Here is a 115,343-nt window from a genome sequence, read left to right as displayed (position 1 = left end):
AATCTGGCCAATGAAGTATTGAAGAAAAACAAGGAAAAAGTTTAGATGGCGAAAGCAACAAAAAAACAGGCTTTGGGAAGAGGCCTGTCAGCCCTGTTAAAAGACCCCGAAAATGACATCCAATCAGTTTCGGATAAAAATGCGGATAAGGTAATAGGTAATGTAGTCGAACTGGAAATAGATGCTATAGAGGTAAATCCCTTTCAGCCCCGTTCCAACTTTAACGACGAAGCACTAAAAGAACTTGCCAGTTCAATACGGGAACTGGGAATCATACAGCCTATTACGGTTAGAAAACTTGATTTTAATAAGTTTCAATTAGTTTCTGGAGAGCGACGGTTTCGCGCTTCAAAATTAGTGGGGCTAAAGACCATTCCTGCTTACATACGTATTGCCAATGACCAAGAATCCTTGGAAATGGCATTGGTAGAAAACATTCAGCGTCAAGATTTAGACCCTATTGAAATTGCACTTTCGTACCAAAGGCTCATCGATGAAATTCAGGTTACACAAGAAAAGCTTAGTGACCGGGTGGGGAAAAAACGCTCTACCATCACCAATTATTTACGCTTGCTCAAACTGCATCCCATTATTCAAACAGGAATGCGGGACGGTTTTGTAAGCATGGGGCATGGAAGAGCTCTTGTAAATATTGATAAGAAAAAAGACCAAATCAATATCTATGAAAAAGTGGTCTCGGACGGACTTTCTGTTCGGGAAACTGAGCGTTTGGTCAAGACTTACAAAGAATCAAATGATGGAATAGATTCTAAAAAAAGCGAAGGAACTAGCAAAAGTGTTCCAAACTATGTTACCAAAGGAGCAGAACTCTTAAAAGAACATCTTTCAGCAAAAGTGGATATTACCACTTCCCAAAACGGCAAAGGTAAAATTGTGATTCCTTTTCATTCCAAGGAAGAATTTCAGCGTTTAAGAAAATTATTGACAGGTGAGTAAGAACATATTTTTTCTACTTTTTTCTTTTCTGTTTCTAAATTTAGCTTTCTGTCAGGAAGAAGAGGAAACCGCCCCTCATCCCCAAGAGATTGACTCTTTGGCACAAGGCTTGGAAGGGGAAGGGATTATCATCCAAGAAGTTACGTATGAAAAAAAGAGAATAAATCCACTTGCTCCCAGCAAAGCTGCATTTTATTCAGCAATACTTCCAGGGTTGGGCCAAGTCTACAACAAGCGGTACTGGAAGGTTCCTATCGTACTAGGTGCCATTGGTACAGGCGTTTATGTGTATTCCTTTAACAATACGGAATACAATCGCGCAAGGGACGCATTTAAAAGAAGACTTGCTGGTTTTACAGACGATGAGTTTTATGACATAAATAACGACAATGCCGTTGGTTCAGCTCCCGATATCTCAGATGAGGCATTACAAAACGCCCAAGAGAGCTCGCAACGTGATCGGGATTTAGCATTATTGATTTCAATAGCACTATATGTTTTGAATATTGTTGATGCGAATGTAGATGCGCATTTAAAACAGTATAATGTCGATGATAATCTATCTGTAGATTTTCAACCTTCTTTGAACTTCAACCCTATCACCAATAGACCAAACTATGGGATGGCACTGGTCGTAAAATTTTAGCATATGAAAATTGGACTGTTCGGTTATGGGAAAATGGGCAAAATGATTGAGCAAATCGCTACTGATAGGGGTCACTCAATTGTTGCGAAAATAGATTTGAATTCCCCTACAATAGATTACGGCACAATGGATGTCGCCATTGATTTTAGTACTCCAGAATCAGCTTTTAAGAATATAACGGATTGTTTTGAAAATAATGTGCCCGTCATATCCGGTACTACGGGGTGGTTGGATAATTACGAAGATGCCATAACTAGTTGCAAAGAGAAAAAGGGTGCTTTTATATACGCATCAAATTTTAGTCTAGGAGTCAATATTTTTTTTGAACTCAACTCTTATCTGGCCAAAATGATAGGAAACCTAGAGCAATATAATGTGGCTATGGAGGAAATCCATCACACTCAAAAGCTAGATGCCCCCAGTGGAACGGCCATAACCTTGGCAGAAGGAATTCTAGCCCATACTCCCTACAAAAATTGGCAATTGGACAAAGCTGAAAAAAATGTCATTCCCATCACTTCCAAGCGAGAGGGCAACGTTCCCGGTACACATACCATAACCTACGAAAGTAATGTAGATACCGTAGAAATTAAGCATACAGCGCACAATAGAGAGGGTTTTGCCCTGGGCGCTGTTATCGCTGCGGAATGGATTCAAGGAAGAACTGGGGTGTTTTCTATGAAAGATGTGTTAAATCTAAAATAAAACGTAACAAAAATTAAGACTTCGTGTCTAAAAACTAAACTTTACATATGGACGGTACACAGTGGATTATTTTTATCTTAATTGTACAGATCATTCATTTTCTTGGAACTTGGAAACTCTACGTAAAAGCAGGCAGAAAAGCTTGGGAGGCCGCTATACCAATTTACAATGGGATTGTGCTCATGAAAATCATAAACAGGCCTTGGTGGTGGGTACTTTTACTGTTTTTACCCATTATCAATTTATTGATGTTCCCAGTAGTATGGGTCGAGACCATTAGAAGTTTTGGCAAAAACAAGCTTTTAGATACATGGCTGGCCATTCTAACACTAGGTTTTTATATCTACTACATCAATTACGCAGAAGATGTAAGCTATATTGAAGATAGAAGTTTAAAACCAAGAACAGGACTTGGTGAATGGGTAAGTTCTATTGTTTTTGCGATAGTGGCAGCGACATTTGTCCACACCTATTTTATCCAACCTTACGTTATACCCACTGGCTCTTTGGAGCGCACACTTAGGATTGGGGATTTTCTGTTCGTGAGCAAGTTTCACTACGGTGCAAGATTGCCCATGACCACTTTGGCCGCACCTATGGTTCACGATACGCTACCCGTTTTAAAGACTAGATCTTACATAGCGGATGTCAATCCAGAAACCTACAAAACATCATGGAAGAATAAACTGCGATTACCGTATTTACGCCTTCCAGGATTTAATACCATAAAGAAGAACGATATTGTGGTTTTTAGTCTTCCTTCAGATACGCTATACCAGTTTTTTAAGGCGGAAAAAGCGGTCAAGAAGCCCATTGATAAAAAATCCAACTATGTAAAAAGATGTGTGGGCACTCCAGGCGATTCACTCTCGGTGATAGATGGGTTTGTCCATATCAATGGAGAAAAGCTAAAGCTTTCGGATAGGGCCAAGGTCATGTACGATTACACGATTTATTCCCAGAAGGGGGTGTCGAGCAAATTACTTTCAGAAGTTGATGCTTCAGATTATCTGAGGAAATACATAACAGCAGCGGTAAATCAAAATCAGTACAATGGCTTGGCACCATACTTATTGGGTGCCCAACAAACCCCAGATGGAAAGATTGAACTGATTAGCCAAGAGAAAGGGATACCTACGGAAGTGATTAGACAACTACGACTTTCACTGACCGAGGAAAAACCAAGGTCTAGAGTTGCCAATTTAACCGATGAAATGGTTGAGCAACTGCGCAAAAATCAAAGTGTGGATTCTGTTATAAAGACAAACGAAGGAAAGGGTGTTTATGGTGGTGCATATCCTCAAAAACCTAACATTCACCCTTGGAACGTCGATAATTTTGGTCCAATCTATATTCCCAAAGCAGGAGCTACGGTAGCGCTAACACCTGAGACCATTCCGCTATACAAAAAAATCATTAGGGATTATGAAAACAATGAAGTAGAGGTCAGAGGTCAAAAGATGTATATTAACGGAACAGAATCATCTTCCTATACTTTTAAACAGGACTATTATTGGATGATGGGAGATAACAGAGACCATTCCGAGGATTCCAGAACATGGGGCTACGTACCCGCCGACCATATTGTAGGTAAACCGGTTTTTCTTTGGATGAGTTTTGATAATTTTGATGAGGGCCTCGCCAACTGGAGACCACGTTGGGAACGTATCTTCACCACGGTAGGCGGCAGCGGAGAACCTGTATCTTATTTGATATACTTTTTAATAGCTTTAGGAGGCTGGTTTGTTTTTGACTTTTTTAGAAAGAAGCGCAAGAAGAATACTGAGTAAGCGTTGTTTGCTTCGACTACGCCCAGTACGAGCGTTGTTCAAAACTATTATTCCCGATAAAAAATAATATCAATTGAAAACCTTGGTCCACCCTGCATATTTTCCCAATATCATCACTTTTGCCATGATTGTCCAAAATGATGTTATCTGGGAAGAACATGATAATTTTCAAAAACAGACGTATAGAAATCGCTGTTATATTGCAACGGACCAGGGAAAACATATGCTTAATATTCCAATAAGGCATGTAGGCGGTAAAGAGGGTCGACAAAAGTATAATGCTGTTGAAGTGGACAATAGTGTAAACTGGCAAAAACTGCATTGGCGAACTTTGGAAACAGCATACAGGACATCGCCTTTTTTTGAGTTCTATGAAGATGACCTTAAACCCTTGTTCGAGGAACCTGCCAGTTTACTTTACGATTTCAACTTAAAAACAATAGCAATTATTGGTGAATGTCTGGGAATAAAAACTTCCATGGAGCGAAACGTATCTTTTGAAAAAAATCCCAAAGAATTCATTGATTCAAGGTTTCTGGTGGATGCCAAAAAAAGCCCAATGATTGCAGTGGATGAATATGCACAGGTTTTTGGGGAAAGAAATGGTTTTATAGGGAATCTCAGTATTTTGGATTTACTCTTCAACGAAGGAACCAATACACTTACTTTCTTGAGAAATCTATCTATCGATGTTTAGGTTCTTCATCCATTATGGAATTCATTTTTTAGCTCCCATTCTTATTGGGCTTCTACTCGTAAAGGAGAACAAACTAAAAGTAACCCTTATACTCCTGGCCGGTATTTTAATCGATATAGACCATGCATTTGCCGAACCCATTTTTGATGCTAATCGATGTAGCATTGGATTTCATCCCCTTCATAGTATTTGGGCAATTCTTCTGTATTGTGTCTTGCCTTTTTTTAAAAAAACTAGACTGATTGGCTTGGCTTTGATCATTCACATTATTGCGGATAGTATGGATTGTTTATTAATGTGATGTATAACGCAATGTAGCCGCTACAGGGTAATGGTCCGATAACATTTCGTCAAAATTGGTATGCGAAATCACTTGAAATGAAGCGTCTGCTAGCACATAATCGATTCGTAACGGGAAATTAAAAATCTTGTAGGTACGACCAAATCCATTTCCCTTTTCCAGAAAGCTATCCTGTAAATCGTCTCGTACTATTCTGTAGATATTCGAAAATTGGGTATTGTTCAAATCCCCACATACAATGGTGCTGTAGGGACTTTGTTTAACATGGTCGTTGAAGATTTTCGCTTGCTCCAATTGTTTAGAAAACGTATTGACGAGTCTTTTATAGGTTTTTTCTGATTCTTTCTCAGAAAATGTTTCTGATGAAGGAACAATACTAAAGGACTGCAAATGCATATTATAAACACGTATTGTATCGCTCCTTACAAGAAGATCCACATAGATGACATTGTTTATGGTACCTGGAAAATCAATAGATCCTTTATTTAAGATCGGATATTTGGAAAAAATGCCCTGTGTAATTTTACCAACAGAATCAGGTGTAATGCTGTTATATGGATATTGGGACAATTCATCTTTTCGCTCTCTATGAAATTCTTGTATGCACAGGATATCTGGTTTTTCAGCCTTAATAAAATCAATGATTCGGTCTCCAATGTTAGGCTCTTTTATCCATTCGTTTTTATTAAAATGCCATACATTGAAGGTCATTATCCTTAAATCGGATGTTTCATCAGCATCCTGATTTTTGTTTCCAACTCCATAAAATGGCCCAAAAACAAAATAGCCCATTGCCAAAGCAGCTAATGACCATAAGAACTTTCTCTTTTTTCTATATATCCAATATAAAAGGAAAAGTACATTTACAATAAATAAAAAAGGAACACTTAAGCTAAGTACAGAAAGGACCGGAATTATTTGAATACTAAAAAAAGATAATATGCAGGTCAATAACAGCGCTATGGCAACTGTAACATTAAACCCAAAGATCAACTTTCCGAGCATACTCAACGCTTTTTCACGAATTAGTCTTCTTTTCCTGCCTTAAAAAGAAAATCCTTTTCAGCTTTGGATAAGCTTTCATAACCGGATTTACTGATTTTGTCTAGAATGGCATCTATTTTACGTTGGTGGGCTTCTTTATCGTAATCCTTGGCGCTTTTGCTTTTGGCAGTGTTCTTCTTGTACACCGTTTTTAATGGTGCTTTTTTATCCCTAGGCTTGAACCATTGCGCAATGGCATTTCTAAGCTTTCCAAAACCTGAACCTATATCGATTCCTTTTAACAATTGTCGTGCATAAATATACCCAAGGAGAGCACCACCTAAATGGGCAAGCCTCCCTCCTACATTATCACCATAAGGAATACGAATTAAATCTACCAAGATGAAAAATGCCCCAACATACCAAAGTTTCACATTAAAAAATATGATACGTACTTCTTGGTTTGGAATATAGGCACAAATAAATATCAATACCGCGGTAACGCCAGCGGACGCTCCAATCAACGCTGTATTGGTATTTAGTAGCGTAGGGAATATATTGTAGCTCAATAAGAAGACCAACCCTCCTACAATCACCCCTAAAAAATATACATTGATAAATCGTTGCGCATCAAAAAGATTCAAGAAAATACGTCCTGTAAAATAGAGCATGATCATATTCCAAAAAATATGACCAAATCCAGCATGGAAAAAGGAATAGGTAATTATGGACCAAGGTTGCCCTAAAAACCCCATAAAATCTTTTGGAAGATGAAACCAGCTTGCTACCGAACCTCCAAGAAGTGCTAAAGCCAATCCATCTAGAATGAAAATCAACACATTTAAGGCTATTAGCTTTTCCGCGATATTTAGCCGAGCAAAATTATATTGTAAACTACCATTAGCCATAGGTTAGTTCCATCTATTTTGATTAAACTGATTTTTTTTCCAATACCACATCATAAGGAAGCCTATCAATGCTCCGCCGATATGGGCAAAATGTGCTACTCCCGTATTTATGTTGCCTATTCCAAAAATTAAATCCCCCAGCAACAACAAAGGCACAAAATACTTTGCCTTAATGGGTACGGGAAGAAATATGAGCATAAGTTTCGCTTCGGAATACATAAAAGCAAAAGCTACCAAAACACCATATATAGCTCCAGAAGCACCAACAGCTGGCGTATTATAAGCACTCAAAAAATTATCTATTGTGCTTTTGGAAGCTAAATTGTACCAATCTGGACTATACTGCCCATTAGCCAGAATGTCCAAAACCTGTGTTTCCGTCATCCCAGAATTGACCAAAGCGTTCATACCTTCACTAAAAAGATAATAATTGACCCCTGAGTGCAAAAAGGCTGAGCCCAAACCCGCTGAAAAATAAAAGAAGAGGAATTTGTTCCTGCCCCAAACCTGCTCTAGAGGCGTGCCAAATGCCCATAACGCATACATGTTGAAAAGTATGTGCATGACGCTCCCGTGCATGAACATATGGGAAATAACCTGCCACCATTGAAAATTGGTATTCTTAGGGAACCAAAGTGACAACCATTGGTACATTTGGTCGCCATATAATTGTGTGGCAAAAAACAAAATAACGTTGATGATCAACAGGTGTTTTACTGCCTCGGTCAATCTACCCATTTAGCTAAATTTTTTTTCAATATCCCCTTCAGAGATAATAATATACGTCAATTTTTGTGAAGGACTTAGTGTTGGCTCCTTACAACCGAATAAATCGTTTACCAATGCCAGTTGCGACTCTTTGTCCAATAGCTCCCCTGTTTTTACGGCAAGGTTTTTAGCAAGTGTTGCCGCTAAAACTTCTGCTTGGGAAATTGAATTTCCTTCAAACCCTTCCTTATAATCTGCCATTATTCGGTCCAATACCGTGCCAATTCCTCTTTCAGAAAGAATTAAAGGAACACCTGTCACTTTAACAGTCTCTCCTTCTAAACTTTCAAAAGCAAAACCAACATTGGCGAGACTATCCTTAACTTCTTTTAAAACAGTAAGTTCTTGTTTTGTAAATGAAAGCTCCAAAGGAAATAAAAGCTGTTGGCTTATACCTTCTTTTACGGTTATCTCGGTCAAGAACTTTTCAAAAAGCACCCGTTCATGAGCACGATTTTGATTAATGACCAACATACCCGATTTAATGGTACTAACAATATATTTTCTTCTAAGTTGAAAGGTAGTTCCTGTATGTTCTTCGGTATCAGAATCGGAATAAAAAGTACCTTGGGCAACATCATCGGATTCTATTTGTACACTACTAAAATTATCGGTCTTTATTTCAGCATCCAACCCTTCATATAGATTTTCCCAACCTTTAGCACTCGTCTTTTTATAAGTGCCCGTACTACCTGTTTTTTCTTGGGTAGATTGAAATGGATTAAAAGAAGCGTCCACCGTTACTTTTGGGAGTATTACACCTTTCTCTTTGTATTCGTAGGGAGTGTCCAGATTAGGGTCATGGTCAAAATCCAATACGGGAGCCACATTAAATTGTCCCAAGCTATGCTTTATGGTAGACCGCAAAATAGCGTACATTGTATTTTCATCATCAAACTTAACTTCTGTTTTCGTAGGGTGTATGTTGATGTCTATTGATGATGGATTCACTTCTAAATACAAGAAGTACCCAGGATAGAGATCAGACTTTATGAGTCCTTCAAAAGCTGCTACTACGGAATGATGCAAATATGGACTTTTAATAAATCTGTCGTTGGCGAAGAAAAACTGTTCTCCCCTACTCTTTTTTGCAAATTCGGGCTTACAGATGAATCCGGAAATTTTGACCACTTCGGTCTCCTCGTTTACCGGAACCAAGCGGCCGCTCATTTTACTGCCAAAAACATGGCTTATCCGTTGCCTGTAATTCGTCTTTGGCAGATTAAAAACTTCAGAGCCGTTGTTAAAAAAATGAAACTCGATAGTGGGATGCACTAGAGCAACTCTATGGAATTCGTCCATAATATGACGTAACTCCACTTGGTTCGATTTAAGAAAATTACGTCTTGCCGGAATATTAAAGAATAGATTTTTAACCGCTATCGATGTACCTTTAGGAGTTGCAATAACATCTTGCATTACTATTTTGCTACCCTCTATCTTTAGATGTGTCCCTACCTCGGTTACATCGGTTCTAGTTTGCATATCCACATGGGCTATGGCGGCAATTGAAGCCAACGCCTCTCCTCGAAATCCCTTGGTCTGTAAATTGAAAAGATCTTGGGCATTGGATATTTTGGAAGTTGCATGCCTTTCAAAAGACAATCTGGCATCGGTCTCGCTCATTCCCATGCCGTTATCGACCACCTGGATCAAAGTCTTTCCGCCGTCCTTTACAATAAGCTTTATCAATGTAGCACCGGCATCGATTGCATTTTCCAACAATTCTTTTACCACCGAAGCTGGCCGTTGAACCACTTCCCCTGCTGCAATTTGATTAGCGACATGGTCTGGCAATAGTTTAATGATATCTGCCATTAGGGAGTCAGAAATATTGATAAATCAAAGTCTATGATGAAGAGAAACAACACTATTAAAACAACTACAATGATAAGAAACCTGAGTTTGATGTTCTTATCGCCCTCATTCTTTAAATCATCTATCGCAGAGGTAAATTTATTTTTAAGACCACGTTGTGTATGTGCCGTACTTCTGAATTTATCCAGTTTATGTTCTATTTTAAAAGGATTGCTTTCACCCTTGTAATAACGTGGTGAATAATTATAACTTCTATTTTTTCTAAGTTTTAGAAAATTTCGCATGGTATCCTTTTCCAAGTGCTACCAAAGGTACTTAAAATCAAAAAAACGTCCTGAAAAGCAGTCCCAAAAAGTGTTAACAGTCTATAAAACTCAAATACAAGTACAAAAATTAAACTCAAGTTCAAAACTCAAATTCAAAATATAAGTCAAGTACAAGGGTTAAGTTCAAACTCAGTTAAAGCTCATATATTTCAACTGCATACTTTAAATTGTAGCAAAAACACTTACTTGCACTATTTTGAACTTATAGCTTGCACTTGAGCTTAAAAGTGTACTAGAGTAAGATTGTATTTTGAACTTGAATTTCAACTTACTTGCCCAAAACGGCCATTTTAATGGCAGCGATAGCAGCTTCAGTACCTTTGTTGCCGTGTTTTCCACCACTGCGGTCCAACGCTTGTTGCAAGTTGTTATCCGTAAGTACACAAAAAATGACTGGAATGTCATAGTTGACGTTCAAATCCTTAATGCCTTGCGCCGCTGCACTACAAACAAAATCGAAATGACTGGTTTCACCACGGATAACGCTACCAATTGCAATCACTGCATCCACTTTTTGTGAAGTCAGCATTTTTTTGCAGCCAAATGTGAGTTCATAACTACCAGGAACATCCCATCTTACAATATTTTCAGCTAATGCACCACAATCCAACAGAGCTTCCATAGCACCGTTGTAAAGTCCTTCGGTTATTGTTTCATTCCATTCAGAAACAACAATCCCAAACCGAAGTTCCTTCGCATTTGGGATTGTAGATTTATCGTAAATCGATAGATTTTTATTCTCGGTAGCCATTTTGACTAGTTTTTGGCCAATCCTATAAGTAAATCAATATTATTCGCTTCTTGAGCCGTAGAAAATTCATTTTTGATACGCTCAAAGAAACCTTTCGCTTTTTCTTTTTGTCCCAAATCCATGGCGATTATACCAGCTTTGTACAAAAATCTAGGCGTTGTATATTCGTTTTTATTGTGAGCGATAGCTTTCTCATAGTAGTCCAAGGCATCTTCTGGCTGGTTCAATTGTGAAAAAGCATCGCCTATACCACCTTTTGCCATTGCTCCAAGTACCGCATCATCTGATGAAAAACTCTCCAAATGGGTAATTGCTTCTTGATATTGCTGAATATTAAGATAAGTCATACCAGCGGAGTAATTCGCAAGGTTTGCAGCCTTTGTACCTTTATATTCCTCTATAATATCCAAAAAACCATATTTTCCTTCGGCACCGTTTAAGGCTAACAAGAAAAGAGAATCTTTCTCTGTTTCACTTGTCAAGGCTTGGTCAAAATATTGTTGGGGATAGTAAAGTTCATTTGCAGCGGAAGCTTCCTTTGGTTTTTGGATAAACTCATTGTAACCTAAATACCCAAGAACACCAATGGCTATAGCTGCTATGGCTCCCAAAATATAGTTTTGATTTTTTTGAACCCAAGCTTCGGTCTTAGAAGCACCTTCATCCAACGTACTGAAAACCTCAGCTGTTGTGCTGTTCTGCTCATCCAGCTGATTTTCCTCAACCTTATTCTTCGGCTTAAAGCCTCGCTTCTTGTATGTTGCCATCCTTGATTTTATTAATCGGGCAAAAATAAAGTTTTTATCCAAAACCAAAAGGTAATTTATTCGTTATTTTTGGAATCTTTAATGAATTGCTAACCGACCGAAATCCTTAGATTTCTTCAGCTTTTATGTTTTTAAAGCACTTATCTTTAGTTAATTATAAAAATTTTGCTTCCAAGAACCTGGAATTTGACCCGGTAATCAATTGCCTGGTCGGGGATAACGGCGTGGGCAAAACCAATATTCTAGATGCTATTTACCACCTTTCTTTTGGCAAAAGCTATTTTAATCCCGTTGCCACACAGAACATAAAGCACGAAACCGATTTTTTTGTCATTGAGGGGGAATTTGAAAAAAAAGAGCGTAGCGAAAAAATCATATGCAGTTTTAAAAGAGGATTAAAAAAAGTCATAAAAAGAAACGGTAAAGCATACGATAAGTTTTCGGAACATATCGGTTTTTTGCCACTGGTCATCATTTCGCCATCGGACAGGGATCTTATCATTGAAGGAAGCGATACCCGCAGAAAGTTCATGGACGGGGTCATTTCCCAATCGGACAAGTCGTATTTGCAAGCGCTTATCAAATACAATAAGGTATTGATGCAGCGTAATTCATTATTAAAATATTTTGCCGTAAACCATACGTACGATGCAGATACATTAGCAATTTATGACGAGCAGTTGCATGGTTTTGGTACTGAAATACATCAAAAAAGGATGGAATTCATTACTTCTTTCATTCCAATCTTTAAAGAGCAGTATGCCCATATTTCGGAAAAGGAAGAACAGATAATGCTCTCTTACGAAAGTCAATTGACCGAAAAGAATCTAGCCGAACTCTTAAAAAAATCAATTGACAAGGACCGGGCTTTACAATATACAAGTGTGGGTATCCATAAAGATGATCTGAACTTTACCATTGATGGGCACCCTATTAAAAAGTTTGGCAGTCAAGGACAGCAAAAAACATTCCTGATCGCGTTAAAACTGGCACAATTTCATTTCATAAAAGAACAGGCAAAGACAACCCCTATTTTATTGCTCGATGATATTTTTGACAAATTGGACGAAAACAGGGTCTCACAGATAGTTGCATTGGTGGATAATGATGATTTTGGACAAATATTTATAAGCGATACGCATGCGGAACGGACAGAAAATGTAGTTAAAAATATTCACCAGAGCTATAAAATATTTACCTTGTAATATGAAGCGAATAGTTTTGTTTGTTACTGTTCTGATTTTGTATGGATGTAAGGAAACTTCAATTTCCAAAGAGGATATTTCCTTTTTGAACGGGTATTGGGAAATTACAGAAGTTGAGTTTCCTGATGGCAACAAAAAGAATTATACCGTTAACCCCAGTGTGGATTTTATTCAAGTGGAAAATATGGAAGGCTTTCGTAAAAAATTACAGCCTTCATTAAATGGGACCTATACGACTTCAAATGATGTAGAGTCCTTCAAAATTGTTACTGTTAACGAAGCTTTTACGATACAGTATAAAAAAGACCGGAACGAGTGGGAAGAAAAATTGGTGCATTTGGATTCCATGTCATTCTCCGTACTCAATACAGAAGGAAAGACGTATTCTTATAAACGCTTTCAACCTATAACCATACCCAAATAATGGCGAAACGGCACAATTCATATCTTAATTTAAGCGATGCACTGGGGGAGTTCATCAAAGACAACAAGCTCCAAAAAGGCATGGACAAAGTTGAAGCAAAAGATGCGTGGGTAAAATTGATGGGAAACGGGGTGAACAACTATACCACTGCTGTAGAATTACGAAACGAAACTCTTTTTGTCTCGCTATCCTCTTCCGTACTCAGGGAAGAATTGAGTCTGGGAAAAACCAAAATCATTGCAATGCTCAATGAAGAATTGGGAAAAGATTTGATTAAAAAGCTGGTTTTACGCTAATCGTTTTTAGGAGTCTGATGAAAAATTTTATTGAAACGAAAAGGCTCATACTCTGCGAGGCCACCTTAGAAGATTCAGAATTTTTTTATACGTTATTGAACAGTCCAAATTGGATAGAATTTATTGGAGACAAGGGAGTTCGAACTCAAGAAGATGCAAAGCAGTATATACAGTCCAATTTGATTGATTCTTATCAAAAAAACGGTTATGGTCTCTTAACAATGTCTTTAAAAGAATCTAGAAAGCCCATCGGTATTTGTGGCTTTGTTAGACGGGACTATCTAAATAGTCCGGATATAGGATTTGCGATTCTTCCTGAACATGAAGGCAATGGTTACACTACAGAAGCCTGTGAAGCAATTATAAGCTATGGAAAAACCGAACTTAAGTTGCAAACTATTTTAGGGATTACCACTCCTGAAAATAGCAAGTCACGTAACCTTCTTATCAAAATCGGTCTTTTTGAAGTTGGTATAATTCAGCCCGAAAAAGATAAGAAAGAATTACTGCTTTTTTCCACAAAAAAAGCTACTCAGTCTGAGTAGCTCTAATATCGCAAATCAAATTAGAAGTTTTTACTAAAATATTTCCCTTCCGGAAAAATGGAAAGCACCTTCAATTTTAGCATTGTCATCACTATCTGAGCCATGGACCGCATTCTCCCCTATACTTGAGGCATACAATTTACGGATGGTACCTTCAGCAGCTTCTTCTGGATTGGTAGCACCTATCAAAGCGCGAAAGTCTTCAACAGCGTTATCCTTTTCCAAAATAGCGGACACAATTGGTCCTCTTGTCATAAATTCAACCAATTCTCCAAAGAAAGGTCGCTCTTTGTGGATGGCGTAAAATTCTTGTGCATCCCTTTTGCTCAACTGTGTATATTTCATGGCCACAATCTTGAAACCCGCGGCCGTTATCTTTTCCAAAATAGCCCCAATATATCCGTTCTCAACAGCATCGGGTTTTATCATGGTAAATGTTCTATTTCCAGTCATTTTTTAAAATTTTGCGCAAACTTACGGCTTTTCAACTAATGAACAAGGTTTAATACGCTTGTTTTAACTCTTGAAAAACAAGTCCGTTTTCACCCATCATCTTTAAATGTGCTTCTCTGGTTTCTAAATGCAACGTTATGATTCCAAAACTTGGAAACGCCATTACTTCTCCTATCCTAAACCTATTGGGTTCACTGGTAAAATCTGAGTAAGAATGTGTAAGTCCGCTGCTTGTAAAATCTATTAGAGAATATGGTATTTGTGGTAGTTCTACTTTTGAAAATTCTGAAATGTGACGGTCACCGGACAATATCATCACCCCCTTGGCACCAGATGATGTAATACTGTTTTTAAGCTTCTCCACATCTTTTGGAAAATTGCTCCAACTTTCAAAACCATGCTCTCCTGATAAAAACTGGATACTGGTGACAATAAGATTGAAATCTGCTTCAGAATTGTCCAGTTCCTTTTGCAACCAATCCCATTGGGCATTGCCTAAAATTGTTGCATCTGCATTTGTATTAGGTTTATAACGTCTCTTTGGGTCTGGATCCGATTCTAGAGAACTTCTAAAATATCTGGTGTCCAACACTAGAATTTTGACCTTACCTTTTGGCGTTTCAAACAAATGCGAAGTATAGACACCTTCTTGGTTTCTTCTTTTACTATCTTTTGGAACTCCCATGAAATCCAAGAACAATTGTTGGCTTTCTTTTTTCATCGAAAATTCTTCTCCACCATCGTTCAAACCATAATCATGATCATCCCAAGTACCGATAACCGGAGTTGTTTCATTTAATAGTTTGTAGCCCTCATTCCCAAGTTGTTTACTGTACATGGATTTTAATTCATCCATATTTTCGGTATCCGCATAGATATTGTCGCCTCCCCATATCCAAACATCCGGGTTTTCATTTAGGATATCGTCCCAAAAAGGATTAGCTACATCTTGCTTGTTGCACGAGCCAAAAGCAATAGTAAAAACAGTACCCGACTTTTCTGTATTTTGAGCAATGGCAGAAGGAACAGCTTGCTGACTTTTACAGCCAAAAAAGAAGACAACAGCGCTAAATACAGTACTAAAATATTTCATATTCAAAATTTATGGTTTAACAAAAATAGAGTATCCAGAGTTACGACTATGTTATATTATTGTATCTTTGAGCCCATGAATTTAGAGGACATCACGACGGTTAAGTCGATTCTTTCCAAGCCCCAAAAAATCGTAATCATACCTCATAAAAATCCAGACGGAGACGCCATAGGTTCGTGTTTGGGACTGAACGGTTTTCTTATTTCACAAGGACATGATTCCACTGTCATAGCGCCAAACGATTACCCAAAGTTTCTAAAATGGATGCCGGGAAACGAGTCCATCTTAAATTTTGAAAAAGAAAATTCGCAATCTAAAAAATGTTTGGAAGAAGCAACAGTAGTCTTCACACTCGACTTTAATGATCTATCTAGAGTAGGACAGTTGGAATCGGTTTTAAAAGAAAAAGAAGCTACTTTTATAATGATCGACCATCACCAACAACCTAGCGACTATGCAACGGTTACCTATTCAGATGTTAGGATGAGCTCTACTTGCGAAATGGTCTATAATTTCATTGAATATTTAAGTGAAATCGATAAAATAGATGAAGAAATCGCAACCAACCTGTATACGGGAATCATGACAGATACCGGCTCGTTCAAATATAGGTCGACCTCTAGCAGAACACATCGCGTTATAGCAGATTTAATAGATAAAGGGGCCCATAATATGGAAATCCACCAAAGGGTCTACGATACTAATTCTCCCTCTCGGCTTCATCTCTTGGGTGTAGCGCTGAGCAACATGGTCATACTCCCAGAATATAGCACGGCCTATATAACGCTTTCGCAAGAAGAGTTGGATAAACATGATTTTAAAAAAGGAGACACCGAAGGTTTTGTCAATTATGGGTTGACCTTGGAAGGGATTATTTTTGCAGTCATCTTTATTGAAAACAAAGAAGAGGGAATCATAAAAATATCGTTCCGTTCCATTGGTGATTTTTCGGTAAATGAATTTGCCAGAAAACATTTTAACGGAGGTGGACATGACAATGCTGCTGGTGGAAGAAGCGACATGAGTATAAAAGAAACTACAAAACAATTCGTTACACTTTTAGAGTCCTATAAAAACCAACTATGTTCATGAGAATTGTGTTTTTTATTTTTTTGGCCCTTCTAATGGTAAATTGTGGAGGACCAGAACCAAGAAAACCGGTAAAAGTAAAATCGGGGAGTTTTTTTAAGGAATCCGTTGAGCGAAATAAAGAACTGCTTGCCCTGGAGGAAAAAATGATACAGGCAATCATTGAAAAAGACACCATACATGATTACCAAGCCAGTCCAAACGGGTTCTGGTATTATTTTGAAACAAAAAACGATACCGCAACTTACCTACCAAAAACAAACGATCAAATATTGTTTTCCTACAATCTTCTATCATTGGCAAATGATACTATTTATACCATGAAGGATAAAGGCCCAACATCTTACGTTGTAGACAAGGAACAACTCTTCCCCGGGCTTCAAAATGCGGTGAAATTGCTAAAAGTAAGCGAGCGGGCAACATTTTTGTTTCCTTCCCTGCAAGCATATGGATACCATGGTGACGGAAATGATATTGGACCAAAAACACCATTAAAATCTACAATAGAATTGCATACAATAATCATAAATCAAGACAGTTTAAATTTAAAATCAGAAAAACAATGAAACAATACCTTGTTTTAATAGCACTATGTTCAATCGTATTCTTAGGATGCAAATCTGGCAAATATGCCGATTTGGAAGATGGGATTTATGCAGATATACAGACTAGCCAAGGCGATATTCTCGTAAAACTGGAGCACGAAAAAACCCCAGTTACCGTCGCCAATTTTGTATCCTTGGCGGAAGGAAAAAGTCCCTTTGTAAGCGACAGTCTTAAAGATAAGAAGTATTACGACGGACTTATTTTTCATAGGATCATCAAAGATTTTATGATTCAAGGAGGCGATCCTACAGGTACAGGACGCGGAAATCCCGGCTATAAATTTAAAGATGAGTTCCATGATTCACTTTCTCACTCAAAAAAAGGAATTCTATCCATGGCAAACTCCGGTCCCAAAACCAATGGAAGCCAATTTTTTATAACGCACAAAGAAACCCCATGGTTAGATGGCAGACATACCGTTTTTGGTGAAGTTGTGGAAGGAATGGACGTTGTGGATACGCTTGCAAATGTTGAAGTGGTCGCTCCTGCCAACAAACCCAAAGTCGACGTGGTCATGAATGCCGTAGAGATTATACGAAACGGTAAAGAGGCAAAAAAGTTTGATGCCATTCAGATTATGACCGATTATTTTGCAGAGGAGGAAGCCGTAGTTGCCGCTTTTGAAAAAATGAAAAGTGAATTATTGGCCGATTTTGAACAACAAAAAGAAGCAGCCGAAGAAAGCGATTCAGAATTAAAAATCTTTTCATTGACCAAAGGAGAGGGCGAACAGCCAAAAATAGGTCAGAAAGTATTGGTAAACTATGCTGGATGGTTGCCGAACGGAGATCTATTCGATAGCAATTATGAGGATATTGCCGTCAAATTCAATAAGTACGACGATAGAAGAAAGCAAGGTGGCGGCTATTCCCCGTACCTATGGAATACGGGCCCGAAGCACGTTTGATTCCTGGATTCAAAGAAGGGTTACAAACGATGAAAGTTGGTGATAAAATTCGTTTATTTATTCCACCACATCTGGGTTATGGAGCACAAGGTGGAGGCCCTATCCCACCAAACTCTGACCTTATCTTTGATTTGGAAATCGTTGGAATTCAAGAATAGTTTTCCAAAAAAAATTAGTTAAAAAGTCGCGCATCTGCGCGACTTTTTTTCTTTGCCATAAAGGTATGTTAAGAGTATGATAGATGTTGGCAATATAAAAATTAAGAGCTAGTTTCGGCAGATACTATAGTTACCTTGCATTTTAAATGAAACAAAGGATTAAGACCATACTGATCATTGCCTTACCGCTTCAGGTAATCTTGGTAAAATGGTTGGGCAATTATCCAGAACTTGTAGAAACACATTACAGTAATGGTATATATCCTACCATATCACGTTTTTTGAGAATACTCTTTGGATGGGTTCCTTTTTCCGTAGGAGATCTTTTTTACACGGTTTTAGTGTTTTTGGCATTTAGATACATTTATAAAAACCATAAATCTATTAGAAAAAAGCCTTTACTTTTCCTAAAGAATATTACTGTGATATTGTCCATAGCATATTTTGTTTTTCATTTCCTCTGGGGTTTAAATTATTACAGGCAACCAATAACTTGGAGATTCCAGATTGAAAAAGAATATACTCTAGATCAGTTGGTTTCCACTACAGAACATTTGACAAGACAGGCAAATAACTACCAAATACAAATTACCGGTGATACCATTGATCCCGTTGAAATTCCGTATTCAAGAAAAGAAATCTTCAAAAAGACAGAAGAAGGATATGCTAAGTTAAAGGAATACTATCCCGATTTTGAATACAAAACCCCAAGTCTTAAAGCCTCAACTTATAGTCTTCCGCTCACCTATATGGGATATGGAGGGTATTTAAACCCTTTTTCCAATGAGGCGCAGGTGAATGGATTATTACCTGCCTTTAGATTACCGACCGTAAGCGGGCACGAAGTGGGACACCAATTGGGATATTCTGCAGAAGATGCCACCAATCTGATAGGTTTTTTGGTCACCTCAAAAAATGACGACGTCTATTTTAAATATGCCGCTTACTCGCATGCTTTGGGCTATTGCCTATCGGATTTATCAAGAAAAGACGAAGCAAGATTTAATGAGCTTATTGAAAAACTCAATCCAGGCGTGAAGAAAAACTTTAGGGAAGTAGCCACTTTCTGGGAGCACTATGAAAACCCATTGGAGCCTGTGTTCAAATCGCTTTTTAATACCTTTTTAAAAGCAAACAACCAACAGGAAGGTATCCAAAGTTACAACTCAGTAGTAGGGCTTGTCATTGGTTATCATGAAAAGTACGGTTTCTAGAAACTCGCTTGTAGAATAGCATCACTTCAATTACCTTTAAACAGACTAATCCAATATACGAGCACATGAAAATGAAACTCTTTGCTTTCGCTTTATTTTTGGGCGGAACGGCTTTGTTTGCACAAGATTATTTTCCAAAGAATGATGGTGTCAAAACAAAGAACAACAACTACAGGGCATTCACAAATGCCAAGATATACATTACCCCTACCCAAGTTATAGAAAATGGGACACTGCTTATTCAAAATGGAAAAGTAGTACAAGCAGGAAGCAATGTGACAATTCCAAAAAATACTGTCATTGAAGATTTAAAAGGAAAATATATTTATCCTTCTTTTATTGATGTGTTTTCCAGTTTTGGGATAAAGATGCCCGAAAAAGCTAAAAGTAGCGGGCGTTCGGCACAGTATGGACCTTCAAGAGAAGGGTTTTACTGGAATGACCATATTATGCCAGAAAATAATGCAATTACCAGTTTCACATATGATAAGAAAAAAGCAGAAGTACTGCGCAAGGTTGGTTTTGGAACGGTTAACTCCCATATTCAAGATGGTATAGTTAGGGGAACAGGAGTTCTAGTGACCTTAAATGATGAGGGAAACGAATCTGAACGAATATTGGATGACAGGTCCGCTCAATACCATTCTTTCAAAAAAAGTATTGCCAAAAATCAATCTTACCCCACTTCGCTTATGGGAGCAACTGCTCTACTGCGACAGTTATATTACGATATGGATTGGTATGGTAAAGGCAACGTGTCAACAAAAGATCGTTCCATCGAAGCATTGATAGAAAACAAAAACATGATGCAGATCTTTGCTGCAGGAAGCAATGGAAATGTATTGCGTGCCGATAAAATTGGCGACCAGTTTGGAATGCAATATGCAATTTTGGCGGGTGGTGACGAATATGAAAACATAAAAGAAGTTAAAGCTACAAATGCCAAATTGATCGTTCCCATTAACTTCCCAAAAGCTTATGATGTCTCCAACCCCTATGAAGCACATTATGTTTCTTTAAAAGATATGCGGCATTGGAACCTAGCGCCTTCAAACCCAAAAGTTTTAGAGGAAAACGCCATTCAATTTGCACTCACACTCCATGATTTAAAATCACCTACAGATTTTACATCAAAATTGATGAAAGCCTTAAAATATGGACTTTCAAAAACAACGGCATTGGAAGCACTGACAAGGGTACCTGCCAATATTTTAGGAAAGACCAACGAGATTGGCACCTTACAACCTGGCAGACAGGCAAATTTTTTGATCACTTCAGGAGATATTTTTGAAAAAGGAAACACGCTTTACGAAAATTGGGTACAAGGTAAAAAACATGTTATCAATCCAAAAGATCAAAAGGATATTCGGGGAGAATACAGTCTTTCTGCCAACGGAAAAACATACACGGTTTCAATCAGTGGAGATGCTGGTAAACCAAAGGCGAGTGTCAAACAAGACACCTTAAAACTGGATTCAAAAACTGACTATACCGAAGATTGGTTAAACCTGTCCTTTTCCGATAAAGCGGGAGAATCCTATCGGTTGATAGCCCTTGTTACGGACAACATAGAAAACATTAAAGGGAAAATGGTGTCACCCGATAGTAGGGAGTCATCCGTTACCCTTCGAAGAACATCAGCTTTTCAGGAAAAAGCAAAGAAAGATAGTGCACATTCTGCTCCAGAATTGGTAAGCCTATCCTACCCCAATGTAGGCTACGGTTATAAGACCAAACCAAAGCAGGAAAACACTCTTTTTAAGAACGCAACTGTTTGGACAGGGGAAGCCATCCTAGAAAACACCGATGTCCTGGTCAAAAACGGAAAAATTTCGAGGATAGGGAAAGATTTAAATGCAGGAAATGCCAAGACCGTTGATGCGACTGGAAAGCATGTGACCGCTGGAATCATAGATGAACATTCACACATTGCCGCATTGGCCATTAATGAGGCTGGCCACAACTCCACTGCCGAAGTAAAAATGACGGATGTAATCGACCCCAAGGACATGGATATCTATAGAAATTTGGGTGGTGGTGTCACAACGCTTCAACTACTCCATGGGTCTGCCAACCCCATTGGTGGACGTTCGGCAATATTAAGGTTAAAATGGGGCGAAAGTGCGGACGGACTTATATTCCAAGACTCACCCAAGTTTATAAAGTTTGCGTTGGGCGAAAATGTAAAACAGTCCAATTGGCAGAGCTTTTCACGTTTCCCGCAAACACGTATGGGCGTTGAACAGGTTTTTGTAGATTATTTTCAGCGGGCAAAAGAATACGATGCCAAGAAAAAAAGTGGTCAACCTTTTCGGTACGATGAAGAAATGGAAACCCTTGCGGAGATTTTGAACGGAGAGCGATTTATAAGTTGTCATTCCTACGTACAGAGCGAGATAAACATGCTGATGAAGGTCGCGGAGAAGTTTGATTTTACCGTAAATACTTTCACCCATATTCTTGAAGGATATAAGGTGGCCGATAAAATGGCCGAACACGGTGTTGGAGGTTCCACTTTTAGTGATTGGTGGGCATACAAGTATGAAGTAAATGATGCCATCCCTCACAATGCTGCAATAATGGCAAGCCAAGGCGTTACTGTAGCTATAAACAGTGATGATGCAGAAATGTCCAGAAGATTGAATCAAGAAGCGGGCAAAACAGTTAAATATGGTGGTATGTCAGAAATTGAAGCATGGAAAACCGTAACGCTGAATCCAGCAAAACTATTACACATCGATGAGCGCGTAGGGAGTATAGAAGTTGGCAAGGATGCAGATCTGGTGCTGTGGAGCGACCATCCGCTTTCTGTGTATGCCAAAGCAGAAAAGACCATGATCGAAGGTGTAATCTATTTTGATTTGGAAAAAGACAAAATGCTTAGAGAAGCTGCAAAAAAAGAGCGAAACATGCTTACAAATATGATGCTCAATGAAAAAGAGAGCGGAAAAAAAATGCAAGGCCCAAAACAGAACAAAAAAGATAGGTTTCACTGCGATAGCCTTTAAAACTATAAAAACATGAAAAGAATATTAGTATCACTACTCGTTTTAGGGTTTACAGGGAATTTTATGCTGTCCGCACAACAGACGCCAGCTTCAGCCCAATCCGAAGCAATTACGATAACAGGTGCAACTGCCCATATTGGCAATGGAACAATTAAAGAGAACTGTACCTTGGTTTTTGAAGATGGTAAAATAACTGCCATAGGTGGCTCGGAAATTGAAAGTAAAGGACAAGTTATCAATGCGAACGGAAAACATATCTACCCTGGGTTTATAGCTCCAGGCAAGGCTTTAGGTCTGGTTGAGGTCAATGCGGTAAGAGCAAGTAATGACCAAGACGAAATTGGAGATATGATTCCACATATACGCAGTATAATTGCATATAATGCCGAATCTAAAGTAGTAGAAAGTATGCGTCCCAATGGCGTGTTGTTAAGTCAAATAACACCAAAAGGCGGAAGGATTTCGGGTACATCCTCTATCGTACAGTTTGATGCTTGGAACTGGGAAGATGCAACTGTAAAGACTGATGACGGCATCCACTTGAACTGGCCAACGCTTTTCAGAAATGGTAGATGGTGGATGGGAGAACCAAGAGGTTTTATCCCTAATAAAGACTATCAAAAACAGGTCAATGATGTTAAGACCTTTATGCAAAACGCAAATGCCTATGGCAAGGGAAATGCTAATGAAGTTAACGCTCCATATGCAGCTATGCAAGGTATTTTTGATGGTTCCAAACACTTATACATCTATGCCGACGGTGAAAAAGAGATAATGGACGCTATTACAAACGCTAAAGCAGCTGGAGCAACAAAAATAGTTCTGGTAGGTGGATATCATGCCCATAAGATTTCTGATTTTCTAAAGGAAAACAACATTCCTATTTTGGTCAATTTTACCCACACCCTGCCAAAATTCGATGATGACGATTATGATTTCACCTATAAACTACCAAAACTATTAGTGGATGAAGGATTAATTGTGGGACTTCAAAATGCATCAGCTTCAAACTTTCAGACCAGGAATCTGCCTTTCTACGCAGGTCAAGTGGTCGCGCAAGGATTAGAGAAGGAAAAAGCGCTACAATTGATAACTGGAAACAATGCCAAAATTTTAGGTATCGATGCTGATTACGGCACCTTGGAAGTTGGTAAAAGCGCCACACTGTTCATTTCTGAGGGTGATGCTTTGGATATGCGCACCAACCAACTTTCCAGAGCCTTTATAGATGGACGCGATATCTCTTTGGAGACCCATCAAACGGAACTTTGGAAAAGATACATGGGCAAGTACGAAGGGAAGTAGAATTTGGGCTATGTGCTAAACGCTACAAGCCACGCACAATTTACAACTTTAGTGTAGGCGAATAGCGTTTAGCATTTATTGTTGGTTTGTACTACGTTTTGAAACCAAACTAAACCCAAATATTAATTTTTCTTCACCTCAACAAATTTTGCAGCTTCAGGTTTTGCGTAAAAATCTTCTGATTTTGAATTAGTATCCACCATTACATTTTCAAAAGCGACCGTGCTTCTGGCATCTAGGATTTTACCTTCTTCGACACTATGCCATGTAATTGATTTTGGTAAAGTAAGACCATGTAGGGTTTGCCAATCGTCATATCTAATCCATTTTACGTTATCAGAAGCTTCACCAGACCTGTAGGTCACAGTGTATCCCAACCAAGCCATTTGATGGTTATCAGGATTATAATGGATAAAATATTCATCTTTGGAAGACGCACCCACACCAGATTCATAAGAAATTCGTACGCCAGGATAGTTTTTGTCCTCATAGATTACATCTTCTGTCTCCGAATAAATGATACCATCATCGGCAAGGACAAAAGGCATTGCATAAAAATAGAACATCAGGTTATGGTAAAAACCGGCATCACCTTTATATTCACTTTCGGTATCTAAAAGCCAAACTTCTTTTCCATCAAAACCAAGAGAAAACGTATCGGTATCCACCCTATCTTTTCGTGACCATAAATCTATGGTATGTGTCTCTGTAAAATCTTTTTTTGGCAAATCATAAGACAGTGTTCTGTGTCTATTCCAGGTTTCCAACCCCCCATGGGCAGCAAAGACTTTTTCCAAGGCCTCTGGAAATGCTTTTTTAGGTTCAAGGCTTTCTTCTTGAGGACTTGTTTTTGCTTCCTCTTTTTTTGGAGCAGGCTTACAGGCGCCAATGGCAACTGCGAGCAGCAGGATAATTACTTTGTTCATATTATTTAGTTTGTTGCTTTGTCGGAAAAAACTGTTGAAGATTACAAGAATACGTATTTTTGAAGTGTGATGGAAACTAAATTGATTAGCAGTACCCAGAACCCATTGATTAAAAAGGTATTATTGCTAAAGGAAAAATCCCGTGAACGAAAAAAAACTGGATTTTTTATAATAGAAGGACAGCGAGAAATTGAACTTGCACTTAAAGGGGAGTACCTTCTGGAAACAATACTTTTCTGTCCCGAAGTCCAGACCAATTTTGATATTTCTGCCTACTCCAAAAAACAAAAAATTGAGATTGTACAACTATCCAAACCTGTTTACGAGAAAATAGCTTATAGGGAAAAAACAGAAGGTATTTTGGCCATTGCCAAAGGAAAATCACATGGTCTTTCCCAAATTCAATTTAAAACCGACAATCCTTTAATCCTCGTAGCTGAAGCACCTGAAAAACCAGGAAATATAGGTGCATTATTACGAACCGCAGATGCAGCTGCCGTAGATGCTGTTTTAATTGCCAATCCTAAATCCGACCTATATAATCCCAATATTGTGCGCTCCAGTGTTGGATGTGTATTCACGAATCAAATTGGAACAGGAACTACAGAAGAGATTATCCACTTTTTAAAGGAACAAAAAATCAAAATATATTGTGCGGCACTAACTGCATCCAAAATTTATTTGGATTGTGATTTTAATACATCTTCCGCAATTGTTGTTGGCACCGAAGCTACCGGATTAACAGAAGCTTGGCTTCAGAATTCCGACCAAAACCTAATAATCCCGATGCAGGGTGAAATCGATTCTATGAATGTTTCCGTATCGGCGGCAATACTTATATTTGAAGCCAAGCGGCAACGTGGATTATAGCCTATGGAAAAAACTACTCTGTTCTACATTATTATAGGTATTCTAGTAATTCAATATTTGATTCATCAATTATTGGAGTATTTAAATGCAAAACATTTTAAAACCAAAGTGCCTTCTGAATTAAGCGATGTATATGATGACAAAGAATACCATAAATCGCAACAATACAAGAATGCCAATTACCGATTCAGTTTGCTTTCCGATGGTTTTTCTTTGATACTCACCCTTTGTTTTCTATTCTTTGGTGGCTTTGAATGGATAGATACGTTAACACGTTCTGTTACGACCGATACAATTCCTATGGCCTTACTATTTTTTGGCATCATTATGTTGGGAAGTACTTTTCTAGGAATTCCTTTTTCATACTACCAGACTTTTGTAATCGAGGAACGTTATGGTTTCAATAAAACCTCCAAAAAATTATTTTTTCTTGATAAAATCAAAGGACTCCTGCTGACCACAATTTTTGGCGGTGGTGTGCTTTCACTTTTCATATTGTTCTATCAGTGGACTGGTCCAAATTTTTGGATTTACGCTTGGATTATGATTGGCGCTGTCATTTTGTTCATGAATTTATTTTATAGCAGATTTATTGTCCCTTTATTTAACAAACAAACGCCACTCGCGGAAGGAAGTCTAAAAAATGCAATCGAGAACTATGCCAAAAAAGTTGGTTTTGAGCTCAATAATATTTTTGTAATTGACGGCTCAAAACGATCAACCAAGGCCAATGCCTACTTTTCCGGTTTTGGAAAGGAAAAACGAATCACGTTGTTCGATACCCTGATCGATGATTTGAGCGAAGATGAAATTGTTGCGGTCTTAGCCCATGAAGTCGGACATTATAAAAGAAATCATATCATTTTTAACTTGATAGTATCTCTGGGTCTGACCGGTTTTACGCTTTTCATCCTTTCCCTTTTTATCAATATTCCCGAAGTGTCCTTGGCCATAGGGGTAAATACAGCCAGTTTTCATGCAGGTCTGGTCGGTTTTGTGTTATTGTACAGTCCAATTTCTGAGATTACTGGATTGGCCATGAACTACCTATCCCGAAAGTTTGAGTTTCAAGCGGACGATTATGCCAAAAATACGTTTGCTGCCATGCCTTTGGTAACCTCATTGAAAAAATTATCAAAAAACAGTTTGAGCAATTTAACCCCGCACCCTGCCTACGTTTTCGTACACTACTCCCACCCACCTCTTGTTGAACGTATTAGAAACCTAAAGGCATAATTTTTGTTGTTTACGTTTACAGATTATGGTAACTTTAATATAATATGACAGAAGCTGCTATAGAAAAAGAGAACAAGCAAATTGCGAAGCAATACAAAGAATTGCTCCGGATAAGCTATCAAAACTTGACTTCGGAGGACAAGAAATTGATACGCTCAGCTTTTGACGTGGCCGTTGATGCACATAAAGACCAGCGTAGAAAATCTGGTGAAGCTTATATTTTTCATCCGATTGCCGTGGCAAAGATAGTAGCCTCGGAAATTGGTTTGGATGCCGTTTCCATAGCTTCTGCTTTGCTTCACGATGTTGTGGAAGATACGCCTTACACACTCGCGGATATAGAGCGTATGTTTGGTGAAACCGTTGCTCGTATCGTTGACGGCCTCACAAAAATATCACACTTAAAAAAGGATAAAGATGTAAGCCAGCAAGCAGAGAACTTTAGAAAAATGCTGTTGACCTTGCATGATGATGTACGGGTTATCATTATTAAAATTGCGGATAGGTACCACAACATGCTCACCATGGATTCCATGCCCGAGCACAAACAGGTGAAGATAGCTTCGGAAACCTTATACATTTATGCACCATTGGCCCATCGAATAGGGCTTTACAATATAAAAACACATTTAGAGGACCTCAGCTTAAAATATACGGAGCCAGAGGTATACCAAGATATACAGGCAAAAATTGAAGATACCGAGGAAGAACAATTGGCTTACATCGAAGATTTTTCCAATGTTATAAGGACTTCACTGGATAAAGAAGGACTGAATTACGACATCAAAGGAAGGATGAAATCCATTTTTTCCATCAGAAGAAAAATGAAGGTGCAAAATGTTTCTTTTGATGAGGTGTACGACAAATTTGCCCTGCGTATCATTTACAAATCGGATAGAAAAAATGAAAAGTTTTTAGCTTGGAAAATCTATTCTATCGTAACAGATCATTTTACGCCAAACCCTATTCGTTTGCGGGATTGGATTACATCGCCAAAATCTACAGGTTATGAAGCCTTGCACATTACCGTTATGGGACCCAAGGGAAAATGGGTAGAGGTGCAAATACGGAGCGAACGTATGCACGAGATTGCGGAAAAGGGATATGCAGCCCATTTTAAATACAAACATGGCGAACAGAAAGAACAGGGTATAGAAGATTGGTTAAACCGATTACAGGAAGCATTAGAGACTTCAAACAATAATGCGGTTGATTTTGTTGAAGAATTTAAATTGAATCTATACTCCAAGGAAATCTTTGTATTTACGCCCAAGGGAGAATTAAAGTCCATGCCCAAAGGAGCTACACCTTTGGATTTTGCTTTTCACATTCACACTGAGATAGGCATGAAAACCAGAGGGGCTAGAGTCAATGGAAAGTTGGTCCCCTTAGGGTCAGAGCTACGTAGCGGTGACCAAGTTGAAATTATTACTTCGGAAAGTGCCAAGCCCAATCAAAGTTGGTTGGATTATGCACATACGGCACGGGCACGCTCAAAAATCAAATCATCGCTTGGCGAGGAGAAAAAAAGTGTTGCAGCAGATGGCAAAGAAATCCTTCGTAGAAAACTTAAGTCGCAAAAAATAACGCTTAACGAGGATACGGTCAATAAGCTGGTCACTTATTTTAAATTAAAGACCAGCCTAGATTTATTCTATCGCGTAGGTATTGGTGTTATAGATAATGAACGAATCAAGGAATTTGCATCGTCATATCACAATGCATTCTTAAACTTCTTTAAAAACAGAATCAGACGAAATCCTACTCCCAAGGATATTGATAAGGAAGAGATTACCACTACGTATGACATGCTTGTTTTTGGCAAGGAAGAGGAAAAATTAAGCTATAAGCTTTCGCAGTGTTGCAATCCTATTCCAGGGGATGATGTTTTTGGTTTTTTAAGTGTAAGCGATGGTATAAAGGTGCACAAGAAAAATTGCCCCAATGCGATTTCCCTGCAATCCAACTACGCCTACAGAATCATGACGGCCAAATGGATAGATTCGACCCAAGAAGACTTTAAGGCAGATATTAATATTACAGGAATCGACAATTTGGGACTTGTAAATGAAATTACCAATATTATATCGGACAATATGCACGTAAACATGCGAAATTTAAATTTTTCTGCTGATGGCGGAACGTTTACGGGCAAGATTACATTGGTGGTAAAAAACAATGCCATCTTGAAAAAGTTGGTCAACAATTTAAAGCAGATAGAGGGCATAGACAAAGTCACCAGAATTTAATTTTTAGCTGTACCTTTGTCCTTTAGTTTAGGTCAGAAAGCTATGGGGAACAACAAAAATCAAGAAATCGTAAAAAATGTATTCACTTCTTTTTTAGAGGATAATGGGCATCGCAAAACACCAGAACGCTATGCAATCTTACAAGAAATCTATAATAGCGATGACCATTTTGATGTAGAGTCTCTTTACATCAAAATGAAAACAAAAAATTATAGGGTAAGCCGTGCCACATTATATAATACGATTGAGCTTTTGTTGGATTGTAAGTTAGTGCGAAAACATCAATTTGGAAAAAATCAGGCACAATACGAAAAATCCTATTTTGACCGTCAACATGACCATGTTATATTGACAGATACCGGAGAGGTAGTGGAGTTTTGTGACCCTCGAATCCAATCCATTAAAAAGACAATCGAAGAGGTTTTTGACATTAAGATCAACAACCATTCCCTATATTTCTACGGAACACGTAACAAAGAAGAAAACCTAACCGAATAACCAATACATTTCATGGTAGATTTATTGCTTGGACTCCAATGGGGAGACGAAGGAAAAGGAAAAATTGTTGATGTACTTACCAAAGATTATGATATTATTGCCAGGTTTCAAGGCGGACCCAATGCAGGGCATACGTTGGAGTTTGATGGTATAAAACATGTCCTTCATACTATACCATCAGGAATTTTTCATAAAAATGCCGTGAATGTAGTAGGTAACGGAGTGGTCATAGATCCTGTTATCTTCAAAAAAGAGTTGGACAATCTAGAAAAGTTTGAAATTGATATTGTTTCCAAGCTTTTCATTTCTAGAAAGGCACATCTTATTCTACCAACGCACCGCCTACTGGATGCTGCTTCCGAAGCTGCAAAAGGAAAAGCCAAGATTGGTTCCACATTAAAAGGAATAGGCCCTACCTACATGGATAAGACGGGGAGAAACGGTATGCGTGTGGGTGATTTAGAGTTTGACAATTGGGAAGCAAAATACCGTGCCCTAGCAGATAAACACGAAGCCATGATCGGGTTCTACAATGTAGATATCCAATATGACCTTAAAGAATTGGAAGCGGAATTCCATGAAGGAATCGCTACGCTAAAACAACTACGATTTATAGACAGCGAAGAATATATTTTTCAAGCCCAAAAAGAGGGCAAAAAAATATTGGCAGAAGGAGCACAGGGTTCTCTATTGGATATTGATTTTGGAACGTACCCTTTTGTTACATCGTCCAACACCACAGCGGCAGGAGCCTGTACCGGTCTGGGAGTAGCCCCAAATAAGATTGGGCGCGTTCTGGGGATTTTCAAAGCATATGCCACAAGAGTTGGCAGTGGCCCCTTCCCCACAGAACTATTTGATGAGGACGGAGAAACAATGGGTCGGGTTGGAAACGAGTTTGGTGCTACCACTGGAAGGCCGCGAAGATGTGGATGGTTAGATCTGGTTGCTTTAAAATACGCAGTGCAAGTTAATGGTGTAACTGAACTGATGATGATGAAAGCAGATGTACTTAGCGGATTTAAAAGCTTAAAGGTATGTACGGCTTATAAATACAAGGGCGAAGAAATTGAACACCTACCCTACAATATAGAAAGTGAGCATATAGTTCCGGTTTATAAGGAGATGAAAGGTTGGACAAAAGATTTGACCAAACTGACCAAAGCAGAAGAGCTCCCGCCCGCCCTAAACGATTATATTTCATTTTTAGAGGCTGAATTGAATGTACCCATCAAGATAGTATCGGTTGGACCGGATAGGCTACAGACTATTCATAGATAATCTTAAAATCTGTTTTCAAACAGGTGTTTACTATTTTCAATTGTATTATAACTATTGGTGTGTGAGTTGATTTAGTTTAATCCTGTTGTTGAGTGGATTTACCTATTCCCGCAACCTAATTCCCAAACCTTTCTAAATGATTTTTATCGCTTTCGCTAAAAATCATACTTTTGGGCAAAATTCAATGCATTGAAAAGAATTTTAATAGTGCTTTTTATCTTCTGTCTCTATGTGGGCAATGCCCAAGAAGAAGGACAAACACCAGAAAGCAAACAAATAAATATTGTATACGGTGCAAATTTCACCAAGGATGAAGCGCAATTTCCTGGAGCGTCCATATTTAGTAAGGATGATCAGCGCCAAGTTCAATTTGAGCACAAAGGAGCCGATTTATGGTGTGATATCGCTATTTTTTATTCTCAAGAAAACAGGCTTAGAGCCATTGGTAATGTGAGGTTGCAGCAAGGCGATTCCATAGAGATGAACAGTGCAAAGTTGGATTGGAACGGAGATACAAGTTTAGCCAAAGCATGGGAAAATGTTGATTTGACAGATGGAAAAATGACGTTGACCACGGACACCTTGTACTTTGATCGTGAAAAGCAAGTTTCCTATTATAATTCGGGGGGCAAGGTTGTCGATTCTGTCAATGTACTGACGAGTAAAATAGGTACGTATTTCACCGAATTGAAAAAAGTTCAGTTTAGAAGTGATGTACATATCGACAATCCCGAGTATATCATAGATTCTGAACAATTGGACTATTACCGTGTTTCAAAAAACGCATATATGTACGGTCCCTCCACCATCACCGGAGAAGAATATAAAATTTATTGTGAGCGTGGTTTTTATGATACCAAAATCGAGCAAGGCTACGGCATTAAAAATACCAGAATTGATTACAATTACAAGATAATTGAGGGGGATAGCCTCTATTTTGACAAGACCTCTGAATTTGCTTCGGCCACCAACAATATTCAAATTACAGATACTATAAATGATGGGGTTATACGAGCCCATTATGCAGAGGTATTCAAGGCCAAGGATTCTGTTTTTGCCACAAAAAGAGCCGTTTCAGTAAGCTTGGTAGAACAAGACTCCCTGTACATGCACGGAGATACCCTAATGGTGACCGGTAAGCCCGAAAGTCGCATTCTTAGGGCTTTCAGAAATGCAAAATTCTATAAAAAGGATTTGAGCGGTAAGTGCGACTCTATCCATTCTGAAGAAAAAACAGGGATTACCCAATTAATACGCAATCCCATCATGTGGAACGTTGAAAATCAGATAACCGGAGATAGCATCCACTTAATTTCAGATTTGGAAACTGAAAAACTGGATTCGCTAAAAGTACTGGAAAACGCTTTTATCATCTCCTTTGATACTATTGGTAAAGTTGGTTACAATCAAGCCAAAGGGAAAGATCTGTTTGGAAAATTCATCGAAAACGAGCTTAAAATCATTGATCTGGTCAAAAACACCGAAGTCATTTATTACATGTATAATGATGACGATGAGTTAATTGGTATCGATAAGACTATTTGCAGTAAGATACGATTGCTCATGGCAAATAACGATATAGAGGATATCACCTTTTTCGTAAATCCGGATGGCGACATCTTTCCAGATAAAGATTTGCCCTTGGAAAGTAGAAAATTAAAGGGATTTGTTTGGCGTGGGGACGAACGCATTTTAAGCAAAGATGATATTTTTGATGAGGATGACAACAATATAGAACTTGTTCCCATACGCGGTATTGAAAACCCTATAGATATTGATGCCGAAGAACAGGAGCGCCAAAAAAATCAAAACGACCCAATTAACAATATACCAAACACAAAAGGCATAAAGCCTAAACAGGTTACTGCTAAAAAGGTACAGAAACCCTGATGCTAAAAGATGATTTTCACACATACCAAACCCAGACTACCCCTCACCCACTTGGACTAGAAGTTTCTCATGCCCTTGGAAGTTACATCTATGATTTGCAAGGCAATACACATTTGGATTTTGTAGCTGGTGTTTCGGCTTGCAGCCTTGGACATTGTCACCCTAGTGTGGTCAATGCTATCAAAGAACAGGCAGAAAAGTACATGCACGTAATGGTATATGGAGAGTATGTGCAGCAACCTGCAGTGGAATACACAAAGCTTTTGGCCTCATACCTGCCCGAAAACCTTACAACAACCTACTTGGTCAATTCTGGCACAGAAGCCATAGAAGGCGCTTTAAAATTGGCTAGAAGGTATACTGGCCGTTCCCAGCTCATAGCTGCCCATCATGCGTATCACGGCAATACCATGGGAAGTTTGAGCATTATGGGTTTCGAGAAACGTAAAAGCGCATTTAGACCATTAATTCCAGATGTCGACTTTATTACGTTTAATGTACTGGAAGATTTAGAAAAGATTACTGAAAAAACAGCAGCGGTCATTCTAGAGACCATTCAGGGTGGAGCAGGATTTATATTGCCAGAAAACGGATATCTAGAGCAAGTAAGGCAACGTTGCAATGAAGTTGGCGCACTCCTGATCTTGGACGAGATACAACCCGGATTTGGAAGGACGGGAAGACTCTTTGCATTTGAACATTTTAACTGTATACCAGATATTTTAGTCGTCGGAAAGGGCATGGCATCAGGATTGCCTGTTGGAGCTTTTATTGCCTCAAAAGAACTGATGGATACCTTACAAGATGCTCCAAAGCTTGGACATATTACCACATTTGGCGGAAATCCCGTAATCGCAGCTGCCAGCTTGGCAACATTAAGGGAACTAACTGAAAATCGCCTCATTCAAGAGACATTAGCGAAAGAAAAACTGTTCCGTTCCCTTTTGGTACACCCTTTGATTAAAGAGATACGGGGTAAAGGTTTAATGCTTGCCTTACTGCTCGAAGATGAAAAAATCGTTGACTATTTAGTGTTGACGGCGGCCAAAGACAGACTCATTCTTTTTTGGTTGCTTTTTGAACCCAAAGCAGTACGTATTTCGCCGCCTTTGACTATTTCCATGAAAGAAATAACCGAAGGATGCGACAAAATAATAGCAATTTTAAAGGCATATAAACCCGCAGCTGTTAACTAATTTGTTGATAACATACCCAAAATGCGGACTTAAAGATAAAGGCAAAGGGCTAATTTTAAGTCCATAGTGTAACCAATATACCTTCTATGGCATCAAATCCCAACGAACACCCAGACAAATCGATCAGCAAGTTTGAGTCCATGCTCAAGACAGATGACGTCTATTTTTTCGATGCTGAGGACTTTGAGGAAATCATTCACCACTATTTGAACAATGGTAAAGTTTCATTGGGCAAAAAAGCCATTCAAATTGGTTTGGAACAACACCCTAACTCATCGGAATTAAAATTACTCCGTGTTGAAGTCTTGGTCTTTGAAGACCGATATGAAGAAGCGGAAAGGCTATTGGACGAACTTCAGAATATCAATTCCAACAACGAAGAGATTTACATCCAACGCGCCAATATACAATCAAAACAGGACAACCATCAAGAGGCCGTTAATCTTCTTATGGAAGCATTACAACTTACTGATGATAGTTTTGATATTCACTCACTTCTGGGAATGGAATATCTTTTTTTAGATGACTTTGAAAAGGCCAAACGTAGTTTTATGAGATGTGTGGACTTTGATGATAGCGATTATTCCTCACTTTATAATGTTATTTATTGCTTTGAATTTTTAGAGGATTTTGATGGTGCTATCCTTTATTTAAATGCATATTTGGAGCGTAACCCCTATTCCGAAGTGGCATGGCATCAATTGGGTAAAATGTACTATGCCATGGACATGTATAAGGAAGCATTGACAGCGTATGATTTTGCTATTATATCCGATGATTCGTTTATAGGTGCCTATTTTGAAAAAGGAAAGGTTTTGGAAAAGTTGGGAAGGCTCAATGAGGCCATTGAGAACTATGAGACAACAATCTCCATAGAAGACCCTACTTCACATGCTTACCTTCGAATAGGAAAGTGTCATGAAAAACTGGGCAACAATGATCTCGCCAAATACTACTACTATAGTACAGTTCACGAAGACCCTTTACTTGACAAAGGCTGGCTGGCTATCACTAATTTCCATTTTAAGTTGGAGAATTATGAAAAAGCCTTGTACTACATCAATAAGGCTATCAATATTGATGGTGAAAATCCTTTGTACTGGAAAAAGTGTGCAAAAATATATTTTGCGCTGAACAATTTTGATGAAGCTGATTTTGCCTACAAACAAACTGTTGATTTGGGTAATTATGAACACGATACTTGGCAGAATTGGGCAGATGTACTGAAAAAGATAAAAGATTATAATTCTTCGATTCAAGTATTGGTGCAGGGTATAGAATTTTATCCTGAAAGTGCCGAACTTGCATATAAACTAGCAGGTATTTATCTAAAAAACAATGAGATTCTGCTTGCTAAGGAAAAATTGAAGCATGCCATAGAGATAGATGCTGAAAAATTACCTTTATTCGAAGAAGAGTTTCCTGAATTTAGTGAAGTATCATGGTTACAGACCTTGGTCTCAGAAATAAAAAAAACGTCCACATAATTAAGGGTTCCCTTATCTTAGCATAGTTCATGAAAGTTCGTCAATTAATCGATTACGTGTTTGTCACGTTAAAGGGTATGGCAATGGGTGCGGCCGATGTAGTTCCAGGGGTATCAGGTGGAACCATAGCCTTTATTTCCGGTATTTATGAGGAATTGATAAGTTCCATCAATAACATAAACCTTTCACTCTTTAAAACATTACAGAAAGAAGGGGTTAAAGCTTTTTGGGACAAAGCCAACGGTAATTTTTTATTGGCTCTTTTCTTAGGCATTTTTATCAGTGTGGTATCACTGGCCAAGTTTCTTAGTTGGTTATTGGAAAATAAGCCCATATTGTTATGGTCGTTCTTTTTTGGACTTGTATTTGCAAGTATCTTCTTTGTGGGCAAAGAAATTGCAAAATGGAATTTTGGAACCATTAGTATTTTCTTAATAGGTGCTGCTCTTGCGTTCGTTATTACAGAACTTCCCCCCAATGAAAATGTAAACAGTCTTCCCTACCTTTTCTTATCTGGAGCCTTAGCTGTTTGTGCCATGATATTGCCGGGCATATCAGGTGCTTTTATTCTTGTTTTGTTAGGCTCGTATAAAACGATTCTGGATGCGGTTCATGAAAAAGATATAAAAATCGTAATTACAGTAGGTTTGGGTGCCATTTTTGGGCTCTTAAGTTTTGCACGAATCCTAAAATGGATGTTTAATCACTATAAAAACATAACCTTAGCCCTGCTAACAGGTTTTATACTGGGATCTTTAAACAAAATCTGGCCTTGGAAAAAAGTTTTGGAAACCAGAACCTTTGGGGACAAGACCATCGTCATAGATGATATGAATGTATGGCCGTGGGCATTTGAAGGAGATAACCAACTAATACTTGCCTTAATCCTAGCTATAACAGGTTTTTCGCTTATTTTTATCTTGGAAAGATTTGCTTCCAAAAAATAAGGGTAGACTTTTGTATGCATCAGCCTAGAACATTACTGGATAATATTTTTTTGATCATAAAGGGCCTTTGTATGGGAACAGCAAACAAAGTTCCCGGCGTTTCAGGGGGAATTGTTGCCTTCGTGGGCGGGTTTTATGAAGAATTCATTTATTCGCTGCAAAAAATTAATTCCAAGGCTCTCAAGTTATTACTAAACGGTAGGTTTAAGAGTTTTTATCAATACACTAACGGTCAATTTCTTTTATTGTTGATTTTCGGGATGTTGGTAAGTTATTTTAGCATTTCTAGGGTATTGGACTTTTTTTTAGAACAAAATGAACTCTTTGTATGGGCTTGCTTCTTTGGGATGATCTTAGGTTCCATTTACTATATTTCCAAAGACTTTGACCATTGGAACAGGAGAACCATAACAGCGGGAATCATTGGTTTGGCAATAGGTATTTCCATTAGTTTTCTAAATCCCGCTACTGAGAACGATAATCTATTCTTCATATTTTTCTGTGGCATAATCAGTGTTTCCGGTATGACGCTGCCCGGGCTTTCCGGCTCTTTTATTCTAATCCTTTTAGGAAATTATGTGCTCTTGTTGGTCGATTCCGTAAATGCACTCTATGACACCATTTCTGAAGTGTTTTCTGGAGACTTAAGCTTTATGGAAAACTCCGAGCGCATGCAAACGCTTAAAATATTGGGAATCTTCACCCTTGGTTCCGCGACAGGTTTGGTTACCTTTTCGCACTTGCTCAGTTATCTTCTGAAATATTATAAGGAAATCTCCACTGCGGTGATCGTAGGCTTTATCACAGGTTCGCTTGGAGTTGTATGGCCTTGGAAGCGAACCATGTACAAAACAGATGTATTTGGCAACGTATTGCTCGATTCCAATGGGGATAAAATCGTGCTCAATTACGAACGCTATTTTCCCAATTTGGGAAATCCAGAAACTTGGTGGGCCATCCTTTTTGTAATCTTGGGTATCTTAGTATTATTGATTTTGGATTGGTATGGAAAAAACAGAAAAGAAAGAGAACAGGTACGGACTGCTGGGTAAGGATATATCCTACTCTTTTTCCAAGGGCTATTTTACGAGAAAGTTCAAGGAATTAAAGTTGGATAATTATAGCTATGAAAACTTTGACCTCGCTGATATCTCTAAATTTAAAAGGCTTTTGAGTGAAAACACCATACGAGGCTTAAATGTAACCATACCCTACAAAGAACAAATAATTCCTTTTTTAACGGAACTGGACGGTACCGCAAAAATAATAGGTGCGGTAAATACCATAAAAATCACAGAAAATGGTTTGAAAGGTTACAATACAGATTTTTATGGGTTTCAAAAATCAATAGAGCCCTATATAAAAAAGCACCACACTAAGGCACTCATTCTAGGGACCGGAGGAGCATCAAAAGCCATAAGCTTTGTTTTCAAAGAACTTGGTATATCGTATTCCTATGTTTCCAGAACTAAAAAGAACGATTATTTGATTTACGAAGAATTAGATAAAGAGACAATCGAAACACATACCGTCATCGTAAATTGCACACCATTGGGTACTTTTCCCAACATTAACGAAAAACCTTCAATACCCTATAAATTCCTGAACAATAGGCACTTTTTGTTTGATCTCATATATAATCCAGAAAAGACGGCATTTTTAAAAGAAGGTGAGAAAATGGAAGCCAGCATATGTAATGGGTTGAAAATGTTGCAGTTACAAGCAGAAAAAGCTTGGGGAATCTGGAATGCCAAATAAGACCGCGAATCGTACTTTATTTTGTTCAATCTACACAAGGGCGAAACTTAAACAAAAGAAGCGTCGTTACTTTTGTAATTGGGTAATTTAGTTGTTAACTTGGCTATAATTATCATCAATCCAAAGGAAAAGACACTACTGATGCAGGAAAATGAACAAAAACTTCAGGAAACTGAAGGTGATGCTGAACTCAACCCGGAGAAGAGGATTAAAAACATGGAAGAAAGCCCCATTTCTGAGCCAAAAACATCCGATGATTCAGTACCAGACATAGAAGAAATACCAACCCAAGACAATAAGTCCGAAGAAACGTCTCAAGCTGAAGAACAACTTTCATCCAAAGAACAACCTTCATCCAAAGAAGAGCCTTCCAAAACAGAAGATGCCGACAAGGTCATGGAGGAGATAGAAGAATCCAATGCTGAGGATGCAGAAGATAAGGACAATGAGAAAAGGCACCATATCCCCTTACTGGATTACCATGCAATGTCCATGGAGAATTTAGTTGGGGAATTACAGCGTTTGGTAAGGAATGAAAAAGTGCAGGCTATAAATAAGCATGCAAGTTCCATTAAATATGAGTTTGACCAAAAATTCCAAGAGTTTTTAGAGCACAAAAAAGAAGAGTTTGTGGCCAATGGTGGCAATGAAATCGATTTTCGCTACAATTCTGTTGCCAAAAGACAGTTTAATGAGGTTTTTGCAGAATTCCGTGAAAAACGAGACCAATATTATAAAAATCTTGAACAGAACTTAAAAAGCAATCTTCAAAAAAGGCTGGAAATCATTGAAGAGCTCAAAGGTCTTATGAATGTAGAGGAAGACATCAATACAACTTATAAAAACTTCAAAGATTTACAGGAAAGATGGCGCAATGCAGGACCTATTCCGAGAAATAATTATAACGACGTGTGGCGAACATACCATCACCACATGGAAATTTTCTATGATTTTTTACACCTGAACAGGGAACTACGTGATCTTGATTTTAAGCACAATCTAGAAGAAAAACTAAAACTGGTAGAACGTGCCGAAGCATTGGCGAACGAACCCGATCTAGGAAAAGCTTTTAGAGAACTACAAACGCTCCATAAAATCTGGAAGGAAGATATAGGCCCGGTTGCCAAGGAGCAGCGTGAGGAGGTATGGGAGCGTTTTAGCAACGCTACTAAAGCCATGCACCAACGTAGACAAGAAAACTACCAAGAACTAGAAAAAGTCTACGAGCAAAATCTAGAAAAGAAACAAGGGATTATTGCCAACATACTGCATATTGCAGAAAATGTTACCAATAATCACAAAGCGCTCCAACAACAGATAAAAGAGATTGAAGCACTACGAGAATCTTTTTTTAAAGCGGGTAAGGTTCCACAAAAAGTGAACGAACAAACATGGAGCACTTTTAAAGAAGCTGTTCGCAAGTTCAATCGAAATAAAAATTCTTTCTACAAAAATCAAAAAAAGGAACAACACGACAATCTGGAAAAAAAACGAGCTTTGTTGAATTTGGCCCTTGCGCTCAAGGATAGTGATGATAAGGAAATGGCAACTCCCGAAATGAAACGCATCCAGAGCGAATGGAAAAAAATTGGGCATGTGCCTCGTAAATATTCAGATAAGATCTGGAACGAGTTCAAAAATGCCTGTAACCACTATTTTAATAGGCTTCATGAAGAGAAGAATGAAGCTCAAAAAGAAGAGTATGCAAATTTTGAAAAGAAAAATGCATGTTTGGATAGACTTAAAGCTTTCCAGTTAAGTGGTGACTCTGAAAAAGATATTGTAAGCTTAAAAAAGTTTATTTCTGAATGGAAAACTTACGGACGCTTACCCTACAATAAAAAACATATCAACGGGAAGTTCAATAAAATCGTAGATGCTCTGTTTAAAAAATTGGGTGTTAGCAGGCAAGAGTCAGAATTACTTAGATATGGGGACAAAATGCAGCAATTGGCACATGATGATAATGACATGGCCATTAGCAAAGAGCGAGCCTTTATCCGCAAAAAAATTGAAGAAAGTAAATCTGAAATCAGGCAATTGGAAAACAATCTACAGTTCTTCTCAAATGCTTCCGAGGACAATCCTTTGGTGAAAGATGTAATTAAAAATATTGACCAGCACAAACAAGCTTTGGAAACATGGAAAGCAAAGCTCAAGAAACTCAATATCATGCAGCACAACCGTGATAAGGAGGTCGAAGAAGGAAATAACACAGAGGAAGAGTAGTAGTTTTTTATATTGAAAGCTACAGTATTTAATACGACCTTATTGATTCGGGGTGAAGCTTCAGGTATCAATTGTTAAAAACGATTGATTTCTCAGCCGATTGACGCAACTTATCCCTACAACGGCGTCTTTGGAATAAAGCTTCGTTATGAATAGATTCAAAATATTCTTGGGATTTATCTTTTTGGCTCTAATTTCCTGTACAGAGGAAGAAATTACTAAAACTGATTCCATTACGGATCCCGATACTGATTTGGAAGTACCTACAGACCCTGATATTGATTCGGAGATACCTTTTGAGTATAAATTCGAAAAAGAAAGTTTTACGCATGCATTGACAAATACCGCTGTTCCGTACCATCTTTTTGAACCAAAAAATGCTGAAGGTTCCAACACTAAATTCCCTTTGATCATAGCATTGCACGGAGCGGAATATTTTCTCACGCCCGAAGATGATTTTTTGAACATAGACTATACTGGCTATATGGCCTTGGCATGGATAGAAAAAGAAAATCAGGAAAAGTACCCTGCATATGTTGTTGCTCCACATCTTCACGAAGCCCTTTGGGAAAATAACGAGGATTATTTTGGATGGTCAAATACCGCTTCTTCCGATTTTGTAGAAAAATTGTTGGACCATCTTATCAAAACAGAAAACATTGATACGAACAGGGTCTATATTACCGGTCATTCCATGGGAGGCGATGGAACTTGGTATTTAGGCGCAAAATTACAGGATAGAATAGCTGCCATCGTGCCTTTAAGTAATGCTGTGAGCGAATCAACCATGTCATTTGTCAAGAGTAAAATTGAAAACGGAACTTTTGAAAATTTCCCTATATGGAATTTTATTCATAGAAACGATGGTGGAGCCGTTTATTCACAAGAGCTCTTTACCACATTTGAAGCCAATGGTCATGATAATGTATATACCCATAAAGTTGGAGGTGTGGATTATGACTTGACCACTGAAGAAATTCTTGCAGAAATCAATGATGGCAAGCTACGCTTTCATACAGAATATAGCTATTCATGTGACTTGGCATATTGTCATTTCGCAATGGGCAAAGCCTTACGAGAACCTTTTTTATTTGAATGGCTCTTCAAGCAAAAAAGAAAGTGAAGAACAGGGTTCATCCAATCCTATTCTAAAGCACATTCAAAATAATTCTTCACGAATTATCAACCAACATAAAGCTATAAGTTACCAGATATCAATATAAATCCAATAAGTAATTTATAAGGTCGGTGGTTGCGACAATACCATTAAATGATATTGAAATATCGCTTTCATCACTATCTAGATTATCTCTAGAAATTATAATATCTAAACCGATTACTCCTTCGGATGGGGAAATGTTTTTTATAGATGTACCGTTTTCTCTTCTTCGGAATCAACAGCTTCAGTTTTTGGTGCATCGTCCTTACCACAAGATTACCAGTATAATTAGAAATGAATGGGAAAGTTTTTTCATTACAATAAGTTATAGTGCATAAACAATTTATGAATATTCAATAGTTTAGAGTACTTAGAATTGACCAATACTACTTTTTGAATTGATGAATAGTCTTTTGGTCCAAAATGTTACTGCTAAAACAGGTCAATCCAAGTAAATTAACGCAACCTATCCTTACAAGAGCGTCTTTAGGATAAAACATGTCATGAATAAATTTCGACCATTTATTTGGTTTATTCTTCTAACTTTAATTTCCTGTACCAACGAAGAAGTCAATGAAATAGACCAAGATGCTAATCCAGATGTTGATTCAGAAGTACCTTTTGAATATAAATTCGAAAAACAGAGTTTTACGCATGCATTGACGAATACCGCTGTTCCCTACCATCTCTTTCAACCAAAAAGTAATGCAGGTTCCAACACTAAATTCCCATTGATCATAGCATTACACGGATCAGAATATTTGCTTACGCCCGAGGATAAGTTTCTGAATGTTGATCATACTGGCTATATGGCCTTGGCATGGATAGAAAAAGAAAATCAGGAAAAGTACCCTGCCTATGTTGTTGCTCCTCATCTTCATGAAGCCCTTTGGGAAAATAACGAAGATTATCTTGGATGGTCAAATACCGCTTCTTCCGATTTTGTAGAAAAATTGTTGGACCATCTTATCAAAACAGAAAACATTGATACGAACAAGGTCTACATTACCGGTCATTCCATGGGAGGCGATGGAACTTGGTATCTAGGCGCAAAATTACAGGATAGAATAGCTGCCATCGTGCCTTTAAGTAATGCTGTGAGCGAATCAACCCTATCATTTGTCAAGAGCAAAATTGAAAACGGAACTTTTGAAACTTTACCCATATGGAACTTTATTCATAGGAACGATGATGGAGCAGTTTATTCACAAGAGCTATTTACCACATTTGAAGCCAATGGTCATGATAACGTATATACCCATAAAGTTGGGGGTGTGGATTACGACCTGACCACAGAAGAAATTCTTGCAGAAATCAATGATGGCAAGCTACGCTTTCATACAGAATATAGCTATTCATGTGACTTGGCATATTGTCATTTCGCAATGGGCAAAGCCTTACGAGAACCTTTTTTATTTGAATGGCTCTTCAAGCAAAAAAGAAAGTGAAAACAAAGTTCGCACAAGTATGCGGAGACACCCATTATAAATTATCGACCAATACCAGCCGTGAATATATTTTGCATCAATATAAGTCCAACAAGTAGTTTATAAGATCGGTGGTTGTTACAATACCTACAAGTTTCCCTTCATCTACAACAGGTACCGCATGAAACTCTTTTTGTGCAAGAAACTGTGCAACTTCTTTTATGGTGGTGTTGGACGACACGCTCACTACATCTCTTGCCATTACCTGCGATATGGTAAATAAGTTGTAGACCATAGTATCTACTGTTTCCTCGTCTTCATCTACCGCATCGGCGAAACTTATCCGTAAGAGGTCTGTGTAACTTAACATCCCAACAACTCTTTCCTTATCTACCACTGGGATGTGTCTAATGTTGTATTTTTTAAAGAGTTCCTCTGCACTTACCAAATCATTGTCTACTGTAAGCGTAATAAGGTCTTTTGTCATTATTTCGGAAACTGGGACTCGCTTTCTCATCTCTAATAGTTTTAATATATCAATGAAGTTAGCCAGTTCCCGTTTAGAAAAGTATGATAATTGTCAGCGAATTATTTGGCAACGTTTATAGATCGCGTCTCTCTGATTACCGTTACCTTAACTTGACCAGGATATGTCATATCTGTTTGAATTTTTTGGGAAATCTCAAAAGATAACTCGGCCGCTTTATCATCGCTTACCTTTTCACTTTCCACAATGACACGTAATTCTCTACCTGCTTGAATGGCATATGCTTTCTGAACTCCATGAAATCCAAATGCGATATCTTCCAAATCTTTTAATCTTTGGATGTAAGAATCCAAAACCTGTCTTCTAGCTCCCGGCCTGGCACCGCTTATAGCATCGCACACCTGTACTATGGGAGAAACCAAGGTATTCATTTCTATCTCATCGTGGTGGGCACCAATTGCGTTGCAAACCTCTTTGTTCTCACCATATTTTTGTGCCCACTGCATTCCTAGTATCGCGTGCGGTGTTTCTACCTCTACTTCGGTATTGGGAACTTTGCCAATATCGTGCAATAATCCGGCACGCTTGGCTATTTTAGGATTGAGGCCCAATTCTGCTGCCATTACACCACAAAGTTTAGCCACTTCCCTTGAGTGCTGCAATAGGTTTTGTCCATAAGAGGAACGATACTTCATACGACCTACTGCTTTAATCAATTCTGGATGAAGACCGTGTATCCCCAGATCAATTACAGTACGCTTACCTATTTCAACAATTTCCTCATTGATTTGTTTTTCGGTCTTTTTAACGATTTCCTCAATACGTGCAGGATGTATTCTACCATCGGTTACAAGTCGATGCAAGGAAAGTCTTGCAACTTCCCTTCTAACAGAATCAAAACAAGAAAGGATAATGGCCTCTGGTGTATCATCAACTATAATCTCTACGCCGGTAGCAGATTCAAGAGCACGGATATTGCGCCCTTCCCTACCAATTATACGACCTTTAACATCATCGGATTCCAAATTAAAAACAGATACACAGTTTTCCACAGCTTCCTCGGTCCCAATACGCTGAATGGTATTGATTACGATTTTCCTTGCTTCTTGCTGTGCGGTTAATTTAGTCTCCTCCAACGTAGTTTGAAGGTAAGCCATCGCATCTGTCTTAGCCGTTTCTTTTAGGGATTCCAGTAATTGGCTTTTTGCATCTTCTGCAGAAAGGCCGGAAATCACTTCCAATTGTTGCACTTGGCTTTTGTGCAATTTATCTACCTCTGACTGCTTTTTATCAAGAATCTCACTTTTATAATTGACATCCTTGATTTTCTCTTGCAGTTGATCGTTCAATTTTTTGCCTTTGGCGAGTTCGTTGCTGATTTGGGATTCTTTATCTCGTGTACGTTTTTCAGCTTCGGCAATTTTTTTATCCTTGTTTATAATAACTTTTTCATGTTCTGCCTTCAACTCTAAAAACCGTTCTTTGGCCTGAAATATTTTGTCTTTTTTTATGTTTTCCCCTTCTTTTTTAGCTTCTTTCAAAATATCCTGCGCTTCTTTTTTAGCTGCAGAAATGGTTTTTGTAGCCTTTCCCTTTTCCATCATTTTGGCAATTGCAAAACCTATCACCACTCCCACGACCGCTGCTACAATAATTAATATAGTATTATCCATGTTGATTATGTTTGGTTAAAAAAAAAGCCCACATTGGCTGAAGTTTTGTACAAACTCCTAATTACAGGTTTAGGGCTAACAAGCTGCTCAAGGATCCCCATACGAGTGGGGCCTGCTTTTACAACTTAAACTCACCCTTTTCAAATATAATAGTGTTGAGTTTGTCAAAAAATAATTACCAATGTGGGCAGTAACAATAATTTTATTTAAAAGAACTTATTCGCCAAGTTTGGAATGCACCAAATCGTTTAGAGCCCTTAAACGCTCAAATGCGGCTTTGGTATTTTCCGAACGATCTATTCCGCCTTGCTCAATCTTAGAGGCAAACTGTAATGCGCACATGGCCAAAACGTCTTGCTTGTCACGCACTGCATAGTTTTGCTCAAACTTTTTGGCTAAATTATCAATGTTTTTTGCCGCTTTCCTTAATCCTTCCTCTTGTTTGGGATCTATTGTCAGTGGGTATACCCTATCTGCAATGGAAAGCTTTATTTTGAGCTTCTCCTCCATATTTCTATAAACGAACTAGTCTGCAAGCTTGGCAATGCAAACATCCAGTTCGCGTATTAACGTATTTATTTTAAGCTTAGCTTCTGTTTTACTTGTATTACTACCCAACATTGTATTTGCCATTTTAAGGGAATTGTATTTTTCTTCCCAATCCGTTACGGCGCTCTGTTTACTTTGGTTTTCTTGTTTTACAAGATTCAATTCCTCTTGTAATCTGGTATTTGATTGTTGCAACAGTTCTAGCTTGTGCAACAACTTGCTTACCTTGTTTTCTAAAGAATCAACAATTTCAACTAGTTCGCCCATATGCAAACACAAATGCGTATCACACAAAGTTAACCAACCTTGCCTAACCTCGCAATACTTTTAGGATTTATTCTTCAAGTAATGCTTTAAGGTTCTCCAAAGCTTTCCAAAAGCCTTTTTACAAATCAAAACATTGGTTACTTTCGTAAGTAATTATAAACTATCGTATGCGCTTTCATTTTTTTGGAGTTGTTTTTTTACTCTCCATGTCCCTTTTCTCCCAAAAAGAATATCCACAAGATGTATTTGGCTCCCCTCTAGAAATACCTTTGATTTTATCCGGTACTTTTGGTGAACTGCGGTCCAATCATTTTCATTCCGGTATAGACATAAAGACACAAAGGCGAGAGGGATTACCTGTACTCACCATTGCAGATGGTACGGTAACCCGAATTAAAGTATCGCTATGGGGGTATGGAAAAGCATTGTACATTGCTCACCCCAATGGGTATACGTCTGTGTATGCACACCTCCAAAAATTTAGTCCAGAGATTGAGGCGTATATTAAAAAAATCCAGTACAAGAAACAATCTTTCGAAGTCGAGGTTTTCCCTGATTATGGAGAATTAAAAGTTATTAAAGGAAATACTATTGGGTATTCCGGTAATTCTGGTGGTTCCGCTGGCCCACATCTACATTTTGAAATACGAAGCAGCGTTACCGAAAAGCCTACCAACCCACTTTTATACGGCTATGAAGTTAGAGATGCAACCAACCCCACCCTTTTAGGGCTTTTTGGATATCCCTTATCCGATGAAGCCGTACTGAACCAGAGTGCAGAAAAAATTCAACTTAACTTCACCAAACAGCCAGACGGTTCTTTTTTAGCCGATAAGGTAACCGCCATAGGAACTATTGGTTTTGGGTTTAACGGATTTGACCGCCAAGATCTGGCCGCAAATCAAAATGGAGTATACTCGGTGAGACAAACGGTAAATGGCAAAACATACTCCGAGTATGATTTTGAAACGTTTTCATTTACAGAAACAAGATATATCAACACCCTTATCGACTATGCCCATTTTGGGAAGTATAGACAACGAGTCCAAAAATGCTTTAAAGAACCACATAACAGACTCGCCATATACAAAACGTTGCATAACAACGGTAAAATAGAGGTCAAAGATGGACTTTCTTACGCAGTACAAATCACCATATCCGATTTTCATGGAAACACTACCGAGCTCCGTATTCCCGTAGAAGGAAAAAGAGAAACTGTCAAGGTAAATAAGGATATTTCCAAAACCACCGATTTTATCATTGCGGACAAGCCCAATAATTTTGATTTGGGAGCTGCGAAGGTCTACTTCCCATCCAACACATTTTATAAGGATTTTTATATCGATTTAAAAAAAGGGAAGGATACTATCCAAATACATGACAATAGCGTGGCAGCACATAGAAATTTCACCATTAGCTTTGATGTATCCAAACGTGAGCCCGAAGAAAGAAAACAACTATTTATAGCTCGTCTTGATAGCAAGAACAAGCCAAGACACTCAAGAACGTACAAACGGGACGGTTCCTTTACTACGCGCACCAAAACATTTGGCACCTATACTCTTGCCAAGGACAGCGTACCACCAACAATCAAGGCGAGAAATTTTAAAGAAAAACAATGGTTGAGCAATTACAGTTATCTAAGCTTGGAAATTGCAGATGACTTAAGCGGGGTTAAAACATATAATGCCACATTGAACGGTGAATGGATTCTTATGGAATATGAGCCTAAAACAAAAACGCTCACCTACAATTTTGACGACAAGATATTGAACAAGACCCAATGTGACCTAAAGGTCATTGTTACCGATAATGTTGGCAATACGAGTACTTTTAAATCTACTTTTTTTAGAAAATAGTGTATTTGATCCATCCAAAACCTCTACCTGTAATTTTCTTCTTTTTTTGGATGGTTGCCGGTACGGCGCAAACCGCCAATTTGGTCGGTACGGTTTTGGACGAGAATAACAAACCACTATCAGATGTAAACATATCAACAGGAAAAATAGGCACTACCACCAGTGCAAACGGGTATTTCTTGCTTGAATTGACCGCAGATATTAATAACACCATCACATTTTCCCATCTTGGACACAAGGATATTGTTTTGAAAAACCTGGTCTTGACCACAAACGAAACCTTTGAGTTTAATCCTGTGATGAAAGCGACAGTAATTCAGGTTGCTGGTGTAGAAGTTTCCCCTACAGGAAAAAAAAGTGTGGAGGGTATCACTACGATTCCTCCAGAAATTATCAGGAATATTCCAGGAGCTAATGCTGGAATAGAAAACATTCTTAAGCTGTTGCCCGGGGTATCTTTTAACAATGAGTTGAGCACGCAATACAATGTGCGCGGTGGTAATTTTGACGAGAATCTGGTCTACGTCAACGGAATAGAGGTATACCGTCCTTTTTTAGTGCGTTCCGCACAACAAGAAGGATTAAGTTTTGTAAACAGCGATTTGATTTCTGAACTGGAATTCTCTGCAGGTGGGTTTCAGGCAAAGTATGGTGACCGCTTATCTTCGGTTCTGGACATCACTTATAAAAATCCTGTTGGTTTTGGATTGCGAGTGGATGCAAGCCTTCTTGGAGCAAGTACCACTTTAGAAACCGCATCCAAGAACAAAAGATTTACAAGCATTACAGGAGTTCGCTACAGGGATAATAGCCTATTTGTGAACAGTCAACAAACAGAAACGAATTTAACGCCCACGTTTGTAGATGTACAGAGTTATTTAACTTACCGCTTTTCAAAAAAATTCCACCTTAATTTTCTAGGCACCTATTCTATAAACGATTATCAGAACGAACCGTTAAGCAGACAAACCAATTTTGGGACCATCAATGATCCTAGAGCTTTACTGGTATTTTATGAAGGTGAAGAAAACAACAAATACAATAATATTTTAGGAGCCTTAAAAGCAGATTATGTTGTTAATGATAATACCAAAGTAGATGTCACAACATCTATTTATCATGCGCAAGAGGAGGAGTTTTCAGATATTATTGCCTCTTACGAACTGGCAGATATCAATACTGATCTTGGAAGTGAAAATTTAGGGAGCGTATCAAACCCAAGGGGAATCGGTTCGCAATTCAATAGAGCCAGAAACAAACTGGACGCCCTTATTTTTAATCTTTCGCATAGAGGAAAATACAATAAAGAGGGACGGTCTTTGGAATGGGGCTTAAAATTCGCCCACGAAGATATCCGTGACCAACTTAGGGAATCTGAATTCATAGATTCTGCTGGCTTCTTTATTAGACCACGAACACCGGAATTTGTAAATAATCAACCAGAAGAACCATTTACAGGTGATATTGTTGCTTTTGAAAGTGTACAGGCAACCAATTTTGTAAAAACAAATCGATTTTCTGGATTTGCACAGTACGGCCAGCAAACAAAGCTTGGTAAGCATGATGTTTATTTCAATCTTGGGATCAGGGCACAAAATTGGATTTTAAGTGGTGAAGGATTTTCCAAAAACTCACAAACACTATTTAGTCCCAGGGGTCAGTTTTCCATAAAACCGGATTGGAAAAAGGATATATTGTTCCGATTTGCCATTGGGAGTTACCAACAACCTCCTTTTTATAGGGAATTACGGGATATTACGGGTACAATCAATCCAAATGTGGAAGCGCAAAAATCCGTACACTATGTTTTGGGCAGCGAGTACAGTTTTAACCTTTGGAACAGACCGTTTACCCTGATCGGTGAAGCCTACTATAAAGACTTGGTCAATGTTAACACCTACACTATAGAAGATGTTAGAATACGATACGCTGCCGATAATAATGCAACTGCCTACGCTTATGGATTTGATTTTAGGTTGACAGGAACTTTTGTGCCCGGGGCCGAATCATGGGTAAGTCTAGGGTATCTTCAAACTGAAGAAAATAGTAATGATAGGGGCTTTATTTCAAGACCTACGGACCAACGCTTGAAGTTTGCCGTTTTATTTCAGGACTATATGCCCACAATTCCAAATCTTAAGCTCTATCTAAATCTGGTTTACAACACAGGCGTTCCAGGCGGATCGCCAAATAATGCTGACCCCTATGATTTTCAGAATAGATTAAGAGACTATAGAAGGGCGGATATGGGAATTTCCTATATTTTTGCGGACAGAAACAACCAGTACTCAAAAGGACATTGGTTGCACAGATTTAAGGAATTTAGTGCGGGTTTTGAAATTTTCAATGTGTTCAACAACCAAAATTCAATTACAAATACATGGATTAGGGATGTAGATACACAACGGCAATTTGCGGTTCCCAATTTTCTTACAAGTCGTATTCTCAACGTTAAATTTGGAATGCGATTTTAAACGAAGCTGATGAAAAAGATTATAGTATGTATTGCACTTGTAACCGTAGCTTTTGGTACAGCGCAAAAAAACATCTACGAAAACAGAAAGTTCGACGAATTGACCAAGGACCATAAAATTTTGGCCATTGTCCCATTTATTGCCAGCTTGGATTTAAAACGGGATGTAAATCAATTGGAATTGAAAGGATTGGCTAAAAAAGAAGGGTATGCAGTCCAAAATGCCTTGGAAACCTATTTTTCAAAACGGAAAAAACGGAAAAAATTTAATGTAGAGTTCCAGAACATAGAAGACACTAACGCTATTTTGACCCAAAATGGTATTACTTATGATAATCTGGATATCTACACCATCAACGAATTGACCAAAATCCTAAAAGTGGATGGGATTATAAGCGGCAACCTAAATCTGAACATTCTACTTTCCAAAGGTGTTCCTACGGACTTTAATCTTTTGGACTATTTTAGTGGAGATGCCAACTACGGCAGAATCGGTGTCAAGGTAAGTGATGGCAATTCTGGAAAACTTTTATGGAAATACGAAAAAGCCATCACAAAAAAAACCGGAAAAAATACTACCGAGTTAATTGATAGAATGATGAAGTTGGCATCTCGTAAATTCCCTTACGATAAAGAAAAGAAACAGCGAAAGAACAAAAGCTAGCTTTCGGCAAATTCTTTTAAAACTTCAATAGTATAATCAAGCTCTTCTTTGGTGTTGTATTTGGAAAAGGAAAACCGTAATGATGGTTTTTCCAATTCTTTTTCAGGTAGAATTTCCGTTAACACATGTGACCCCAAATTGCTTCCAGACTGGCAAGCGCTCCCTTTGGAACAGGCGATACCCTTCATGTCCAAATGGAAAAGTAACATCAACCCCTTCTGTTTGTCAAAAGGAAGTCGCACGTTCGTTAACGTGTAGGTACTTTTTTCCAAATCATCAGAAAACCCATTGAAGCTTACTTCTGGAATCTCTTTTTTTATCTTTTCCACAAAGTAGCTTTTTAATTCTTTTACAAACTTCGTCTCATCCTCAAGATTATCGTATGCCTTCAGAAAGGCTTCTTCGAGCCCTACAATATTATGAAATGGTTCTGTCCCCGCTCTAAAGCCGCGTTCTTGAGAACCCCCGAAAATCATTGGCTTTAATCCCGAATTTTTTCTAATGAAAGCAAAACCAATTCCCTTGGGTCCATGAAATTTATGCGCTGCTGCAGTAAAAAAATCGATTGGTGTTTTTTGAACATCCCATGCATAATGTCCTACAGATTGAACCGTATCGGAATGAAAGAGGGCTCCATGTTCTTTGCATATTTCCCCAATGGTGTCAATATCAATAATATTACCAATTTCATTATTGATATGCATCAGGCTTACCAACTTTTTTGAGTCATCTTTTGTCAACAACGCTTTTAAATGCTCCAACACTGGATTTCCATCGGCATCCAAATCCACGAACTGTAGCGAGATATTGTATTCTTTCTCCAATTCTTCAGCGGTATGGAGTACGGCATGGTGTTCAATTTTGGAAGTAATGATGGTCGTAACGCCCAAATCCCTGACCGCACAACGCAAAATCATGTTATCCGCCTCGGTACCGCCAGAGGTAAAGATTATCTCAGATGCTTGGGCATTTAAAATCTTTGCAATGGCTTTACGTGCCTTTTCTACCGCAGTTTTGGCAGACCTGCCATAACTATGGGTTGAAGAAGGGTTTCCATAAAATGAGACAAGTGCCTCCTGCATTCTTGCAATGACCTCGTCTCTTACCTGAGTAGTGGCTGCATTATCCAAATACACTTTTTGCATGGTCGGTTTGTTGAATTTTGATGGCCTCAAAAATAAGCGAAATAAAGTTAATTTCTTTTAAAGTGTGGACAAGGGTTAGGCTATTAAAATGGAATTCCTTTAAATTTGACACATGAGAAATATTTTCCTCCCAGTTCTATTTTTATGTTTGCTATATTCTTGTGGCGATGGAGATTTACAAATCGAGGCAGTTGATTTTGATGAAGGATCTATCCAATTTTGTGACCAAGGCCAAGACGATACCGAGACCACCCTGCTCTTTAAAATCAATAGTGATGAAACGCTCATATTGGATCTACAAGCAAATCTTATTGAGAATGCTCCATCCGATGACCCCATTCTTAGTAGTATACCCACCCAATCCAATTTGACCTACCGTCTTTTCTCCGACGATGTTACACAAGCCTATTTTTGTGATGAAATTCCACCCTCAACACCTACTGTTACGGAAGAAATAAGCGCGACGGGTGGAACCGTTCAGATTATAAGTACGCTTGATACGGTATCGCGTACCTCCAAAGTATACAATCATGAAATCAGAATTTTAGAAGTTACGCTAGTTAATAGTCAAGGCGAGAGTTTGACCGATCAGACAGGTATAGATTTTGGGGAATATACCACTACCGAAGAGAGTAGTGTTGCACAGTTTTTTGCAAACTTTGAAGACGTTACCATCAATTCTTGCGAAGACACGGGTGAAAATACTGTACTGACTAAGATTTTAAACGATGAATACCTTAATTTAACTATCCCTACCAGTCTTTTGGCAAACTCTGAAACGGGTGAAACCCCTAGGGAAGCAACCTTGTCCGAGAGTATCATATTCAAAAATGGTACTGCTTTGACTACGGTAACAACAGATAGTGTTTGTGCTGGGATTGAAGCAATAAATCTTGAAAATGAATTTTCCACCACCGAGGGAACGGTATCTGTATCTACAACAGCATCTGAACCGAACACAGAAGGTGTAATTACCTATACACATACTATTTCGCTTTCCGATTTTGCCCTTCAAGATTTGAATGAGGCAAATGCTGGTACTTTTGAAGAGGAGCCTTATGTTTTTGGGACGTTCACTACTACGAGCAGCTAACTGTTTTGAAAAATATAAACTTCGGTAGCGCCCAAGCCATATTTTTGGTAATCGGCATCGTAGAATTTTAAATTGTCATATCTGTTGAAGAGATAATGTAGCTCTTCTTTTAGAATACCCTCTCCTATACCATGGATAAAGACAACTTTTTGAATGCGTTTTTTTATAGCGAAATCCAATTGCCTCTTTGCGGTTTCCAACTGTAGGTTCAGCATATCAAAGTTCGAAAGCCCTTTAGTAGATGGTACTAGCTGATTTATGTGGAGATCCACCTCCATTTTAGGTAAATTTCTTTCTTTTGGTTTAGGTGCGTTACCAAGTTTCTTCTTCGGAAGTTCTTTTTCTTTTTTTATTTTTTCAATTTCATAGCTAGTAATACGAATGCCATCACTGACCTTAACCAATTCTTTAGCAGAATATTCCATAGGAAAACCGTCAGCAGTGGTTATGGTTATTCTTGTGCCCTCAATACCACTTATTTGCCCAGATATGTCTTCATCCAAAACCTCGACCTGATCACCTATTTTAAATGTTGCCACGTGTATTTATATCTAAAAAAAATTGGAAAACTTTAACAATCGCAAAAATAGTAGTATTTTTCTCGACAGTAATGATTGGAATGCATCAACAACCTATGCTGGTATCATTGGATACTAGGGAATTTATGCTGCCATGCCTAAATAAACAGTTATTTGGCGTGGAATGTCCTGGCTGTGGTGTACAACGGTCTTTGGATTTATTACTGCATGGAGAATTTTTGGCCGCATTCAAAATGTATCCAGCGATTTATTTTATCTTGACACTCCTTCTTTTTTTAATTACAAATACCTTTTTTAAAATCAAGTATGGGTATCAGATCAAGTTATTCTTGATGTTGCTCACCGGGATAACCATTGTAGTCAGTTATATTGTAAAAATGAACAATCTAATAAATTAAAGTTTAAATTATGGAAAAACAAAAACTACCCAATTCAACATTAATTCTAGTCTTTGGAATCATTTCCATTGTAACCTGTTGCTGTTATGGTATCATAGGTTTGATTTTTGGAATAATAGCCGTGGTACTGGCCAAAAAAGCAACAGCCCTTTACATGGAAAATCCAGAAAATTATGAAGGATTCAACAATGTAAAGACAGGTAGGATATTGGCAATCATAGGTATTGTGTTAAACGTACTCTATTTAGGATATACGATATTCCTATTCAGTACATTAGGATTCGAAGGCATACAAGAAATGCAAGAACAACTTCTGGAACAGTACGGCGGTTAATCATAAAATATGAGTCAACAACCTTTACCAGGAGCAAGCACAGTGCTAACAATGGGAATCCTTTCCATTGTTGGCACTTTGTTTTGTTGTGGTCCTTTTGGAGCAATATTTAGTATTGTAGGTTTGGTCAAAGCCAAAACTGCTAAAGAACTCTATCTTCAAAATCCAGAAAATTATACGGATTACAGCAATGTAAAAACAGGCAAGATATTATCGTATATAGGCCTAGCGATATCCGCAGTCTATCTTTTGCTGGTCATTTTATATTTTGGATTTATAATAGCAGTGATAGCGGGTACCGAGGGATTGGATTATACCTATTAATTGGCTACCTCACTGATAAATTTTAGGCGATAGAGACGTAATTCCTCATCCTCATAATCACCATCGAACTCATCTATGGCTTGGGAAATAGAATCCGATTCTGCTTCTAAAAAGTACTCATGGATTTCTTCCTGTTGGTCTTCGTCCAAGATTTCATCTATCCAATACTTAATATTAAGTTTGGTGCCACTAAAGACAATATGTTCCATTTCTTTGATGAGCTCTGGTAATTCCAATCCTTTTGCAGAAGCAATATCATCCAATGGTAGCTTTCTGTCCACATTCTGAATCACATACAGTTTTAAAGCTGAATTTGCACCTGTACTCTTGACCACTAAATCATCTGGTCTTATAATATCATTTTCTTCAACATAGTTGGAAATAAGCGCTGTAAAAGGTTTCCCATATTTTTTGGCCTTTCCTTCCCCTACTCCATGTATGGTCAAAAGCTCTTCGTTGCTTATTGGATACTTTAGGGCCATATCATCAAGAGAAGGGTCCTGAAACACTACAAATGGTGGTACTTCCATCTTTTTAGCTACCGTTTTGCGCAGGTCTTTCAATAATTTGAGGAGATTGGCATCTGCTCCTGCACCAGCCGATTTTCCAGCAGTAACTATTGCATCGTTATTTTCTTCACTATAAACGTGATCTTTGGTCATTGAAAACGAAGTGGGGTTCTCAAGAAAGTTCTCTCCGGATTTCGTCAAATGCAAGATTCCATATTGCTCGATTTCCTTCTTGAGAAAACCAGCTACCAAAACCTGCCGAACCAAAGCCATCCAGTAAGGTTCGTCATTTTCCTTACCTATTCCAAAGAACTCCTTTTCATCTGTTTTGTGCGAAGAAATCATTGCATTTACTTTTCCGACCAAAACCTTGACGATCTCTTTGGTTTTATACTTTTCATTGGTCTTTTGAACAACATCCAAAAGTTTGACCACCGCTTCTTTTGCTTCTTCTTTTTGCTTTGGATTTCTGGTGTTATCATCCATGTCGGCACCTTCGCCGTTTTCAGCATCAAAATCCTCTCCAAAATAATGCAGGATAAATTTTCTACGGGACATAGATGTTTCGGCATAGGCTACAATTTCCTGTAGCAAAGCATTGCCTATTTCCTGTTCTGCCACAGGTTTTCCAGACATGAATTTTTCCAACTTTTCCACATCCTTATACGAGTAAAAAGCTAGACAATGGCCTTCTCCACCGTCTCTACCTGCCCTTCCGGTTTCTTGATAGTAACTTTCTATACTTTTTGGAATATCGTGATGGATTACAAATCGAACATCTGGCTTATCTATTCCCATTCCAAAGGCTATTGTGGCCACAACAACATCAACATCTTCCATAAGGAACATATCTTGGTATTTGGAACGTGTTTTGGCATCAAAACCGGCGTGGTATGGTACTGCGCTGACTCCGTTCACTTGTAAAACCTGAGCCAATTCTTCTACCCGCTTTCTGCTCAAACAATAAATGATACCCGACTTCCCTTGATTTTGCTTTACAAAACGGATAATATCCGCATCGACGTTCTGCGTTTTGGGACGTACCTCGTAAAATAAATTTGGCCTGTTAAAAGATGCCTTGAATACTTTGGCATCTGTCATGCCCAGATTTTTGATAATATCTTCCTGTACCTTGGGCGTTGCTGTTGCCGTGAGCCCAATAATTGGAATGTTATCGCCCAAACGGCTTATAATGGTTTTTAGATTACGGTATTCTGGTCTAAAATCGTGACCCCATTCAGAAATACAGTGTGCCTCATCCACAGCAACAAAAGAAAGAGGTACAGCTTTTAAAAATTCTATATTTTCTTCCTTTGTAAGTGATTCGGGAGCTACATAAAGTAATTTTGTAATCCCGTTTTTTACATCTTCTTTTACCTGTTTTATTTCCGTTTTGGTCAAAGAGGAGTTGAGCACATGTGCAATTCCTTTATGTTCCGAGACACCACGTATGGCATCGACCTGGTTCTTCATCAAAGCAATTAAAGGCGAGACTACTATTGAAGTACCTTCTTTCATGATCGCAGGCAGTTGATAACACAAAGATTTACCCCCGCCTGTGGGCATTATCACAAATGTGTCTTTATCCTCAAGTATGTTTTGTATTACTTTTTCTTGTAGCCCCTTAAACTGTGAAAAACCAAAATATTTTTTAAGTGAAGCGTGCAAATCGGTATTTGTAAAACCCATTTCCCTATTTTCAATTTATACCAAACAACCCCATCATAGGTCGTTTACATTCATAATTTAGAATATTAATTTAAAGTAAGAAGCATTCTGTGCTTTAAAAACGGTTGTAAAAGATAGTTTGTTTAGTTTTGTAATCTTAAATATAAGATATTCTTTTAGGAATACAATTAGATAATCTTTTTATTACCTTTTATTACCTTGAACGACATTCAGTCTATTTTATCCATTGCGAAAAGAACTATAGAGACCGAGAGCAGGGCCATACAAAATTTGGTCAACCTTCTCGATGAACAATTTGCCCATGCCGTACAACATATTTTAGATTCCAAAGGAAGGGTCGTCGTATCCGGTGTTGGCAAAAGCGCCATTATAGCTTCAAAAATAGTAGCAACGCTAAACTCTACGGGCACACCGGCAATATTTATGCATGCCGCGGATGCCATTCACGGCGACTTGGGCACCATACAGGAAAACGATGTGGTCATCTGTATTTCTAAAAGTGGAAATACCCCGGAAATTAAAGCACTGCTTCCTCTGATTAAAATTGCAAAAAATAAATTGATAGGAATTACCGGTAATATGGATTCCCTTTTGGCAAAGCAGGCCGATTTTGCGTTGAGCACCTTTGTCGAAAAAGAAGCCTGCCCCAATAACCTTGCTCCAACAACAAGCACATCGGCACAATTGGCTATGGGCGATGCGCTAGCCATTAGTCTTTTGGAACTTAGAGGATTTAGTAGTGCAGACTTTGCCAAGTATCATCCGGGAGGAGCGTTGGGCAAAAAACTGTACTTAAGGGTAGCTGATATTGTTGTAAACAACCAAAAGCCCCAAGTGGATATCGATTCAAGTGTAAAAGAAGTCATTGTTGAAATTTCTGAAAAAATGTTGGGCGTAACTGCCGTAATTAAGGATGGTGCTTTAGTTGGCATCGTTACCGATGGCGATATTCGAAGAATGCTTAGCAAGTATAATGATATAAGCGGGCTAAAAGCAAAGGACATCATGACATCTAACCCAAAATCAGTCGATGTGGATACGCTTGCTGTAGAAGCACTTAAAATATTACAATCCAAAGGCATTTCACAACTTTTGGCCTTTGATGGTGATAAGTATTCAGGGGTAGTTCATCTTCATAACCTTATAAACGAAGGAATTTTATAATGGCAAAAGTGACAAACAACCCAGATGAGATGTCCTTCCTAGACCATTTGGAAGAATTGCGGTGGCATTTGATAAGATCCGTACTGGCAATTGTCATCATTGCATGTGGGGCATTTGTTATGAAAGATTTCATTTTTGATACGGTCATTTTTGGACCTAAGAAAATGGATTTTCCAACGTATGAGTTCTTTTGTACAATAGCTACATTTTTTGGAATAGATTCTGAGTTCTGCGCCGACACCCTACCCTTTACAATTCAGAATAGAACTATGGCAGGGCAATTTTCCGCTCATATATGGACTTCTATCTGGGCTGGTTTTATTATTGCATTCCCCTATGTTTTGTGGGAACTATGGCGTTTTATAAGTCCTGGCCTGCATGCAAATGAACGTAAACATTCCAGAGGTTTCATTTTAGTAGCTTCGGCTCTTTTTTTTATGGGCGTGCTGTTTGGTTACTATGTTGTGGCACCCTTATCCATCAATTTTTTGGGCACATATCAAGTAAGTAAAGAGGTACTCAATGAAATTGATATAAGTTCCTTTATTGCTACAGTGAGGGCATCCGTAATAGCCTGCGGAATCATGTTCGAATTACCGATTCTTATTTATTTTTTGACCAAAGTTGGTTTGGTAACTCCAGAAATCCTGAGAAAGTACAGGAAAATAGCCTTGGTAGTGGTACTTATTCTATCTGCAGTGATAACGCCGCCAGATGTTGCCAGCCAAATAGTAGTTTCAGTTCCTGTGCTAGTTTTATATCAAATAAGCATCTACATTTCGAAAGTAGTTGTAAAAAACGAAGCTAAAAGAGCTAAAAGAAATGCAAAATAAAGTAGAAGAGTTCAATGCATATCGTGCCAAAATGAACGATAAGCTATTGGCTGAAAACAACAAACTCATCAAACGTATTTTTAATCTAGACACCAATGCATATATGGCGGGTGCTCTAGATGTAAAAACAAAGGAACTATTAGGCCTTGTGGCCTCTGCTGTCCTTCGCTGTGATGATTGTGTAAAATATCATTTAGAAAGTTCCAAAAAAGAGGGAGCAACCAAAGAAGAGGTTATGGAAACTTTGGGAATCGCAACTTTGGTCGGTGGCACAATAGTAGTACCCCATTTGCGAAGGGCATATGAGTTTTGGGAGGCATTGGAAGAAAACGATGCTTAAAAAAATCCCAACGAGCCTTATCCAGAAAAAGAATATGTTTAGTTTTGGCAAGTTCGTATGAAATTAAGAGCTGATAATATAATGAAGGCCTACCGTGGCCGAAAAGTGGTAAAAGGAATTTCCCTTGAGGTAAACCAAGGTGAAATTGTTGGTCTATTAGGACCTAACGGTGCTGGCAAAACCACTTCCTTCTATATGATCGTTGGACTCATTAAGCCCAATGGTGGTAATATTTATTTGGATGACATGGAGATTACTAATTTCCCCATGTACAAAAGAGCCCAAAACGGTATTGGGTACCTGGCCCAAGAAGCTTCTGTTTTTCGTAAGTTGAGTATAGAAAAAAATATTCTTAGTGTGCTGCAACTTACCAAGTTGAGCAAGAAGGAACAGCACATGAAAATGGAATCCCTAATCGATGAGTTTGGCCTAGGGCATATTCGTAAAAATAGAGGTGATTTGTTGTCTGGTGGTGAGCGAAGACGTACAGAAATTGCCCGAGCACTTGCCACCGACCCAAAGTTCATACTCTTGGATGAACCTTTTGCAGGTGTGGACCCCGTAGCTGTTGAAGATATTCAACGTATTGTAGCACAGTTAAAAAATAAAAACATAGGTATTTTGATTACCGACCATAATGTACAAGAAACCTTGGCCATAACCGAACGTTCTTATTTAATGTTCGAAGGAGGTATCTTAAAGGCTGGGGTTCCAGAAGATTTGGCAAAAGATGAAATGGTACGTAAAGTTTACCTTGGCCAAAACTTTGAGCTACGTAAAAAGAAGTTGGATTTTTAAGCGGTTACTTCACGGCAAAGGTCAACGTCGCCCAATTAGACTCATAGTCTACATCCTTTTCATCACTTTTAACCATATGGATTGTTGCTACGTACCACTTCCCCGCTTCTGTAGGTGTCATTTTCACGATTCCGTTGTTATCCGTTCTAGTGGAATTTTCATTTTCATGAGCATCCTTTTCGGGTACTGAGGTGCTATAATGCACTGTATGATTGGTCAATGGCACTCCTCCACTCAAAAGTTTGAATGATACACTTTCTCCCACTTTCGCTTCATAGGGATTCTCAAGTGGAACAAATTCTATCGGAAAACCATAAACAGTATTAAAATGTGTTGTTCTTTCCTCACCTACCTGAAAAAGCATCTTTACATGTTTGGAATACTTCTCCTTTGCTCCCGAGTTAAAAGAGCCCTCTTTTTTTCGTTGTTCGATTACATCTTCCAAACCTTCATGATCAAGGTATTCATTAAATTTATCAGCATCCAATTCTATCATTCTGGGCAAAGTTGATATCCCAGCGGCATAGGTACCTTCACCACCAGAAGTAAACTTGAGATACGTGATATTGTCCTTATCATAATAGTCTTCTTCGCTCACCTTCGTTTCGTAATCAGGGCCTATAATTCTTGCATCGGAAATTCTATCCCTTGTAATGGTATTTTCACTTTTATCAAATGTTCCGTTGAAAAGATATAGTTCACTTGCTTGTCCCGAGTTCAAAAAGTAAGCATCTGTTTTTAAAAACAGCTCATGGGAAGAAAAAACTATTAAAATCGTCGCTAAAATGAATGTAAAAATTCCTCTTTTCATACTGGTATATTTTGTATTTCCACTACATACGCAAAAATAACTATGAGGGTTTTCTTCTTAAAACAAAATCTGTTAATCTTTCTTTGACAAAAATGAAGTGGCAATGTATAGGAAAATAATAATGGGTATTGCCAAAAACCGTAACGTAAACAATAAAACCAAACTACCTATCAAAAAAAGGTACCGAACGGCATTATCCTTAAAACTCCAGTTCTTAAACTTTAATGCAAAGAGTTCAATCTTGGAATTAAGCAGAAAAGTACTCAAACAAGTGAGGCCTATCAAAAACCACTCGTTTAAAATAATAGTATTGAGTACATTATTATTGTGATAGAGCAAAATCAAGGGCAAGGATAGAATTAAAAGGGCATTTGCTGGAGTTGGCAGGCCAATGAAAGAAGAAACCTGATTTTCATCTATGTTGAATTTTGCCAAGCGATATGCCGAACCCAGCGTAATAATAAACCCGACGAAAGGAAGTGCTGTCATATCAGTTTCATGGCCCATAAACCCTAAATTCCATCCACCAGTCTCTGACATTTGCAATAACTGAAACATTACGATTCCAGGAACTAATCCGCTTGTGACCATATCCGCCAAAGAATCCAACTGAATTCCAACTTCGCTCTGTACATTTAAAACCCTAGCGGCCAAACCATCAAAAAAATCAAAAAGAATCCCAAGAGAAACAAAGAGCGCCGCCAACTCTAGATGGTTGAGAACGGCATACACCGCAGCAACACAACCACTAAAAAGATTGAGCAAGGTGATAAAATTGGGAATGTATTGTTTCATACGGTCAGATTTTTGTAAACGACCTCGGGGCAAGTCCGCAAGGCATTAAAAGGAAATTCAACATAGACTTCAACGCAAGCATCGAAGCATTTAAATCTCGATTATCAAGTAAAAATAAGCTAAAAAACAAAGTGTTGAATTTTCAAATTCTACCATGTAGTAATTATTCTGATATTTGTGCTGATAAATTTAAGAATGACACAAAGGATTTTCTTTTTGTTGGTACTGTTTTTGGTAGGAAAAAATTTGCTTTCGCAAGTTCCTGCCCTTACTGAAAAATCCACGATAAGTCTACTTACATGTGCCTCTGGCGACGAACTTTACTACGCATTTGGCCATAGTGCGTTCCGGGTACAAGACCCGGGCCTGGGAATCGACGTGGTGTACAACTACGGTACTTTCGACTTTGACAGGCCCAATTTTTATCTAAATTTTGTAAAAGGAAAATTGGTCTATTCGCTTTCCAGAAGAACCTTTGATACTTTTCTTTATGAATACGAACTCGAAAAAAGGTGGGTCAAAGAACAAATTTTAGACTTAACACTTGAAGAACGTAGAAAACTGCTTGTTTTTTTTGAAAATAATTTTTTACCTGAAAACAGAGACTATTTATACGATCCTTTATTAAACAACTGTTCCAGTATTACAGGGGATATTTTAGTACAGCAGTACGGTGATGCCATCGTTTTCAAAGATTCACATTTAGAGAAAAAATATACGTTCAGGGAATTGGTGCGCCAACATCTAAATCTAAATTCTTGGGATATGTTTGGGATTGATCTGGCCTTTGGCTCCGTAGTCGATCGCAAAGCAACCATACAAGAGCATATGTTTCTGCCCTACTACGCCATGGAACAAATACGGAATACCACAAAAGATGGAAAACCATTATTGAAACGGGAACGTAGTGTTCTGGACTATGAAGAGCGCACCCGAAATGGATTTTTTCCTGCATCCCCAATATTTTGGTTTACACTATTATTATTATTTACTGTGGTTGTGACCTATCTGGATAACAAGCACAAAACACGCAGTCTGTGGTTGGATTTTTCACTGTTCTTGGTCACTGGACTTATAGGAAGTTTTATGCTTTTACTCTGGTTTGCCACAGACCACACCTCTACTCCAAATAATTTTAATGTGTTATGGGCACTTCCATTCAATTTAATAGTTGCTTTTATTTTTACAGGAAAAAGTACATTGCCAAAGTGGCTGCCAAAATATCTATGGTCCGCTCTAGCATTATTTGGAATATTAGTGATTCTATGGATTGTAAGAGTTCAATTATTTTCACCAGTTCTGATTCCCATACTTTTGACCTTGGCCTTACGGTATGGCTATCTCCTTAAATTTTCAAAGCTGTAACTTGTCACCCTAAAATCATCACATGAATCTGCTAACGGTAGAGAACATATCCAAATCTTATGGGGAACTGGTTCTTTTTTCCGATATCTCCTTCGGAATAAATAAAGACCAGAAAATTGCCCTAATCGCTAAAAACGGCAGCGGAAAGACATCCATATTAAACATTATTTCGGGCAAGGACAGTTCAGAAACAGGGCAAATCACCTCTAGGAAAGGAACCAAAATCGCTTTTTTGGAACAGGAACCCAACTTAAATCCTAACCTAACCGTTGAAGAAACCATTTTTGCGACGGACAATGAAATTTTAAAAGTTATAGCCAATTACGAAAGTGCCGTTCAGAATCCAGACGATGCGGAGCGGTATCAAAAAGCGTTCGAGGCCATGGAAAGACTCAATGCTTGGGATTTTGAAACACAGTATAAACAGATTCTGTTCAAACTTCACCTAAATCAGCTCAATTTAAAAGTAAGCAAGCTTTCTGGAGGGCAAAAAAAACGCTTGGCCTTGGCCAATGTACTTTTAAACAAACCAGATTTACTCATTCTAGACGAGCCTACAAACCATTTGGATTTAGAAATGATAGAATGGCTCGAAGCGTATTTTACCAAGGAGAACATCACACTTTTTATGGTAACGCACGATCGCTATTTTTTAGAGCGCGTATGTAATGAAATCATTGAACTGGACAATAATCAATTGTATAGTTACAAAGGAAATTATTCGTATTACTTGCGCGAAAAAGAGGCACGTATGGAACGTGAAGCCGTAGAACAGCACAAATCCAAATTGCTTTTTAAAAAAGAGTTGGATTGGATGCGCAGGCAGCCCAAGGCTAGAACGACCAAATCCAAGTCTAGAATTGACGATTTTAAAGAAATAAAACAGAAGGCCCATCAAAGAAGGGTCGAGTACCAAGTACAGTTAGAACTGAACATGGAACGCTTGGGAAGTAAGATTTTGGAACTTCACAATATTTCCAAATCGTTTGGCGACAAAGTGATTTTGGAAAAATTCGATTACAATTTTACCAAAGGGGAACGTGTTGGAATAATTGGTCAAAACGGAACAGGGAAATCTACTTTTTTAAACATCATTACCCAAAAAGAGGAAGTGGACGGAGGTAAAGTTGTTGTTGGCGACACCTTAAAGTTTGGCTATTATACCCAAAAAGGAATTTCTGTAAAAGAAGGGCAAAAAGTAATCGATGTAATCCGAGAGTTTGGAGATTTTATTCCCCTGAAAAAAGGCAGACAAATCTCTGCGCAACAACTATTGGAGCGTTTCCTGTTTGATAGAAAGAAACAGTACGATTTTGTGGAAAAACTTAGTGGCGGGGAACGTAAACGACTCTATTTGTGCACAGTGCTGATTCAAAATCCCAATTTTCTTATTTTGGACGAACCCACGAACGATCTGGATATTGTTACTTTGAACGTTCTGGAAAGCTTTCTGTTGGATTTTCCAGGATGCCTAATGGTAGTATCTCACGACCGCTATTTTATGGATAAAATAGTGGATCACTTGTTCATTTTTAAGGGAGAAGGCATCATTGAGGATTTTCCAGGGAACTACTCGGACTATAGAGCCTATGAAAGTAGTAAGGTCCAAGCGGAACGTGATTCCAAGAACAATGGTCGGGAAAAAATTGAAAAGACCCATTGGAAAGAGAAAGACACTACCCAAAAACTATCGTATTCAGAACAAAAAGAACACAGCAGGTTAGAAAAAGAAATCCAAAAATTAGAGGAGCAAAAGGCACTGGTACAGAATAAATTTACTGAACCTGATTTGAATGGCGATGAAATAGCAAAACTCTCCATTGAGCTAAAAGAAATTTCAGATACGATAGAAGAAAAAACAGAACGTTGGTTTGAGCTTTCGGCAATTTTAGAGGGATAAAAATGTGGTTCAGAATCGTCTCATACATAAAGTTCCTATTGAACTCTACCAATCAGCATGGTGTTCATTCCCCGTTTGTATTCAATTATGTGACCAAATGTTTATATGCCTCTAAAAAGCTATCCAATAAAAAGTCGCAAAATGTGCTTCTAAAAAGTATTGGTTATTTTGAATTTGAAAAAATAGCTATTTCCGACATGCATGATGTATCAGGACAGGTTCAAAAATTGTATCCAAAATCAAGATCGAATACAAAATCAGTAGACATCCTGTACACGGAAAAATTAAGTCAGGAGAAATTAAAAGAAATGCTGGTTCAAGGAAAACTCCACAACAACAGCCTGATACTTATCAATTCCATTCATAAAAATCCCCAAAAGAAACAATGCTGGGAAAAACTTATCACTTTACCCAATATCACTGTGAGTATAGATATGTTCCATGTAGGAGCCTTGTTCATACGAAAAGAACAAGAAAAGGAACATTTCACTATCCGGATTTAAAGAAGTAATTTTAAATATCAAATCATTTCTCAAATGGACGATACTATTTATTACGTTTTAGGGGTTTTGGCCATCATTTATCTCATTATTCTGTTTAAGAACAAAAGAAACGCAAGAGATAGAAAATCAAGAAAGTTTATGGATGGCAAGCGTAAGCACAAAGATTCTCATTGAAGAGTTAAGAGTGTACAATTACAAAAGCAATAGCCACTGCACCAATTACCAACTACCAACTACCAACTACTGACTACTGACTACTGACTACTGACTACTGACTACTGACTACTGACGATAAAAAATCATGAAAATATACACTAAGACAGGCGATAAAGCCACTACAGCACTTTTTACAGGGAAGCGGGTACCTAAGCATCATATCCGAATAGAAAGTTATGGCACCATAGACGAGCTAAACTCATACCTGGGTTTGTTAAGAGATCAAGAAATAAATGTAAAAGCAAAGGAGATTCTTGCCTTGACCCAGAATAAACTTTTTACGGTCGGAGCTATCTTGGCCACCGAGCCCAATAAAGAAAATCGTTTGAAGATTCCTAGAATTAAGGCTGATGATATTGAGCTATTGGAACGTGAAATGGATAGAATGAACGAAGAGCTTCCAGAAATGACCCATTTTATTTTACCAGGTGGACACACGACCGTGTCACACTGTCATGTTGCCAGAACGGTTTGTCGTAGGGCCGAACGCATGATATCCTATCTACATGAAAATGAACCTGTACCAGAAGGTGTTTTAATGTATGTAAATCGTCTCTCTGACTATCTGTTTGTATTGGCACGAAAGTTGTCAAATGAGTTACAAGCGGACGAAGTAAAATGGATTCCTGAGAAATTGGACTAATAAATTTCACTTTTCTGCGTTACAGATTAACATATTGAAAATATTTTTTTAAATAAAGTCGATTTTACTTGACTAATTGAGTTTAAAAATTATTTTTGCAAAAAATTTAAAATCAAACCGTTACTATGTACTGGACATTAGAACTAGCTTCATATTTAAGTGATGCGCCTTGGCCAGCCACCAAAGACGAATTAATAGATTATGCCATCCGTACCGGAGCGCCGTTGGAAGTTGTAGAAAACCTACAATCAATGGAAGAGGAAGGTGGTGAAATTTACGAGTCCATCGAGGAAATTTGGCCCGATTATCCCACCGAGGAAGATTACCTCTGGAATGAGGATGAGTATTAATTTGACACGAACAAACAAAACCAAAAAGTCTCTTATGAGGCTTTTTTTTATGTAATTTTGACAGCCTTGCAAAAGCTTTTGCCCTAAGCTGAACAATGGAACAGCTTTTGCGACCCAAAAGAAAAATAATTCATGAGCTTTATTAATTCCGTACTTAAGGTTTTTGTTGGGGATAAATCCGAGAAGGATGTAAAATCCCTTCAACCTTTAGTAAAAGAGATACGATCTTTTGAACAACAACTTGAAGGATTGACACACGATGAACTGAGAGAAAAAACAGTTTCTTTTAAATCCAAAATACAAGAGGATTCCAAGGAAATCACCGATAAAATAGCATCCTTACAAGAAGAAGTACTCAATTCAACAGATATTGACCGCAACGAAGAGATTTACTCAGAAATTGATAAACTTAACGAAGAAGCCTATAAAATATCTGAAAATACACTGAATACCATTCTTCCCGAAGCGTTCGCCGTGGTAAAAGAAACTGCAAAACGTTTTGCTTCCAACGAGACCATTACCGTTACCGCTACGGAATTCGATAGAAGCCTATCTGGTTCTAAAGACTATGTTACGCTGGATGCCGACAAAGCAATTTGGAAAAACTCATGGGACGCAGCAGGAAAAGAGGTGACCTGGGATATGGTGCACTATGACGTCCAGCTCATAGGTGGTATCGCACTTCACCAAGGAAAAATTGCAGAAATGCAAACCGGGGAAGGGAAAACATTAGTTGCCACACTCCCACTCTATCTAAATGCACTCTCGGGAAAAGGTGCACATTTGGTCACCGTAAACGATTATCTGGCAAAAAGGGATAGCGCTTGGATGGCTCCGATATTTGAGTTTCACGGACTTTCCGTTGAATGTATAGACAAGCACCAGCCCAATTCAGATGGCAGAAGGGGAGCATACAATGCCGATATCACATACGGAACCAATAACGAATTTGGTTTTGATTATCTAAGGGATAATATGGCACATACCCCCGGAGACTTGGTACAACGTCCACACCACTATTCCATTGTGGATGAGGTGGATTCCGTGTTGGTCGATGATGCCCGTACACCCCTGATCATTTCAGGGCCTGTTCCCGAAGGAGACCGTCATGAGTTCAATGAGTTAAAACCAAATGTTTCCGATATAGTTCAAAAACAACGTCAGCATTTAACAGGGGTTTTGGCCGAAGCTAAAAAATTGATAAAAGAGGGTGATACCAAAGAAGGTGGATTTTTGTTGCTTCGCGTTTATCGAGGGTTGCCAAAAAACAAGGCATTAATAAAATTTTTGAGTGAAGAAGGCGTAAAACAGTTGCTACAAAAAACTGAAAACTTCTACATGCAGGACAATAATAGGGAGATGCCAAAGGTAGATGCCGACCTGTTGTTCACAATCGAAGAAAAGAACAATCAAATCGAACTTACAGACAAAGGGGTCGATTATCTTTCTGGAGATGAAAACAAGGACTTTTTTGTAATGCCCGATATTGGTGGGGAAATCGCTAAGATTGAAGCCCAAAATTTGGAAATTGAAAAAGAAGCAGAGCTCAAAGAAGCACTTTTCAAGGAATTTGCGGTCAAGAGTGAGCGTATCCATACCATGAGCCAACTTTTAAAGGCTTACACATTGTTTGAGAAAGATGTGGAATACGTGGTCATGGATAATAAGGTAATGATCGTTGATGAGCAGACGGGACGTATTATGGACGGGCGACGGTATTCGGATGGACTCCATCAAGCTATTGAAGCAAAGGAGAATGTAAAGATTGAGGCAATGACCCAAACCTTTGCTACCGTAACGCTTCAAAATTACTTTAGAATGTACAATAAACTGTCCGGTATGACTGGTACGGCAGTAACAGAAGCAGGGGAATTCTGGGAAATCTATAAGCTGGATGTCATGGAAATCCCCACAAACAGACCAATTGCACGTGACGACAGACAAGACCTTATCTATAAGACAAAGCGCGAAAAATACAACGCAATTATAGACGAAGTGACACAATTGTCCAAATCGGGAAGGCCTGTGCTTATAGGTACAACATCCGTAGAAATATCGGAATTACTTTCCAAACTATTGAGTGTTAGGAAGGTTCCACATAACGTATTGAACGCAAAGCTGCATAAAAAGGAAGCGGATATCGTTGCCGAAGCAGGTAATGCAGGTATTGTTACTATTGCCACAAACATGGCGGGTCGTGGTACGGACATTAAACTATCAGCAGAAGTGAAAGCTGCTGGCGGATTGGCTATTGTAGGTACGGAACGTCATGATTCCAGACGTGTGGACAGACAGCTTCGTGGTCGTTCAGGACGTCAAGGAGACCCTGGAAGCTCACAATTCTATGTTTCCTTGGAAGATAACCTAATGCGTTTGTTCGGTTCTGATAGAGTGGCTAAAATGATGGATAGAATGGGCTTGGAAGAAGGCGAAGTCATTCAGCATTCCATGATGACCAAATCTATAGAACGTGCGCAAAAGAAAGTCGAAGAGAACAACTTTGGTATACGTAAACGCCTTTTGGAGTACGATGATGTTATGAACGCCCAACGAGAGGTTGTTTACAAAAGACGTAGACATGCGTTACAAGGTGAACGCCTGAAAGTAGACATTGCCAATATGATCTATGACACCTGCGAGGTCATTGCGGATACGAACAAAGCAGCGGAAGATTATAAAAACTTCGAATTCGAACTTATTAAATACTTTTCCATCACTTCACCAGTGACCGAAGATGAATTTAAGAAAATGAGTTTTCAGGATATCGCCAATGTGGTTTACAAGGCTGCTTACGACTTCTATCAGCAAAAAATGGAGCGAAGTGCTACTGTGGCATTTCAGGTCATTAAAAAGGTCTATGAGGACCAAACCAATAAATTTGAGCGCATCGTAGTTCCATTCACGGATGGTATTAAGACGTTGAATGTGGTTACTGATCTTGAAGGAGCCTATACCAGTGATGGCAAGCAGTTGATCACGGATTTTGAGAAAAATATTTCTCTTGCCATTATCGATGATTCCTGGAAGACGCATTTGCGTAAAATGGATGAATTGAAACAATCCGTACAATTGGCGGTACATGAGCAAAAAGACCCCCTTCTAATCTATAAGTTTGAAGCTTTTGAACTTTTTAAGGGAATGATCGATAAAGTGAACAAAGAAGTAATTTCGTTCTTGTTCAAGGGAGAACTGCCAACGGAGAGTACAAATCAAATTCAAGAAGCAAGAAACGTTAGAAGGCCCAAGGAAAAATTACAGACTTCCAAAGAAGAAATTCCAAATAGCGATGAAATGGCAGCACAAAATAGAGCTGCGGGACAAACGCAAGGCGGAAGACCTCAAGTAACCGAAACCATCGTGAGAGACAAGCCTAAAATAGGCAGAAATGAAAGGGTTACCATAAAAAATGTAATGTCCGGAGAGAGTAAAACAGTCAAATTCAAACAGGCTGAACCACTACTGGATAAAGGTGAATGGGTATTGACCGAAGATTAATCCGAACGCACATGTATAAAGATAGAATGACAGTCGAAATTGGCTGTCATTTTTGTTTATATGAAAAACATGTTTAGATTTACAGGAGAAAAGCCCCATAAAAAGCAAAATTTACCTCCTTCAGACCCCGTTTAGAGTAAATAGCTGAATAACCAAACGTAGCATATGAAAATTCCTGTCAAGGATAAATATCGTTTACAAGACAAGATTGATTTGGTACTAAAGGTTAATTATAGTTCTTCTCTTTTCGCAGTTGTGTTTGGTGCTATATGTTATTTCTTTATAGACATAAAAGAAATCATTCCGCTTACCTGTTTGATCTACGCATCCTTAAACATAATAAACACCTTATTATATAAAAAGCACAAAACCATCCTTCTTACCTACAACATAACTTCCATGTTGTCCTTGGTCGGGGCTATTGTGGTAACATTGTGCAGTGGAGGGATTCAGAGCCCCTTCATTTTTGTTTTAGCGATTATCGTGTTTGCCGGATACGTGACTACACAGATTTACGGACACTTTTATTTGATCATCAATTTGGTCGTCCTCGTTATGCTGTTTCTATATGATTTAGGGGATTTCCGAATTTTGGCAAATGTCGTTCCTCCCGAATCTGAAAGTTGGTTTGCCTTTACAAGTTTGATTTTTGCCGTGTATTTATTAGGTGGTGTTTTTGGTAAAAATCTATTGAAAGCCCATCACAAATTATATAAATCCCGTAAAGAGATTCTAGAGCGTATAGATGAAAAAGAAACCTTATTAAAAGAAGTGCATCATCGGGTCAAGAACAATCTGCAGACCGTTTCCAGTTTGTTGAGCTTACAATCAAGAGCTATTGCCGATGATAAAATCAGTAGTATCATCAAAAGTAGTCAGAATAGGGTCGTATCCATGGCCATGGTTCATGAAATGCTGTACAAACGGGATGACTATTTATCCAAAATTGAATTAAGTCCCTATGTCAAAGAATTGTGTGAATATCTGGTACGTTCCGTTAAAGGCAACACCAATGAAATCAAAATGAATCTTGACATCCATGACAACAAATTGAGTATTGATACTGTGATTCCATTGGGATTGATTATCAATGAAACCATTACGAACGCGCTCAAATACGGTATTTCTGAAGGCGAAGGAGGAGAAATCACTATTTCGCTTAAAAACTTGCCCAATAATAGATACGAATTATATCTTGGTGATAATGGGAAAGGCTATGCGGATAATTTTGATCCTAAAAACTCAAAATCACTTGGGTTAAAACTAATTTACAATCTTACGAGACAATTGCGCGGAACCATTGCAAGAGACATGTCCAGAAAAGGCACCTACTATCGAATTGAATTTGAAGAAATAATTGAAGAATTCAATTCTGTCGATTAAAACCTTTTCCTATCTTTAGAAGATTAACCAATCTTCGTATACATGTTGAAAAAATTACTCCTTGGCGTACTTTTTATAAGTAGTTCCATTTCAGCACAAGACTATTTCTACAAAAAATTTCATCCTTTTAATCCAGACATACCATCTCCTGAAGAATTCTTGGGCCATGGTATTGGTGAAAGACATACAAGGCATGATCTTATTGTAAGTTACTTTACCAAGCTCTCTGAAGTTTCGGACCGGGCCAGTCTTTACGAATATGGAAAAACCCATGAAGGAAGAAAATTGATTATGCTTACCGTAACCACTCCGGAAAATCTAAAAAATATAGATGGGTTAAAATCACAGCATCTTAAGTTTACAGATCCTTCACAAAATCCTTCAAACTATGATGAGGTACCTGTTTTCATAAATCTAGGGTACAATGTTCACGGTAATGAGCCTTCAGGTGGTGAAGCAGCTTTGCTTACTGCCTATACCCTGGTAGCTTCCAACAATCCAGAAATACTGAATTATTTAAAAAATGGCGTCATGTTCATCGACCCAACAATAAATCCGGACGGTAGGGACCGACACACGCAATGGGCAAACATGTATCAAGGCAATCCTTTGGTTGCAGACCCACAAGATGCGGAACATAATGAATATTGGCCTAGGGGCAGAACTAATCATTATTGGTTTGATTTAAATCGGGATTGGCTTTTGGGCATTCATCCAGAAAGTCGAGGAAAACTAAAATGGTACCATCAATGGTATCCCAACGTAGTAACAGATTTTCACGAAATGGGAACCCAAAGCACTTATTTCTTTGAACCCATGAAGGATAATGCTTCTCTGAATCCTATTATGCCCAAAGAAAACTATGAAGATTTAAACAATCTATTTGGGGATTATTTTGCTAAATCTTTGGATAGTATTGGTTCATTCTACTTTACCAAAGAAGTTTTTGATGGTACCTATCCTGGGTATGGTTCCTCGTATCCCGACCTACAAGGTGGTTTAGCTTTGTTGTTTGAGCAAGCAAGTTCCAGAGGCCATAAACAGACTACTGCTTTTGGCGAAATTACGTTTCCGTTCACCATACGCAATCAATATGTTTCGAGCATTGCAACGGTTAAGGCAGCTGTGGAGAACAAAGCATATTTACGAGAGTACCAGCAAAAATTCTTTAAAAGTGCACTGAATAATGCTTCAAAAAATAGAATTAAAGGGTATACATTTAAAGATGGCAGTGATGCAAATCGCGTAAAAGCATTTGTAGACAAGCTTTTATTGCATAAAATCGATGTATACAAATCTGGTGATGATTTTGTTGTACCCACAAAACAACCACAATACAGAATGGTACAGACGATGTTCGAGACCTATGAAAAGTATCGAGATAGCGTTTATTATGATGCTTCGGCTTGGTCCGTGGCCAACTTCTACAATATGAAGTACAAGCCTACAACCTCTTTGAACTTAGGGGAAAAAGTGACTTCTTTGGATAACTTGGCCAGAACAACTCCGGTCCAAAAAACGGCATACGCCTATATCATCGATTATGATGATTATAACGCAGTTGCTGCACTGAACCATCTCCAGGAAAAAGGATTGGTTATTTCAGCTTCGTCCAAACCTTTTACGGCTAAAACAACAGAGGGAAATAAAAACTTTGGTTACGGTGCGCTTGTAATCCCAGTGAGCCTTCAGAAAAAAGATACAGATCAAATATTTGAATTGGTACAAGAGGTACAAAAAAAATATCGTGTTCCCATTTATGCGGTCAATTCGGGATACAGCGCAGAAGGTATCGATTTGGGAAGCCGATGGATATCACCGTTAAAAGCTCCCAAAGCTGCAATGATCATCGGTGATGGGGTCCGTTCCTATGAAGCTGGTGAAGTCTGGCATTTGCTGGATACTAGGGTACACATGCCCATAACCAAAATCCCGATGCGAAACTTTGCAAGAACTGACTTTGATAAGTACACTACGCTAGTAATGGTTTCTGGAAGGTACGATTTCACAAAAAAGCAACAGGACAAAATAAAAGCTTGGGTAAGTAAGGGCAATACATTGATTACCATTGGTAGCGCCACCAAATGGGCTATCGACAAGAAAATAGTATCGGAAAAATTAACCAAATCAGAAGAAAAGGACTCAACAAGTATTGTAGAGCGTAAACCATACGTTGATGCGCCAGAAAATCTTGGTAAAGAAAGTGTTGGAGGTGCTATTTTTAAAGTTGATTTGGATATTACCCATCCTTTGGCCTTTGGGTATACTGATGACGCAATTCCAGTTTACAAAAACAATTCCATTTGGTTGGCGCCAAGTAAAAATGCATATGCTACCGTAGCAAAATATGCCAAAGACCCTCATATCGATGGTTTTATAACCAAAAAGAATATGGAAGAAAACCTAAAGCCATCAGCCTCGCTTGTAGTAAGCAAGCTGGGAAATGGTAGGGTCGTACTATTTGCGGACAACCCCAATTTTAGGGGATCTTGGTACGGAACCAATAGACTCTTTTTAAATGCGATTTTTTTAGGGGATAAAATTAGAATTCCAGAATAAAATTATACTATGAAAAAGCTACTACTGCTTTCACTTTTATTTCAGTTTCAATTGGTGATGGTCCACGCACAGGAAGAAATGAGCGAAGGACCATTTTCCCAGCTCATTATAAGGGGCGTCACCCTTATCAATGGAAATGGTGCTCCACCAAGAGGCCCGATTGATATTGTTGTGGAAAACAATAAAATTGTGGACATACAAGTGGTTGGATATCCAGGTGTTGAAATCGATGCTTCCAAAAGGCCAAAACTAAAAGCTGGTGGAAAAGAGCTTGATTGTCATGGAATGTACCTTTTACCCGGGTTTGTAGATATGCATGGACACATAGGAGGTGTTTCACAAGGTGCCGATTACGATTATGTTTTCAAGCTTTGGATGGGCCATGGCATTACTACGGTTAGAGAGCCAAGTGGGAGAGGTATCGATTGGACCTTGGATTTAAAGCGAAAAAGTGAAAAAAATGAAATCATTGCACCAAGGGTATTTGCATACACTGGTTTTGGTCAAGGTCGTGATATGCCGATTAGTACCCCAGAAATGGCTAGGGAATGGGTGCGTGAAAACGCAAAAAAAGGTGCGGATGGTGTTAAGTTCTTTGGCGCACCTCCAGAAATCATGACAGCCGCTTTGGAAGAAAATAAAAAACTGGGGCTGCGCTCTGCCTGCCACCATGCTCAAATGGATGTTGCGCGTTGGAATGTGCTGAATTCTGCAAGGGCGGGTCTTACAAGTATGGAGCATTGGTATGGACTTCCAGAAGCATTATTTGAAGATAGAACCGTACAGGATTATCCTTTGGACTATAACTATCAGAACGAACAACATCGCTTTGAGGAAGCCGGAAAGCTTTGGGAACAAGCTGCCAAACCCTATTCCGAGCATTGGAACAACGTAATGGACGAGCTCATTGAACTCGACTTTACGATAGACCCTACCTTCAACATTTATGAGGCCAGTAGGGATTTACATCGTGCAAGGCGTGCAGAATGGCATGAAGAATATACAATGCCATTGCTCTGGAGGTTTTACCAACCCAGCAAAATATCCCATGGTTCCTATTGGCATGAGTGGGGTACGGAACAAGAAGTGGCATGGCGCAACAACTATCAATTATGGATGACTTTTGTAAATGAATATAAAAATCGAGGTGGTCGGGTTACCACTGGTTCGGACTCAGGCTTTATTTTTCAGCTATATGGATTTGCCTACGTTAGGGAATTGGAATTGCTTCGTGAAGCAGGATTCCATCCTTTGGAAATCATTAGGTCTGCTACTCTAAATGGTGCTGAAGCCTTAGGTATGTCCGATAAAATTGGAACGGTAGAGGTCGGTAAGCTTGCCGATTTTGTAATCATTGATGAAAACCCTTTAAAAAACTTAAAAGTATTGTACGGTACAGGTGCAATAAAATTGACCGAGGACAATGAAGTTGTTCGGGTAGGCGGGGTAACCTATACTATAAAAGACGGGATTATTTACGATGCGAAGGCACTTTTACGAGACGTAAAGTCAAAAGTACGGCTGCAGAAACAAAAATTAAACTACAAAATAAAGCAGCCAGGATTAAAATAGCGTACATAGGCTATGATATTTATTGGGGTTTAAGTTGCGCAAAAATAATTTATCAGATTTATTGCCAACTTTCCTAATCGGTATGATGCTTTTTTTTTCGATTAACTGTATTATAAGAAAAATCTTATTTTATTTTTATGTTGATTCTTTGGTTTTTTCTTCCTAAAGGAGAAAGCTATCGATGCGATAACAAACGCCACGCTAAAAAATAAAGCTATTGGTATTGCTATTCCCATTTTTCAGATTAAGCCAATTTAGATTTGTTTCTCTTAGTTCTAAAAGAAAGTGCTTTTTTAACTCTAGAGTTTTTGAACTTGTACAACCTAGCAACGCTAGTTTCAGTTTTAACTTCTTCTTGAATTTCGATATTCAATTCAACAGCAACTGTAATAGTTTCTACTTTAACTTCTTTAGAAACGTCCTGAGCCATACCTAAAGTTGAGAAGAAAATTACTGCGATAAGAGTTAAAATAGCTTTCATGATTTGGGTTTTTATTACATTGTAAATGTACCCTCACATGCTACCCGGCCCTGATTTAACTCGCCTAACTCCCTACTTTTTTCGGTGTGGGAATCTTTTTCGGCTGAAGTGTATTTTATCCTCGACAAACGTTTTTTAGCTCAAAAACAGTCCACCGATTCACTGTGCATTTCATCGATGTTTTAAAAATCCATTCGCAACAAACTATTGGGATTTGGACAGTTTTTTTTGTAAAAATCCAGATTATTCCAAGAAGACACACCGGGATAATCGCCATAATATCCCTCTAAATCCAATATCACCTGAAAATGTAAATGGGGTGCATAGTTCACGTTGATGTCCGGAGTGCCTAAAGTTCCAAGAACTTCTCCCCTATCAAAATAAGCACCTATTTCTATTTCATGTATGGATTCTAAGGACAAGTGTCCGTAAAGCGTATAAAAAGTAATACCCTCAATTTGGTGCTCTAAAAGTATTGTTGGTCCGTAGTTGCCCACATCATCATTATTTTTAAAACTGTGTACTTTACCTTCTAACGGAACTATCACTTTTGTACCTGCTTTGCACCAAAAATCCATTCCTAAATGAATATTACGCTGCCCGGCTTCCAAAAAGCGTTCAGACTTAGCATACAGGGCACGTTTTTCCAGATATCCTCCAAAAGCAACTTTGGCATTATTTAATCCCAAAATGTCATCTATATATTGTTGACATAAATCTGGTGAGGTGATGTCGATACCTTTTAAAGTTTCATTTGTGGTGGATAGGTCAATTTTACAATATGCCGATAAAGGAATTTTCGAATCAAGGATTTGAATCGCTCCAGTGCTTTGCGTCTTTAAAAGTGTTTCTAAGTTCATAGGAAGCAATATCAAATGGATTAACAATTTTTAACAACAACATCAGTAATACTTAGTATATTGATACTACTAAACAGTAAAACCGAAAATGAAGATAACAAGAATTACGATTTTAGCATTTGTTTTATTGGTCTCCGTCAATTGCCAACCTAAAAATACCTCCAAGAAACAAGAAGTTGCCGAACAAGTAACCATGGAGAAAGCAATACTTTCCGATGAGGCGCTCCAACAATACGAAACGGCTTATTTTGCAAGCGGTTGCTTTTGGTGCGTAGAAGCCATTTTTGAAAGTGTAGAAGGCGTAAAAGAAGTGCATTCAGGGTATTCTGGGGGAACCGAAAAGAATCCTACCTATGAAGATGTTGCCTATGGCCGTACCACACATGCCGAAGCTGTTGAGGTATATTATGACCCAGAAGCCATATCCTTTACCAAATTAGTTCAGGTATTCTTTGGTTCGCACGACCCCACATCCTTGAACAGACAGGGACCTGATAGGGGCGCGCAATACCGTTCCATTGCTTTTTATAAAAATGAAGCGCAAGAAAAGATCATTAGGGATTACGTTGCACTTTTGGAATCTAAAAGTGCCTATGACCGCCCTATAGTAACTCAAATAGAAGCGTTCGAAACCTTTTATAAAGCTGAAGAATATCATCAGGATTATGAAAGAAAACATCCGAACAACTCTTATATAAGGAATGTATCAATCCCCAGATTGAACAAATTCAAGGAAAACTTTGGTGACTATTTGAAAGAAGAATCCCATTAGCTTCCGTAGGAATTTTTTAAAATAACTATCTTAGAGCCATGCAAAAGTATCTTAGCTTGGCTCTTTTTTTGGTTATTGTAGGATGTTCTTCCCATCAAAAAGAAGACCATCAAACGATAATCGTTAACAGAGCCCAAAAAAGTCCCATTATTGATGGTCAGGCTTTGGACGCCTGCTGGGGAAATGCAAAATGGCTCGCATTGGACCAGCTTTGGCTTGGTGATTCTTACACTAATGATGATTTTAGTGGTAGGTATAAAGTAAGTTGGGATGAGGATGCCCTCTATCTTTTGGTCGAGATTACGGACGATATTCTTTTTGACCAACACAAAGACCCCTTAAAATTATGGTGGGACGATGATTGCGTTGAAATATTTGTAGACGAGGACAATTCTGGCGGTGAACACCAATTCTCCCACAATGCATTCGCTTACCATGTGGCCTTAGATGGAAATGTTGTAGATCTTGCACCTGATGAAAAACCGAAGCTCTATAATGAACATGTTACTTCAAAGCATATTACAGATGACAAGACCACCACTTGGGAAATTGCGGTAAAGCTTTTTTCTGATGATTTTAAAGATGGAAAAGAAAATAAGCCTATAAGCCTATCTAAAAACAAAAAAGTTGGATTTGCACTTGCCTATTGTGACAACGATAACAGTAAGGAGCGAGAGAATTTTATAGGATCTGTCTTTGTGCCAGGAGAAGATAAAAATCAAGGCTGGATAAATGCTGATGTATTTGGGACTTTAATACTTAAATAAGGATACTATTGTTTTAGCACCACCTCACTATATCTTGAGTTGATGTTTATGGCTTTATGATTTTTAGTATCGATATGATACCCTTTATACACATTGGAACCATGACTTTTAGAAGATTCCATGACGAACGTTTTTGGATATTCCAATTCTGAAAGTGTTTCGTTTACGTAAACAAAGAAGGGTATCGAAGGAATTTTACAGGCAACCTCACCATTTTCCACGGTAATATCAATAGTTGAAAAATTATTGCCCACTGAATTTATACGCAATTCGCCAAGACTGTTTTTTACAAAAGCCTTACCCTTTAACCGTTCAATGACCACATTGGAAGACACAGTGCTCAGTTGCAGCTCCCCTACTTCTTTTAAATCTACCCTATCTGAATAATCTGTTTTTAATTGCCCATAATTCCAGTTTTGTACGACCACAGGCGAGTATGATGCCCTAATATCGGTTCGGTCTCCATCAATCGTGGAAGCTTGCAAGCTTGCATATGACAAGCTTGCATTTATATTTTTGGCATTTTCTGCCAATTTCACTTCCCCATGCCTAACGTTCATTTTGAGCTTAATGGATTTTGGCATCTTTATTTTTATATACTTTTTCACCTTAAATCTTCTGCTTTCTCCATCCGACGAAAAATAAAATGTATCCGAATCATCACCACGATTGATTCTGTAAACCCTTTTTGCCTTGATCTTGCGTTTTTCATTGCGTTCTTTTAACGCTTGATTCCTTTTTTCACGTGCCTCTTCTCTCATTTCGTTTCGTTTTTCCAAAAGCTCTTTTCTTTTTTGCTCACGCTCCTCTATCCTTTCCGCTTTTTTCTCTGCCATTTCCTTTACCCTATCTCCCCATGCTTCAAAGCGTTCCTTATATTCTTCATTAAAGTTTTTGTCAAAATCTTTTTTCCACTCTTTCATATAGGCATCACCATCCCGCTTATAGGCATCGTAATCAAACTGAATATTGGGCACAGGGGGCACGGGTGGCATGTCTGGAATTACAATAACTTCGGGCAACTCTGGAATTGCGATGCTTTCAAATAGCGGTTCTATAAAAGACATGTCCGGTATATCTATGTCCATGCCCCTCACATTGAACCCGTTCCCAAAGCCCCGCTCCCTGGTACTCACTTCGATCTCTCTGCTATTTCCCATAATCTTTACAATCTCCTTATCAAAATAAGATTTGGCCTCTTCATCTGTGGCATCCTCTATTTCAACAACAGCAGTAATCTCAACCTGATTTTTGTTCCAAGTTTCAAATTCGATATCCGTATGGCTTGTATTGATGTTCAATTCAGCATCGTTATCGACATTAAAAGTTTCTTTGTACGTTTTCGATTTTTCCTGACCATAGCAGGTAATACCTGCCATGAGTATCAGAAAAACATTAAATAGTATTTGATGATTCCTGTTCATTTTTTGATGATTTTAATTGATTCAACTTTGTTTTCAATTTCTCTAACAATTGCAGTCTTAACTGAAGATTTTTGACCAAGGCAGTTATGGTTTGGTCGTTGGGCCCAATCTCGTTTAATTCTACATTCAATTTGCTGTACTCTTTATCCAATTCGGCAAGCCGCTCCATATAGCCATCAACTACAATCTTGTTATCGCCCGTATAATCAAGATCGGACAATTGTATATTGATATTGGTAACATAATAGCTTTCAATTTTTTTTAAATCTGGTGAAAGGTCTCCCAATGAGATTGTGTTCCGTTCTTTGTCCTCTTTTACGTGCTCAACCATAGTTGGGGTCGAATCTGAATCTATGTTATTCGATGCAGAAAAAAAGTGAACTCCTAAACCAAAAATAATTGTAAGGGATGCCGCTATTCCCAACCAAAAGATTGAAGAGGATTTCTTCTCTATTGAATTGCCCGGCAATTCTTCCTCCATTTTGGATAAGAAACGGGCTTCGTGCCCCTTTTTCATGGTATAGGTTTTCTCCCTTTCCTTTGCAAACAAATCTCTAATATCCTGTGCCATAAGAAATATCTTTAAGTTTTTCCTGTAATTGTGCTTTGCCACGTAATAATCTGGTTCTTGAAGCAGTTCCGCTAATCCCAAGAATCTGTGCTATTTCGTTGTGATCATATCCTTCAACAAGAAACAACTGAACTACATACTTGTATTTTTCGGGCAACTTTTCCATTGCTTCCTTGATTTTTACCAACGAGACCCCATCGTCCACTGTCCAATCATCATCTTCTACCACGTGCATGTAACTCTCGTTCAATTCTACCGTTTTTTGGTGTTTCGTCTTTAAAAAGTCGATACTACCATTTACAACTATTCTTTTTAACCAAGCTCCAAAAGTGACCTCTCCTTTAAATTGATGTATCCTTTGAAATGCTTTTATGAAAGACTCCTGTAGCACATCTTCGGCATCATCCGGGTTTTTCAAAAAACGCATGGCGACACAGTACATCCCATCACAATATTGCTTATATAGCTTTAATTGTGCTTTACGGTCGTTTGCCTTGCATTGTTCTACCAGTTCAATTTGAAACATGGTTGTTGGTTCTCTTTGGTTTTTTAGTTGTTTGCTATAAAGACGAAATAAAAAAGACAGTGTTGCAAAAAAAAATGTCCTTCCTGATTTTAACAAAAAAATCCCGTTGAAGACTCAACGGGATTCTTATATTTTGAATCGTTATTTTGCTACTCGTCCATCAACAAGTTTAAATGTACGGTAATATTATCCCTTGTCGCTTTGCTGTAAGGACATATCTCATGAGCCGCATTGATCAGTTTTTCACCCGTCTCCTTATCTACTGTAGGTAAGTAAGAGTCCAATGTGGCTTCAAGAAAAAAGCCTTCATCTTCTTTATTGAACGACACCATGGCGGTAACACTAAAATCTCCTAAATCTTCAACACCATGTTCTTTGGACACTGCTTGTATCGCCCCGGCAAAGCAGGTAGAATACGCAGCTGCAAAAAGTTCTTCAGGATTGGTCGATTTAGCGTTTGGCTTTCCACTGGAAGTTGGCATACTAATATCAAAATCCAACACGCCATCCTCGCTTTGTACATGCCCAGCTCTACCTCCCATGTTGGTAGCTTTACTTTCAAAAATAGTTTTCATCAGTAATTATTTATGTTTAATTCTTATACCCCACTGACCAAGCAGCACCTAGCAACGAGGCAATTTCTTATTTAATATCAGAAGTTACTATTTGTAAGTGGATACCATCGTATATGCATTATTAAATTTTTGTGAAATACAGTTTATCAATTGTTAGCTTCGACTGCACTCAGCATAAACAATGTTCATTGTTTATCGTTTATTGTTTTTCCCATACTATGACAATTGTCCAATAAAAACACCCGAAAACTTTTTACCTTCGTATACAATGTAATGAGCTTAACTTTTGCTCATTAAAAAACGATACTCATAGCTTCAATTTCCAAAATAAAGCAACTCAGAAAACAGGACATGTCCACAGCTACACTTGTTGAAGGTATTTTTGAGGGCAACAAAGCTATTTTAGCGAGGGCCATTACGCTTCTTGAAAGTTCCAAACCCGAACATTTTGAAAAAGCAAACGCCATTATCGAAAAATGTCTTGCCAAACCGGTTAAAAGCATCCGTATAGGAATTACTGGAGTACCTGGTGTCGGTAAAAGCTCATTCATAGAAGTATTTGGTAAGACCCTTACCAATCTGGGTAAAAAAGTCGCTGTACTCGCGGTAGACCCAACGAGCACTTTAAGCAAGGGCAGTATTCTAGGGGACAAGACCAGAATGGAGACACTTGCAAAAGACCCAAATGCTTTTATTAGACCCTCTCCTTCTGGTGAGTCTTTGGGCGGTGTTGCTAGAAAAACACGGGAAAGTATTATTTTTTGCGAAGCAGCTGGGTATGATGTAATTCTTGTGGAAACCGTTGGGGTTGGACAGAGTGAGACGGTGGTCCACAGTATGGTAGATTTTTTTCTATTGCTAAAATTATCTGGAGCTGGTGATGAGTTACAAGGAATAAAACGGGGGATTATGGAAATGGCGGATGCCATAGCCATCAATAAGGCCGATGGCGATAACCTGAAAAGAGCAAAACTGGCCGAGACCGAATTTGCAAGGGCATTACATCTATATCCGCCCAAAGAAAATGGCTGGACCCCAAAAGTGTTGAGCTGTTCGGCCACGGAAAACACGGGAATCATAGAAATCTGGAAAATGATCGATGATTTTATAGCACAAAATTTGGAAAACGGTCACTTTGAAAAAAACAGGGAGATTCAGAACAAAAATTGGTTTCTTCAAGCTGTGGACGAACAGATAAAGCAATTATTTCATCAAAAAAAGTCTTTTAAAACTATGCAGCAAAAAATGTTAACTGCTGTAGGGCAAAATAAAATATCACCTTTCTATGCCGCCAAAACACTCTTGGATGACATCACCAAGGAACTTAAATAAAAAAAGTAAATTTGCCCAGACCTTAAGCTAATAGATGAGCAGTATAACAAACTCCCTTTTATCCATAGTCGTTCCTTTATACAATGAAGAGGACAATGTGGTGTTATTGACGCAAAAAATACATGAGAGCCTAGAGGGATACCAATATCAGATAATCTATATTGATGATTTTTCAACGGACGAAACCCGAAACGTGGTTAAAAAAATGGATGATGACAAAGTCCATCTCATCGAGTTGAAAAAGAATTATGGACAGAGTTTGGCATTGGCCGCCGGAATAGATTATGCCGTAGGGGAATATATTATCACTATGGACGGCGACCTTCAGAACGACCCTTCGGACATACCACAAATGCTCGAATATGCAATCACCGAAGAGTTCGATTTGATAACAGGGATACGTCAGAAAAGAAAGGATTCCCTAGTTAAAAAAATACCATCCAAAATTGCTAATTTCTTGGTGCGAAGGGTGACGAAATTAGATATAAAGGATAACGGATGTGCCCTAAAGGTATTTACCAAGGATATTGCCAAAGGCCTGAACCTTTACGGTGAAATGCACCGCTTCATAACATTATTGGCACATTTAGAAGGTGCTCAAATAAAACAGGTCCCCGTAAAACACCACGCTCGCCATGCGGGAGTATCCAAGTACGGACTAGAAAGGGTTTTTAAGGTAGTGGCCGATATGATGCTATTACTATTTATTAGAAAGTACTTTCAGCGGCCCATACACCTTTTTGGAATTTTTGGGGTGTTGTTGATTATTCTAGGAATCTTTATCAATATTTATCTGCTAATTGTAAAACTTGGTTTTGGTGAGGATATCGGTAGCAGGCCTTTGCTCATTTTTGGAATGATGTTCATCTTGGGGGGAGTCCAATTGTTTACCATAGGCATTGTGATGGAGCTACTTATTCGCACCTACTACGAATCACAGCAAAAAAGACCATATCGAGTTAAAAAAATTACCATAGGTGACGGAAAAGCTGCGTAAAAGGCTCATAACTGTCTTGAAGATCGGCGTTAGTGCAGCTTTAATCTATTTTATTTTCACTAAAATCGATTTTAAAGAAGTAGCCAACACTTTAGAAAAAAGTAATCCTTTTTATTTAATACTTGGTGTTTTGCTAGTTGCGATTTCCAAGGTTTTAGCATCGTTTAGACTCAATCTCTATTTTCATCAGATAGACGTTAAGATAACCCATTTAAGCAACCTTAAACTCTATCTTTTGGGGATGTTCTACAATCTGTTTCTTCCCGGTGGAATTGGCGGTGATGCCTACAAAGGTTATGTAATTCAAAAACAGTACAAATCTGGAACAAAAAAAGTGGTTTCCGTGTTGTTATTGGATAGATTGAGCGGTATGCTACTGATTTTCATTTATGCGTGTATCTGTGCATTTTTAATCAATAACCCAATTTTCACTGAGGTGATCTGGATATTTATTTTAGGAATCCCATTAAGTATTGGCGTATTTTGGTTTCTCCATAAACGATTCTTTTCCTATACGTTACCTATTTTTTGGAAATCCATAGGATATTCCGCTCTTGTGCAGTTTTCACAGCTTGTCTGTATACTATGTGTTTTAAAGTCGTTGTCTATTGACTTGAATATATTTGAATACCTTTTTGTCTTTCTCATTTCTTCCATAGTTTCCGTAGTACCATTGACCATTGGTGGAATAGGAAGTCGAGAGATTACATTTTTGTATGGGGCAAAATGGTTAGGATTAGAGGTGAATACTTCAATAGGCATAAGCCTTACCTTTTTTCTTATCACCGCCTTGATATCCTTTTTAGGTGTTTTTTACCATTTTAAAAAGCCAAAACTGGAAGTTATCGAAACTTAATCGAGATGCAATAAATGCATGTGGTTTAACTTTTTGTGCCTTGTATGGGGATTTAAAAATTTAATCTGTAATCTGGTTATTCGAAATTGATTTACCGTTATTTGTTCGCTCCAATTGATTCCAGAATCCCGAAGTTCCTGTAGTTCGTTGTCGTCCACATATACCCAAGCATCCTCCAAATTTTCTAATGCTGATTTAGTGGTGATTTGTACAGGCTTCCTATTGTAGAAGTCCAAAGCCCAAGTAAATCGCTTTGATATTTTATAAATTTTATCTGTACCTATTTGATATTCAGATATTTTTTCAGCCATAGTAGACCCCGCTTGGTACTCCAACAATGATGGATAAAAATGTGTATTGAGTACGCCATTGAGCAACAGTGAACTGTAGACCGATAAAGTGATGATCCGCATGTAATACTCCTCTCGTTTTAAACAGAAGTACGTTATAACTGCCAGCACAGCAACCAATACGAAATATGAATAAACCGATTGAAATTTAAAAACATGAAAACACACCAGAAGCGAAAAAATAAAAACCAGACTAAGAATAAAATATTGTACCCCCAACAACCCTTTGATTACCGCACTTTTTGAATGTCTATAAAGGCTATGTAGATATGATGCCGATAAAATGGCATACAAAGGCATTAAAATATTGATGTAATGCGGTAGCTTAAACTGTGCTAGACTTATCAGAAAAAACAATACGGTAATCCCACCTAAAGTCAAAAACTCGTATTGCGGTCTGTACTTAAAACGTAGTTTCCAAAAAGTTTTGATTCTATACCAGTAGGCTATCAAAGCCAGTACTGTCCATGGTAAAAACACCCATAAAAATGTATGGAAAAAGAAAAAGAAGTCGTTACTGTTCTTCCCTACTCCTTCACCACTGAGCCTTTCAAAACTTTGCTCCCAAAAAATAAAAAAGATACCGCTCCGATCACTTTTCCCGCGTATCACTTTCTCAGGATGCAAATCAAACTGTAGATAATAGGCGTAGAGCATTGGAGCTATTGTAATTCCAAAAACCAATAGGGCCACAAAAAATTTCCAATTGAACAATCGTTCCCATTTTCTGGTATATGCCAAATGACATAGGATTGAAACGCCTATCACCACTAATGCAATCTGTCCTTTGGTTGAAAAAGCGATTCCAGCTCCAAACGCACCCAGAACAATATTCCAGATTGTATTTTTTTCAATATAAGTTACCAATTGCCATATTGCAAAAATTGTAAACCCAGTCAAAACTGCATCTGTACGCACATCAATTGTGGATAGCACTATGGTTTGGGCAGTCATAAAAATAAGCGCAGAAAATTTACCGATATCTGTATTGTAGAGCAATTTTCCCAATCCATAACAGCTGTGAGCCCCAAGTAGAGTGGCTAAAATACCTGGAATTCTATACGCCCAATCGTAGATTCCAAAAATTTTAAAAGACAAAGCTGCCAACCAATAGTGCATATGTGGTTTATCCAAATACTCTTCAGTTCCTTTTATAAGGGTAAAGAAGTCATTTTCTTGGATCATTCGCATGGCCATAACAGCAAACTGCGCAGAATCGTTCTCAAAAAGGGTCACAAACATTCCGGCGATGTACACCAGAACAACAAGGGAAAGTAAAAACCAATATCTTAAAGATGATATCATGGCCCCAATTTTTGGAATGCAAATATAGCTAACTTGGCAAACAACCATCCAAAAATGATACCAATTGAGATTCCAGTAAGAACATCTAAAGGAAAGTGGACACCAATATAAATTCTACTATAGCCTACAAGAATAGCCCAGACCATTAAAAATATAGGCAAATACTTAATCCTAGAACTCAAAAGCACAGCGAAAAAAGATGCCAATGCCATAGCATTGGACGCATGTGCAGAAAAATAGCCAAACCTTCCACCACAAGATTTTTTTACCAATCTTGCCATTATGTTTATATCCCCATCATGGCATGGGCGTAGCCGTTGGACCCCGTATTTAAAGAAATTGGCCAACTGATCTGTAGCCGTAATCAATAGTGCCACAAAGACCAACACTATCACTGTTCTTTTGGTCCCAAAATGTTTGAAGGTGAAAAACAACAATAATGCATACAGCGGAATTGCACTTAGCTTGTGGGTGATAAATAACCAAAAGCCATCCCAAGTTTCTGTTCCCAATCCGTTCAGGAACAAAAAAAGTTCTTTATCCAGTCTTATGATTTCTTCCAACATGATTATTCGTCATATCTGGAAACTTCCCTATCGTAAAATGCTGTAGCAGCTTCAATCAAGTTTTCTGCTTCCTCGGCCAACTCCTTTTCGTCTTCTTTAGAAAACTCTTCCAACCATTCCACTTCATCATTTTCAAGGTTGATAATAAAGCGAGGGTATTCCGTGTGGACAATAAAAATTGAGTTTGGATAATCTGTATTGTCGCCTAAAAGAAATTTAGGTAATTCCATTTGTTACGTGTTGGATTCCAATATTCTGGAATCTTGTTTATTTTGAATTAGCTTTTTTGTAAGATATTTAAATCGAATATACAACATTACCGCAGATGCGGTAAGGCCTAACAATAATCCCATCCAGATACCCACACTTTTAAATTCGGTGAACAATCCAAAGTAATAACTAACGGGAAAACCAATCAACCAATATGCTATAAAGGTGATAAGTGTCGGAATCTTGACATCTTGAAGGCCTCGCAAGGCGCCAAGTACCACAACCTGTATTCCGTCCGAAATTTGGAAAAAAGCAGCTACGAACAACAGCTTGGCGGCTATAATGATTACCTCTGAGTTATCCATTTGATTTACAATATCATCTACATCCAAATAAATGGTGGGCAACCAATATCTTCCAATAAGAAAGAGAGCAGCAAAAACAATTTCCAGTAAGAACGTTAGAAAAAATATAGATTCCGCAATTCTCCTAAGTTCTTTAAAATCTTGTAATCCTTTTTGGTTGCCCACCCTTACCATCGCAGCGACACTTAATCCCATACCTACCATAAAAGTCATACTACTCAGGTTTAAGGCAATTTGGTTGGCAGCTTGCGCATTTTTACCTAGAACGCCGCTCAACCAGATTGCAGCTGTAAAAATGGCAACTTCGAAAAACATTTGTAAAGCAGAAGGAAAACCAAGGCTAATAATTTTTTTCATTACCGTCTTTTCGATATTCTTAAAATTGAATCCGGTAACGTAGATTTGGAATTTTTCTTTTTGTTTCAACAAAAACCAAATATAGCCGACCATGATAAAGCGAGATACCAAGGTTCCGATAGCAGCACCAACAATACCTAATTTTGGAAATCCAAAAGAACCAAATATCAACAGGTAATTGAGCGTAATATTTATCACATTGGCCAAAATGGTAGCGTACATGGGATATTTTGTTTGGGAAAGTCCCTCAGAAAATTGTTTGAACGCCTGAAATATAATCAACGGAACCAAAGAAAAAGCTACCAACTCTAAATAGGGAATAGCCAACTCCACAACTTCTGGAGGCTGTTTCATGTAATGCAAGAAAGGTTTGCAAAGCAAGATGATTCCAAATAACGAAAGTCCCAATAGTGTGCATAGCACCAGACCGTGTTTTAATGCACTTTTGCCATCAGCTTTGTTACCAGCGCCGTCAGCTTCAGCAACCAAAGGTGTAATTGCTGTTGAAAAACCAATTCCCAAGGACATAGCTATAAATACAAAACTATTTCCCAATGAAACAGCTGCCAATTCTGCTGTCCCCAATTGCCCAACCATAATATTGTCCGCAAAGGCAACGAAAGTGTGACCTAGCATTCCTAAAATCACGGGATATGCCAACCTTAGGTTGTATGCAAACTCTTTTGTGTATTGTTGAAACAATTTTGGAATTTTAAAAGCGCGTAAAGATAACTGGATTAGCTAGATATTAAATAGTTGAAACAAAGTACTTTTTGAAAAAAATCAGATTATAACAGTTTTGCTTCTTCCCAAAAAATATCCATTTCAGCAAGGGTCATATCTTTCAAAGATTTCTGGGCTTCCTTTGCTTTCGCTTCCAGATATTGAAATCTTTTTATAAATTTTTTATTGGTTCTTTCTAATGCATTTTCTGGATTGATATTCAAAAAGCGTGCATAATTGACAAGGGAGAATAGCACATCACCAAACTCAGCCTCTATTTTGTCCTTGTTTTCATTCTCTACTTCTTCCTGTAACTCAGAAAGCTCTTCTTTTACCTTCTCAAATACTTGTTCAGGTCGTTCCCAATCAAAGCCTACACCAGCCACTTTTTCCTGTATTCTGCTTGCTTTGACCAAAGCTGGCAGACTGTTTGGCACGCCTTGGAGTACGCTCTTCTTTCCTTCTTTTAGTTTTATATCTTCCCAATTCTGCTTTACCTCATCTTCACCAGCTACTTTAACATCACCATATATGTGTGGGTGTCTATTGATAAGTTTTTCACAAATTTCATTGGCAACGTCTGCAATATCAAAATCACTGGTTTCCGAACCAATTTTAGCATAGAACACGATGTGCAACAACAAATCCCCAAGCTCTTTTTTCACCTCATCCAAATCATTCTCCAAAATCGCATCTCCAAGCTCGTAAGTCTCTTCTATTGTAAGATGACGAAGTGTTTGCATGGTCTGCTTTTTATCCCAAGGACACTGTGTCCGCAATTCATCCATTATCGTTAAGAGACGGTCAAAAGCTTCTAATTGTTCTGGTCTAGAATTCATCAATCTAATTTTTGACTAAAAGTACAAAGACACAATACTAGCACGTTATGGTTTTTTGGTTTAATTTCGAATACTATCAATGATTTTTCAACATTTGAGTGTATAAATGAAACAACCAATAAAAAAATTTTGCGTTATTTCTCTTTATTTTGCACCTATTAATTACACCACTTTCAAATACTATCAACTATTTTTCAACATTTAAGCATATAAATGAAACACTCGATAAAAGTTCTTTGCATAATTTCCCTTTATTTTGCACCCATCAATTACACCGTTATGGCGCAAGAGAATACCACCGACCAAAGAGTAGATTCATTGTTAAGCCTTATGACCTTAGAAGAAAAGGTAGGGCAAATGAATCAATACAATGGTTTTTGGGACGTTACCGGTCCCGCTCCGCAAGGAGGCAATGCAGCAACAAAATATGAACACCTTAAGAAAGGACTTGTCGGCTCCATGCTCAATGTAACGGGTGCCGAAGAAGTACGGAAATTACAAAAATTAGTAGTTGAGGAAACACGACTTGGCATACCGCTAATTTTTGGTTACGATGTTATACATGGACACAAAACCTTGGCTCCAATTCCTCTTGCCGAGTCTGCAAGCTGGGATTTGGAGGCCATTAAGAACTCCGCAAGAATTGCAGCGACAGAAGCTTCTGCCGTAGGGCTAAACTGGACATTTGCCCCAATGGTAGATATATCAAGAGATCCCAGATGGGGAAGAGTTATGGAAGGTGGAGGAGAAGATCCTTATTTAGGGGCACAAATTGCCAAGGCCCGTGTAAAAGGTTTTCAAGGCGATGATTTGTCCCAACCCAATACCATAGCAGCATGTGCGAAGCATTTTGCCGCTTACGGATTTGCCGAAGCTGGTAAGGAATATAACACTGTAGACATTGGAACCTCTACCCTATTCAATACCGTTTTACCACCTTTTAAGGCGGCAGTCGATGCAGGTGTAAGAACTTTTATGAACGGATTTAATATTCTCAACGGAATCCCCGTTACAGGTGATACATTTTTACAAAGAGATATTTTAAAAGGAAAGTGGGAATTTGATGGATTCGTGGTATCCGATTGGGCTTCTATTGGCGAAATGGCACCTCATGGTTTTGCCAAAGACCTCAAACATTCTGCCGAACTAGGGGCAAAAGCGGGTTCCGACATGGATATGGAGTCCTACGCCTATGTCAACCATTTAGTAGCAAATGTAAAAGAAGGAAAGGTCGATGAAAAAATCATAGATGATGCTGTCCGTCGTATTTTACGAGTAAAGTTTGAGCTAGGATTGTTCGATGACCCTTATCGCTACTGTGATGAGGAAAGGGAGAATGAATTACTGTACCACAAAGACCATCAAGCAGGAGTTTTAGATATAGCACTGAAATCACTCGTTCTTTTAAAAAATGAAGGGGATTTACTCCCGCTTCAAAAAAATCAACAGAAAATAGCCGTGATAGGTGAATTGGCAGATGATAAAAACAGTCCTTTGGGGAGTTGGAGGCTTGGTTCTGATAACAACACAGCTGTTTCGGTATTGGAAGGATTAACAGGATTAGGTATAGACTTTAAATATAGTAGAGGACCCAAAGTCTTCAACAAGGACGCCAATTTCTTAAATGAGGTCGAAGTAAATGAAACCGATACTTCTGGTATGGAAGAAGCTGTTGCATTGGCAAAAGAATCCGAAGTGGTCCTTATGGTTTTAGGAGAACACGGTTTTCAAAGTGGTGAAGGCCGAAGCCGTACCAAACTGGGGATACCGGGATTGCAATTACAACTTTTAAAGGAGGTTTACAAAGTAAACCAAAATGTTGTATTAATTTTGATGAACGGTCGACCGTTGACCATAGATTGGGAAGGCCAGAACATCCCTTCTATTTTGGAGGCATGGCAATTGGGAACCCAAACAGGGAATGCTATTGCCAAAACCCTGTTTGGTGAAAACAACCCAAGCGGAAAGCTGCCCATGACGTTTCCAAGAAGTGTTGGGCAGATACCAATTTATTATAATCATTTTAGTACGGGTAGGCCAAACCCAGAGCCAAACGTGTTTTGGTCACATTATGGTGATGAGAAAAACGAGCCTTTATTTCCCTTTGGCCATGGTTTAAGTTATACGACTTTCGAATATTCGAATTTAGAAATTGACACAGCGGACCAGAAAAATGTTAAGGTATCCGTTATGGTAAAAAATAGTGGAGAGTCAGATGGCGAAGAAGTTGTACAACTCTACATACATGACAAGGTTGCGAGCGTAACAAGACCCGTAAAAGAGCTAAAAGGCTTCGAGAAAGTAAGTTTAGCAGCAGGTGAGACAAAAAAAATAACACTGGTCTTGACCGAGGCAGAATTAGGATTTTACAATCATTCTTATGATTTTTTGGTTGAACCCGGAGAGTTTGGAGTACTGATGGGAACTAATTCTCAAAAAGGACTTACTGGAACATTTACGATAGATTAATTCCCAAAAAAATGAAGGCTTTCCTTATTGCACTGTTATCTCTTTTTACTGTTAATGCACAGCAAAATTTTCCATTTGCTGATGAGGTTAGGGAAATCAGCAAAAAAACGGATTCTATATGGGACGCTGACAAGGAAACCATTGTTTTTACGGGCAGTTCCAGTATTCGATTTTGGAAAGATCTTCAAGAACGATTTCCAGAGAAACAGGTATTGAATACTGGATTTGGAGGTTCTCAGGCATCTGATCTAGAACGGTATCTGAACGATTTGGTTTTGGATTATAATCCCACACAAGTTTTTATTTATGAGGGCGACAACGATATCAACGCAAAGAAAAGACCTAAGGCAATACTTACTACGCTGATCAATATTACAAATCGTCTGAAAGAAAAAAATCAGGAAATGAAAATTGTTTTGATTTCTGCTAAACCCAGCATTTCTAGATGGCACTTAAGGGGAAAATATAAACGTTTGAACAGAAGGATGCACCGATATGCCATTGACACGAAAGGTATCTATTTTGCGGATGTCTGGAACACGATGCTCAATAATAGGAGGTTAAAGAAGGACCTCTTCATTTCGGACGGACTGCATATGAACTCAAAAGGATATGATATTTGGTACGAAGTCATCAAAAATCATATTTATAAAACAAACCCCTAGTATGTTATCAAAAGCCTTGTTAATTTTAAGTGTAGTCACTTTTATAGCTGCATGCCAACCACAGAAAGAAGAAATCAATTTTCCCAAAACGGACCTTGCGGTAAACGCATTGATTCCAAAACCCTTAAAAGTTGTTCCGACCCATACGGCTTTTGGACTATCAAAAAATACGGTCATATTAACTTCTTCTGCCAACACCGAACTTGAAGAAGTAGGTCTTTTTCTATCTAACAAGATAAAATCCAAGATTGGTTTGGATATCGATGTCAATATCCTGAACAGTGAAAAGCAGTTTGAACAATTCATTTATATCAATTTGTCCGATAGTATTGATTTAGATTCTCCTGAATCCTATCAGCTGTATATAAAAAAAGATTCCATATTTCTTAATGCGAAAACGGTTTCCGGTGCTTTTAGGGGAGTACAGACCATAAGGCAACTTATCCCAGAAAAAAGTAACGACACGCTTACGGATTACCCATTATGGCCGGTTCCATCTGGGGAAATCTGGGACAAGCCAAAATTTGAATACCGAGGTGCCATGTTAGACGTTGCCAGGCATTTTTTTAGTGTAGAAGACGTTAAAAAATACATGGATGTTTTGGCATATTATAAATACAACGCATTGCACCTACATCTCTCTGACGACCAAGGTTGGCGAATAGAAGTGAAATCTTGGCCAAAGCTTGCTCAAATTGGTGGCAAAACTGAAGTTGGCGGTGGAGAAGGTGGTTTTTATACCCAAGAAGATTATAAAGAATTGGTAAAGTACGCTGCGGAACGTTTTATTACAATTATTCCAGAAATAGATATGCCGGGCCATACCAACGCAGCTTCTGTGAGTTATCCTTTTTTAAACGGAAACGGAAAAAAGCTGAAACCTTACACTGGTATGCGGGTGGGTTTTAGCACTTTTGATACCCGTAAAGACACCGTTTATTCATTCTTGGATGATGTCATCGGTGAAATAGCTGCCATTACTCCAGGTCCTTATTTTCATATTGGAGGCGATGAGAGTTTTGTCACAAAAAAAAGGGATTATAACTATTTTATTGAAAGAGTCGAGGATATCGTTCAAAAGCATGGAAAACAAATGATAGGTTGGGATGAAATTGCACATGCTAAAATTGATTCGACCACTATAGCACAGCACTGGAAGATAACATCGAATGCGATCAAAGCTTTTGAAAACAACAATAAAATAATTTTATCTCCTGGGGAAAAAGCGTATTTGGATATGAAATACGATTCACTTTCCAAGCATGGGTTGCATTGGGCCGGGTACATTCCTGTTGATGTAGCATATAACTGGAATCCGGAAACCTATGTACCAGGACTTCCAAAAGAGGCCATTTTAGGTATTGAAGCACCTCTCTGGTCAGAAACTATTTCTACTATTGAAGAGTTGGAGTATTTGGCGTTCCCAAGGGCCATAGGCTATGCGGAACTAGGATGGTCAACTTCAGAGCATTTAAACTGGGAAGACTATAAAGAGCGATTGGCTAAACAACTGCCCTTTTTAGATATGATGAACATAAAATACTACCCTACTAAACTTGTGGATTGGGAAAAATAACTATTCTTCCTCATCGGAAGTAACGGGTACGTCCTCTTCATCCTTAGAAGAAAAATCATCTATTTTATTATCAACAAGGATATTGTACCATTGAATAATCTTCTTTATATCACTGGCATATACCCTATCCTCATCATAATTTGGTAATACTTCAAAGAAATATTCCTCAAGTGCAATCTTTTCAGCTTTGTGGCTGATGCTTGTTTTTTTTCCTTCTTCCTTGTCCTTCATTTTTTGAAAGACCTCTCTCAGTGGTATTTCTTCTTCCAGGGTATAAATGGCTATTTCGGAAAGAACACTTACATTACTGCGCATTCCAACGGTAATGCGTTTTCCATCTAGTAGCGATTCCCCAACAAAACCAGTTCTAGTCTGGGTCAACAACTTAAAAAGTCCAGGTTTACCACCAATCGATAAAATCTTGTCCAATGCCATGTATAATTATTTTATGGGCGCAAAATTATACTTTTATACCAAACGTAAATTTTTTTAACGTGCTTTTTTTATGCTTGGAAAACGCATTCTATACTCTATGCTGATTTTTCCCTTGGAAATCTTGTCCAACCTACTTTTTAAAAGTCGCTTTTTAAGTGAAGAAAGCTTATCCGTAAAGAGAATACCTTCAATATGGTCATACTCATGTTGAATTACTCTTGCCAATAATCCATCATAAGTTTCGGTATGTACTTTGAAGTTCTCATCAAGATAGCTTATCCTAATTTTTGGTTTGCGTTTTACATCTTCACGAATATCGGGAATACTTAGGCATCCCTCATTAAAGTCCCACTCATCCCCAGTTTCTTCTTCAATTTTTGCATTGATGAATACTTTTTTAAATCCATCCAATGCTTTTTGCTCTTCTGCACTTAGATCTTCGTCATCTGAAAAAGGCGTGGTATCTACCAAAAATAAGCGGATAGGCAATCCTATCTGGGGAGCCGCCAAACCCACACCACGGGCATTGTACATGGTCTCCCACATATTTTCGACCAAATCGTTCAGTTTTGGATAGTCTTGCGTTATGTCTTTTGCGACTTTCCGTAAAACGGGGTCTCCGTAAGCAACTATGGGTAAAATCATAAAGTTAAATTCTGTTTAGATACGCTTGTAATATCAGCGTTGCACTTATTTCATCGACTAAGGCCTTATTTTGACGCTTCTTCTTTTTCATTCCGCTATCCAGCATGGACTGAAATGCCATTTTAGAAGTAAACCGCTCATCTTGCCGTTCCACTTTTACTTTTGGGAATCTTGCCGACAATTTGTTCAAAAAGACCTGGATAAGTTCTTCGGATTCGGAGGGTGTATTGTCCATTTGTTTAGGTAATCCTACTACGAAAACTTCAACGACTTCATGTTTCAAATAATCTGCAAGAAATGGAATTAAATCTTTGGTTTCAACAGTAGTCAAACCTGAAGCGATCAACTGAAGTTCATCAGTGACCGCTATACCCGTCCTAACCCTTCCATAATCCAAAGCAACGATTCTGGCCAAATCTAAAATTTTGGCAAAAATAAACCTAAAAATGTTATAGACTTAAATTAGTCCCCATTATTCTGATGAGCCCATTATCTTTGTCAAAATTTTTTATAAAAATGGATCAATTAAAGTCAATCATAGAAAAAGCTTGGGACGATAGAGAATTGTTGAAAGAAGCTAGCATACAAGATACCATTAGAGAAGTCATAAATCTAATAGATTTAGGAATGTTGCGTTGTGCAGAACCAAGCGATTCCGGTTGGCAGATCAATGAATGGGTCAAAAAAGCTGTTGTCCTTTATTTTCCCATACAGCAAATGGAGGTTCTAGAAGCAGGTATCTTTGAGTACCATGATAAAATTCCACTAAAAAAAGGATATCAAGAAAAAGGTGTTCGTGTTGTTCCGCACGCCGTGGCAAGACATGGTGCCTACATTTCCAAAGGAACTATTTTAATGCCCAGCTATGTAAATATAGGTGCCTATGTAGATGAGGGCACTATGGTAGATACTTGGGCAACCGTAGGGAGTTGTGCGCAAATTGGGAAGAATGTACACTTAAGTGGCGGTGTAGGTATTGGTGGTGTCCTAGAACCTTTACAAGCGGCTCCCGTGATTATTGAGGACAATGCCTTTATTGGTTCCAGATGTATTGTTGTTGAAGGTGTACGTGTTGAAAAAGAAGCCGTCCTAGGCGCCAATGTCGTACTGACCGCATCAACAAAAATAATCGATGTAACAGCAGAAGAACCTATTGAACTTAAAGGTAGGGTTCCTGCAAGATCAGTGGTGATTCCAGGGAGTTATACCAAAAAATTCGCAGCAGGCGAATATCAGGTGCCATGTGCCTTGATCATTGGTAAGCGCAAAGAAAGTACAGATAAGAAAACTTCTCTCAATAATGCGTTAAGAGAACACGATGTAGCTGTTTAAATGCTATTTGCTGGTGCCAGAATAGAAAACTCAAATATCATTGAAGTGAAGCTGCAAGACTTTTTCCATTGCAGCTTTCAAATAATGACCTTTGGCTATTTTAGTTCTGGCGATTTTTACATTTTTCATGATTGTCGAATAATCTTCGTTGGATAGTTGGTCCAAGGTCTTTTCTAAATCACTTAAAGAATCTATGGTCAGCCCTAAGTTTTCTTTTTCTATGAATTTGGCCATTGCCGCTTTTTTCCAGATGATTACAGGCAACCCACAGAGCAAATACAATGATGTCTTGTGCGGGTTATTGTATTGCAGGTATTTACCAAATTCGCCAGAGCACTCATCAATCGAATTACCATTCCATACCAAGCCAAAAGATCCTGATATTTTGTCAATAACTTCATCTGGTGAGAATACGCCTTGGTAATCTAAAATTGAAGAACTTGGGTCAACAGCTTCCTTGTTGAACCCTCCTCCATATAGTTTTAGCACATAATTTTCATGCCCTAAATTATCCGTACTATATAAAAACTCGCTTTTTTCTTTACCCAGACCTCCTGCAAAAACAACTTCAACAGGCATGCTATCATTTTTAGGAATTTCTTTTGTTATAGGGTGTATATAGTCGAATATTTCATTGGTTACCATTTTTGCTTTGCAACCATTCTCTTCAAACCACTTTTTCATGGATTCATTATGCACTATCAAATAATCAGCTTTATTAAACTTTCTTATTTCACCAGCTGCATCTTTTCTTTTCCCCATTAAGAATTTAACATCATGGACAATAATGATAAGCGTACATTTTTTAAAAGAAGCAAAAAAAACAACCAGATTAAAAAATTTGCTCAATGGATACTGCATACAAAATATAGAGCCAAAAGGCAAACGAAGAAGACCTTTCATGATACCAAAAAAGCTTATAACGGCACCAACAGCAGAACTTGGGTGGTTACTTTGTTTGAAACCTAAATTTTTAAAGCCCACTTTCGTCAAAATAGTCTCGCAATCCATTTTTGGTTTGGAAGCGGCGTTTCTAGAAAACTTATAATTTCTTGAAACATAGAAAAGATTTTTAGATCGCATATTTAGGTTAGGTTTGCTTTTGCAAATATATCTCTTTTAAGGTATCATCATTAGTCATAAAATACTTCTCATTTTTCATCAACATCCTATCTTTGGTGAAATTTTTGTTTTATATGTCCAAAAATCGAGAATACGACTACCTAATTGTTGGTGCCGGGCTTTTTGGTGCCGTTTTTGCACATGAAGCAACCAAAAAAAGTAAGAAGTGCTTAGTAATCGACAAACGTAATCATCTTGGTGGAAATACCTACTGTGAAAGCATTGAAGGTATAAATGTCCATAAATACGGAGCTCATATATTCCATACAAATGATAAATTCATTTGGGACTATGTGAATAGTTTTGTTCCCTTTAACAGATATACAAATTCCCCTTTGGCCAATTATAAAGGAGCTCTCTACAATCTACCGTTCAATATGAATACTTTCCACCAACTTTGGAACGTAAAAACACCAGATGAAGCTAAAGCAATAATTGACAAACAAACCAAAGAACACAAAACAAAACGACCAACCAATCTTGAAGAACAGGCACTTTCCTTGGTTGGAAAAGATATTTATGAGAAACTGATAAAGGGATACACAGAAAAGCAGTGGGGAAGAAAGGCAACACAACTTCCCGCTTTTATTATTAAAAGGCTGCCCCTGCGTTTTACGTTCGACAATAATTATTTTAACGACACCTACCAAGGCATACCCATTGGCGGATACAATATGCTTACAAATGGACTATTAAATGGAATTGAATGCAGAACTGGAATTGATTTTTTTGAAGATAGAAAAAGCTTAAGCAACTTAGCCGACAACATTGTTTTTACCGGAAAAATAGATGAATTCTATGACTATTCTCTCGGTAGATTGGAATATAGAAGCTTAGAATTTAAACACAAAATTTTAAAGAAGTCCAATTTTCAGGGGAACGCTGTTGTAAACTATACAGATGCCAGCATTCCCTACACACGCATCTTAGAACATAAGCACTTTGAATTTGGCAATCAAGAAAATACCATTATCACAGAAGAATACCCTTTAGAAGCCTCAATAAAAAATGAACCATATTATCCCATCAACGATACTAAAAATACCAATTTATACAAAGCTTATAAGGAAATGTCCGAAAAAGATCAGGTTATTTTTGGAGGTAGACTGGCTGAGTATAAGTATTATGACATGCACCAAATTATTGGAGCCGCTTTGGCCAGAACCAAAAAAATATTCAATTAAGCAGATAAATAACCAATTTCATTTTGCCTTGGGCGCAACCTTATATCCATTTTTCATCTCATTAATAGCAGACGACTTAAACCAAAAAAAACAGCTTAAATGTTAAAATTTATTCAATAAAGTAGGAGTTTAACATTTTCGATTGTTGTAAGAAAATAATACGATAAACAATTTTTACCCCATTATTTTGTTATAATTTTGTAATAGTTCACCAATGAATAAATTTGAATTGAGCAACCCAGAGCAAAAACTATCGGCATTGATCATTACTTATAATGAAATAGGATATATCGAAAGATGTTTAGAGTCCATATCATTTGCCGATGAAATAATTGTCGTTGATTCTTATAGTACGGATGGAACCTATGAGTTTTTAACCAATCATCCCAAAGTAAAGGTTATCCAAAATCCATTCGAGAATTTTACAGCACAAAAATCCTTTGCCCTTAAGCAAGCTACAAACGATTGGATACTGTTTGTGGATGCTGATGAAGTCGTTACCGATAAACTTGAAAAAGAAATTTTAGATACTATAAATGACCCAAATGCCCATGAAGCTTATTGGTTCTACCGCAAATTTATGTTTCAAAACACTCCATTAAATTATAGTGGTTGGCAAACAGATAAAAACCATAGGTTATTTAGAAAAAGTAAAGCGCATTTTACGGACAAAAAGATTGTCCATGAAACCTTGGAAGTGGATGGAACTTCTGGTATTCTAAAAGAACGACTAACACACTATTGCTACAAAGATTATAATGATTACAAAGGGAAAATGCTTCGTTATGGCCAGTTAAAGGCTAAAGAAGCTTTTTATAAAGAAAAAAAATTCAGTTATGTTGCTATGACTTTCAAACCCTTATGGAAATTCTTTAACCATTACTTTTTAAGACTTGGATTCTTGGACGGAAAAAGAGGGTTTACGATTTCCTATTTGAATGCTTTAGGGGTTCTAGAAAGATTTAGAGAATTGAAAAGACTGGAAAAGAAAAATGAGCTCACTTATTATTTAGTAATGCCATAATGGCTCCACACTAATTTTTTATTTCTAGTTTCTTTACGAATAGCTACATTCTTTTTGATAGATTCAGGTGTTTTATACCCTCTTTTATGGTCAAGATGTACGCAAACAGCACTATATCGCAATTGTTTTGATTTTAATCCAAAATTGAACAGGCGTTCCCCCAACTCTCTATCTTGACCGCCATATTGCATACGCTCATCAAAACCATTTACATTTAGAATATCTTTCTTCCATCCAGAAGAATTGTGTCCGTTCCAACTGGCGTTTGTCGGAGTAAATGTATTTAAGAAATTGGAAATCAAACCTTTAGCAGTCAACTTGTTGTTTTTAAAGGTTTTTGGGATGCCTTTCTCTTTCAGCCAATTGATATTAAAACAATTTTGTTGCTCAATATCTTCTTTGCTAATCATTTTGGAAATATTCATGGGCAACATATAATACCCTCCAGAAATAAAATAACCTTTCTCCTTATTGATATAATGAACTTCAACAAAATCTTCCCTTGGAATGCAATCCCCATCGGTCATAATGATGTAATCGGCATTACACGCCTCTACCGACTTGTTAAGAATTCTTGATTTCTGAAAACCCTCATCTTCTTGCCAAACATGTACTATGTTATAAAAAACCTTTTTGGCCATTGCATCCAATAACGTCTTAGTTTTAGGTCCAGAGCCATCATCTGCAATGACAACTTCAAAATCCTTAAATATTTGATAGTTAAAGCCCCATAGCACTTTCTCTAACCATTCTTCAGAATTATATGTACTGACAATAACCGATATTTTAGGAGGGTCTTTTTCTTCTATATTCATCTTGACAAAAATAGTAAAGTCTGTAATTTAAAGGATAACTTTACAATACGATTTCATTCTTTCTCTTTAACCTATGAAAAAAATCGCTCTTATTGAATTTAACACGTATCATGATGAGTGTATATACTCTCAGATTAAATTCTTGAAGGAATCGGAATACCTAATCACACTTATCGTAAGTCCCCAAATTCTAGAAAGGGCCAATGAGTATTTGCATCTAGTTGAGAAAAGTGTTGTTTACGATGGGAAATCAACTAAAAACATTCTTGAAAAAATTAATAAAATTTTTAAGCTATCAAAGTATCTTTCAAAAAACAAAGTAGAAACCGTAGTCTTTAATACGGCAAGTTCAAGATTAGAGGTAATAGTTTTGAGTAATCTCCTAAAAGGAAAAGCTAATCTTTTTGGTATTCTTCACAATTTGAAAAAGGTAAACCATAGCCTATCTCAGAAACTGATCAATAGGGCGATAAAAAAATTCTTTGTCTTAAATGATTTCTTATTGGATTCAAACGACTTGAAAAATCAGTCAATAGAATTGAGTAGCTTTTACCCCATTTTTTTTCCTGAATATTCTACTTCAAACATTTCAAAACCAAAGAAAGAAATCTGGATAAGCATACCGGGAAAGCTAGATTTTAATCGAAGGGATTATGATATATTAACCGACGCACTTTTACAAATAAAACCAGTTGAAAATATAAAAATCCTGATTCTCGGCAGAACCAATGGGTCAGAAGAAAAAAATAAACAATTTCTTGATAACATAAAGTCAAATGGTGTACGGGACAACTTCGTTCTTTTCGATTCCTTTATTGAGGATGCCCTTTTTCATGAATATATTTCCAAGTCAGATTATGTTTTGCTTCCACTAAAACATGTTGGGGAAAACTATTCCAAATACAAAATAATGGGTAGTTATAATTTGGCTTTTGCTTACAGAAAAAATTTGATTTCTCCTAAAGGACTAAGTCATATTGAAGATTTCAACTTACATGCTGTTTTTTATAATGATGTTGAGGAACTGGCCAAAGTTTTAAAAAATATTTGCAAAAACTCTGAGAAATATAAACAACCTTACGACGGTGAAAAGTGGAATTTTGAAGCACAGAAAAACAAGTATATCAATTTTTTGGAAAAGTAACAGTAATTCCTAATATGGTTGAAGAAATCAATAACTGCATAAAAGTTCTAAAAGAAGGAGACTCAATCCTTTTCCCCGCTGAAACCGGATGGCGTATAGGCTGTGATGCTACAAATGAAAAAGCTGTCGAAAAGATCTATGAACTCATAAAAAGCGTGGATGCCAATCAATTTGTTTGCTTAGTTTCCAACCAAGCTATGGTAGAACGTCATGTGACCGAAGTACCTGAGGCTGCCTATGACATCATGGATTTAGCCAATAAACCCACCACCATAATTTTTGACAGACCCAAAGGAATAGCAAAAAGCCTTGTTGCCAAAGATAATACGCTCGCTTTTAGAGTAGCTTCAGATAAATTCTGCCAATACTTGATCAACAAGTTTCGGAAACCGATAGTTTCTACATCTATAGAAATCTTAGGTGCTCCGACACCTAATCTTGCAAAAGAGATCTACCCAGAAATTTTAAAAGGAGTGGACTATGTGGTAAATTTGCAACTAGAAAAAGAAAATCCTTCCCCTTCATCCATAATTAAGCTTAGTAATGATGGTCAGGTCAAGGTAATCAGGGTATAGAATGACGCAGGAATTCCATAAAGAGGCCATCCGCAACGCCGTTTTTTCGCTTATCGGAAATACCGCAGATGAATTGAAGATTGACACTTACGTGATAGGCGGATTTGTTAGGGACTTTTTTTTAAATAGAAAGACTCCGAAGGATATAGATATCGTGGCCGTAGGCAGCGGAATTGAACTGGCCCAAAAAGTAGCGGTCCAATTACAGAGTAAGCCCAAGGTATCCGTGTTCAAGAATTTTGGCACTGCAATGATCAAACACCAAGAGTTAGAACTGGAATTTGTGGGAGCCAGAAAAGAAAGCTACAATCGCGATAGCAGAAAACCATTAGTAGAAGATGGTTCCCTGGAAGATGATCAGAATCGCCGGGATTTTACAATCAATGCCATGGCTTTTGCATTAAACCAAAGAAATTTTGGACAACTCCTTGACCCTTTCAATGGCAAAAAAGATTTAGAAGATAAGATTTTAAGGACCCCTCTTGATCCCGCTATTACGTATTCCGATGACCCATTGCGCATGATGCGTGCCATTAGGTTTGCCACCCAGCTAAATTTTAATATCGAAACACAATCCCTAAAGGCCATATCCGAGTATAAGGAACGTATTAAAATTGTTTCAAAAGAGCGAATTGTTGATGAGCTCCATAAAATTATACTAAGCAAAAAGCCTTCGATAGGTTTTAAATTAATGCACCAAACCGGACTCTTACCCATTATTCTACCAGAACTCAAAGCACTACAGGGCATTGAAGAAATTGAAGGACAACGCCATAAAGATAATTTTTGGCACACATTGGAAGTGGTCGATAATATTGCAGAAAACACAGATGACCTATGGTTACGCTGGGCTGCCTTATTGCACGATATTGGCAAAGCTCCTACAAAACGTTTCCATAAAAAAATTGGTTGGACATTTCATGCGCATGAGTTTGTAGGCTCAAAAATGGTCTATAAGCTTTTTAAGAGACTGAAAATGCCGCTTAATGATAAGATGAAGTTTGTACAAAAAATGGTATTAATGAGTTCTAGGCCAATAGTACTTTCAGAAGAATATGTAACCGACTCGGCCGTTCGTAGATTGGTATTTGACGCTGGAGACTACGTAGATGACCTTATGACACTTTGTGAGGCCGACATCACCACAAAAAATCCAAAGAAACAAAAGAAATACAGGAACAACTTTAAGCTAGTTCGCCAGAAAATTGTTGAAGTCGAAGAAAGAGATCATATCCGGAATTTTCAACCCCCCGTTACCGGAGAAGAAATCATGAAAGTCTTTGGCTTAAAGCCTTCCAAAGAAATAGGCATCATCAAAGATGCCATAAAAGAAGCCATTCTAGAAGGCGAAATTCCCAATGAACATGAAGCAGCCTATCAGTTTATGCTTGAAAAAGGAAAAAAAATGGGACTTGTTAGCACAAGTAGTAAAGCCTCAAAGTAACAGAGCTATTTATATGTCTACATTCAGAGATTTAAAAATTTGGCAAAAAGCAATGAAGTTAGTGACCAAGATATACGCTAAAACCGGTTACTTTCCAAAAGAAGAAGTCTACGGATTAACTTCACAAATCAAACGAAGTGCAATTTCAGTACCTAGCAATATTGCCGAAGGATATGGAAGAAAAGGAAAAAAGGATTATCTAAAATTTCTTAATATTTCAATTAGTTCATTGTTCGAACTTCAAACTCAATTAGAAATAGCAAACAATTTGAAATTTCTTACTGACAAAGATTTTAAAGAAGTCTATGAAGATTCAAGAGAAATTGAAAGAATGTTATCAAGTTTTATCAGAAAAATAGCCGAATAAACTTTGAAACTTTTTTAGCTGTGTTGCTCAGTAACTATAAAAATGAAAATGACTTTTAGAAAAATTGCAAAAATCACCTTGATCTTAGTCTATTTGGTCATCATCTCGGGAGCGGTCGTTCGTATGACCGGAAGTGGTATGGGATGCCCCGACTGGCCTAAATGTTTTGGATACTATATACCCCCTACAGATGAAGCAGTGTTAAAATGGCAACCCGATAGGGAATTCAAAAAAGGACAGGTAATCATCCTTGACGAAACTTTACAAATAGCACAATCTGATTTTACGACCAAAAACACATACGATGGTGCCAATTGGAGACCCTATACCAAGCACGATTATGCCATATTCAATGTTTGGCATACCTGGATTGAATACATAAATAGATTGCTTGGGGCACTAGCAGGTTTGGCAACCTTGATTCTCGCCGTTTATTCCTTTAGGTTTTGGAATACGGACAAAAGCATCACACTTCTTTCATGGTTGACCGTATTTGGAATGGGATTCCAGGCATGGCTTGGAGCTACCGTTGTATACTCGCTTTTGGCACCCGTTAGAATTACGCTTCATATGGTCATGGCGTTGGTTATTGTTGCGTTTCTTCTCTATATCATTCACATAACTAAACCCGATAAAAAACCCGAAAATACTTTTCTACCACTTAATTACCTTCTGGTAGCGACCTTACTACTGACACTAATTCAAATAGTCTTGGGTACTCAGGTGAGGCAATTTGTGGACGAGCAAATTGGAGTCGTAGGGGAAAATGCAAAAAATCTATGGCTATTGGATCCTACTTTCCAATTTTATGTTCATCGTTCATTGTCAATTTTAGTGCTGTTGACAAATGGTTATTTGTGGTTCATCATAAAGAAAAAGAAACTGAACCTTCCTAAGATAAATTGGGTCGTTGCCCTAATCGGGTTCGAAATTTTAACTGGCATGGCCATGTATTATATTGATTTCCCCTTCGGAAGTCAACCAGCACATTTGGTCTTGGCATCGTTACTTTTTGGTGTTCAATTCTATTTGATTTTGGAAACAATAATTATAAAGAGAAGCCCTAAAACTTCGTAACTTTGCCCTCACTCTAAAATCTTTTGGATGATTTATAAAATCAGGATAATTCTTGATGCCGAGGAAGATATCTTTAGGGATATTGAGATTGAGGATTCCAGTACACTTGAAGAATTCCATAATGCGATTACGCAGGCCTTTGGCTTTGGTGGCAGTGAAATGGCCTCTTTTTATACCTGTGACGAAGAATGGAACCAAGACGAGGAAATTGCTCTCTTTGATTTGAGCGAGACCGGTTCGGACGTTCGATTGATGAATGAGACCAATGTGGACGATGTACTTACTGAACAAAGTCCAAAAATGATTTATGTGTACGATTTTTTCAGCATGTGGACCTTTTTTGTTGAACTGGCAGACATTACGGAGAAAGAAGATAACAGATCATATCCAAATATATTGTTCAGTTTTGGTGAGTTACCGGACTCCCCCCCGAAAAAAAGTTTGAATCAAAACCTTCGGTCGATTTTGATGATTCCTTTGACAATTATGATGATCTGGATTTTGATGAAAACTGGAACTAAGCCATTTTCAATTTATATTTAACCAAAACTTTAAGTAAAACGCAACGATGCTAAACCTATACCCTGCCCAAATTGAAAGTGTTTCATTACATAGCGTTGGCAATAAAAACAAAAGTGAACCTATCTTTTTATCGGCAGAACCCTTTTTACTGAACGACGAAATGTCCGGGTTGCTCAAAGAATACTTTTTTAAACCCTTTAGGGAAAAAGAAGAAAATTACTTTAGATTTTCCAACGAAGTAGACTTGGAGTTTAATGAAGTCTTTAAATCGGTTGCCGAACTTTTTGAAAATCCATCAAAAGCACATTCCATTTCCAAAAAGATAACCACACATCTTTACGAACAATCCAATCATCCGCATATTAAAAGCGGAGAAGTTTATATCGTTCATTTTTCGGACATGGTAATCGACAATGAAAAAACCGAAGCAGTAGGTATTTTTAAGAGTGAATTAAAACACGACTTCTTGCAGTTCAAGGAGAATGAGCAAAATCTAGAAATTCTGATTCGTCAAGGCATCAATATCAATAAATTGGATAAGGGATGTATTGTTTTCAATCTAAATAAAGAAGACGGCTATAAAGTATTGTCCGTGGACAGTAATCGTTATGATGCAAAATATTGGCTAGAGAATTTTCTTGGACTGATACCATTGACGGACGAAAACTTCTACACTAAAAACTATTTAAAATTCTGTCAGAATTTTGCCAAAGATGTGGTGCTGCCCGCCGAGGACAAACAGCAAGAGGTGATGTTCATGAACAGGGCCGTAAACCATTTTGCCAAAAATGACGAATTTGAAGAGAGCAGCTTTTTGAACGAAGTGTTGGAAAACCCCGAGCTCATTCCAGAGTTCAAACACTATAAAGTTGAAAAAGGACCGAAATATAGTATCGAAGATGTTTCAAATTTTGATATTGCCAACAAAGCGGTATCCGATGCGCGTAAGAAAATAAAGAATGTCATCAACCTAGACACCAACATCCAAATAAAAATGGATTTTATAAATCCTGAATCGGCAGAAAAGTTTGTTGAAAAGGGGTGGGATGAAGAAAAACAGATGTATTATTATCTGGTATACTTCAATAAAGAGCAGAAAAGTTAAGAAATAACGGTGTCATCCTAAGCCTGTCAAAGAATTGGATTGCTGGATACTTAGACAATTGGATTGTTCGGTTTTTCGTATCCCCTTTCAAATGAGAATAGATTCTGAAATAAGTTCAGAATGACGCTAATAGCTAAAACTTCTTCTCTATGATCTGTCGCATGCTCACGTCTTCGTAATTGCGGCGAACAAAATCCAATGCCGTAGAAACTATCTGCCCCATGGTCTCACATTTTTTGAAGCTTACATCCATCGTATAATTATGGAGCTCTTCTTTTAGACGACCAACATTTTCTGGAAGGGATATATCATCAATTTTAATACAATTTATCAACCTTCTTATTCTGTTCCCGGAACTTATGATTCGCTTTGCAACTATGGAACGCTCTTCTATTTTATATTGATCCACGGAATATTCCTGTAATCTGGAAGTTACCAACTCGACCATTTTTAAGTTTTCCTTAAAAAACTGGGGCAGATACACTTTAAACTTGCCTTCAAAACATTGCTGATCAAAATCTATGGCACGTATGCGGTACACTACATGATCAAAATCATGGACAGGTATTATCACATAATTGTAGGAGCGCATATCACCAAGCAAGCGTATCATACAGCGCTCGTTGAATTTCACGAACTCCTTTGCCAACTGTGCCTGCTCCCTTTCACTGCAAGTGGGCAAAATATCCTTGATGAAAACATCACCTGGTATTCCTGGGATATGTTCTTCTATCAACGTGTCTTTATACACCAAAAAATTCAAGTTATACGGGGAGAGCATGTGTTCCAACTCAAGCCCATATACCCGTGAAGCATCTGTTTTCTTTACGTAGAAATGCGTGTAGTTATCATTGAGAATGTTACGCACTTTTATTCGAAAGGGTTTGGAATTTCCAAAGGTGCAATAGTCCACGGCATCAACGTTCAAATACTCCAAAATACGTTCACTACCGTCTGAATGCAATATAGAGTACACCTTCTTCAGGCTCAAATCAATTTCGTCCCTATCAAATTCTGAGTAGTATACCCTGATCCACAACGTGTCATCCCCATTATCGTCATAAACTGCAACGGAACCTGCAAAACGCAATAAGTCATCGTAAAAAATAGGAATCTCAATTTTTCTATTGTATTTCGCCAGATAGCTATCCAATTTTTTATGTACTGGATATGCAGGCTTTTTCTTGGACATTAATTTTTCCTCGGACATTCTTTCCCTATTTTGTAACAAAATTGATAATACTTCGTCAAGTTACTATAAACAAATCAAAAAACGATTCCCACTTGGAGACAATACTCACCGTTAACAACCTGACCAAAAAATTTGGTTACTTAACTGCCGTAAAAGATTTATCGTTTACCATAGAAAAAGGAAATGTCTATGGTATTCTTGGGCCTAACGGCAGCGGAAAATCCACCACTTTGGGGATTATTTTAAACGTGGTCAACAGAACATCTGGAGAATTTAGTTGGTTCGATGGCAACACATCCACACACGAAGCCTTAAAAAAAGTTGGGGCTATTATTGAACGACCCAACTTTTACCCATACATGACAGCCATTCAAAATCTAAAGTTGGTCTGCAAAATAAAAGAAGTTCCAGATACGAAGATTCAGGAAAAACTGGAACTGGTGGGATTATGGGATAGGAAAGACAGTAAATTTAGAACGTATTCTTTAGGAATGAAACAACGCTTGGCCATTGCCTCTGCCCTATTGAATGACCCCGAAATTCTCATCTTGGACGAACCCACCAACGGATTGGACCCTCAAGGTATTCATCAAATTCGTGAAATCATCAAAAAAATAGCCGGACGAGGCACAACCATTTTACTTGCTTCCCATTTGTTGGACGAGGTGGAAAAAGTCTGCTCCCATGTGGTCATTCTCAGAAAAGGCGAAAAGCTATATTCCGGTCCGGTGGACAGTATGCTTGCCAGCCATGGTTTCTTTGAGTTACGGACGACCAATATGGAAAAACTCCAATCCTTATTGGAAAACCATGCAAGCTTTGGAAAAATAACTCGAGAGAACGGCATTTTGACCGCTTTCTTAAAAGAAGAAATGAATGCAGAGGAACTTAACAAAATGTTGTTCAAAGATGGTATGGTATTATCACATCTTGTGAAACGAAAAGAAAGTCTTGAAGAGCAATTTTTAACCTTGACCAAAAATAACTAATAACGGATGGTACGATTACTTCACATAGAATTTATAAAACTTTGGAACAATAGGGCAAGTAAAATATTGATAACATCGTATTTTTTCTTGTTGACTTCCATCGCCCTTGTCGCTGCCATCAAGTTTGACATTGGTCCTATAAAGTTTCATTTAGCAGAAATCGGAATTTTTAATTTTCCCTATATCTGGCATTTCAACACTTTCGTAACCGCATTCTTTAAACTGTTCTTGGCAATCGTCATTGTATCGATGATGGCAAACGAGTACAGCAACAAAACAATTAAACAGAACTTAATCGATGGCCTGTCCAAAAAGGAGTTTATTCTTTCAAAATTCCTGACCGTGATTTCCTTTGCTTTGGTGTCCACTGTTTTTGTATTTGTGGTTTCACTTATTTTAGGATCTATTTATTCGGATTACGATGAACTGTCCATCATATTTTCCGATTTGGAATTCTTATTGGCGTTTTTCGTTAAGCTTGTCGGTTTCTTCTCGTTCTGTCTGTTTTTGGGCATTCTTGTAAAACGTTCGGCTTTTTCCTTGGGGTTTCTGGTTATTTGGCAAATTATGGAAGGGATTATTACTGGGTTGATACGATGGAAATTATTTGACAAAGAGACCACGGAAATTGTTATGGGCTTCTTTCCCTTACAATCCATGTATAACCTTATCAAGGAACCTATTACTAGATTGGAAGCTGTACAAACCGTGGCTAATCAGGTGGGAGAAAGCATTAGTTTGGACTATCAAGTACAGCTGTACGAAATTCTTATTGTTCTCGGTTGGACCGCAATTTTCGTCTATTTATCCTATGCCTTGTTAAAAAAGCGTGATTTGTAGTATCTTGTAGTGTTTGATTTTTGTCAAATGCTAAAAAAATTGCTTTACATAGGATTATTTTTAATCCCTATTTTTGCTTTTTCCCAGCGTTGTCCATCCCTCCTTAATCCTTTAGAAGGAGTAACTGGCGTCCCGATAGAAGCAGTAATATCCTGGGAAGAAATACCTGGTGTTGCGGGTTATTCCATAGCAATAGGTACAACCGCAGGTGCACAAGATATTCAATCAGAGCGAAATGTAGGTAGTGCAAATTTTTTCACTCCACCGGTCGGACTTCCTAGTAACACACAGATTCATGTAACAATTACATTGTTGTTTTTCGATGGGACTGCAAGTATCGTATGTCCCAGCAAATCCTTTACGACAGAAAACGTTAGTATCGTACCAGATTGTACAACATTAAGGAATCCTATTGATGGCGAAATTGATGTGAACTTCAGGTCGAATATAAGATGGAACTATGCTCCAAAAGCTACAGATTATAGATTGAGTATAGGAACAAGTATGGGAGGTTCTGAAATTTTTGGACCACAAAATATTGGTAATGTGCTAACTTTTGACCCTCCCAACGATTTTCCACTCGATACCGAAATCTTTGTGACCATAATACCTTTTAATACCGTTGGAGATGCTACGAATTGCACCGTCCAATCATTTACAACACAAGATATACAAATAAACTTGGGATGCACGAGGCTTATTTCTCCTCAAAATGGAGATTCAGATGTACCATTGACGGTGATATTACAATGGGAACCTGTATCTGGAGCACGTAGCTATTTGGTCAGCCTTGGAACTACTCCCGACGGAAGGGAGATATTGCGTGAAAGAGAAGTATTTGACACAATGTTACCTGTTTTAGAATTTGAAGCAAATCGTTCTATTTTCATTACTATTATCCCTAAAAATGAATTAGGGGAAGCGCTAAATTGTCAACAAGAAGTGTTTTCAACTGCTTTGGGCTGTGGACCTTTTTTGGATAGGACAACAGGAGAAATTGTCACCCTATTTCCAGAATTGGATGTTGAAGAGAACATTGTAATTTGCGAAAATTCCCCTCCGATCACTTTATCTACAAACACTATCGCCGAAACCTACAGGTGGGCAAGCATTACATCTGGAGGAACAGAAATCGAATTGCTATCAGAAACCTCGGAGGTAGAAATATCCGAAGGTGGCCTTTATCGATTGGATGTTACTAATTTTGCTGACCCCAACGGGAACAATATTCCTTGTACTTCATCCCAAGAGTTTATGGTTGATGTTATATCTGGACCCAATATTAATTCCATCGATGTAGAACGAGATGGCGATAATCTGAGATTGACCGTAAATGTTTCTGGAAACAGCCAGTATGATTTTGCACTAAACGATATAAATGGGCCCTATCAAGACAGTAATATTTTCACCAACGTACCCATCGGAAACAATACAGTCTATGTTAGGGATAAAAATGAAGATAGCTGTATACTTTCGGAAGATGTTGAACAAGATTTAATCTCCGAAGGTTTTCCAAAATTTTTCACCCCAAACGGAGATGGCATCAATGATTTTTGGCAATTCGCGCTTCCACCAAATGTTGAAGATTTTGAAATAACATCCATTTCGATATTCGATAGATATGGAAATCTTATTTCACAGATCACTTCGGAATCCGTTGGTTGGGGCGGTCTTTTGAATGGACGTCCGTTACCATCTTCCGACTACTGGTACAGGGCAATTGGGATTGATAAAAGAGAATTTAAGGGGCATTTTACATTAAGGCGTTAGATTTTTTTTGCGATAGCTTTTTGCTTTGTAATTTTAAGGAATGAAGTTTAAAGTAGTATCTGATTTTAGCCCAACAGGTGACCAGCCGCAAGCCATACAACAATTGGTAGACGGCATCAAAGAAAAAGAACCCCACCAAACACTGCTTGGGGTCACAGGTTCCGGTAAAACATTCACCGTAGCCAATGTAGTGGAACAAGTACAGCGCCCTACTCTTGTATTGGCCCATAACAAAACACTCGCCGCCCAACTGTATTCTGAATTCAAACAGTTTTTTCCCAATAATGCTATTGAATACTTTGTATCCTATTACGATTATTACCAACCTGAAGCATACATTCCAACCAGTGGACTGTACATTGAAAAAGATTTGTCCATTAATGAAGACATCGAAAAACTAAGGCTAAGTTCAACTTCATCTTTATTATCAGGTCGTAGAGATGTTTTGGTCGTGGCATCGGTATCGTGTTTGTATGGAATTGGAAATCCAATAGAATTTCAAAAAAATGTAATTTCAATTCACAGAGACCAAGTCATATCGAGAACCAAGTTCTTAAGACAATTGGTACAGAGTCTCTATTCAAGAACTACCGCAGATTTTAGAAATGGAAATTTCAGGGTCAAGGGAGATGTTGTGGATGTATTCCCCGGGTATGCCGACCATGCGTTCCGTATTCATTTTTTTGGAGATGAAATAGAGGAAATAGAGGCATTGGACCCGTTTAACAATAATGTTATAGAGGTCTATGATTCCCTGAATATTTACCCTGCTAATATGTTCGTTACCTCGCCGGATATACTCCAAAATGCCATTCATCAGATTCAGGATGACTTGGTAAAACAGGTAGATTACTTTAAAGAAGTTGGAAGGCCCCTTGAAGCAAAACGTTTGGAAGAACGCACCAACTTTGATTTGGAAATGATACGTGAACTGGGTTACTGCTCAGGAATCGAAAACTATTCCAGGTATTTGGATGGCAGGGAGCCTGGTACACGGCCGTTCTGCTTATTGGATTACTTTCCGGGCGATTATCTAATGATTATTGATGAAAGTCACGTAACCATACCACAAGTACATGCCATGTACGGTGGTGACCGCTCAAGAAAAGAGAATCTTGTGGAATACGGATTTCGGTTACCGGCAGCAATGGACAACAGACCACTCAAGTTTGAAGAATTTGAAGCATTACAGAATCAGGTAATCTATGTAAGTGCTACTCCAGCAGATTACGAATTACAGCTAAGCCAAGGGGTTTATGTGGAACAGGTAATCAGGCCAACGGGTTTATTGGATCCCATCATTGAAGTACGGCCAAGCTTAAACCAAATTGATAATTTGGTAGAGGAAATACAGCAGCGCGTAGAGAAAGATGAACGAACCTTGGTAACGACCCTTACCAAACGCATGGCTGAAGAATTGGCAAAATACTTGACACGAATCGATGTGCGTTGTCGTTATATTCATAGTGATGTAGATACGCTCGAACGTGTAGAGATTATGCAAGATTTACGAAAAGGGATTTTTGATGTTTTGATAGGCGTTAACTTACTACGAGAAGGTCTGGATTTGCCAGAAGTTTCGCTTGTAGCCATCCTGGATGCGGACAAGGAAGGTTTTTTACGGAGCAATCGCTCCTTGACCCAGACTGTGGGTCGCGCAGCGCGCAACTTAAATGGAAAAGCTATCATGTATGCGGACATCGTAACAGAGAGCATGCAAAAAACCATAGATGAGACGAATTATCGTAGGGAAAAACAAATGACCTATAACAAAGAAAACAATCTTGTTCCAAAGGCCTTGAACAAGAGCCTCGACAGTGCCTTGGCCAAAAATTCGGTTTCCACGTATCATTTTCAAAAAGAAGAGTTACGTGCTGCAGAACCAGAATTGGAATACCTTACACCTGACCAGAAGGAGAAGATGGTACGTGAAAAGCGTAAGGCTATGGAAAAAGCGGCCAAAGAACTTAACTTTATGGAAGCCGCAAAGCTTAGGGACGAAATAAAGGTTTTACAAGAAGGCGAATAAAAGAAAGCGCGCTCCCTACACCAAAATTGTGCGGAAACGCGCTTCCAAACTAACTAACCAACTAAACCAATCATCATGAAACACCTAAATGGTGCATTCTTCTTTTTCTTTAATTACCCGATAGAAATCAATCGTTTGGGTCTTGGCAGTGCCTCTTCTTTTTTAGGAAGTGTCAACTTTAAAATTCCATCTTCGTAGCTAGCATCAATTTTATTGCCATCTACTGTTTCCGGTAAAGTGAAGGCTCTCTTAAAGGAAGAAAAAGAAAATTCCTTCCTAGTGTAATTGTCTTTTACTTCTTCATTTTCGGACTTCACTTCACTTGAAATTGTCAAAACATCATTATCGACCTCTACCTTAAAATCTTCTTTTTTGAAACCGGGAAAGGCCAATTCTAATTCAAATGCTTCCGTGTTATCCTTAATATTTACTGAAGGAACAAAGGTTTTTTGATTCTCAATTCCTCCAAACCAATCCGGTCCAAAAACATCGTTCATTAGTGATGGGAAAAACACGTTATTTCTTTTTACTATACTCATGGTGATACATTTTTATATTAAACATTAAAATCACATTGCTATAGTCAAATCCCATACCATTGCAATAAATATGTCATTTTGACATTTTATTAACAAATTATAGTGCCAAAATGGCATTAATTGTAATGCGCCTTGAAAATGTTGATAAGTACGTCTACTGGAATAATGTTATCGGGATACTTATGCATCACCTCTAAAACCTGTCCAATAGCCGATGGTGGAAGCCCCATTGCGAGCCCTATGTTATGAAGTGTGCTGATTTCCTTGTCGTGCTGTTCTTTATCCACATTCATAAGCAGCAACAACCTATGGAACTGCACGATTCGCTCAGCTTGTGTTTTAAGAACAACTTTTGGCGATTTTTTTTTGAGAAGTTTATTGAACGTTTCTTTATCTACTCCTAAATTAGAGGCAACGCCAAGTAAAAATTGGTATTCCGATTGTTTAAGGGAATAATCCACCCTAGCAAAGGCAATCATCTCAGAAAGTATACTCAATTTCTCTTTATACGTTCCCATTATTGTGGAGTTGGCAAGTAATCTTAAGTACATAACTCCAAAACACATGATTTTAGTGTATAAAAAAATCCCGGAGATTTCCGGGATTTTCAACTAACTCAAATATTACCTAGCTATTTAAGCCGTAATCTTTACAGGAATCGTATATATTTTTCCCTCAATTACGTTTCCAACCGTTACTTTTTTATAGTTCAAACGTCCCTTGACAAATCCCTCTAACATATCGTTTTCAGTATAAACGGACAACACTACAATTTCACCTTCCTTGTTAATGGTGAAACGTACTTTGGCGGCCATCAATTCATTTTCAGCTAACTGAAAAGAATTGTTTTTCAATAGCATCTGAATTTGTATTGAAAGATTCTCTGAAGGGTCGATTGTATTGTCTCTGTTTGCAAGAATACTTCCAGAGATACATAAACAAAAGATAACTAAAGCAATGTGGGTTCTTTTCATGATATTTTTTTGATTTCTATTCAATGATT

The 115,343-nt window shown here is 38.1% G+C and carries 113 protein-coding genes, 1 other RNA gene and 1 pseudogene (1 of these 115 cut by a window edge); 75 read left to right on the top strand and 40 right to left on the bottom strand.

Annotation, left to right across the window (positions count from 1 at the left end):
• From LV716_RS13625 to LV716_RS13595, 7 genes are all read left to right on the top strand, one after another.
• On the top strand, positions 1 to 45 hold the final stretch of the coding sequence (locus tag LV716_RS13625) for a ParA family protein (protein ID WP_163418339.1). The gene continues 729 nt to the left of window position 1, outside the view; only the last 45 of its 774 coding nucleotides appear in the window; its start codon lies off the left edge, out of view; its stop codon occupies positions 43 to 45.
• A complete protein-coding gene (locus tag LV716_RS13620; protein WP_163418338.1) occupies positions 46 to 957 on the top strand; it encodes a ParB/RepB/Spo0J family partition protein in 912 nt (303 codons plus the stop codon).
• A complete protein-coding gene (locus tag LV716_RS13615; RefSeq protein WP_163418337.1) occupies positions 950 to 1,603 on the top strand; it encodes a DUF5683 domain-containing protein in 654 nt (217 codons plus the stop codon). The genes LV716_RS13620 and LV716_RS13615 overlap by 8 nt, the downstream gene beginning before the upstream one ends.
• A 3-nt stretch (positions 1,604 to 1,606) precedes the next feature.
• A complete protein-coding gene (gene dapB, locus LV716_RS13610; protein ID WP_163418336.1) occupies positions 1,607 to 2,308 on the top strand; it encodes a 4-hydroxy-tetrahydrodipicolinate reductase in 702 nt (233 codons plus the stop codon).
• A gap of 47 nt (positions 2,309 to 2,355) precedes the next feature.
• Positions 2,356 to 4,098: a signal peptidase I gene (gene lepB, locus LV716_RS13605; RefSeq protein WP_163418335.1), complete on the top strand. Its 1,743-nt coding sequence runs from the start codon at positions 2,356 to 2,358 to the stop codon at positions 4,096 to 4,098.
• Positions 4,099 to 4,171: 73 nt separating this feature from the next.
• Positions 4,172 to 4,795 (top strand): WbqC family protein, encoded by a 624-nt coding sequence (locus LV716_RS13600; RefSeq protein WP_163418334.1) that lies wholly within the window; start codon positions 4,172 to 4,174, stop codon positions 4,793 to 4,795.
• Positions 4,788 to 5,096 carry a DUF6122 family protein gene (locus tag LV716_RS13595; protein WP_233759138.1) on the top strand — a complete coding sequence of 103 codons (309 nt, stop codon included), beginning with the start codon at positions 4,788 to 4,790 and terminating at the stop codon, positions 5,094 to 5,096. The genes LV716_RS13600 and LV716_RS13595 overlap by 8 nt, the downstream gene beginning before the upstream one ends.
• Here the strand turns inward: LV716_RS13595 and LV716_RS13590 are convergent.
• From LV716_RS13590 to LV716_RS13560, 7 genes are all read right to left on the bottom strand, one after another.
• Positions 5,088 to 6,101 carry an endonuclease/exonuclease/phosphatase family protein gene (locus LV716_RS13590; protein WP_163418333.1) on the bottom strand — a complete coding sequence of 338 codons (1,014 nt, stop codon included), beginning with the start codon at positions 6,099 to 6,101 and terminating at the stop codon, positions 5,088 to 5,090. The genes LV716_RS13595 and LV716_RS13590 overlap by 9 nt on opposite strands.
• A gap of 20 nt (positions 6,102 to 6,121) precedes the next feature.
• Positions 6,122 to 6,988 carry a rhomboid family intramembrane serine protease gene (locus tag LV716_RS13585; protein WP_163418332.1) on the bottom strand — a complete coding sequence of 289 codons (867 nt, stop codon included), beginning with the start codon at positions 6,986 to 6,988 and terminating at the stop codon, positions 6,122 to 6,124.
• Between the two features lie 3 nt (positions 6,989 to 6,991).
• Positions 6,992 to 7,726, bottom strand: a complete 735-nt coding sequence (locus LV716_RS13580; protein ID WP_163418331.1) for a rhomboid family intramembrane serine protease — start codon at positions 7,724 to 7,726, stop codon at positions 6,992 to 6,994.
• A complete protein-coding gene (gene mutL / locus LV716_RS13575; RefSeq protein ID WP_163418330.1) occupies positions 7,727 to 9,574 on the bottom strand; it encodes a DNA mismatch repair endonuclease MutL in 1,848 nt (615 codons plus the stop codon).
• Positions 9,574 to 9,858 (bottom strand): riboflavin synthase subunit beta, encoded by a 285-nt coding sequence (locus LV716_RS13570; protein WP_163418329.1) that lies wholly within the window; start codon positions 9,856 to 9,858, stop codon positions 9,574 to 9,576. Before LV716_RS13570 ends, mutL begins: the two co-directional genes overlap by 1 nt.
• 310 nt (positions 9,859 to 10,168) lie before the next feature.
• The gene (gene ribH / locus LV716_RS13565; RefSeq protein WP_163418328.1) at positions 10,169 to 10,651 is read right to left on the bottom strand and encodes a 6,7-dimethyl-8-ribityllumazine synthase; all 483 of its coding nucleotides are present in this window, start codon (positions 10,649 to 10,651) and stop codon (positions 10,169 to 10,171) included.
• Positions 10,652 to 10,656: 5 nt separating this feature from the next.
• Positions 10,657 to 11,418 carry a tol-pal system YbgF family protein gene (locus LV716_RS13560; RefSeq protein WP_163418327.1) on the bottom strand — a complete coding sequence of 254 codons (762 nt, stop codon included), beginning with the start codon at positions 11,416 to 11,418 and terminating at the stop codon, positions 10,657 to 10,659.
• 125 nt (positions 11,419 to 11,543) lie between these two features.
• Here LV716_RS13560 and LV716_RS13555 point away from each other — a divergent pair, with 125 nt between their 5' ends.
• From LV716_RS13555 to LV716_RS13540, 4 genes are read left to right on the top strand one after another with little or no spacing between them, the layout of a single operon-like run.
• A complete protein-coding gene (locus tag LV716_RS13555; protein WP_163418326.1) occupies positions 11,544 to 12,623 on the top strand; it encodes a DNA replication/repair protein RecF in 1,080 nt (359 codons plus the stop codon).
• A 1-nt stretch (position 12,624) separates the two neighbouring features.
• Positions 12,625 to 13,047 carry a hypothetical protein gene (locus tag LV716_RS13550; protein ID WP_163418325.1) on the top strand — a complete coding sequence of 141 codons (423 nt, stop codon included), beginning with the start codon at positions 12,625 to 12,627 and terminating at the stop codon, positions 13,045 to 13,047.
• The gene (locus LV716_RS13545) at positions 13,047 to 13,343 is read left to right on the top strand and encodes a DUF721 domain-containing protein (RefSeq protein ID WP_163418324.1); all 297 of its coding nucleotides are present in this window, start codon (positions 13,047 to 13,049) and stop codon (positions 13,341 to 13,343) included. Before LV716_RS13550 ends, LV716_RS13545 begins: the two co-directional genes overlap by 1 nt.
• Positions 13,344 to 13,360: 17 nt before the next feature.
• The gene (locus tag LV716_RS13540) at positions 13,361 to 13,888 is read left to right on the top strand and encodes a GNAT family N-acetyltransferase (RefSeq protein ID WP_163418323.1); all 528 of its coding nucleotides are present in this window, start codon (positions 13,361 to 13,363) and stop codon (positions 13,886 to 13,888) included.
• 33 nt (positions 13,889 to 13,921) lie between these two features.
• On the opposite strand, the gene LV716_RS13535 is transcribed toward LV716_RS13540, so the two are convergent.
• Together LV716_RS13535 and LV716_RS13530 are read right to left on the bottom strand one after the other, a co-directional pair.
• Entirely contained in the window at positions 13,922 to 14,341 is a 420-nt protein-coding gene (locus LV716_RS13535; protein ID WP_163418322.1) for a nucleoside-diphosphate kinase, read from the bottom strand.
• 49 nt (positions 14,342 to 14,390) lie between these two features.
• Complete coding sequence (locus LV716_RS13530; protein WP_163418321.1) at positions 14,391 to 15,434, bottom strand: alkaline phosphatase D family protein; 1,044 nt, start codon at positions 15,432 to 15,434, stop codon at positions 14,391 to 14,393.
• 75 nt (positions 15,435 to 15,509) lie between these two features.
• On the opposite strand from LV716_RS13530, the gene LV716_RS13525 reads away from it, so the two are divergent.
• The 7 genes from LV716_RS13525 to LV716_RS13500 all read left to right on the top strand — a co-directional run bounded on the left by LV716_RS13525 (position 15,510) and on the right by LV716_RS13500 (position 23,721).
• Positions 15,510 to 16,526: a bifunctional oligoribonuclease/PAP phosphatase NrnA gene (locus LV716_RS13525; RefSeq protein ID WP_163418320.1), complete on the top strand. Its 1,017-nt coding sequence runs from the start codon at positions 15,510 to 15,512 to the stop codon at positions 16,524 to 16,526.
• On the top strand, positions 16,523 to 17,089 hold the full coding sequence (gene gldI / locus LV716_RS13520) for a gliding motility-associated peptidyl-prolyl isomerase GldI (RefSeq protein WP_163418319.1): 567 nt from the start codon (positions 16,523 to 16,525) through the stop codon (positions 17,087 to 17,089). Before LV716_RS13525 ends, gldI begins: the two co-directional genes overlap by 4 nt.
• Positions 17,086 to 18,036 (top strand): peptidylprolyl isomerase, encoded by a 951-nt coding sequence (locus LV716_RS13515; protein WP_370637408.1) that lies wholly within the window; start codon positions 17,086 to 17,088, stop codon positions 18,034 to 18,036. The genes gldI and LV716_RS13515 overlap by 4 nt, the downstream gene beginning before the upstream one ends.
• Positions 18,009 to 18,194, top strand: a complete 186-nt coding sequence (locus LV716_RS18555) for an FKBP-type peptidyl-prolyl cis-trans isomerase (protein ID WP_370637407.1) — start codon at positions 18,009 to 18,011, stop codon at positions 18,192 to 18,194. The genes LV716_RS13515 and LV716_RS18555 overlap by 28 nt, the downstream gene beginning before the upstream one ends.
• Before the next feature lie 146 nt (positions 18,195 to 18,340).
• Positions 18,341 to 19,408 (top strand): DUF3810 domain-containing protein, encoded by a 1,068-nt coding sequence (locus LV716_RS13510; RefSeq protein ID WP_163418317.1) that lies wholly within the window; start codon positions 18,341 to 18,343, stop codon positions 19,406 to 19,408.
• A gap of 65 nt (positions 19,409 to 19,473) precedes the next feature.
• Positions 19,474 to 22,416, top strand: a complete 2,943-nt coding sequence (locus LV716_RS13505; protein ID WP_163418316.1) for an amidohydrolase family protein — start codon at positions 19,474 to 19,476, stop codon at positions 22,414 to 22,416.
• Positions 22,417 to 22,428: 12 nt separating this feature from the next.
• Positions 22,429 to 23,721, top strand: coding sequence for an amidohydrolase family protein (locus tag LV716_RS13500; protein WP_163418315.1), 1,293 nt, complete (start codon positions 22,429 to 22,431; stop codon positions 23,719 to 23,721).
• A gap of 122 nt (positions 23,722 to 23,843) precedes the next feature.
• Here the strand turns inward: LV716_RS13500 and LV716_RS13495 are convergent, their stop codons facing one another.
• Positions 23,844 to 24,647, bottom strand: coding sequence for a DUF6503 family protein (locus LV716_RS13495; RefSeq protein ID WP_163418314.1), 804 nt, complete (start codon positions 24,645 to 24,647; stop codon positions 23,844 to 23,846).
• 69 nt (positions 24,648 to 24,716) lie between these two features.
• On the opposite strand from LV716_RS13495, the gene LV716_RS13490 reads away from it, so the two are divergent.
• The 14 genes from LV716_RS13490 (at position 24,717) to LV716_RS13425 (ending at position 42,895) form a co-directional block, all read left to right on the top strand.
• Positions 24,717 to 25,517, top strand: a complete 801-nt coding sequence (locus LV716_RS13490) for an RNA methyltransferase (protein ID WP_163418313.1) — start codon at positions 24,717 to 24,719, stop codon at positions 25,515 to 25,517.
• A 3-nt stretch (positions 25,518 to 25,520) separates the two neighbouring features.
• Entirely contained in the window at positions 25,521 to 26,753 is a 1,233-nt protein-coding gene (locus LV716_RS13485; RefSeq protein WP_163418312.1) for a M48 family metallopeptidase, read from the top strand.
• A gap of 44 nt (positions 26,754 to 26,797) precedes the next feature.
• The gene (locus tag LV716_RS13480; RefSeq protein ID WP_163418311.1) at positions 26,798 to 29,002 is read left to right on the top strand and encodes a bifunctional (p)ppGpp synthetase/guanosine-3',5'-bis(diphosphate) 3'-pyrophosphohydrolase; all 2,205 of its coding nucleotides are present in this window, start codon (positions 26,798 to 26,800) and stop codon (positions 29,000 to 29,002) included.
• A gap of 42 nt (positions 29,003 to 29,044) precedes the next feature.
• Positions 29,045 to 29,500, top strand: coding sequence for a Fur family transcriptional regulator (locus tag LV716_RS13475; protein ID WP_163418310.1), 456 nt, complete (start codon positions 29,045 to 29,047; stop codon positions 29,498 to 29,500).
• Between the two features lie 12 nt (positions 29,501 to 29,512).
• The gene (locus LV716_RS13470; RefSeq protein WP_163418309.1) at positions 29,513 to 30,781 is read left to right on the top strand and encodes an adenylosuccinate synthase; all 1,269 of its coding nucleotides are present in this window, start codon (positions 29,513 to 29,515) and stop codon (positions 30,779 to 30,781) included.
• Between the two features lie 231 nt (positions 30,782 to 31,012).
• Entirely contained in the window at positions 31,013 to 32,671 is a 1,659-nt protein-coding gene (locus LV716_RS13465) for an OstA-like protein (RefSeq protein ID WP_370637529.1), read from the top strand.
• The gene (locus tag LV716_RS13460; protein WP_163418307.1) at positions 32,671 to 33,867 is read left to right on the top strand and encodes an aspartate aminotransferase family protein; all 1,197 of its coding nucleotides are present in this window, start codon (positions 32,671 to 32,673) and stop codon (positions 33,865 to 33,867) included. The genes LV716_RS13465 and LV716_RS13460 overlap by 1 nt, the downstream gene beginning before the upstream one ends.
• 86 nt (positions 33,868 to 33,953) lie before the next feature.
• The gene (locus LV716_RS13455; protein ID WP_163418306.1) at positions 33,954 to 35,354 is read left to right on the top strand and encodes a tetratricopeptide repeat protein; all 1,401 of its coding nucleotides are present in this window, start codon (positions 33,954 to 33,956) and stop codon (positions 35,352 to 35,354) included.
• Between the two features lie 29 nt (positions 35,355 to 35,383).
• The gene (locus LV716_RS13450) at positions 35,384 to 36,301 is read left to right on the top strand and encodes a DUF368 domain-containing protein (RefSeq protein WP_163418305.1); all 918 of its coding nucleotides are present in this window, start codon (positions 35,384 to 35,386) and stop codon (positions 36,299 to 36,301) included.
• Between the two features lie 14 nt (positions 36,302 to 36,315).
• Positions 36,316 to 37,353 carry a DUF368 domain-containing protein gene (locus tag LV716_RS13445; RefSeq protein ID WP_163418304.1) on the top strand — a complete coding sequence of 346 codons (1,038 nt, stop codon included), beginning with the start codon at positions 36,316 to 36,318 and terminating at the stop codon, positions 37,351 to 37,353.
• A complete protein-coding gene (locus tag LV716_RS13440; protein ID WP_163418303.1) occupies positions 37,307 to 38,059 on the top strand; it encodes a shikimate dehydrogenase in 753 nt (250 codons plus the stop codon). Before LV716_RS13445 ends, LV716_RS13440 begins: the two co-directional genes overlap by 47 nt.
• Before the next feature lie 216 nt (positions 38,060 to 38,275).
• The gene (locus tag LV716_RS13435; RefSeq protein ID WP_370637528.1) at positions 38,276 to 40,288 is read left to right on the top strand and encodes a DUF349 domain-containing protein; all 2,013 of its coding nucleotides are present in this window, start codon (positions 38,276 to 38,278) and stop codon (positions 40,286 to 40,288) included.
• A gap of 148 nt (positions 40,289 to 40,436) precedes the next feature.
• Positions 40,437 to 41,411: a hypothetical protein gene (locus LV716_RS13430; protein ID WP_163418302.1), complete on the top strand. Its 975-nt coding sequence runs from the start codon at positions 40,437 to 40,439 to the stop codon at positions 41,409 to 41,411.
• Between the two features lie 539 nt (positions 41,412 to 41,950).
• Positions 41,951 to 42,895 carry a hypothetical protein gene (locus LV716_RS13425; protein ID WP_163418301.1) on the top strand — a complete coding sequence of 315 codons (945 nt, stop codon included), beginning with the start codon at positions 41,951 to 41,953 and terminating at the stop codon, positions 42,893 to 42,895.
• 76 nt (positions 42,896 to 42,971) lie between these two features.
• On the opposite strand, the gene LV716_RS13420 is transcribed toward LV716_RS13425, so the two are convergent.
• From LV716_RS13420 to LV716_RS13400, 5 genes are all read right to left on the bottom strand, one after another.
• Positions 42,972 to 43,391: a CBS domain-containing protein gene (locus tag LV716_RS13420; RefSeq protein ID WP_163418300.1), complete on the bottom strand. Its 420-nt coding sequence runs from the start codon at positions 43,389 to 43,391 to the stop codon at positions 42,972 to 42,974.
• Between the two features lie 71 nt (positions 43,392 to 43,462).
• Positions 43,463 to 45,034 carry a ribonuclease Y gene (gene rny / locus LV716_RS13415; RefSeq protein ID WP_163418299.1) on the bottom strand — a complete coding sequence of 524 codons (1,572 nt, stop codon included), beginning with the start codon at positions 45,032 to 45,034 and terminating at the stop codon, positions 43,463 to 43,465.
• A gap of 51 nt (positions 45,035 to 45,085) precedes the next feature.
• Positions 45,086 to 45,195, bottom strand: a non-coding RNA gene (gene ssrS, locus LV716_RS13410) — 6S RNA.
• A gap of 55 nt (positions 45,196 to 45,250) precedes the next feature.
• Positions 45,251 to 45,544 carry a cell division protein ZapA gene (locus tag LV716_RS13405; RefSeq protein WP_163418298.1) on the bottom strand — a complete coding sequence of 98 codons (294 nt, stop codon included), beginning with the start codon at positions 45,542 to 45,544 and terminating at the stop codon, positions 45,251 to 45,253.
• 15 nt (positions 45,545 to 45,559) lie between these two features.
• Positions 45,560 to 45,850, bottom strand: coding sequence for a hypothetical protein (locus LV716_RS13400; RefSeq protein ID WP_163418297.1), 291 nt, complete (start codon positions 45,848 to 45,850; stop codon positions 45,560 to 45,562).
• Between the two features lie 167 nt (positions 45,851 to 46,017).
• On the opposite strand from LV716_RS13400, the gene LV716_RS13395 reads away from it, so the two are divergent.
• Genes LV716_RS13395 through LV716_RS13385 form a run of 3 tightly spaced genes read left to right on the top strand, consistent with a single transcriptional unit; the run spans position 46,018 to position 50,846 of the window.
• Positions 46,018 to 47,709, top strand: a complete 1,692-nt coding sequence (locus LV716_RS13395) for a M23 family metallopeptidase (protein WP_163418296.1) — start codon at positions 46,018 to 46,020, stop codon at positions 47,707 to 47,709.
• Positions 47,710 to 47,759: 50 nt separating this feature from the next.
• Positions 47,760 to 50,183 carry a TonB-dependent receptor plug domain-containing protein gene (locus LV716_RS13390; protein ID WP_163419458.1) on the top strand — a complete coding sequence of 808 codons (2,424 nt, stop codon included), beginning with the start codon at positions 47,760 to 47,762 and terminating at the stop codon, positions 50,181 to 50,183.
• A 9-nt stretch (positions 50,184 to 50,192) separates the two neighbouring features.
• Positions 50,193 to 50,846 (top strand): hypothetical protein, encoded by a 654-nt coding sequence (locus tag LV716_RS13385; protein WP_163418295.1) that lies wholly within the window; start codon positions 50,193 to 50,195, stop codon positions 50,844 to 50,846.
• On the opposite strand, the gene LV716_RS13380 is transcribed toward LV716_RS13385, so the two are convergent.
• Positions 50,843 to 51,991, bottom strand: coding sequence for a cysteine desulfurase family protein (locus LV716_RS13380; RefSeq protein WP_163418294.1), 1,149 nt, complete (start codon positions 51,989 to 51,991; stop codon positions 50,843 to 50,845). The two genes, LV716_RS13385 and LV716_RS13380, sit on opposite strands and share 4 nt — an antisense overlap.
• A gap of 112 nt (positions 51,992 to 52,103) precedes the next feature.
• Between LV716_RS13380 and LV716_RS13375 the strand changes: the two genes are divergently transcribed.
• The gene (locus tag LV716_RS13375; RefSeq protein WP_205600128.1) at positions 52,104 to 53,084 is read left to right on the top strand and encodes a hypothetical protein; all 981 of its coding nucleotides are present in this window, start codon (positions 52,104 to 52,106) and stop codon (positions 53,082 to 53,084) included.
• Here the strand turns inward: LV716_RS13375 and LV716_RS13370 are convergent.
• Positions 53,081 to 53,623: a Smr/MutS family protein gene (locus LV716_RS13370; RefSeq protein ID WP_163418293.1), complete on the bottom strand. Its 543-nt coding sequence runs from the start codon at positions 53,621 to 53,623 to the stop codon at positions 53,081 to 53,083. The two genes, LV716_RS13375 and LV716_RS13370, sit on opposite strands and share 4 nt — an antisense overlap.
• Before the next feature lie 80 nt (positions 53,624 to 53,703).
• Here LV716_RS13370 and LV716_RS13365 point away from each other — a divergent pair, with 80 nt between their 5' ends.
• The 3 genes from LV716_RS13365 to LV716_RS13355 are packed head-to-tail and all read left to right on the top strand — an operon-like array spanning position 53,704 to position 54,679.
• Positions 53,704 to 54,021, top strand: a complete 318-nt coding sequence (locus tag LV716_RS13365; RefSeq protein ID WP_233759137.1) for a DUF2752 domain-containing protein — start codon at positions 53,704 to 53,706, stop codon at positions 54,019 to 54,021.
• A gap of 10 nt (positions 54,022 to 54,031) precedes the next feature.
• Entirely contained in the window at positions 54,032 to 54,355 is a 324-nt protein-coding gene (locus LV716_RS13360) for a CCC motif membrane protein (RefSeq protein WP_163418292.1), read from the top strand.
• A 9-nt stretch (positions 54,356 to 54,364) separates the two neighbouring features.
• Complete coding sequence (locus tag LV716_RS13355) at positions 54,365 to 54,679, top strand: CCC motif membrane protein (RefSeq protein WP_163418291.1); 315 nt, start codon at positions 54,365 to 54,367, stop codon at positions 54,677 to 54,679.
• Here LV716_RS13355 and recQ read toward each other — a convergent pair.
• Complete coding sequence (recQ, locus tag LV716_RS13350; protein WP_163418290.1) at positions 54,676 to 56,877, bottom strand: DNA helicase RecQ; 2,202 nt, start codon at positions 56,875 to 56,877, stop codon at positions 54,676 to 54,678. The two genes, LV716_RS13355 and recQ, sit on opposite strands and share 4 nt — an antisense overlap.
• Positions 56,878 to 57,075: 198 nt before the next feature.
• Here recQ and LV716_RS13345 point away from each other — a divergent pair, with 198 nt between their 5' ends.
• From LV716_RS13345 to lptB, 4 genes are read left to right on the top strand one after another with little or no spacing between them, the layout of a single operon-like run.
• Positions 57,076 to 58,041 (top strand): SIS domain-containing protein, encoded by a 966-nt coding sequence (locus tag LV716_RS13345; RefSeq protein ID WP_163418289.1) that lies wholly within the window; start codon positions 57,076 to 57,078, stop codon positions 58,039 to 58,041.
• Positions 58,041 to 58,874 (top strand): twin-arginine translocase subunit TatC, encoded by an 834-nt coding sequence (tatC, locus tag LV716_RS13340; protein WP_163418288.1) that lies wholly within the window; start codon positions 58,041 to 58,043, stop codon positions 58,872 to 58,874. The genes LV716_RS13345 and tatC overlap by 1 nt, the downstream gene beginning before the upstream one ends.
• The gene (locus LV716_RS13335) at positions 58,864 to 59,214 is read left to right on the top strand and encodes a carboxymuconolactone decarboxylase family protein (RefSeq protein WP_163418287.1); all 351 of its coding nucleotides are present in this window, start codon (positions 58,864 to 58,866) and stop codon (positions 59,212 to 59,214) included. The genes tatC and LV716_RS13335 overlap by 11 nt, the downstream gene beginning before the upstream one ends.
• Positions 59,215 to 59,271: 57 nt before the next feature.
• Positions 59,272 to 60,012 (top strand): LPS export ABC transporter ATP-binding protein, encoded by a 741-nt coding sequence (lptB, locus tag LV716_RS13330; RefSeq protein ID WP_163418286.1) that lies wholly within the window; start codon positions 59,272 to 59,274, stop codon positions 60,010 to 60,012.
• Between the two features lie 4 nt (positions 60,013 to 60,016).
• Here the strand turns inward: lptB and LV716_RS13325 are convergent, their stop codons facing one another.
• Both LV716_RS13325 and LV716_RS13320 read right to left on the bottom strand, forming a co-directional pair.
• Positions 60,017 to 60,823, bottom strand: coding sequence for a DUF4198 domain-containing protein (locus LV716_RS13325; RefSeq protein ID WP_163418285.1), 807 nt, complete (start codon positions 60,821 to 60,823; stop codon positions 60,017 to 60,019).
• A 72-nt stretch (positions 60,824 to 60,895) separates the two neighbouring features.
• Entirely contained in the window at positions 60,896 to 61,618 is a 723-nt protein-coding gene (locus LV716_RS13320; RefSeq protein WP_163418284.1) for a phosphatidylcholine/phosphatidylserine synthase, read from the bottom strand.
• 195 nt (positions 61,619 to 61,813) lie between these two features.
• Here LV716_RS13320 and LV716_RS13315 point away from each other — a divergent pair, with 195 nt between their 5' ends.
• The 10 genes from LV716_RS13315 (at position 61,814) to LV716_RS13270 (ending at position 75,604) form a co-directional block, all read left to right on the top strand.
• Entirely contained in the window at positions 61,814 to 62,983 is a 1,170-nt protein-coding gene (locus tag LV716_RS13315; RefSeq protein WP_163418283.1) for a DUF4105 domain-containing protein, read from the top strand.
• 22 nt (positions 62,984 to 63,005) lie between these two features.
• Positions 63,006 to 64,883, top strand: a complete 1,878-nt coding sequence (locus LV716_RS13310; protein ID WP_163418282.1) for an ABC-F family ATP-binding cassette domain-containing protein — start codon at positions 63,006 to 63,008, stop codon at positions 64,881 to 64,883.
• Positions 64,884 to 64,885: 2 nt separating this feature from the next.
• A complete protein-coding gene (locus LV716_RS13305) occupies positions 64,886 to 65,386 on the top strand; it encodes a hypothetical protein (RefSeq protein ID WP_163418281.1) in 501 nt (166 codons plus the stop codon).
• 33 nt (positions 65,387 to 65,419) lie between these two features.
• Positions 65,420 to 65,560 (top strand): hypothetical protein, encoded by a 141-nt coding sequence (locus LV716_RS13300; protein ID WP_163418280.1) that lies wholly within the window; start codon positions 65,420 to 65,422, stop codon positions 65,558 to 65,560.
• Between the two features lie 127 nt (positions 65,561 to 65,687).
• Positions 65,688 to 66,245, top strand: coding sequence for a cob(I)yrinic acid a,c-diamide adenosyltransferase (locus tag LV716_RS13295; protein WP_163418279.1), 558 nt, complete (start codon positions 65,688 to 65,690; stop codon positions 66,243 to 66,245).
• A 125-nt stretch (positions 66,246 to 66,370) separates the two neighbouring features.
• Positions 66,371 to 66,595, top strand: coding sequence for a DUF2795 domain-containing protein (locus LV716_RS13290; RefSeq protein ID WP_013551418.1), 225 nt, complete (start codon positions 66,371 to 66,373; stop codon positions 66,593 to 66,595).
• 132 nt (positions 66,596 to 66,727) lie between these two features.
• Positions 66,728 to 70,090 carry a preprotein translocase subunit SecA gene (gene secA, locus LV716_RS13285; RefSeq protein ID WP_163418278.1) on the top strand — a complete coding sequence of 1,121 codons (3,363 nt, stop codon included), beginning with the start codon at positions 66,728 to 66,730 and terminating at the stop codon, positions 70,088 to 70,090.
• A gap of 165 nt (positions 70,091 to 70,255) precedes the next feature.
• Positions 70,256 to 71,473, top strand: coding sequence for a sensor histidine kinase (locus tag LV716_RS13280; RefSeq protein ID WP_163418277.1), 1,218 nt, complete (start codon positions 70,256 to 70,258; stop codon positions 71,471 to 71,473).
• A gap of 42 nt (positions 71,474 to 71,515) precedes the next feature.
• Complete coding sequence (locus LV716_RS13275) at positions 71,516 to 74,032, top strand: M14 family metallopeptidase (protein WP_163418276.1); 2,517 nt, start codon at positions 71,516 to 71,518, stop codon at positions 74,030 to 74,032.
• 9 nt (positions 74,033 to 74,041) lie between these two features.
• A complete protein-coding gene (locus LV716_RS13270; protein ID WP_163418275.1) occupies positions 74,042 to 75,604 on the top strand; it encodes an amidohydrolase family protein in 1,563 nt (520 codons plus the stop codon).
• A gap of 244 nt (positions 75,605 to 75,848) precedes the next feature.
• On the opposite strand, the gene LV716_RS13265 is transcribed toward LV716_RS13270, so the two are convergent.
• Together LV716_RS13265 and LV716_RS13260 are read right to left on the bottom strand one after the other, a co-directional pair.
• A complete protein-coding gene (locus LV716_RS13265) occupies positions 75,849 to 76,085 on the bottom strand; it encodes a hypothetical protein (RefSeq protein WP_163418274.1) in 237 nt (78 codons plus the stop codon).
• A 182-nt stretch (positions 76,086 to 76,267) separates the two neighbouring features.
• Complete coding sequence (locus LV716_RS13260; protein ID WP_163418273.1) at positions 76,268 to 76,945, bottom strand: peptidoglycan DD-metalloendopeptidase family protein; 678 nt, start codon at positions 76,943 to 76,945, stop codon at positions 76,268 to 76,270.
• An 88-nt stretch (positions 76,946 to 77,033) separates the two neighbouring features.
• Between LV716_RS13260 and msrA the strand changes: the two genes are divergently transcribed.
• Positions 77,034 to 77,717 carry a peptide-methionine (S)-S-oxide reductase MsrA gene (gene msrA / locus LV716_RS13255; RefSeq protein ID WP_163418272.1) on the top strand — a complete coding sequence of 228 codons (684 nt, stop codon included), beginning with the start codon at positions 77,034 to 77,036 and terminating at the stop codon, positions 77,715 to 77,717.
• A 38-nt stretch (positions 77,718 to 77,755) separates the two neighbouring features.
• Positions 77,756 to 78,484, top strand: coding sequence for a CBM9 family sugar-binding protein (locus tag LV716_RS13250; protein WP_163418271.1), 729 nt, complete (start codon positions 77,756 to 77,758; stop codon positions 78,482 to 78,484).
• Between the two features lie 5 nt (positions 78,485 to 78,489).
• Here the strand turns inward: LV716_RS13250 and LV716_RS13245 are convergent, their stop codons facing one another.
• From LV716_RS13245 to LV716_RS13230, 4 genes are all read right to left on the bottom strand, one after another.
• Positions 78,490 to 79,908: a DUF4097 family beta strand repeat-containing protein gene (locus tag LV716_RS13245; RefSeq protein WP_163418270.1), complete on the bottom strand. Its 1,419-nt coding sequence runs from the start codon at positions 79,906 to 79,908 to the stop codon at positions 78,490 to 78,492.
• Entirely contained in the window at positions 79,880 to 80,479 is a 600-nt protein-coding gene (locus LV716_RS13240) for a hypothetical protein (RefSeq protein WP_163418269.1), read from the bottom strand. Before LV716_RS13240 ends, LV716_RS13245 begins: the two co-directional genes overlap by 29 nt.
• A complete protein-coding gene (locus LV716_RS13235) occupies positions 80,463 to 81,005 on the bottom strand; it encodes an RNA polymerase sigma factor (protein ID WP_163418268.1) in 543 nt (180 codons plus the stop codon). The genes LV716_RS13240 and LV716_RS13235 overlap by 17 nt, the downstream gene beginning before the upstream one ends.
• 149 nt (positions 81,006 to 81,154) lie before the next feature.
• Positions 81,155 to 81,580, bottom strand: coding sequence for an organic hydroperoxide resistance protein (locus LV716_RS13230; RefSeq protein ID WP_163418267.1), 426 nt, complete (start codon positions 81,578 to 81,580; stop codon positions 81,155 to 81,157).
• Positions 81,581 to 81,931: 351 nt separating this feature from the next.
• Here LV716_RS13230 and meaB point away from each other — a divergent pair, with 351 nt between their 5' ends.
• The 3 genes from meaB to LV716_RS13215 are packed head-to-tail and all read left to right on the top strand — an operon-like array spanning position 81,932 to position 84,765.
• Complete coding sequence (meaB, locus tag LV716_RS13225; RefSeq protein ID WP_163418266.1) at positions 81,932 to 82,912, top strand: methylmalonyl Co-A mutase-associated GTPase MeaB; 981 nt, start codon at positions 81,932 to 81,934, stop codon at positions 82,910 to 82,912.
• Positions 82,913 to 82,946: 34 nt separating this feature from the next.
• Entirely contained in the window at positions 82,947 to 83,909 is a 963-nt protein-coding gene (locus tag LV716_RS13220) for a glycosyltransferase family 2 protein (protein ID WP_163418265.1), read from the top strand.
• Positions 83,890 to 84,765, top strand: a complete 876-nt coding sequence (locus LV716_RS13215; protein ID WP_163418264.1) for a lysylphosphatidylglycerol synthase transmembrane domain-containing protein — start codon at positions 83,890 to 83,892, stop codon at positions 84,763 to 84,765. Before LV716_RS13220 ends, LV716_RS13215 begins: the two co-directional genes overlap by 20 nt.
• Here the strand turns inward: LV716_RS13215 and LV716_RS13210 are convergent.
• From LV716_RS13210 to mazG, 5 genes are all read right to left on the bottom strand, one after another.
• Positions 84,762 to 86,420 (bottom strand): glycosyltransferase family 39 protein, encoded by a 1,659-nt coding sequence (locus LV716_RS13210; protein ID WP_163418263.1) that lies wholly within the window; start codon positions 86,418 to 86,420, stop codon positions 84,762 to 84,764. The two genes, LV716_RS13215 and LV716_RS13210, sit on opposite strands and share 4 nt — an antisense overlap.
• Complete coding sequence (locus LV716_RS13205; protein WP_163418262.1) at positions 86,417 to 86,986, bottom strand: phosphatase PAP2 family protein; 570 nt, start codon at positions 86,984 to 86,986, stop codon at positions 86,417 to 86,419. Before LV716_RS13205 ends, LV716_RS13210 begins: the two co-directional genes overlap by 4 nt.
• Positions 86,987 to 86,988: 2 nt before the next feature.
• On the bottom strand, positions 86,989 to 87,216 hold the full coding sequence (locus LV716_RS13200) for a hypothetical protein (RefSeq protein ID WP_163418261.1): 228 nt from the start codon (positions 87,214 to 87,216) through the stop codon (positions 86,989 to 86,991).
• 3 nt (positions 87,217 to 87,219) lie between these two features.
• On the bottom strand, positions 87,220 to 88,620 hold the full coding sequence (locus tag LV716_RS13195; RefSeq protein WP_163418260.1) for an MATE family efflux transporter: 1,401 nt from the start codon (positions 88,618 to 88,620) through the stop codon (positions 87,220 to 87,222).
• An 86-nt stretch (positions 88,621 to 88,706) separates the two neighbouring features.
• Positions 88,707 to 89,480 (bottom strand): nucleoside triphosphate pyrophosphohydrolase, encoded by a 774-nt coding sequence (gene mazG / locus LV716_RS13190; RefSeq protein ID WP_163418259.1) that lies wholly within the window; start codon positions 89,478 to 89,480, stop codon positions 88,707 to 88,709.
• A gap of 213 nt (positions 89,481 to 89,693) precedes the next feature.
• Here mazG and bglX point away from each other — a divergent pair, with 213 nt between their 5' ends.
• From bglX to LV716_RS13175, 3 genes are read left to right on the top strand one after another with little or no spacing between them, the layout of a single operon-like run.
• Positions 89,694 to 91,949 carry a beta-glucosidase BglX gene (gene bglX / locus LV716_RS13185; protein WP_163418258.1) on the top strand — a complete coding sequence of 752 codons (2,256 nt, stop codon included), beginning with the start codon at positions 89,694 to 89,696 and terminating at the stop codon, positions 91,947 to 91,949.
• 11 nt (positions 91,950 to 91,960) lie between these two features.
• On the top strand, positions 91,961 to 92,614 hold the full coding sequence (locus tag LV716_RS13180) for a GDSL-type esterase/lipase family protein (protein WP_163418257.1): 654 nt from the start codon (positions 91,961 to 91,963) through the stop codon (positions 92,612 to 92,614).
• 1 nt (position 92,615) lies between these two features.
• Positions 92,616 to 94,190: a family 20 glycosylhydrolase gene (locus LV716_RS13175; protein ID WP_163418256.1), complete on the top strand. Its 1,575-nt coding sequence runs from the start codon at positions 92,616 to 92,618 to the stop codon at positions 94,188 to 94,190.
• Here LV716_RS13175 and LV716_RS13170 read toward each other — a convergent pair whose 3' ends face one another.
• Genes LV716_RS13170 through ruvX form a run of 3 tightly spaced genes read right to left on the bottom strand, consistent with a single transcriptional unit; the run spans position 94,191 to position 95,685 of the window.
• Positions 94,191 to 94,625, bottom strand: coding sequence for a DUF5606 domain-containing protein (locus tag LV716_RS13170; RefSeq protein ID WP_163418255.1), 435 nt, complete (start codon positions 94,623 to 94,625; stop codon positions 94,191 to 94,193).
• Positions 94,626 to 94,679: 54 nt separating this feature from the next.
• On the bottom strand, positions 94,680 to 95,270 hold the full coding sequence (gene def / locus LV716_RS13165) for a peptide deformylase (protein ID WP_163418254.1): 591 nt from the start codon (positions 95,268 to 95,270) through the stop codon (positions 94,680 to 94,682).
• A gap of 4 nt (positions 95,271 to 95,274) precedes the next feature.
• Positions 95,275 to 95,685, bottom strand: a complete 411-nt coding sequence (ruvX, locus tag LV716_RS13160) for a Holliday junction resolvase RuvX (RefSeq protein ID WP_163418253.1) — start codon at positions 95,683 to 95,685, stop codon at positions 95,275 to 95,277.
• Between the two features lie 101 nt (positions 95,686 to 95,786).
• Between ruvX and LV716_RS13155 the strand changes: the two genes are divergently transcribed.
• A complete protein-coding gene (locus LV716_RS13155) occupies positions 95,787 to 96,602 on the top strand; it encodes a 2,3,4,5-tetrahydropyridine-2,6-dicarboxylate N-succinyltransferase (RefSeq protein ID WP_163418252.1) in 816 nt (271 codons plus the stop codon).
• A 30-nt stretch (positions 96,603 to 96,632) separates the two neighbouring features.
• Here the strand turns inward: LV716_RS13155 and LV716_RS13150 are convergent, their stop codons facing one another.
• Complete coding sequence (locus LV716_RS13150; RefSeq protein WP_163418251.1) at positions 96,633 to 97,685, bottom strand: beta-1,6-galactofuranosyltransferase; 1,053 nt, start codon at positions 97,683 to 97,685, stop codon at positions 96,633 to 96,635.
• Between the two features lie 113 nt (positions 97,686 to 97,798).
• On the opposite strand from LV716_RS13150, the gene glf reads away from it, so the two are divergent.
• Positions 97,799 to 98,908: a UDP-galactopyranose mutase gene (gene glf, locus LV716_RS13145; protein ID WP_163418250.1), complete on the top strand. Its 1,110-nt coding sequence runs from the start codon at positions 97,799 to 97,801 to the stop codon at positions 98,906 to 98,908.
• A 214-nt stretch (positions 98,909 to 99,122) separates the two neighbouring features.
• Positions 99,123 to 99,932 carry a glycosyltransferase family 2 protein gene (locus LV716_RS13140; RefSeq protein ID WP_163418249.1) on the top strand — a complete coding sequence of 270 codons (810 nt, stop codon included), beginning with the start codon at positions 99,123 to 99,125 and terminating at the stop codon, positions 99,930 to 99,932.
• Here the strand turns inward: LV716_RS13140 and LV716_RS13135 are convergent.
• Positions 99,914 to 100,747 carry a glycosyltransferase family 2 protein gene (locus LV716_RS13135; protein ID WP_163418248.1) on the bottom strand — a complete coding sequence of 278 codons (834 nt, stop codon included), beginning with the start codon at positions 100,745 to 100,747 and terminating at the stop codon, positions 99,914 to 99,916. The two genes, LV716_RS13140 and LV716_RS13135, sit on opposite strands and share 19 nt — an antisense overlap.
• A gap of 73 nt (positions 100,748 to 100,820) precedes the next feature.
• Here LV716_RS13135 and LV716_RS13130 point away from each other — a divergent pair, with 73 nt between their 5' ends.
• From LV716_RS13130 to LV716_RS13100, 7 genes and pseudogenes are all read left to right on the top strand, one after another.
• Positions 100,821 to 101,891 carry a hypothetical protein gene (locus tag LV716_RS13130; RefSeq protein WP_163418247.1) on the top strand — a complete coding sequence of 357 codons (1,071 nt, stop codon included), beginning with the start codon at positions 100,821 to 100,823 and terminating at the stop codon, positions 101,889 to 101,891.
• 14 nt (positions 101,892 to 101,905) lie between these two features.
• Positions 101,906 to 102,466 carry an L-threonylcarbamoyladenylate synthase gene (locus LV716_RS13125; RefSeq protein ID WP_163418246.1) on the top strand — a complete coding sequence of 187 codons (561 nt, stop codon included), beginning with the start codon at positions 101,906 to 101,908 and terminating at the stop codon, positions 102,464 to 102,466.
• A gap of 1 nt (position 102,467) precedes the next feature.
• The gene (locus LV716_RS13120; RefSeq protein WP_163418245.1) at positions 102,468 to 103,910 is read left to right on the top strand and encodes a CCA tRNA nucleotidyltransferase; all 1,443 of its coding nucleotides are present in this window, start codon (positions 102,468 to 102,470) and stop codon (positions 103,908 to 103,910) included.
• Entirely contained in the window at positions 103,879 to 104,277 is a 399-nt protein-coding gene (locus LV716_RS13115) for a four helix bundle protein (protein WP_317167644.1), read from the top strand. Before LV716_RS13120 ends, LV716_RS13115 begins: the two co-directional genes overlap by 32 nt.
• Before the next feature lie 42 nt (positions 104,278 to 104,319).
• Complete coding sequence (locus tag LV716_RS13110) at positions 104,320 to 105,354, top strand: heme A synthase (RefSeq protein WP_163418244.1); 1,035 nt, start codon at positions 104,320 to 104,322, stop codon at positions 105,352 to 105,354.
• A 27-nt stretch (positions 105,355 to 105,381) separates the two neighbouring features.
• Positions 105,382 to 105,875 (top strand): annotated as a pseudogene (locus tag LV716_RS13105) (hypothetical protein).
• Between the two features lie 47 nt (positions 105,876 to 105,922).
• Positions 105,923 to 106,981, top strand: coding sequence for a nucleoid-associated protein (locus LV716_RS13100; RefSeq protein WP_163418242.1), 1,059 nt, complete (start codon positions 105,923 to 105,925; stop codon positions 106,979 to 106,981).
• A gap of 133 nt (positions 106,982 to 107,114) precedes the next feature.
• On the opposite strand, the gene LV716_RS13095 is transcribed toward LV716_RS13100, so the two are convergent.
• A complete protein-coding gene (locus LV716_RS13095) occupies positions 107,115 to 108,191 on the bottom strand; it encodes a hypothetical protein (protein WP_163418241.1) in 1,077 nt (358 codons plus the stop codon).
• A 74-nt stretch (positions 108,192 to 108,265) separates the two neighbouring features.
• Between LV716_RS13095 and LV716_RS13090 the strand changes: the two genes are divergently transcribed.
• The 4 genes from LV716_RS13090 to uvrB are packed head-to-tail and all read left to right on the top strand — an operon-like array spanning position 108,266 to position 113,801.
• Entirely contained in the window at positions 108,266 to 109,162 is an 897-nt protein-coding gene (locus LV716_RS13090) for an ABC transporter ATP-binding protein (RefSeq protein WP_163418240.1), read from the top strand.
• 6 nt (positions 109,163 to 109,168) lie between these two features.
• A complete protein-coding gene (locus LV716_RS13085; RefSeq protein WP_163418239.1) occupies positions 109,169 to 110,002 on the top strand; it encodes an ABC transporter permease in 834 nt (277 codons plus the stop codon).
• A gap of 27 nt (positions 110,003 to 110,029) precedes the next feature.
• On the top strand, positions 110,030 to 111,772 hold the full coding sequence (locus LV716_RS13080; RefSeq protein ID WP_163418238.1) for a T9SS type B sorting domain-containing protein: 1,743 nt from the start codon (positions 110,030 to 110,032) through the stop codon (positions 111,770 to 111,772).
• A 40-nt stretch (positions 111,773 to 111,812) separates the two neighbouring features.
• Positions 111,813 to 113,801, top strand: a complete 1,989-nt coding sequence (uvrB, locus tag LV716_RS13075) for an excinuclease ABC subunit UvrB (RefSeq protein WP_163418237.1) — start codon at positions 111,813 to 111,815, stop codon at positions 113,799 to 113,801.
• 113 nt (positions 113,802 to 113,914) lie between these two features.
• Here uvrB and LV716_RS13070 read toward each other — a convergent pair whose 3' ends face one another.
• The 3 genes from LV716_RS13070 to LV716_RS13060 all read right to left on the bottom strand — a co-directional run bounded on the left by LV716_RS13070 (position 113,915) and on the right by LV716_RS13060 (position 115,314).
• Entirely contained in the window at positions 113,915 to 114,340 is a 426-nt protein-coding gene (locus LV716_RS13070) for an Hsp20/alpha crystallin family protein (protein ID WP_163418236.1), read from the bottom strand.
• A 116-nt stretch (positions 114,341 to 114,456) separates the two neighbouring features.
• Positions 114,457 to 114,858 carry a TerB family tellurite resistance protein gene (locus LV716_RS13065; RefSeq protein WP_163418235.1) on the bottom strand — a complete coding sequence of 134 codons (402 nt, stop codon included), beginning with the start codon at positions 114,856 to 114,858 and terminating at the stop codon, positions 114,457 to 114,459.
• 117 nt (positions 114,859 to 114,975) lie between these two features.
• Positions 114,976 to 115,314 carry a hypothetical protein gene (locus LV716_RS13060; RefSeq protein WP_163418234.1) on the bottom strand — a complete coding sequence of 113 codons (339 nt, stop codon included), beginning with the start codon at positions 115,312 to 115,314 and terminating at the stop codon, positions 114,976 to 114,978.
• Positions 115,315 to 115,343: the final 29 nt, after the last annotated feature.

Origin of the sequence: Flagellimonas sp. HMM57 (genome assembly GCF_021390175.1) — a bacterium.
Lineage (GTDB): Bacteria > Bacteroidota > Bacteroidia > Flavobacteriales > Flavobacteriaceae > Flagellimonas.
The sequence above is the reverse complement of the archived record's forward strand: the minus strand, read 5'-3'. Positions and strand labels throughout refer to the sequence as shown.

Excerpts from the sequence above, each read along its gene's own strand:
- LV716_RS13495 (WP_163418314.1), bottom strand. The coding sequence starts at position 24,647 with ATGAACAAAGTAATTATCCTGCTGCTCGCAGTTGCCATTGGCGCCTGT.
- dapB (WP_163418336.1), top strand. The coding sequence starts at position 1,607 with ATGAAAATTGGACTGTTCGGTTATGGGAAAATGGGCAAAATGATTGAG.
- lepB (WP_163418335.1), top strand. The coding sequence starts at position 2,356 with ATGGACGGTACACAGTGGATTATTTTTATCTTAATTGTACAGATCATT.
- LV716_RS13450 (WP_163418305.1), top strand. The coding sequence starts at position 35,384 with ATGAAAGTTCGTCAATTAATCGATTACGTGTTTGTCACGTTAAAGGGT.
- LV716_RS13445 (WP_163418304.1), top strand. The coding sequence starts at position 36,316 with ATGCATCAGCCTAGAACATTACTGGATAATATTTTTTTGATCATAAAG.
- LV716_RS13110 (WP_163418244.1), top strand. The coding sequence starts at position 104,320 with ATGAAAATGACTTTTAGAAAAATTGCAAAAATCACCTTGATCTTAGTC.
- LV716_RS13455 (WP_163418306.1), top strand. The coding sequence starts at position 33,954 with ATGGCATCAAATCCCAACGAACACCCAGACAAATCGATCAGCAAGTTT.
- LV716_RS13100 (WP_163418242.1), top strand. The coding sequence starts at position 105,923 with ATGCTAAACCTATACCCTGCCCAAATTGAAAGTGTTTCATTACATAGC.
- tatC (WP_163418288.1), top strand. The coding sequence starts at position 58,041 with ATGGCAAAAGTGACAAACAACCCAGATGAGATGTCCTTCCTAGACCAT.
- LV716_RS13060 (WP_163418234.1), bottom strand. The coding sequence starts at position 115,314 with ATGAAAAGAACCCACATTGCTTTAGTTATCTTTTGTTTATGTATCTCT.
- LV716_RS13485 (WP_163418312.1), top strand. The coding sequence starts at position 25,521 with ATGGAAAAAACTACTCTGTTCTACATTATTATAGGTATTCTAGTAATT.
- LV716_RS13360 (WP_163418292.1), top strand. The coding sequence starts at position 54,032 with ATGGAAAAACAAAAACTACCCAATTCAACATTAATTCTAGTCTTTGGA.
- LV716_RS13620 (WP_163418338.1), top strand. The coding sequence starts at position 46 with ATGGCGAAAGCAACAAAAAAACAGGCTTTGGGAAGAGGCCTGTCAGCC.
- LV716_RS13390 (WP_163419458.1), top strand. The coding sequence starts at position 47,760 with ATGGTTGCCGGTACGGCGCAAACCGCCAATTTGGTCGGTACGGTTTTG.
- LV716_RS13430 (WP_163418302.1), top strand. The coding sequence starts at position 40,437 with ATGAATAGATTCAAAATATTCTTGGGATTTATCTTTTTGGCTCTAATT.
- LV716_RS13475 (WP_163418310.1), top strand. The coding sequence starts at position 29,045 with ATGGGGAACAACAAAAATCAAGAAATCGTAAAAAATGTATTCACTTCT.
- LV716_RS13540 (WP_163418323.1), top strand. The coding sequence starts at position 13,361 with ATGAAAAATTTTATTGAAACGAAAAGGCTCATACTCTGCGAGGCCACC.
- LV716_RS13355 (WP_163418291.1), top strand. The coding sequence starts at position 54,365 with ATGAGTCAACAACCTTTACCAGGAGCAAGCACAGTGCTAACAATGGGA.
- LV716_RS13395 (WP_163418296.1), top strand. The coding sequence starts at position 46,018 with ATGCGCTTTCATTTTTTTGGAGTTGTTTTTTTACTCTCCATGTCCCTT.
- meaB (WP_163418266.1), top strand. The coding sequence starts at position 81,932 with ATGTCCACAGCTACACTTGTTGAAGGTATTTTTGAGGGCAACAAAGCT.
- LV716_RS13525 (WP_163418320.1), top strand. The coding sequence starts at position 15,510 with ATGAATTTAGAGGACATCACGACGGTTAAGTCGATTCTTTCCAAGCCC.
- ribH (WP_163418328.1), bottom strand. The coding sequence starts at position 10,651 with ATGGCTACCGAGAATAAAAATCTATCGATTTACGATAAATCTACAATC.
- LV716_RS13530 (WP_163418321.1), bottom strand. The coding sequence starts at position 15,434 with ATGAAATATTTTAGTACTGTATTTAGCGCTGTTGTCTTCTTTTTTGGC.
- LV716_RS13180 (WP_163418257.1), top strand. The coding sequence starts at position 91,961 with ATGAAGGCTTTCCTTATTGCACTGTTATCTCTTTTTACTGTTAATGCA.
- LV716_RS13120 (WP_163418245.1), top strand. The coding sequence starts at position 102,468 with ATGACGCAGGAATTCCATAAAGAGGCCATCCGCAACGCCGTTTTTTCG.
- LV716_RS13380 (WP_163418294.1), bottom strand. The coding sequence starts at position 51,991 with ATGCAAAAAGTGTATTTGGATAATGCAGCCACTACTCAGGTAAGAGAC.
- LV716_RS13400 (WP_163418297.1), bottom strand. The coding sequence starts at position 45,850 with ATGGGCGAACTAGTTGAAATTGTTGATTCTTTAGAAAACAAGGTAAGC.
- LV716_RS13290 (WP_013551418.1), top strand. The coding sequence starts at position 66,371 with ATGTACTGGACATTAGAACTAGCTTCATATTTAAGTGATGCGCCTTGG.
- LV716_RS13235 (WP_163418268.1), bottom strand. The coding sequence starts at position 81,005 with ATGTTTCAAATTGAACTGGTAGAACAATGCAAGGCAAACGACCGTAAA.
- LV716_RS13125 (WP_163418246.1), top strand. The coding sequence starts at position 101,906 with ATGGTTGAAGAAATCAATAACTGCATAAAAGTTCTAAAAGAAGGAGAC.
- LV716_RS13260 (WP_163418273.1), bottom strand. The coding sequence starts at position 76,945 with ATGAACTTAGAAACACTTTTAAAGACGCAAAGCACTGGAGCGATTCAA.
- LV716_RS13230 (WP_163418267.1), bottom strand. The coding sequence starts at position 81,580 with ATGAAAACTATTTTTGAAAGTAAAGCTACCAACATGGGAGGTAGAGCT.
- LV716_RS13095 (WP_163418241.1), bottom strand. The coding sequence starts at position 108,191 with ATGTCCGAGGAAAAATTAATGTCCAAGAAAAAGCCTGCATATCCAGTA.
- LV716_RS13420 (WP_163418300.1), bottom strand. The coding sequence starts at position 43,391 with ATGAGAAAGCGAGTCCCAGTTTCCGAAATAATGACAAAAGACCTTATT.
- LV716_RS13250 (WP_163418271.1), top strand. The coding sequence starts at position 77,756 with ATGCAAAAGTATCTTAGCTTGGCTCTTTTTTTGGTTATTGTAGGATGT.
- rny (WP_163418299.1), bottom strand. The coding sequence starts at position 45,034 with ATGGATAATACTATATTAATTATTGTAGCAGCGGTCGTGGGAGTGGTG.
- LV716_RS13300 (WP_163418280.1), top strand. The coding sequence starts at position 65,420 with ATGGACGATACTATTTATTACGTTTTAGGGGTTTTGGCCATCATTTAT.
- LV716_RS13335 (WP_163418287.1), top strand. The coding sequence starts at position 58,864 with ATGCAAAATAAAGTAGAAGAGTTCAATGCATATCGTGCCAAAATGAAC.
- LV716_RS13435 (WP_370637528.1), top strand. The coding sequence starts at position 38,276 with ATGGAAGAAAGCCCCATTTCTGAGCCAAAAACATCCGATGATTCAGTA.
- LV716_RS13210 (WP_163418263.1), bottom strand. The coding sequence starts at position 86,420 with ATGATATCATCTTTAAGATATTGGTTTTTACTTTCCCTTGTTGTTCTG.
- LV716_RS13265 (WP_163418274.1), bottom strand. The coding sequence starts at position 76,085 with ATGAAAGCTATTTTAACTCTTATCGCAGTAATTTTCTTCTCAACTTTA.
- LV716_RS13170 (WP_163418255.1), bottom strand. The coding sequence starts at position 94,625 with ATGGCATTGGACAAGATTTTATCGATTGGTGGTAAACCTGGACTTTTT.
- LV716_RS13570 (WP_163418329.1), bottom strand. The coding sequence starts at position 9,858 with ATGCGAAATTTTCTAAAACTTAGAAAAAATAGAAGTTATAATTATTCA.
- LV716_RS13595 (WP_233759138.1), top strand. The coding sequence starts at position 4,788 with ATGTTTAGGTTCTTCATCCATTATGGAATTCATTTTTTAGCTCCCATT.
- LV716_RS13310 (WP_163418282.1), top strand. The coding sequence starts at position 63,006 with ATGAATCTGCTAACGGTAGAGAACATATCCAAATCTTATGGGGAACTG.
- LV716_RS13325 (WP_163418285.1), bottom strand. The coding sequence starts at position 60,823 with ATGAAAAGAGGAATTTTTACATTCATTTTAGCGACGATTTTAATAGTT.
- LV716_RS13155 (WP_163418252.1), top strand. The coding sequence starts at position 95,787 with ATGGATCAATTAAAGTCAATCATAGAAAAAGCTTGGGACGATAGAGAA.
- LV716_RS13550 (WP_163418325.1), top strand. The coding sequence starts at position 12,625 with ATGAAGCGAATAGTTTTGTTTGTTACTGTTCTGATTTTGTATGGATGT.
- LV716_RS18555 (WP_370637407.1), top strand. The coding sequence starts at position 18,009 with ATGGAATACGGGCCCGAAGCACGTTTGATTCCTGGATTCAAAGAAGGG.
- LV716_RS13460 (WP_163418307.1), top strand. The coding sequence starts at position 32,671 with ATGCTAAAAGATGATTTTCACACATACCAAACCCAGACTACCCCTCAC.
- LV716_RS13425 (WP_163418301.1), top strand. The coding sequence starts at position 41,951 with ATGAATAAATTTCGACCATTTATTTGGTTTATTCTTCTAACTTTAATT.
- LV716_RS13070 (WP_163418236.1), bottom strand. The coding sequence starts at position 114,340 with ATGAGTATAGTAAAAAGAAATAACGTGTTTTTCCCATCACTAATGAAC.
- bglX (WP_163418258.1), top strand. The coding sequence starts at position 89,694 with ATGAAACACTCGATAAAAGTTCTTTGCATAATTTCCCTTTATTTTGCA.
- LV716_RS13305 (WP_163418281.1), top strand. The coding sequence starts at position 64,886 with ATGTGGTTCAGAATCGTCTCATACATAAAGTTCCTATTGAACTCTACC.
- LV716_RS13535 (WP_163418322.1), bottom strand. The coding sequence starts at position 14,341 with ATGACTGGAAATAGAACATTTACCATGATAAAACCCGATGCTGTTGAG.
- LV716_RS13470 (WP_163418309.1), top strand. The coding sequence starts at position 29,513 with ATGGTAGATTTATTGCTTGGACTCCAATGGGGAGACGAAGGAAAAGGA.
- LV716_RS13280 (WP_163418277.1), top strand. The coding sequence starts at position 70,256 with ATGAAAATTCCTGTCAAGGATAAATATCGTTTACAAGACAAGATTGAT.
- LV716_RS13270 (WP_163418275.1), top strand. The coding sequence starts at position 74,042 with ATGAAAAAGCTACTACTGCTTTCACTTTTATTTCAGTTTCAATTGGTG.
- mutL (WP_163418330.1), bottom strand. The coding sequence starts at position 9,574 with ATGGCAGATATCATTAAACTATTGCCAGACCATGTCGCTAATCAAATT.
- LV716_RS13080 (WP_163418238.1), top strand. The coding sequence starts at position 110,030 with ATGCTAAAAAAATTGCTTTACATAGGATTATTTTTAATCCCTATTTTT.
- LV716_RS13585 (WP_163418332.1), bottom strand. The coding sequence starts at position 6,988 with ATGGCTAATGGTAGTTTACAATATAATTTTGCTCGGCTAAATATCGCG.
- LV716_RS13500 (WP_163418315.1), top strand. The coding sequence starts at position 22,429 with ATGAAAAGAATATTAGTATCACTACTCGTTTTAGGGTTTACAGGGAAT.
- LV716_RS13375 (WP_205600128.1), top strand. The coding sequence starts at position 52,104 with ATGAGAAATATTTTCCTCCCAGTTCTATTTTTATGTTTGCTATATTCT.
- LV716_RS13245 (WP_163418270.1), bottom strand. The coding sequence starts at position 79,908 with ATGAACAGGAATCATCAAATACTATTTAATGTTTTTCTGATACTCATG.
- def (WP_163418254.1), bottom strand. The coding sequence starts at position 95,270 with ATGATTTTACCCATAGTTGCTTACGGAGACCCCGTTTTACGGAAAGTC.
- LV716_RS13220 (WP_163418265.1), top strand. The coding sequence starts at position 82,947 with ATGAGCAGTATAACAAACTCCCTTTTATCCATAGTCGTTCCTTTATAC.
- recQ (WP_163418290.1), bottom strand. The coding sequence starts at position 56,877 with ATGGGTTTTACAAATACCGATTTGCACGCTTCACTTAAAAAATATTTT.
- LV716_RS13580 (WP_163418331.1), bottom strand. The coding sequence starts at position 7,726 with ATGGGTAGATTGACCGAGGCAGTAAAACACCTGTTGATCATCAACGTT.
- secA (WP_163418278.1), top strand. The coding sequence starts at position 66,728 with ATGAGCTTTATTAATTCCGTACTTAAGGTTTTTGTTGGGGATAAATCC.
- LV716_RS13515 (WP_370637408.1), top strand. The coding sequence starts at position 17,086 with ATGAAACAATACCTTGTTTTAATAGCACTATGTTCAATCGTATTCTTA.
- lptB (WP_163418286.1), top strand. The coding sequence starts at position 59,272 with ATGAAATTAAGAGCTGATAATATAATGAAGGCCTACCGTGGCCGAAAA.
- LV716_RS13200 (WP_163418261.1), bottom strand. The coding sequence starts at position 87,216 with ATGGAATTACCTAAATTTCTTTTAGGCGACAATACAGATTATCCAAAC.
- glf (WP_163418250.1), top strand. The coding sequence starts at position 97,799 with ATGTCCAAAAATCGAGAATACGACTACCTAATTGTTGGTGCCGGGCTT.
- LV716_RS13140 (WP_163418249.1), top strand. The coding sequence starts at position 99,123 with ATGAATAAATTTGAATTGAGCAACCCAGAGCAAAAACTATCGGCATTG.
- LV716_RS13240 (WP_163418269.1), bottom strand. The coding sequence starts at position 80,479 with ATGGCACAGGATATTAGAGATTTGTTTGCAAAGGAAAGGGAGAAAACC.
- gldI (WP_163418319.1), top strand. The coding sequence starts at position 16,523 with ATGAGAATTGTGTTTTTTATTTTTTTGGCCCTTCTAATGGTAAATTGT.
- LV716_RS13545 (WP_163418324.1), top strand. The coding sequence starts at position 13,047 with ATGGCGAAACGGCACAATTCATATCTTAATTTAAGCGATGCACTGGGG.
- LV716_RS13480 (WP_163418311.1), top strand. The coding sequence starts at position 26,798 with ATGACAGAAGCTGCTATAGAAAAAGAGAACAAGCAAATTGCGAAGCAA.
- msrA (WP_163418272.1), top strand. The coding sequence starts at position 77,034 with ATGAAGATAACAAGAATTACGATTTTAGCATTTGTTTTATTGGTCTCC.
- LV716_RS13275 (WP_163418276.1), top strand. The coding sequence starts at position 71,516 with ATGTTGAAAAAATTACTCCTTGGCGTACTTTTTATAAGTAGTTCCATT.
- LV716_RS13440 (WP_163418303.1), top strand. The coding sequence starts at position 37,307 with ATGGAAAAAACAGAAAAGAAAGAGAACAGGTACGGACTGCTGGGTAAG.
- LV716_RS13315 (WP_163418283.1), top strand. The coding sequence starts at position 61,814 with ATGACACAAAGGATTTTCTTTTTGTTGGTACTGTTTTTGGTAGGAAAA.
- LV716_RS13490 (WP_163418313.1), top strand. The coding sequence starts at position 24,717 with ATGGAAACTAAATTGATTAGCAGTACCCAGAACCCATTGATTAAAAAG.
- LV716_RS13505 (WP_163418316.1), top strand. The coding sequence starts at position 19,474 with ATGAAAATGAAACTCTTTGCTTTCGCTTTATTTTTGGGCGGAACGGCT.
- LV716_RS13130 (WP_163418247.1), top strand. The coding sequence starts at position 100,821 with ATGAAAAAAATCGCTCTTATTGAATTTAACACGTATCATGATGAGTGT.
- LV716_RS13510 (WP_163418317.1), top strand. The coding sequence starts at position 18,341 with ATGAAACAAAGGATTAAGACCATACTGATCATTGCCTTACCGCTTCAG.
- LV716_RS13590 (WP_163418333.1), bottom strand. The coding sequence starts at position 6,101 with ATGCTCGGAAAGTTGATCTTTGGGTTTAATGTTACAGTTGCCATAGCG.
- LV716_RS13555 (WP_163418326.1), top strand. The coding sequence starts at position 11,544 with ATGTTTTTAAAGCACTTATCTTTAGTTAATTATAAAAATTTTGCTTCC.
- LV716_RS13560 (WP_163418327.1), bottom strand. The coding sequence starts at position 11,418 with ATGGCAACATACAAGAAGCGAGGCTTTAAGCCGAAGAATAAGGTTGAG.
- uvrB (WP_163418237.1), top strand. The coding sequence starts at position 111,813 with ATGAAGTTTAAAGTAGTATCTGATTTTAGCCCAACAGGTGACCAGCCG.
- LV716_RS13085 (WP_163418239.1), top strand. The coding sequence starts at position 109,169 with ATGGTACGATTACTTCACATAGAATTTATAAAACTTTGGAACAATAGG.
- mazG (WP_163418259.1), bottom strand. The coding sequence starts at position 89,480 with ATGAATTCTAGACCAGAACAATTAGAAGCTTTTGACCGTCTCTTAACG.
- LV716_RS13295 (WP_163418279.1), top strand. The coding sequence starts at position 65,688 with ATGAAAATATACACTAAGACAGGCGATAAAGCCACTACAGCACTTTTT.
- LV716_RS13365 (WP_233759137.1), top strand. The coding sequence starts at position 53,704 with ATGCATCAACAACCTATGCTGGTATCATTGGATACTAGGGAATTTATG.
- LV716_RS13135 (WP_163418248.1), bottom strand. The coding sequence starts at position 100,747 with ATGAATATAGAAGAAAAAGACCCTCCTAAAATATCGGTTATTGTCAGT.
- LV716_RS13205 (WP_163418262.1), bottom strand. The coding sequence starts at position 86,986 with ATGTTGGAAGAAATCATAAGACTGGATAAAGAACTTTTTTTGTTCCTG.
- LV716_RS13385 (WP_163418295.1), top strand. The coding sequence starts at position 50,193 with ATGAAAAAGATTATAGTATGTATTGCACTTGTAACCGTAGCTTTTGGT.
- LV716_RS13405 (WP_163418298.1), bottom strand. The coding sequence starts at position 45,544 with ATGGAGGAGAAGCTCAAAATAAAGCTTTCCATTGCAGATAGGGTATAC.
- LV716_RS13150 (WP_163418251.1), bottom strand. The coding sequence starts at position 97,685 with ATGCGATCTAAAAATCTTTTCTATGTTTCAAGAAATTATAAGTTTTCT.
- LV716_RS13065 (WP_163418235.1), bottom strand. The coding sequence starts at position 114,858 with ATGGGAACGTATAAAGAGAAATTGAGTATACTTTCTGAGATGATTGCC.
- LV716_RS13175 (WP_163418256.1), top strand. The coding sequence starts at position 92,616 with ATGTTATCAAAAGCCTTGTTAATTTTAAGTGTAGTCACTTTTATAGCT.
- LV716_RS13320 (WP_163418284.1), bottom strand. The coding sequence starts at position 61,618 with ATGAAACAATACATTCCCAATTTTATCACCTTGCTCAATCTTTTTAGT.